Origin of the sequence: Chthoniobacter flavus Ellin428 (assembly GCF_000173075.1) — a bacterium.
GTDB classification, from domain to species: domain Bacteria; phylum Verrucomicrobiota; class Verrucomicrobiia; order Chthoniobacterales; family Chthoniobacteraceae; genus Chthoniobacter; species Chthoniobacter flavus.
Genome location: NZ_ABVL01000021.1, coordinates 1 through 109,813, shown reverse-complemented (window position 1 = coordinate 109,813; position 109,813 = coordinate 1). Strand labels below are relative to the sequence as shown.

The 109,813-nt window shown below is 62.1% G+C and carries 83 protein-coding genes and 4 pseudogenes; 38 read left to right on the top strand and 49 right to left on the bottom strand.

The window, feature by feature from the left end:
- Positions 1–609, bottom strand: a pseudogene (locus tag CFE428DRAFT_RS25275) (hypothetical protein); the annotation flags it as partial.
- A 110-nt stretch (positions 610–719) separates the two neighbouring features.
- Positions 720–1,442: an RNA polymerase sigma factor gene (locus CFE428DRAFT_RS25270; protein ID WP_006982523.1), complete on the bottom strand. Its 723-nt coding sequence runs from the start codon at positions 1,440–1,442 to the stop codon at positions 720–722.
- 270 nt (positions 1,443–1,712) lie between these two features.
- On the opposite strand from CFE428DRAFT_RS25270, the gene CFE428DRAFT_RS34470 reads away from it, so the two are divergent.
- Positions 1,713–3,545, top strand: a complete 1,833-nt coding sequence (locus tag CFE428DRAFT_RS34470; RefSeq protein WP_006982522.1) for a bifunctional serine/threonine-protein kinase/formylglycine-generating enzyme family protein — start codon at positions 1,713–1,715, stop codon at positions 3,543–3,545.
- Between the two features lie 6 nt (positions 3,546–3,551).
- On the opposite strand, the gene CFE428DRAFT_RS25260 is transcribed toward CFE428DRAFT_RS34470, so the two are convergent.
- Positions 3,552–4,667 carry a hypothetical protein gene (locus tag CFE428DRAFT_RS25260; RefSeq protein WP_006982521.1) on the bottom strand — a complete coding sequence of 372 codons (1,116 nt, stop codon included), beginning with the start codon at positions 4,665–4,667 and terminating at the stop codon, positions 3,552–3,554.
- Between the two features lie 576 nt (positions 4,668–5,243).
- On the opposite strand from CFE428DRAFT_RS25260, the gene CFE428DRAFT_RS25255 reads away from it, so the two are divergent.
- The 8 genes from CFE428DRAFT_RS25255 to CFE428DRAFT_RS25220 all read left to right on the top strand — a co-directional run bounded on the left by CFE428DRAFT_RS25255 (position 5,244) and on the right by CFE428DRAFT_RS25220 (position 11,920).
- Positions 5,244–6,086 (top strand): vWA domain-containing protein, encoded by an 843-nt coding sequence (locus tag CFE428DRAFT_RS25255; protein WP_157447629.1) that lies wholly within the window; start codon positions 5,244–5,246, stop codon positions 6,084–6,086.
- Positions 6,029–6,790, top strand: coding sequence for an FHA domain-containing protein (locus tag CFE428DRAFT_RS34465; protein WP_006982519.1), 762 nt, complete (start codon positions 6,029–6,031; stop codon positions 6,788–6,790). The genes CFE428DRAFT_RS25255 and CFE428DRAFT_RS34465 overlap by 58 nt, the downstream gene beginning before the upstream one ends.
- A gap of 4 nt (positions 6,791–6,794) precedes the next feature.
- Positions 6,795–7,082 carry an FHA domain-containing protein gene (locus tag CFE428DRAFT_RS25245; protein ID WP_006982518.1) on the top strand — a complete coding sequence of 96 codons (288 nt, stop codon included), beginning with the start codon at positions 6,795–6,797 and terminating at the stop codon, positions 7,080–7,082.
- A 41-nt stretch (positions 7,083–7,123) separates the two neighbouring features.
- Positions 7,124–7,732, top strand: a complete 609-nt coding sequence (locus tag CFE428DRAFT_RS36160; protein WP_006982517.1) for an FHA domain-containing protein — start codon at positions 7,124–7,126, stop codon at positions 7,730–7,732.
- Positions 7,729–8,496 (top strand): PP2C family protein-serine/threonine phosphatase, encoded by a 768-nt coding sequence (locus CFE428DRAFT_RS25235; RefSeq protein ID WP_006982516.1) that lies wholly within the window; start codon positions 7,729–7,731, stop codon positions 8,494–8,496. The genes CFE428DRAFT_RS36160 and CFE428DRAFT_RS25235 overlap by 4 nt, the downstream gene beginning before the upstream one ends.
- Before the next feature lie 52 nt (positions 8,497–8,548).
- Complete coding sequence (locus CFE428DRAFT_RS34460) at positions 8,549–10,192, top strand: trypsin-like peptidase domain-containing protein (RefSeq protein WP_006982515.1); 1,644 nt, start codon at positions 8,549–8,551, stop codon at positions 10,190–10,192.
- Between the two features lie 35 nt (positions 10,193–10,227).
- A complete protein-coding gene (locus tag CFE428DRAFT_RS25225; protein WP_006982514.1) occupies positions 10,228–11,286 on the top strand; it encodes a serine/threonine protein kinase in 1,059 nt (352 codons plus the stop codon).
- Between the two features lie 343 nt (positions 11,287–11,629).
- Complete coding sequence (locus CFE428DRAFT_RS25220) at positions 11,630–11,920, top strand: GIY-YIG nuclease family protein (protein ID WP_006982513.1); 291 nt, start codon at positions 11,630–11,632, stop codon at positions 11,918–11,920.
- 549 nt (positions 11,921–12,469) lie between these two features.
- On the opposite strand, the gene groL is transcribed toward CFE428DRAFT_RS25220, so the two are convergent.
- The 7 genes from groL to CFE428DRAFT_RS25185 all read right to left on the bottom strand — a co-directional run bounded on the left by groL (position 12,470) and on the right by CFE428DRAFT_RS25185 (position 20,724).
- Positions 12,470–14,104: a chaperonin GroEL gene (groL, locus tag CFE428DRAFT_RS25215; protein ID WP_006982512.1), complete on the bottom strand. Its 1,635-nt coding sequence runs from the start codon at positions 14,102–14,104 to the stop codon at positions 12,470–12,472.
- Positions 14,105–14,270: 166 nt separating this feature from the next.
- Positions 14,271–14,567: a co-chaperone GroES gene (locus CFE428DRAFT_RS25210; protein ID WP_006982511.1), complete on the bottom strand. Its 297-nt coding sequence runs from the start codon at positions 14,565–14,567 to the stop codon at positions 14,271–14,273.
- A gap of 99 nt (positions 14,568–14,666) precedes the next feature.
- Positions 14,667–14,912 carry a hypothetical protein gene (locus CFE428DRAFT_RS25205; protein WP_006982510.1) on the bottom strand — a complete coding sequence of 82 codons (246 nt, stop codon included), beginning with the start codon at positions 14,910–14,912 and terminating at the stop codon, positions 14,667–14,669.
- A 19-nt stretch (positions 14,913–14,931) separates the two neighbouring features.
- On the bottom strand, positions 14,932–16,887 hold the full coding sequence (gene dnaK / locus CFE428DRAFT_RS25200) for a molecular chaperone DnaK (protein WP_006982509.1): 1,956 nt from the start codon (positions 16,885–16,887) through the stop codon (positions 14,932–14,934).
- A 404-nt stretch (positions 16,888–17,291) separates the two neighbouring features.
- On the bottom strand, positions 17,292–19,031 hold the full coding sequence (locus CFE428DRAFT_RS25195) for an autotransporter outer membrane beta-barrel domain-containing protein (protein ID WP_157447628.1): 1,740 nt from the start codon (positions 19,029–19,031) through the stop codon (positions 17,292–17,294).
- Positions 19,032–19,279: 248 nt separating this feature from the next.
- Complete coding sequence (locus CFE428DRAFT_RS25190; protein ID WP_006982506.1) at positions 19,280–19,486, bottom strand: FmdB family zinc ribbon protein; 207 nt, start codon at positions 19,484–19,486, stop codon at positions 19,280–19,282.
- 62 nt (positions 19,487–19,548) lie between these two features.
- Positions 19,549–20,724, bottom strand: coding sequence for an FAD-dependent oxidoreductase (locus CFE428DRAFT_RS25185; protein WP_006982505.1), 1,176 nt, complete (start codon positions 20,722–20,724; stop codon positions 19,549–19,551).
- Between the two features lie 313 nt (positions 20,725–21,037).
- On the opposite strand from CFE428DRAFT_RS25185, the gene CFE428DRAFT_RS25180 reads away from it, so the two are divergent.
- From CFE428DRAFT_RS25180 to CFE428DRAFT_RS25165, 4 genes are all read left to right on the top strand, one after another.
- Positions 21,038–22,300: a DUF1552 domain-containing protein gene (locus tag CFE428DRAFT_RS25180; RefSeq protein WP_006982504.1), complete on the top strand. Its 1,263-nt coding sequence runs from the start codon at positions 21,038–21,040 to the stop codon at positions 22,298–22,300.
- 61 nt (positions 22,301–22,361) lie between these two features.
- Complete coding sequence (locus CFE428DRAFT_RS25175) at positions 22,362–24,899, top strand: DUF1592 domain-containing protein (protein WP_202797498.1); 2,538 nt, start codon at positions 22,362–22,364, stop codon at positions 24,897–24,899.
- On the top strand, positions 24,896–25,744 hold the full coding sequence (locus CFE428DRAFT_RS25170; protein WP_006982502.1) for a hypothetical protein: 849 nt from the start codon (positions 24,896–24,898) through the stop codon (positions 25,742–25,744). Before CFE428DRAFT_RS25175 ends, CFE428DRAFT_RS25170 begins: the two co-directional genes overlap by 4 nt.
- Positions 25,745–26,162: 418 nt before the next feature.
- Entirely contained in the window at positions 26,163–26,846 is a 684-nt protein-coding gene (locus CFE428DRAFT_RS25165) for a peptidoglycan recognition protein family protein (RefSeq protein ID WP_049975752.1), read from the top strand.
- 169 nt (positions 26,847–27,015) lie between these two features.
- On the opposite strand, the gene CFE428DRAFT_RS25160 is transcribed toward CFE428DRAFT_RS25165, so the two are convergent.
- Positions 27,016–27,435: a hypothetical protein gene (locus CFE428DRAFT_RS25160; RefSeq protein ID WP_006982500.1), complete on the bottom strand. Its 420-nt coding sequence runs from the start codon at positions 27,433–27,435 to the stop codon at positions 27,016–27,018.
- 31 nt (positions 27,436–27,466) lie between these two features.
- Positions 27,467–28,078, bottom strand: a complete 612-nt coding sequence (locus CFE428DRAFT_RS35115) for a cupin domain-containing protein (RefSeq protein WP_006982499.1) — start codon at positions 28,076–28,078, stop codon at positions 27,467–27,469.
- Between CFE428DRAFT_RS35115 and CFE428DRAFT_RS25150 the strand changes: the two genes are divergently transcribed.
- Entirely contained in the window at positions 28,014–30,485 is a 2,472-nt protein-coding gene (locus tag CFE428DRAFT_RS25150; RefSeq protein WP_042725761.1) for a U32 family peptidase, read from the top strand. The two genes, CFE428DRAFT_RS35115 and CFE428DRAFT_RS25150, sit on opposite strands and share 65 nt — an antisense overlap.
- 18 nt (positions 30,486–30,503) lie before the next feature.
- Here the strand turns inward: CFE428DRAFT_RS25150 and CFE428DRAFT_RS25145 are convergent, their stop codons facing one another.
- Positions 30,504–32,438: an autotransporter family protein gene (locus tag CFE428DRAFT_RS25145; protein ID WP_006982497.1), complete on the bottom strand. Its 1,935-nt coding sequence runs from the start codon at positions 32,436–32,438 to the stop codon at positions 30,504–30,506.
- Positions 32,439–32,484: 46 nt separating this feature from the next.
- Positions 32,485–32,640, bottom strand: coding sequence for a hypothetical protein (locus CFE428DRAFT_RS37740; protein ID WP_006982496.1), 156 nt, complete (start codon positions 32,638–32,640; stop codon positions 32,485–32,487).
- A 285-nt stretch (positions 32,641–32,925) separates the two neighbouring features.
- Between CFE428DRAFT_RS37740 and CFE428DRAFT_RS25140 the strand changes: the two genes are divergently transcribed.
- The 3 genes from CFE428DRAFT_RS25140 (at position 32,926) to CFE428DRAFT_RS25130 (ending at position 37,768) form a co-directional block, all read left to right on the top strand.
- On the top strand, positions 32,926–34,626 hold the full coding sequence (locus tag CFE428DRAFT_RS25140; protein WP_006982495.1) for a tetratricopeptide repeat protein: 1,701 nt from the start codon (positions 32,926–32,928) through the stop codon (positions 34,624–34,626).
- 144 nt (positions 34,627–34,770) lie between these two features.
- Complete coding sequence (locus CFE428DRAFT_RS25135) at positions 34,771–35,316, top strand: glutathione peroxidase (RefSeq protein WP_006982494.1); 546 nt, start codon at positions 34,771–34,773, stop codon at positions 35,314–35,316.
- Between the two features lie 223 nt (positions 35,317–35,539).
- Positions 35,540–37,768, top strand: a complete 2,229-nt coding sequence (locus tag CFE428DRAFT_RS25130) for an RICIN domain-containing protein (protein WP_006982493.1) — start codon at positions 35,540–35,542, stop codon at positions 37,766–37,768.
- A gap of 529 nt (positions 37,769–38,297) precedes the next feature.
- Here the strand turns inward: CFE428DRAFT_RS25130 and CFE428DRAFT_RS25125 are convergent.
- The 6 genes and pseudogenes from CFE428DRAFT_RS25125 to CFE428DRAFT_RS25105 form a co-directional block, all read right to left on the bottom strand.
- Positions 38,298–38,714: a VOC family protein gene (locus CFE428DRAFT_RS25125; protein WP_006982492.1), complete on the bottom strand. Its 417-nt coding sequence runs from the start codon at positions 38,712–38,714 to the stop codon at positions 38,298–38,300.
- A 14-nt stretch (positions 38,715–38,728) separates the two neighbouring features.
- Positions 38,729–39,091, bottom strand: a complete 363-nt coding sequence (locus CFE428DRAFT_RS25120) for a hypothetical protein (RefSeq protein WP_006982491.1) — start codon at positions 39,089–39,091, stop codon at positions 38,729–38,731.
- Positions 39,092–39,238: 147 nt separating this feature from the next.
- Positions 39,239–40,882, bottom strand: a complete 1,644-nt coding sequence (locus CFE428DRAFT_RS40625) for an ABC-F family ATP-binding cassette domain-containing protein (protein WP_006982490.1) — start codon at positions 40,880–40,882, stop codon at positions 39,239–39,241.
- 1 nt (position 40,883) lies between these two features.
- Positions 40,884–41,120: pseudogene (locus CFE428DRAFT_RS41340) on the bottom strand (ATP-binding cassette domain-containing protein); the annotation flags it as partial.
- Positions 41,121–41,252: 132 nt separating this feature from the next.
- On the bottom strand, positions 41,253–42,812 hold the full coding sequence (locus tag CFE428DRAFT_RS25110) for an ABC transporter permease (protein WP_006982489.1): 1,560 nt from the start codon (positions 42,810–42,812) through the stop codon (positions 41,253–41,255).
- Between the two features lie 10 nt (positions 42,813–42,822).
- The gene (locus CFE428DRAFT_RS25105; protein ID WP_006982488.1) at positions 42,823–43,749 is read right to left on the bottom strand and encodes a hypothetical protein; all 927 of its coding nucleotides are present in this window, start codon (positions 43,747–43,749) and stop codon (positions 42,823–42,825) included.
- 82 nt (positions 43,750–43,831) lie between these two features.
- On the opposite strand from CFE428DRAFT_RS25105, the gene CFE428DRAFT_RS25100 reads away from it, so the two are divergent.
- A complete protein-coding gene (locus CFE428DRAFT_RS25100) occupies positions 43,832–44,206 on the top strand; it encodes a hypothetical protein (protein WP_006982487.1) in 375 nt (124 codons plus the stop codon).
- 221 nt (positions 44,207–44,427) lie between these two features.
- Here CFE428DRAFT_RS25100 and CFE428DRAFT_RS25095 read toward each other — a convergent pair whose 3' ends face one another.
- From CFE428DRAFT_RS25095 to CFE428DRAFT_RS25020, 17 genes and pseudogenes are all read right to left on the bottom strand, one after another.
- Positions 44,428–45,384: an ABC transporter ATP-binding protein gene (locus CFE428DRAFT_RS25095; protein WP_006982486.1), complete on the bottom strand. Its 957-nt coding sequence runs from the start codon at positions 45,382–45,384 to the stop codon at positions 44,428–44,430.
- A gap of 24 nt (positions 45,385–45,408) precedes the next feature.
- Positions 45,409–47,118, bottom strand: a complete 1,710-nt coding sequence (locus CFE428DRAFT_RS25090; RefSeq protein WP_006982485.1) for a hypothetical protein — start codon at positions 47,116–47,118, stop codon at positions 45,409–45,411.
- A gap of 104 nt (positions 47,119–47,222) precedes the next feature.
- Complete coding sequence (locus CFE428DRAFT_RS25085; RefSeq protein ID WP_006982484.1) at positions 47,223–49,016, bottom strand: ABC transporter permease; 1,794 nt, start codon at positions 49,014–49,016, stop codon at positions 47,223–47,225.
- The gene (locus tag CFE428DRAFT_RS25080; RefSeq protein ID WP_006982483.1) at positions 49,016–49,969 is read right to left on the bottom strand and encodes an ABC transporter ATP-binding protein; all 954 of its coding nucleotides are present in this window, start codon (positions 49,967–49,969) and stop codon (positions 49,016–49,018) included. Before CFE428DRAFT_RS25080 ends, CFE428DRAFT_RS25085 begins: the two co-directional genes overlap by 1 nt.
- The gene (locus CFE428DRAFT_RS25075) at positions 49,962–51,812 is read right to left on the bottom strand and encodes a hypothetical protein (protein WP_131989598.1); all 1,851 of its coding nucleotides are present in this window, start codon (positions 51,810–51,812) and stop codon (positions 49,962–49,964) included. Before CFE428DRAFT_RS25075 ends, CFE428DRAFT_RS25080 begins: the two co-directional genes overlap by 8 nt.
- Before the next feature lie 154 nt (positions 51,813–51,966).
- Positions 51,967–53,841, bottom strand: a complete 1,875-nt coding sequence (locus CFE428DRAFT_RS25070) for a VWA domain-containing protein (protein ID WP_006982481.1) — start codon at positions 53,839–53,841, stop codon at positions 51,967–51,969.
- A 6-nt stretch (positions 53,842–53,847) separates the two neighbouring features.
- The gene (locus tag CFE428DRAFT_RS39155; protein ID WP_202797500.1) at positions 53,848–54,069 is read right to left on the bottom strand and encodes a hypothetical protein; all 222 of its coding nucleotides are present in this window, start codon (positions 54,067–54,069) and stop codon (positions 53,848–53,850) included.
- Positions 54,070–54,073: 4 nt separating this feature from the next.
- Positions 54,074–54,745, bottom strand: a pseudogene (locus CFE428DRAFT_RS41570) (DUF58 domain-containing protein); the annotation flags it as partial.
- A complete protein-coding gene (locus tag CFE428DRAFT_RS25060) occupies positions 54,742–55,746 on the bottom strand; it encodes an AAA family ATPase (RefSeq protein WP_006982479.1) in 1,005 nt (334 codons plus the stop codon). The gene CFE428DRAFT_RS25060 and the pseudogene CFE428DRAFT_RS41570, both read right to left, overlap by 4 nt.
- Before the next feature lie 37 nt (positions 55,747–55,783).
- Positions 55,784–56,269, bottom strand: coding sequence for a hypothetical protein (locus tag CFE428DRAFT_RS25055; RefSeq protein ID WP_006982478.1), 486 nt, complete (start codon positions 56,267–56,269; stop codon positions 55,784–55,786).
- 173 nt (positions 56,270–56,442) lie between these two features.
- Positions 56,443–56,955, bottom strand: coding sequence for a cupin domain-containing protein (locus tag CFE428DRAFT_RS25050; protein ID WP_006982477.1), 513 nt, complete (start codon positions 56,953–56,955; stop codon positions 56,443–56,445).
- Between the two features lie 22 nt (positions 56,956–56,977).
- Positions 56,978–57,409: an EamA family transporter gene (locus CFE428DRAFT_RS25045; RefSeq protein WP_006982476.1), complete on the bottom strand. Its 432-nt coding sequence runs from the start codon at positions 57,407–57,409 to the stop codon at positions 56,978–56,980.
- Positions 57,410–57,415: 6 nt separating this feature from the next.
- Entirely contained in the window at positions 57,416–60,394 is a 2,979-nt protein-coding gene (locus tag CFE428DRAFT_RS25040) for a VWA domain-containing protein (protein WP_006982475.1), read from the bottom strand.
- Positions 60,391–62,187, bottom strand: a complete 1,797-nt coding sequence (locus CFE428DRAFT_RS25035) for an ATP-binding cassette domain-containing protein (RefSeq protein ID WP_006982474.1) — start codon at positions 62,185–62,187, stop codon at positions 60,391–60,393. Before CFE428DRAFT_RS25035 ends, CFE428DRAFT_RS25040 begins: the two co-directional genes overlap by 4 nt.
- Positions 62,177–63,535 carry a hypothetical protein gene (locus CFE428DRAFT_RS25030; RefSeq protein ID WP_131989601.1) on the bottom strand — a complete coding sequence of 453 codons (1,359 nt, stop codon included), beginning with the start codon at positions 63,533–63,535 and terminating at the stop codon, positions 62,177–62,179. The genes CFE428DRAFT_RS25035 and CFE428DRAFT_RS25030 overlap by 11 nt, the downstream gene beginning before the upstream one ends.
- The gene (locus tag CFE428DRAFT_RS25025; RefSeq protein WP_006982472.1) at positions 63,508–64,527 is read right to left on the bottom strand and encodes an extracellular solute-binding protein; all 1,020 of its coding nucleotides are present in this window, start codon (positions 64,525–64,527) and stop codon (positions 63,508–63,510) included. The genes CFE428DRAFT_RS25030 and CFE428DRAFT_RS25025 overlap by 28 nt, the downstream gene beginning before the upstream one ends.
- The gene (locus CFE428DRAFT_RS25020) at positions 64,524–66,119 is read right to left on the bottom strand and encodes a coiled-coil domain-containing protein (RefSeq protein ID WP_006982471.1); all 1,596 of its coding nucleotides are present in this window, start codon (positions 66,117–66,119) and stop codon (positions 64,524–64,526) included. Before CFE428DRAFT_RS25020 ends, CFE428DRAFT_RS25025 begins: the two co-directional genes overlap by 4 nt.
- A gap of 157 nt (positions 66,120–66,276) precedes the next feature.
- On the opposite strand from CFE428DRAFT_RS25020, the gene CFE428DRAFT_RS25015 reads away from it, so the two are divergent.
- From CFE428DRAFT_RS25015 to CFE428DRAFT_RS24985, 7 genes are all read left to right on the top strand, one after another.
- Positions 66,277–67,314, top strand: coding sequence for an NAD(P)-dependent oxidoreductase (locus tag CFE428DRAFT_RS25015; protein ID WP_042725758.1), 1,038 nt, complete (start codon positions 66,277–66,279; stop codon positions 67,312–67,314).
- Between the two features lie 69 nt (positions 67,315–67,383).
- The gene (locus CFE428DRAFT_RS25010) at positions 67,384–68,019 is read left to right on the top strand and encodes a cyclic nucleotide-binding domain-containing protein (protein ID WP_006982469.1); all 636 of its coding nucleotides are present in this window, start codon (positions 67,384–67,386) and stop codon (positions 68,017–68,019) included.
- Positions 68,001–69,542, top strand: coding sequence for a patatin-like phospholipase family protein (locus CFE428DRAFT_RS34450; RefSeq protein ID WP_006982468.1), 1,542 nt, complete (start codon positions 68,001–68,003; stop codon positions 69,540–69,542). The genes CFE428DRAFT_RS25010 and CFE428DRAFT_RS34450 overlap by 19 nt, the downstream gene beginning before the upstream one ends.
- On the top strand, positions 69,493–71,031 hold the full coding sequence (locus CFE428DRAFT_RS25000; protein ID WP_006982467.1) for a phenylacetate--CoA ligase family protein: 1,539 nt from the start codon (positions 69,493–69,495) through the stop codon (positions 71,029–71,031). Before CFE428DRAFT_RS34450 ends, CFE428DRAFT_RS25000 begins: the two co-directional genes overlap by 50 nt.
- 60 nt (positions 71,032–71,091) lie before the next feature.
- Complete coding sequence (locus tag CFE428DRAFT_RS24995) at positions 71,092–72,318, top strand: thiolase family protein (RefSeq protein ID WP_006982466.1); 1,227 nt, start codon at positions 71,092–71,094, stop codon at positions 72,316–72,318.
- 3 nt (positions 72,319–72,321) lie between these two features.
- Positions 72,322–74,424, top strand: coding sequence for a 3-hydroxyacyl-CoA dehydrogenase NAD-binding domain-containing protein (locus CFE428DRAFT_RS24990; RefSeq protein WP_006982465.1), 2,103 nt, complete (start codon positions 72,322–72,324; stop codon positions 74,422–74,424).
- Between the two features lie 12 nt (positions 74,425–74,436).
- Positions 74,437–76,308 carry an acyl-CoA dehydrogenase family protein gene (locus tag CFE428DRAFT_RS24985; protein WP_006982464.1) on the top strand — a complete coding sequence of 624 codons (1,872 nt, stop codon included), beginning with the start codon at positions 74,437–74,439 and terminating at the stop codon, positions 76,306–76,308.
- On the opposite strand, the gene CFE428DRAFT_RS24980 is transcribed toward CFE428DRAFT_RS24985, so the two are convergent.
- Together CFE428DRAFT_RS24980 and CFE428DRAFT_RS24975 are read right to left on the bottom strand one after the other, a co-directional pair.
- A complete protein-coding gene (locus CFE428DRAFT_RS24980) occupies positions 76,305–77,546 on the bottom strand; it encodes a DUF5722 domain-containing protein (protein ID WP_272941141.1) in 1,242 nt (413 codons plus the stop codon). The genes CFE428DRAFT_RS24985 and CFE428DRAFT_RS24980 overlap by 4 nt on opposite strands.
- A 595-nt stretch (positions 77,547–78,141) precedes the next feature.
- Positions 78,142–78,738: an Lrp/AsnC family transcriptional regulator gene (locus CFE428DRAFT_RS24975; RefSeq protein WP_006982462.1), complete on the bottom strand. Its 597-nt coding sequence runs from the start codon at positions 78,736–78,738 to the stop codon at positions 78,142–78,144.
- Between the two features lie 163 nt (positions 78,739–78,901).
- On the opposite strand from CFE428DRAFT_RS24975, the gene gltB reads away from it, so the two are divergent.
- Complete coding sequence (gene gltB, locus CFE428DRAFT_RS24970; protein WP_006982461.1) at positions 78,902–83,533, top strand: glutamate synthase large subunit; 4,632 nt, start codon at positions 78,902–78,904, stop codon at positions 83,531–83,533.
- 136 nt (positions 83,534–83,669) lie between these two features.
- On the opposite strand, the gene CFE428DRAFT_RS24965 is transcribed toward gltB, so the two are convergent.
- The 3 genes and pseudogenes from CFE428DRAFT_RS24965 to CFE428DRAFT_RS24960 all read right to left on the bottom strand — a co-directional run bounded on the left by CFE428DRAFT_RS24965 (position 83,670) and on the right by CFE428DRAFT_RS24960 (position 84,995).
- On the bottom strand, positions 83,670–84,119 hold the full coding sequence (locus CFE428DRAFT_RS24965) for a DUF1559 domain-containing protein (RefSeq protein WP_042725757.1): 450 nt from the start codon (positions 84,117–84,119) through the stop codon (positions 83,670–83,672).
- A pseudogene (locus CFE428DRAFT_RS41330) lies at positions 84,120–84,209 on the bottom strand (type II secretion system protein); the annotation flags it as partial.
- Between the two features lie 96 nt (positions 84,210–84,305).
- On the bottom strand, positions 84,306–84,995 hold the full coding sequence (locus CFE428DRAFT_RS24960) for a hypothetical protein (RefSeq protein WP_131989603.1): 690 nt from the start codon (positions 84,993–84,995) through the stop codon (positions 84,306–84,308).
- 218 nt (positions 84,996–85,213) lie between these two features.
- On the opposite strand from CFE428DRAFT_RS24960, the gene CFE428DRAFT_RS24955 reads away from it, so the two are divergent.
- A complete protein-coding gene (locus CFE428DRAFT_RS24955) occupies positions 85,214–86,509 on the top strand; it encodes an FtsX-like permease family protein (protein WP_042725766.1) in 1,296 nt (431 codons plus the stop codon).
- 274 nt (positions 86,510–86,783) lie between these two features.
- On the opposite strand, the gene CFE428DRAFT_RS24950 is transcribed toward CFE428DRAFT_RS24955, so the two are convergent.
- Positions 86,784–87,809, bottom strand: coding sequence for a glutamine synthetase beta-grasp domain-containing protein (locus tag CFE428DRAFT_RS24950; RefSeq protein ID WP_006982457.1), 1,026 nt, complete (start codon positions 87,807–87,809; stop codon positions 86,784–86,786).
- A 240-nt stretch (positions 87,810–88,049) separates the two neighbouring features.
- Here CFE428DRAFT_RS24950 and CFE428DRAFT_RS24945 point away from each other — a divergent pair, with 240 nt between their 5' ends.
- Together CFE428DRAFT_RS24945 and CFE428DRAFT_RS24940 are read left to right on the top strand one after the other, a co-directional pair.
- On the top strand, positions 88,050–88,457 hold the full coding sequence (locus CFE428DRAFT_RS24945) for a BUD32 family EKC/KEOPS complex subunit (protein ID WP_006982456.1): 408 nt from the start codon (positions 88,050–88,052) through the stop codon (positions 88,455–88,457).
- Positions 88,441–89,286 carry a PP2C family protein-serine/threonine phosphatase gene (locus tag CFE428DRAFT_RS24940; RefSeq protein WP_006982455.1) on the top strand — a complete coding sequence of 282 codons (846 nt, stop codon included), beginning with the start codon at positions 88,441–88,443 and terminating at the stop codon, positions 89,284–89,286. The genes CFE428DRAFT_RS24945 and CFE428DRAFT_RS24940 overlap by 17 nt, the downstream gene beginning before the upstream one ends.
- 118 nt (positions 89,287–89,404) lie before the next feature.
- Here the strand turns inward: CFE428DRAFT_RS24940 and CFE428DRAFT_RS24935 are convergent, their stop codons facing one another.
- The gene (locus tag CFE428DRAFT_RS24935) at positions 89,405–91,138 is read right to left on the bottom strand and encodes a M3 family oligoendopeptidase (protein ID WP_006982454.1); all 1,734 of its coding nucleotides are present in this window, start codon (positions 91,136–91,138) and stop codon (positions 89,405–89,407) included.
- A gap of 98 nt (positions 91,139–91,236) precedes the next feature.
- Complete coding sequence (locus tag CFE428DRAFT_RS24930; protein WP_042725755.1) at positions 91,237–91,575, bottom strand: P-II family nitrogen regulator; 339 nt, start codon at positions 91,573–91,575, stop codon at positions 91,237–91,239.
- A gap of 439 nt (positions 91,576–92,014) precedes the next feature.
- On the opposite strand from CFE428DRAFT_RS24930, the gene CFE428DRAFT_RS34445 reads away from it, so the two are divergent.
- From CFE428DRAFT_RS34445 to CFE428DRAFT_RS24910, 5 genes are all read left to right on the top strand, one after another.
- Positions 92,015–93,118 carry a DUF7133 domain-containing protein gene (locus CFE428DRAFT_RS34445; protein WP_006982452.1) on the top strand — a complete coding sequence of 368 codons (1,104 nt, stop codon included), beginning with the start codon at positions 92,015–92,017 and terminating at the stop codon, positions 93,116–93,118.
- Entirely contained in the window at positions 93,021–94,685 is a 1,665-nt protein-coding gene (locus tag CFE428DRAFT_RS24925; protein ID WP_049975749.1) for a DUF7133 domain-containing protein, read from the top strand. Before CFE428DRAFT_RS34445 ends, CFE428DRAFT_RS24925 begins: the two co-directional genes overlap by 98 nt.
- A 280-nt stretch (positions 94,686–94,965) precedes the next feature.
- The gene (locus tag CFE428DRAFT_RS24920) at positions 94,966–95,502 is read left to right on the top strand and encodes a sigma-70 family RNA polymerase sigma factor (RefSeq protein WP_006982450.1); all 537 of its coding nucleotides are present in this window, start codon (positions 94,966–94,968) and stop codon (positions 95,500–95,502) included.
- 4 nt (positions 95,503–95,506) lie between these two features.
- Positions 95,507–97,198 (top strand): LamG-like jellyroll fold domain-containing protein, encoded by a 1,692-nt coding sequence (locus CFE428DRAFT_RS24915; RefSeq protein ID WP_006982449.1) that lies wholly within the window; start codon positions 95,507–95,509, stop codon positions 97,196–97,198.
- Positions 97,199–97,460: 262 nt separating this feature from the next.
- Positions 97,461–98,402 carry a DUF4886 domain-containing protein gene (locus tag CFE428DRAFT_RS24910; protein WP_042725765.1) on the top strand — a complete coding sequence of 314 codons (942 nt, stop codon included), beginning with the start codon at positions 97,461–97,463 and terminating at the stop codon, positions 98,400–98,402.
- Between the two features lie 756 nt (positions 98,403–99,158).
- On the opposite strand, the gene CFE428DRAFT_RS24900 is transcribed toward CFE428DRAFT_RS24910, so the two are convergent.
- Both CFE428DRAFT_RS24900 and CFE428DRAFT_RS24895 read right to left on the bottom strand, forming a co-directional pair.
- On the bottom strand, positions 99,159–102,074 hold the full coding sequence (locus CFE428DRAFT_RS24900) for a PSD1 and planctomycete cytochrome C domain-containing protein (RefSeq protein WP_006982447.1): 2,916 nt from the start codon (positions 102,072–102,074) through the stop codon (positions 99,159–99,161).
- A gap of 17 nt (positions 102,075–102,091) precedes the next feature.
- Positions 102,092–103,534 carry a DUF1501 domain-containing protein gene (locus CFE428DRAFT_RS24895; RefSeq protein ID WP_006982446.1) on the bottom strand — a complete coding sequence of 481 codons (1,443 nt, stop codon included), beginning with the start codon at positions 103,532–103,534 and terminating at the stop codon, positions 102,092–102,094.
- Positions 103,535–104,049: 515 nt separating this feature from the next.
- On the opposite strand from CFE428DRAFT_RS24895, the gene CFE428DRAFT_RS24890 reads away from it, so the two are divergent.
- The 3 genes from CFE428DRAFT_RS24890 (at position 104,050) to CFE428DRAFT_RS24880 (ending at position 106,533) form a co-directional block, all read left to right on the top strand.
- Complete coding sequence (locus CFE428DRAFT_RS24890; protein ID WP_157447625.1) at positions 104,050–104,466, top strand: response regulator; 417 nt, start codon at positions 104,050–104,052, stop codon at positions 104,464–104,466.
- 151 nt (positions 104,467–104,617) lie between these two features.
- A complete protein-coding gene (locus CFE428DRAFT_RS24885; protein WP_006982444.1) occupies positions 104,618–105,586 on the top strand; it encodes a hypothetical protein in 969 nt (322 codons plus the stop codon).
- Positions 105,587–105,852: 266 nt separating this feature from the next.
- A complete protein-coding gene (locus CFE428DRAFT_RS24880; protein WP_042725752.1) occupies positions 105,853–106,533 on the top strand; it encodes a hypothetical protein in 681 nt (226 codons plus the stop codon).
- Positions 106,534–106,541: 8 nt separating this feature from the next.
- On the opposite strand, the gene CFE428DRAFT_RS24875 is transcribed toward CFE428DRAFT_RS24880, so the two are convergent.
- On the bottom strand, positions 106,542–107,222 hold the full coding sequence (locus tag CFE428DRAFT_RS24875; RefSeq protein ID WP_006982442.1) for a hypothetical protein: 681 nt from the start codon (positions 107,220–107,222) through the stop codon (positions 106,542–106,544).
- A gap of 306 nt (positions 107,223–107,528) precedes the next feature.
- On the opposite strand from CFE428DRAFT_RS24875, the gene CFE428DRAFT_RS34440 reads away from it, so the two are divergent.
- Positions 107,529–108,413, top strand: a complete 885-nt coding sequence (locus CFE428DRAFT_RS34440; RefSeq protein WP_006982441.1) for a response regulator — start codon at positions 107,529–107,531, stop codon at positions 108,411–108,413.
- A gap of 94 nt (positions 108,414–108,507) precedes the next feature.
- On the opposite strand, the gene CFE428DRAFT_RS24865 is transcribed toward CFE428DRAFT_RS34440, so the two are convergent.
- Positions 108,508–109,686, bottom strand: a complete 1,179-nt coding sequence (locus tag CFE428DRAFT_RS24865; RefSeq protein WP_006982440.1) for a glycosyltransferase — start codon at positions 109,684–109,686, stop codon at positions 108,508–108,510.
- Positions 109,687–109,813: the final 127 nt, after the last annotated feature.

The following is a 109,813-nucleotide window of genomic DNA, read 5'->3' as shown; positions in this document are numbered from 1 at the left end:
GAGCAGGGCGTTCTCCCGTTTGCGATAGGCGATCCCCGCCGCCTCCAACTGTCGAGCCAGCCAGTGCCGACCGTTGAGGCAAACATCCACCCGGAAAGGAAACCAGCTCTGGAGCCGCACATGCATGAAACCGAAAGTCGCGTGCGCGAAATAAAAGTAGAAATGCAGGCACTTGCGCACCTCCATGCGAAACTCAAAGCCGCTGGCCTCGCGCTGGCGCCGTAAAGCGTAAGCCTGGCAAGGTTCGACCGCTTTGAAGATCCCAATGAGCCCTTCCTGGATCCCATCCCGGGCGGCAAGCTCTCGGGCCGCCTGCTCTTTGCTGCGCGCGCTGGAGGGCAGATAAATCAGCGGCCGGGCCAGCTCGGCCGCCAAAGCCTCCGCCGAGGCCTTGACCTTCGCCGTCAGCTTCTCCACCAAGCCTGCATAGTCGCGATAGCGCAAATGCTGCGCACACAGATAGGCTTCCATGACCGTCGGACAATAAAGCTCCCGCAGCGTCCCGCGCAGACGCAAGCGGTCAAACCCGTGTAAAATCCCGCTCACTTTGCTCCCCAGCTGCGATAGAAAACTGGCGGAGGCGTTGGTCGATGAAGTGGTTGTTCTCATAAACTCCATCCGATTCGGCTAACGCTTCCGCGTCTATCCAGTTCCCCCCGAACCAACACCCCTTTGGTTGCGGCTCCGCCGCGCTGTGTCTCTGCGTTTAAAATTCTCCGTCAACTGAGCGCCGCCCACAGGGAGCGCATCTCGGTTTCGATGTCTTTTTCGGTGGGCTCGCGCAGGGTGCTGGCGATCTGGTCGCGCACGGCGTCGCGGTAGCGCTCGCGGAGGCGGCTCACAGCTTTGCGCACGGCTTCCTGCGACATACCCAGATGCTTCGCGATGGCGTCGTAACTAATGCCCGGATCACGCTCCTGTTCGAGAAATGGTTCGAGCACCTTGAAAACCGCGGCGCGGCCGGCGGCGGCTTCCTTTTCGGCGATTTGCTTTTTCGCCACTTTCAACAAGGACAGCGCCCATGAGCGAGCGTAGAGCTGCTCCGGGGTGACGCGATCGGCGGGCTCGAGTTTGTAGCGGCGTTCGCCGTCGTCGAATTCCTCGTCGAGCGATTCCACCCGGCGGCCACCGCCACGCTTCTGCGCGCCAGCGTGCACCCGTTCGCGAGTGATGTAGCGGGTAAACGCCGTGAGGAGAAAAGTGCGGAGTTTGCCGAGCGTGCGATCGGCGGAGGAAAACAAATCCTTTTCCAACAAATAGGAGAAGAAGCCCTGCGCGAGATCCTGGGCATCGTGTGCGGAATGGCCTTGTTTGCGGGCGAAAGCGTAGAGCGGGTACCAGTAAGTGCGGCAGAGCGTTTCCAGCGCATTGGAAGCTTCCCGCGTATTTTCCTGTTCGCGTGCCTTGAGGACGAGCGTCCAGCGAGTCGGTTCAAAACGCATGTCCCGTGTGGCGGGACTCGAACGCGAAGGGCGGGGAGCAGGGTCGTTCATGCCGGAGCGAGAATAGGGGAAAAACACCCACCCGTCCATGTCGGAACTGACCTGCCGCAGTTGATAGTTGATAGTTGATAGTTGATAGCCGCCGAGGGTTTGCAGGGCCTGCTCCGATCGGAGAGCTTGGGCGCGTGCCCTATGAAGAGGGCGTCCGCGCCACGCGCTTGCGCCATTGGATGTTGGATGTTCCTATCCCATGCTCTATCCTAACACGCCATGATCGGCTCCTCCCACCGTCTCGCACTTCCGGTGGGGCATCGTTTTGCGGAGTTCCGCGTGGTGAAGGTGCTGGGGCAGGGCGGGTTCGGCATTACCTATCTCGCGCAGGACACGCTGTTGAATATCGAGGTGGCGATCAAGGAGTTGCTGCCACGCGATTTTGCCACGCGCGTGGAGGGTGTGACGGTCATGCCCAAACGGCCGGAGGACGCGGAGAGCTTTGCCTGGGCGAAGCAGCGTTTCATCAACGAAGCGCGTATTCTCGCCGGCCTGCGGCATGAGAACATCGTGCACGTCTATCGTTTCCTGGAATGCCACGGCACCGCTTACATGGTCATGGAATTCGTGCACGGTCAGAATCTGCTCGAGTGGATGCGCAAACATCGCAAGCCGTCCGAGCAGGCGTTACGCGGCATTCTCTTTCCGCTGCTCGAGGGGCTGGACTGCGTGCACCGCAATCATGTGCTGCACCGTGACATCAGTCCGGAGAACATTCTCGTCACTGCGGAGGGACGGCCGATGCTGCTCGATTTCGGCGCGGCGCGCACGACGGTGGACAAGAACAAGACGAGCACCGGCGTGGTGCGGGCGGGCTATTCGCCGATCGAGCAATACCAGACCGATTCGCCGCAGGGACCTTACACGGATATCTATGCGCTCGCGGGTGTGATGGCCCATGCGATTACCGGAGAGGTCCCGTCGCTGTCCATGGATCGCTGCGCCAGCGTCGATCGCTTTCCGGCGTTGGCGCAACGTTACCACGGAAAATACAGCGATCTATTTTTGCGCGCGCTGGATGCCGGCTTTCATGTCAATCCCAACGACCGTCCGCGCAGCGTGATGCAATGGCGGCACATGCTCGCGGGAGATTTGACGAAGGGCAAATCGGTGCACGCCCCGCCGCTCGTGGTCGAGAAAGTGGAGAGACCGGAGCGTCGTGACTCGAAACGGGTGACGCCGCCAAATCCCGAACCGGCGAAACGCAAGGGTGTGCTGGTGCTCGCCGGGGCGGCGCTGCTGGCTTTGGTTGCGGGTGGCGGGATTCTGCATTTCGTCACCGGCAGCGAAACGAAGACGAAGGACGTGGTGACCACCCCCGGAGCACCAATCGAATCCCCGGCCGGCGGGTGGCAGGGCGGAGATTACGTCAATTCGCTCGCGATGAAGTTTGTCCCGGTAGCCGGGACGAAGGTGATGTTCTGCGTTCATCAGACGCGCCATGTGGATTACGCCGCCTATGCGCACGGGCACCCCGGGGTAGCATCAGATTGGGAGACGGCCGAGACGACCAACAAGGTGCCGGTAGGTCGCGAGCCGACGCATCCCGTGGTGATGGTCAGCTGGAATGAAGCCAACGCCTTTTGCCAATGGCTCTCCGAGACCGAGAGCAAAAGGAGCGGAAAGACGATCACTTATCGACTGCCGACCTGGGCCGAATGGCGCACCGCGCGCGGGGATGACAAATATCCGTGGGGCGACGAGAGCGTGCCGCCGCAGGGCGCGGGCAATTACGCCGACCTCACCGCGCGAAAACGTTTCGGCGCCAATTTCGCCATCGTGGCGAACTATGATGATGGCTTTGCCACGACTTCGCCAGTGGGCACGTTCCGGGCGAATAAAGCGGGCCTCTTTGATTTCGGCAGCAATGTGCAGGAATGGAGCGCGGACCAGGATCTCGGCAGCGGCGAAATGCTGGTGATGGGCGCGAGTTGGAGAGACGCCGCGGGCGATGCCCTCGCGTGCCGCGACAAGCCGCAATATCACGAGAGCGCGGATAGCCGGCGGCCGTTCATCGGGTTCCGCTGCGTGCTGGTGCCGCCGGGGAGGTAGGTTTTCTTAGTTCTTCGCATTCGCCGCCGCGAGCTTCTCCAAAATGTACCCCTGCGGCCAGGCGTAGAGGGCGCGGCGGGCGAAGTAGATGGCGTCTTTTCTTTCGAAGTGCATCTCGTCGGCGAAGGTCTTGAGAATCTGTGCGCCGGCCATGAGTTGATCGTGATTGAAGACCTTGCCCACCCGCGCCACTTCGTTCTCTGCTTTCTGCCGGTTTTCCTTGCGGACGCCGCTCAGGTCCGGCTGGAGAAGTCCCGCGGGATCGGTGGTCGCCTTGCCGTAATATTTCGCGATGTCCTCGACGCTGATTTTCACCCACGCGCTTTCGCGCCCTTTTTTATCCGGGCCGATTTCCTCCGGGTGAAGCAACGTGGCCATGGCCCACGGCGTGCCGCCGGCGAGATAAACGCGCCGCAAATTTTGCATCCCCGGAAAATCCCGCACCGCGCTCTGCACCGCCGGCAGGACCAATTCCTTGCGCAGCGGATCGGCCACCACCATGAATTGCGAGCCATCTTTGCGCCCCTTGTTGATCTCCTGCGCGTAAGTCTTTGTCCCCCACGGGATCGAGTAAGTGCTGAACGTCGCCTCGGGTTTGGCCTTCTCGACGTACGCGCCTTTCGAATTGCCGCTACCGATATCGAGCACGACCACCTGGCTGAAGCGGCGCGGCGGCACGATGCCGCGAAAGACGAGCGTCGCCTCCTTGGTGGCGTCGATGTATTCGACGGTCGTTCCTTCGAGGAAAGTCTTTCCCGCGATCGCGCTCTTCACGTCCGCCGGAATGCCGCTGCTGCCCACGAGATAGAAGTGATTCTCCGGCACCTTGAATTCGTCCACCATCTGGCGGTGCATCTGCGCCACCGCCCCGCCCACGCGCGCCGCCGCTTCCGCGGTGAATGCATTCTTATCGAGCGGCTCGTACTGCTTGAGCATTTTGATCGGCGGATTTTCCGGATCGGCATTCTCCGCCACGGTCTGCACGACCACGCCTTTCACGCCGCTCGCCCCGATCTCGACCACCGCGTAGATGTCATTGCCCGATCCTGCGGCGATCGTCGTGGTGAAGCCAAACAGCGGACAGAAAAGCGCGACGATCGCGAAGAGGAAAAGTGCCTTCATAAGCGGCGATGAGGAGCTTCGCTGATAGCTCCAGCTTCATGGCCTTGGCAAGGTAATCCCGCGTCCTCCCACGATTCGCCGCGAAGGGGCGAAACTCCCGCTGATGAAGGATTCCGGCGCCGCCTCCGGGGGCGCATCCGTGTTGGGGGAGGTGTTCCGGGGTGTCGCTCGCAAGCTCGCTGTACCCCCGGCTAAATTCCTTTGTCCCTCCGGGACAACCTTCCACTACACCGCAGCGACTTCGTCGCCGTCAGGAAAGGTGTGGGTAAAGATCCACTCTGTGGGGCGGCGCTACGCGACGCAGGGCGACTGGAAAGTCGCCCCTCCCAGGGGGCAAACAATCTGCAAAAATTTCCCCGATCGGCGTCACAAACGGACCGGGGTTCGTAATAGCAGGGCATAAATACGCAACTCCCCAACACCCCAATGATCCTCGGTAACTACCTAACTAGCTCACCTGCGGATGCTTGCATCGCACCCCGTGTTCCCGCGGCCAGCCCGCGACTGGCCAACAAACAAATTGACCTCTCTTTGCGTGAAAATCAGAATCGATTAACAGAACTAATCTGGTTGCCTATGAGAGATTTCTCCTCACTGCAGAATGTTCGTGAAGTGGCGGCCCGTGGATTGGCAGCAGCGCGTGGCTGGCTTCGGGTGGCGATGCTGGTGGCGGGTTCCCAAGTCTTCGCGCAATCCGCGCTCAAAACCATCGACGTCGTCCAGCCCTACAACGGCACGAGTGTGAAGATCGACTTCGCCCTGCCGGCGCCGGATCGCGTTTCGTCGCTCGACGTGACGGCCAATGGAACACCCGTCGAAAAAGACAAAGTCAAGTTCACCCCGGCGGACAAGCTGCCCAACTATCACTGCGCCGTGCTCGTGCTCGTCGACAAGACGCTCGGCAACAACAAGGACACCAACGAAAAGGCGCGCGAGAAATTGTGGAAAACGATCCGCGACACGATGAGCAAAGTTTCCGCCGTGGCCGAGACCGCACCGTATCAAGTCGGTGTGGCGACGTTCTCCGCGGGGAACATCGACCTCATGGCACCGATGGGCAGCAAGAAGAGCATCGTTGATTCGGCCATCGAGAAGGTGACGTTCAACGGCGTCTCCCCGGAGTTGTATCTCGGAGCGAAGCGGGCGATCGAGTGGTTCAGCGGCACGCCGGCGGATCGCAAATACATCGTGCTGATCTCCGACGGCATTTCCAATGACAAGGTCGTCTCGCAGCAGGATGTCGTGCAGGCCGCGCTCAAAGCGAAGGTGCACATCTGCACCATCGGATTTCCGAAATCGACCGAGGCGCGCGCCGATGTGCAGAAGCTCGACCCACTCGCGGACGAACCGGCGGCTATCCCTTGCGCGCCGATGGCAGCGATCCCAAGCTGCCCGAGGACGCGGAGAGCAATCTGCTGAAGTTCATGAGCGCCGGCGGCCAGGCGGAGATCCAGTTGAGCGCGCCAAAGGGCACCGTGAACCTCGAGGGCAAGGTGCAGACGGAATTTGGCAAGCTCTACACGTTCACCCAGAGCTTCGAGTCCAACGGCGTGCCGGAAGCGCCGCAGCCGGTCGTACGTAGCGAGCCGGTCGCGCCTGCCGTGGTTTCTCCGGAATCCAGTTGGGCGCTCTTCGTGGCCAGGCTGCGCGTGCACTACGCGCTGGCCATCGCCGGCGGGGCGGTGCTGCTCGTCGCCTTCCTGCTCCTGCTCGTCGCGCTCATCCGCAGTTTCAAGAACCCGGAACCCGTGCTGGTCACCGAGCCATTCATTCCGATCGCGCCACTCGATACGCCGCCAGAGACACCGATTCCCGAGCCCGCGGTCCTCGCCTGGCTGGTCACGCTCGACGCCGACGAGACCCGCTATCCCATCACCAAGGCGGCCACTCGCATCGGCCGCAAGCAGGACAACGATATCGTGATGAAGAACAACAGCGTCTCCAGCCATCACGCGGAACTGATCAAGCGCGGCGACAAATTCATCATCGCCGACCTGGAAGCCTCCAATGGCGTCTTCATCGGCGGCAAGCGGGTGGACAAGGTGCCGCTCGCGGAAGGCGATGTCATCGAACTCGGCGAAGTGCGCCTGCGCTTCGTCCTCAACAACAACTCCGAAAGCTAAGCCCATGAAAATCCTCACCATCGGACGCAAGGGCACGGACATCGTGTTGGAAGACGCGGAAAAGCAAATCAGCCGCCTGCACGCCGAACTGACCATCACCGACAACGGCCGCTATTACCTCGTCGATTGCGGGAGCAGCAACGGCACCGCGATCAAACGCAACGGCGCCTGGAAGCCCGTGAAGCAGGAGTATGTCAGCGGGGACGATGAGGTTCGCTTCGGCGGTTACTTCTCCATTCAAGTCAGCGACCTCCTGCGGAAAGCCCAGGAGCCCGTTACGCGCTATTCCTAAATCACCACCACCTGCCATCATCGACCAACCCCGTTACCACCATGAGCGACAACGACGAAAAAACCCGCATCGTGCGGCCCCTGGAGCAACTCCAGAGAGCCGCCAACAGCGATAGCGACGACACCGACCCCACCCGCAAAGTCGAGCGTGACGACACCCTCTCCGGCGCCGGCGAGACCGTCAAACCGATCCGCTCTGGCGGCGAGGAGAAGACCGTCCTCTTCCGCCCATCGCCGAATCGCGGTGAAGGCACCCTGTTCAATCCCCTCGCGCCTCGCACCGAATCCGGCGGCGATAGCGATGACCCGGTCGTCGGCTGGCTCGTCATCGTCCGAGGCCCCGGCCGCGGCAATGCGGTGCGGCTCGGCTACGGCTGGAACAGCATCGGGCGCGACGCCAGCCAGCGCGCCTGCCTTGACTTTGGCGATTCGCAGATCTCGCGGCTCAATCACGCCAAGCTGCTCTACGATCCGCGCGGCCGGAAATTCACCCTCACCCTCGGCGAAGGGACCAACCCGACTTATCTGCGCGACGAGGCGCTCCTTGGGCCGACGCAATTGCAGAACGGCGATCGCATGCAAATGGGCGATACCGAGCTGCTCTTCGTGGCCTTGTGTGGTGAGACGTTCGATTGGCAGGACAATTCATGAGGCCCGAGATCGATTTTGCCGGGCGCCAGGTTCATGGCTCACGCGAAACGCAGGATGACTATTACGGCTTCTGTCCGCTCTCCGCGGACACCGACGGCCTCGATGGTCTCCTGCTCGTGCTGGCCGATGGCATGGGCGGTTACAAGGGCGGTGGAACGGCGAGCCGCATCGTCGTCGAGTCGTTCATCGAACATTTCTGTTTCAGCCGGGGGACGCTCCGCGAGCGGATGCTGGGCTCGTTGCACGCCAGCCGGCGCAGCCTGCTCGAGGAGATCGCGCGGCACGACGAGAGTTTCGGCCACATGGGCTCGACGCTCGTCGCCGTGGTTCGTAGCCCGCAGGGGCTGCATTGGGTGAGCGTCGGCGATTCCGGCCTGTATCTTTTCCGCGACGGTGTCGTGCAGCGGGTCAATGCCGACCACTCCATGGCTCCGCTCCTCGCCGACCAGGTGGCGCGCGGCGAGATGACCGCCGAGGAAGCGGCGCACCATCCCGACCGCCACGCGTTGCGCTCGGCCATCGCGGCCCGTCCGTTGTTTGAGTTTGAATTGCGCGATCAACCCTTCGAGTTGCAACGCGGCGATATCGTCTACGCGGCCACCGATGGCCTCGCCTCGCTCACCGACGAGGAGGTGGCCGAGCGTATGCAGACGAATGCCCGCGAATCCGCCGAGCATATCGCCACCGCGCTGCTCATCGCCATCAACGAACTCGGCCGCAAGAGACAGGACAACACCACCGTCGCCGTGATCCGCAACGAGTAAGCCACCAGCAAAAGTTCGTCACAACCTCCCGCCGTTTCTCAACAGCTCAGATATGAAACTTCCCACTTATCTGTTCGCGTTCCTTCTCCTCTGCTTCGCCCTGGCGCTGGCCGCACCGGCCACCGCCCAGGTGAGTAACGAAATGCAGGAATCCACGGTCCGCATTTTCTGCCCTGAGCCGGCGGAAAACAACCGCGTGGGCTTCGATGTCTTCCACATCAAGATGTCCAACGGCGAGACGGTCAACATGGTCGACTCCTCGTTCGGCACGGGCTTCGTCATCAACAAGGACGGCTACATCGTGACCAACAACCACGTGGTGGCGCCGGACGTGAAGCAGGAGGTTCCCGAGAAGCTGGTGATGGTCGTGCAGAAGGTCGGCAACCGCTACCTCATGCATAAGGCGAAAGTCGTCTGGCAATCGGCGAACCGCGACGTGGCGATCATCCAGTGCCCGCAGCTCAAGGCCACGCCTTTGCCGCTGCTCTTCGATGAGACGAAGTCGACCGCTTCCGAAGAAGTCTACAGCATGGGGTTCCCGGGCATCACCGATGTCGCCGTGGAGGACTTCAATCGCTCGGGAGAAATTCGCAAGGAGATCATCATGATCAAGGCGCAGCGGGTGGTGAATGACCTGACCCTGAAGCTGCGCCGGAAGCTGACCCAGAATGAGATCAACGCCGTCGTCGGTGAAGTCGCCGATCACCAGGGTCCCGTTTCCGCGGAACGCAACGAACTGCTTTCGGCGATCGATTCCTATCTCAAGCAGTCCGACGCCGCGGCCACTTCGTGGGACATCACCAATGTGGTCGAGCGCAAGGCGCTGTGGAAAAATTATTTCACCCCCACGGTGACCAAGGGCAACATCGAGCTGATCTCGAAACGGCACGGCATCCTCGGCGTGGGTTATCCTGATGTGCTCACCATCCAGCACAGTTGCGCGATCAAGCATGGCAACAGCGGCGGTCCGCTGCTCAATGCCGGTGGCCAGGTCCTCGGCGTGGTCGGCGACGGCATGAGCAAGGTGTCCAGCGGCGACAAGGAAATGATCGAGTGGGCCACGGCTGCGAACGAACTCAAGGGCTGGCTGGACGACAATCACGTGGGCTACGTCATCGGTCAGGAAACGCACAAGATCCTGCCGACGGCGGCGCTGCCGGTGAAGATCATCGTGGCCATCGCATTGGCCGTGGCCGTGGCGATCGTCGCCCTCATCCTCGGACTCATCAAATTCAACCAGAAGCCGACCTTCACCACGATCCTGCGCGACCCGCGCATGGCGAAAGTGCTCGGCACGACGCAGAGCAAGCTGCTCGATGTCGCCGATTCGTCCTCGCTGCGGACCTCGCCCGCGCCGTTGCCGGGGTTTGGCAAGTGGCAGTTGGTCGGTCGGACGCCGAAGGGCGACAGCGTGCGCATCGAGGTGACGGACATGATGTTTGCCAGCAATAACAACCGTCTCGTGCTCGGCCGCACCGCGGAGCTCTGTCACGTGGTGGTCAACGATGACAGCGTGTCCAAGCAACACGCGTCCATTCGCAAGGAGGGCGATCGGTTTCTCGTGGCGGATCGCAATTCGTCGAACCGCACCGCGGTCAATGGGCAGTTCAATACCAAGGCGTTCGATGAAGTGCCGTTGCGCGAAGGCGACACGCTGACCCTCGGCGAGGTGCGGCTGGATTTCAGCAAGCTATGAAGTTCGGCTGATCCAGCGAGGAGACCGACACGCCCATGCCGCCGCCCTCGTTTTCCCACAAGCCGCTGCCCGCGGGATACATCCTCGATGTCTATCAATTCGAGCGCGTCCTGGGGAGCCCGGGGACATTCGGCATCACCTACGCGGCGCGGAATGTGAAGAACGGGAAACGGCTGGCGATCAAGGAGCTGTTTCCCTCGGACTATGTGATCCGCGATGGCACTCATCGCGTCGTCGTGCAGACCAAGTCGGATGAACAGGTCCTCGTCGAAGCGGTCCGCATGTTTCGCCAGGAAGCCACGATCCTTTCCAAGGTGCAGCATGACAACGTCATCAAGGTCCTCGATTACCTCGAGGCCAACGGAACGGGTTACATGGTGATGAATTACGAGGACGGCTACGACCTGCAGATTCATCTCGATAAACAGAAACCCAATCGGCTGAACGAAAACGAACTGCGCCGCCTGCTCATGCCGTTGCTCGATGGCCTCGCGACGGTGCACCGGTTGAACTATCTCCACCGCGATATCAAACCCTCGAATATCTATCTCACCCGCGAACACATTCCGCTGCTCCTCGATTTCGGCGCCGCGCGGCAGATGATCGTGAGCCGCAGCCGGCCGGTGGAGCAGATCCTCACTCCGCCGTACGGACCGATCGAGCAGTACGGCAAGACCTCGCCGCAGGGACCTTACACCGATATCTATGCCATGGGCGTGGTGCTCTTCCGTGCGATGCTGGCCAACGAGCGTTTCCCTAATGCGCCGGATCGGATGACGCATGATCCCGTGGTGCCACTCACGCGACGGCTGAAAGGGCAGGAGTACTCAGCCGGGTTTCTCAGCGCGGTGGATTGGGCGTTGCGTTTCCGAGCGGAAGATCGGCCGCAGACGATTCATGCCTGGCGTGAAGCCATCGAGGCCAGCCAGCCGAAGCAACGCTCGCATTCGAAGCGGACGAGTTATCTGGAAAAGCTCGGGCGGCTGCGGACACGGAACCAGCACGCGTTTTGGAAACTGGTGGCGATCATCGCGGGCATTGTGTTTGGGATTATCGCGCTGGCGACGTTGATCACGTATCTGTTGATGGGGTGATGAGGAGATATGGACCGACGATGCGAACCAACGTTGAGATTGTGCCCCGCATGTAGCGACAGCGGGCCAAAAAAGCCTGTCATCCTGAGAGAAGTGTCCCGGGGGGCGAAGGCGGGCGGGACACGCAGTCGAAGGACCTCCAATATCCGTGGGTTTTCGCGCGGAGCCTCCTCAACTTGCGCGTCACTGCACGCCCATTTCCCCTTCGCCTGCGCCCGGGATATTGGAGGCCCTTCGACTCCAGTCAGTCGCTTAGGCTCCTTCCTTGCGCTCAGGATGACAGCTTTTTTCGGCGCTGGCGCTCCGTTCTGTGCGACTAACTGAATCGAAATCGCTTTAGCAGATGAACCGTGAATACTACGTTTACATCCTAACCGACAAGGGGCGCAAAACGCTCTACATCGGCGTGACGAATGACCTGCCTACGCGACTGTGGCAGCACCGAAATCCCGAGAAGGCTTCGTTCAGCCAGCGATATCATTGCATCGTCTTGGTGTACTACGAGCAGTTCCCCGATCCGCTTTCCGCTATTGCGCGAGAGAAGCAGCTCAAGGGTTGGCGACGGGAGAAGAAAAATGCGCTGATTGAAACGATGAATCCGCGCTGGGAGGAACTTTCGGCAGATTGGCCGTAATCGATACGAAAGATGCCGGAAGGATTCGTGTTCGGGCCGATCACGCTGACGACGGTGATCACGTATTTGTTGATGGTGATAGAGCATATGAACCAACGGTGCCGCCTTCGTCCAGATAGTGCTCCGCACGTAGCGGCAGCGGTCCAAAAACTGCCTGTCATCCTGAGCGAAGCGTCCCGTTGGGCGAAGGCGGGCGGGACGCGCAGTCGAAGGACCTCCAATATCCTTCTTCATCCGTATGTTTGCAGAAGACGTTTCTGCCAGGAGAGCCGTCACGGCTCCGCACGAAAACCCACGGAAGTTGGAGGTCCTTCGACTCCGCCCATGCTTCCCCGCTTCGCTCAGGATGACAGCGTTTTTTTTGGGCGCTCGCGCTATTTACGGAGCGGCTTCCCGTCGTTTGGCGTTTACCCATCAGCCGCAGGGTGCCACTGCCACTTTCACTCCCCCCAAAAAAACACAAACCGCCGGGCCCCTTGCGGAACCCGGCGGTCGTGAATATTTAGCTAACTAGTTTTCGAAGTCAGCAGGTCTAGCTAAGCGCGTGGCTTAGTAGTCCATGCCGCCCGGGCCGTGGCCGTGGGCGTCGCCGCCAGCCGGCTTTTCCTTCTCGGGGAGCTCGGTGATCACCGCTTCGGTGGTCAGGAGCAGGCCGGAGATGGAGGCCGCGTGCTGGAGCGCGCTGCGGGTCACCTTGGCGGGATCGACGACCCCGGCCTTGATCAGGTCGGTGTATTCGCCGGTCGCGACATTGTAACCTTCGTTGCCCTTGCGCTTCTTGACTTCGCTGACGATGAGGGCGCCTTCCTGGCCCGCGTTGTCGGCGAGCTGGCGGAGGGGCGCTTCGATCGCGCGCTTGATGATGGCGAGACCGATCGCTTCGTCACCTTCGAGCTTCACGGCTTCGAGGGCCTTCTGGGCGCGGATCAGAGCGACGCCGCCGCCGGGGACGATGCCTTCTTCCACGGCCGCACGGGTCGCGTGAAGGGCGTCTTCGACGCGGGCCTTCTTTTCCTTGAGCTCAGTCTCGGTCGCGGCGCCGACATTGATGACGGCCACGCCGCCGGCGAGCTTCGCGAGGCGCTCCTGGAGCTTCTCACGATCGTAGTCGCTGGTGGTCTCTTCGATCTGGCGGCGGATCTGGCCAACGCGGCCCTGGATGTCCGTGTTCTTGCCGCTGCCTTCGACGATGGTGGTGTTTTCCTTGTCGATGGTGATGCGCTTGGCCTTGCCGAGGTCTTCCAGCGTGATGTTCTCGAGCTTGATGCCGAGGTCTTCGCTGAGCAGACGGCCACCGGTGAGGATGGCGATGTCTTCGAGGATGGCCTTGCGGCGATCGCCGAAGCCCGGGGCCTTGACGGCGGCGACCTGGATGGTGCCGCGGAGCTTGTTCACGACGAGGGTCGCGAGCGCTTCGCCTTCCACGTCCTCAGCGATGATGAGGAGGGGCTTGCCGGTCTTGGCGGTCTTCTCGAGCACGGGGAGCAGGTCCTTGAGGGAGCTGATCTTCTTCTCGTGGATGAGGATGTAGGGATTGTCGAGGATCACTTCGAGCGACTCGGCGTTGGTCACGAAGTAGGGCGAGATGTAGCCCTTGTCGAACTGCATGCCTTCGACGACGTCGAGGGTGGTCTCGATCGACTTGGCTTCTTCGACGGTGATGGTGCCGTCCTTGCCGACCTTGTCCATCGCGTCAGCGATGATCTCGCCGATGGTGGTGTCCCAGTTGGCGGAGACGGTGGCGACCTGGGCGATCTCGGTGCGATCCTTGACCTTCTTGGAGATGCGGGAGATCTCGTTGACGAGGGCTTCGACGGCCTTGTTGATGCCGCGCTGGAGCGACATCGGGTTCGCGCCGGCGGTCACGTTCTTGAGGCCTTCCTTGTAGATGGCTTCAGCGAGCACGGTCGCGGTGGTGGTGCCGTCACCCGCCATGTCGCTGGTCTTGCTGGCGACTTCGCGGACGAGCTGGGCGCCCATGTTTTCATAGGGATCGTCGAGCTCGATTTCCTTGGCGACGGTCACGCCGTCCTTGGTGATGGTCGGGCTGCCGAATTTCTTGTCGAGGATGACGTTGCGTCCGGCTGGCCCGAGGGTCGCCTTGACCGCTTTCGCGAGTTTCTCGACACCGCGGAGAAGAGCCTGGCGAGCGGCTTCGTCGAATTGGAGTTGTTTAGCTGCCATGTGGAGTTAGTGGATAGTAGTTAGTTGATAGTGAATAGTGGCGGACCGCTTCGGGTCTTAATCGTTAATCTTATTCCTTAATCTTAATCTCTTTCCGAGGAGCGAGGATTAACGATTCAGGATTAAAGATTACGATTAAGAGTGGGAGAGCAGCACGCCGGTTTGGTTAGCCGATGATGCCGAGGATGTCGTCCTCACGCATGATGAGGTAGGACTCGCCTTCGAATTTGATTTCGGTGCCGCCGTACTTGGAGATGAGGACCTTGTCGCCCTTCTTCACCGAGAATTCGATCAGCTTGCCCGCTTCGTCGCGCTTGCCGGTGCCGAGGGCCACGACTTCGCCTTCCTGGGGCTTTTCCTTGTGGGCGTCGGGGATGATGATCCCGCCCTTTTTGGTTTCAACTGCCTCCAGCGGCTTCACGAGCACGCGGTCGGCGAGGGGTCGAACATTGACAGATGCCATGTTGGTTTTGGTTTGGTTGGTTGTTTTGGTTTTGGTTTTTAGCGAGCACCGAGGTCGGCGGGCTAGAGAATCCGCGGACCTCGGCGTTTTCGGTAAAGTTTAGGGGGCCGTGTCGGAAGGGCCGGTGGTGAGTTGAATGACTCGCGGGACGGCTATTTCGTAGGCGCCAGTTGCAGATTCCTGCGCGCCAGCGTCGAGCGCCAGAGGCGCGCTCGAACGCTGTTGCAAGGCCGTTTCGAGAGACTTCACCCGCGCCTCCAGCGCGGCGACGCGGTCTTCAGCAGACTGGGCGCGCGCGCCCAGAGACGAGGCGAGTAGGGCGATGGTGAGGCCGAGGAAGCGCATGGGAATCCGCGTTGGCGACTTACTTCTTCTTGTCTTCGTCCACGACTTCGAATTCGGCGTCGACGACGTCGCCATCCTGCTTCTTCTGGGCGCCGGCATCAGCCGATGCACCACCGGAAGCTTCGGGGCCGGGACCTGCGCCCGCGGCGCCACCTTGGGAGGCGGCGGCCTGCTTGTAGAGTTCCTCGCTCACGCTCTGGAACTTGTTCTGCAGGTCGTCGTAAGCAGCCTTGATCGCGTCGGTGTCGCTACCCTTGAGCGCTTCGCGCACGGCGGCGATTTTGCCTTCGATCTCGGTCTTCTTGTCGCCGGGCAATTTGTCGCCCAGGTCCTTGAGCTGCTTCTCGCACTGGTAGGCGAGGTTGTCGGCGTTGTTGCGGATCTCGATGGTCTCCTTGGCCTTCTTGTCTTCCTCGGCGTGGAGCTCGGCTTCCTTCTGCATCTTCTCGACTTCGTCCTTGCTCAGGCCGGAACTGCCGGTGATGGAGATCTTCTGCTCCTTGCCGGTGCCGAGGTCCTTGGCACTGACGTGCAGGATGCCGTTGGCGTCGATGTCGAAGGTCACTTCGATCTGCGGGGTGCCACGCGGGGCCGGCGGGATGCCGTCGAGGTGGAACGTGCCGAGATTCTTGTTGTCGCGGCTGAGCGGGCGCTCGCCTTGCAGCACCTTGATCTCCACGCCGGGCTGGTTGTCGCTGTAGGTGGAGAAGATCTGCGACTTGCGGGTCGGGATCGTGGTGTTGCGCGGGATCATGGGCGTGGCCACGCCGCCGGCCGTTTCGATGGCCAGGGTGAGCGGGGTGACGTCGAGCAGGAGCACGTCCTTGACGTCGCCCTTGAGCACGCCGCCCTGGATGGCCGCGCCGATGGCCACGACTTCATCCGGGTTCACGCCCTTGTGCGGCTCCTTGCCGACGAGCTTGCGCGCGGTCTCGATGACGCGCGGCATACGGGTCATACCACCGACGAGCACGAGCTCATCGATTTCCTTCTCGCTCAGGCCAGCGTCTTTCAAGCACGCCTTGACCGGGCCGATGGTGCGCTCGAAGAGCGGATCGGTGAGCTGCTCGAGCTTGGCCCGGGTGAGCTTCTTCTGGATGTGCTTCGGGCCGCTCTGGTCGGCGGTGACGAAGGGCAGGTTGATCTCGTATTCCTGCGAGCTGGAGAGGGCGATCTTGGCTTTCTCGGCTTCTTCCTTGATGCGCTGCACGGCGTCGGGCTGCTTGGTGAGGTCGATGCCGCTGTCGGTCTTGAATTCGCGGAAGATCCAGTCCATGACCGCGTTGTCCCAGTCGTCGCCACCGAGGTGGGTGTCGCCGTTGGTCGCCTTCACCTCGAAAACGCCGTCGCCGATCTCGAGGACCGAGATATCGAAGGTGCCGCCGCCGAGGTCATACACGGCGATCTTTTCGTCGGACTTCTTGTCGAGGCCGTAGGCCAGCGAAGCCGCGGTGGGCTCGTTGACGATGCGGAGCACTTCGAGGCCCGCGATCTTGCCGGCGTCCTTGGTCGCGGTGCGCTGCGAGTCGTTGAAGTAAGCGGGGACGGTGATGACCGCCTGGGTGATCTTTTCACCGAGCTTGGATTCGGCGTCGGCCTTCAGCTTGGCCAGGATCATCGCGGAGATTTCCGGCGGGCTGTAGGTCTTGGTCTCGCCGTTGACGGTAATGGAGATGTGCGCGTCGCCATTGGAAGCCTTGACGAGCTTGTAAGGAACGCGATGGAGCTCGTCCTGGACCTCGTCGAACTTGCGGCCCATGAAGCGCTTCACGGAGAAAATGGTGTTTTGCGGATTGGTCACCGCCTGCCGCTTCGCGGCCTGGCCGACGAGGCGTTCGCCCGTCTTGCTGAAAGCGACTACGCTGGGCGTGGTGCGTGCGCCTTCGGAGTTTTCGAGCACCACCGGCTCGCCGCCTTCCATGACGGACATGCAGGAATTGGTCGTGCCGAGGTCAATACCGAGTATTTTAGCCATTGGTTTTAGGGTCTTTCTTGAAAAAATTGGAGATCACCCGCCCTTCAGCACGGAGTGCGCCGGGGATGGGTGCGCGTTGTAAGTGGCTATTTTGTGGATGGTTACGATTGGCACTCCCATGTGCACAGGTGTGCCAAAAACCGGGTCATGTCCCACTTTTGGCCCGTACAGTGTGACACAGAGGCACAGAGGGGCGCCTTCGGCGCAAACATCCAACACCCAACGTCCAATTGCCCCCACGGCACCGCGGGCGTCTCGCAAAGCCTCGGCTTCCAATGGGCGCAAGCGCACGTGCGACAGCTCCATAGGATGTTGGATGTTGGATGTTCACCCTTTAAACGCACATGGGCCGGACGATCGCTTGTCCGGCCCATGGCAAATGAGACTGTGGCTATCCGGTCCGCTTAGAACTTGATCTCGCCGGTGAGCGAGACGTTCTGCGAAGACGCGTGGGCCTGGAAGAAGTGCGCTTCCCAGTCGACCACGATCGCCGCGCGGTCGCCGATGCCGAAGGCGACGCCGGCGCCGACGCTCATGTAATCGTTGCCCGCTGCGCTGGTGCTGCCGGTGGCGTTGAAGCTGCCGAAGCGGCTCACGCTGGCGCCATCGACCAGATAGTACGGCGAGTTCTGCAGCCCGACGGTCACGTCCTTGGTCGTGTTGAGATAATCATGCACCCAGCTCGCCCGTACCTGCGGGGTCACGCTGCCGAAGCCGGTGTGGAAGGGCATCGAGAGCTGCCAGCCGAATTCGGAGGTCAGCGAATCCGCATGCTGCTTGGGAACGGTCAGGTCGGCGTTGCCGCCCTGCTGTTCGTTGTAACCATCGATGTCCGCATGGACCCAATTGAGGCTGGCCAGCGGGCCGGTGACGAAGCGGCCGACCGGGATGTTGTAGCCGGTATTGAACTGGAGGCTGTTGGTCAGGCTGTCCGGTCGAGCCGTGGCGCCCTGGCCGAGGAAACCGGTGTTGCGGTTGATCTGGTTATTGTAAGTGCCCAGCGCGTAGAGCAGGTCGGCGTAGAAGTGGTTCGCCGCATATGAGATATACGCGTCGTAGCTCCAGCCTTCGATGTCCGATGTGCCGAGGGCACCGAGGTCATTGTCCGCTTCCACGCGGGTCGCCGCCACGCCGATGGTCAGGTGCGGCGTGAGCTTGTATTCCCCGCCGATGGTCGCCGTGAAGAGATCGGTCTGGAACCCGGCGGTGAGGTTGACGTTGTTCTGGTCGCGATACCCATAATTGCCCGTGGCGAAGAAGGCCCAGCGCTTCTCTTCCGGCACGATCTCCTTCTTGCATTCCTTGCAGGCCTTGCCGTCCCCGCTCGGGCCGGCGGCGCCGGTCACTTCATCGATCTCCGAGCGCAGGCGGAAGAGGCGGGCGTTGACGTCGCGGTTGGCATTGAAGGCCACGTTGAAGAGGAGTTGCCGCTGGGCGAGCACCACCGGCAAACCGCTGTTGTAGACGGAATTGATGGCCTCCACGTCCGCCAGCCTGAACTTCAGCTTGAGATTGCTGATCGCCAGGCCGCTGTCGACGACGCTGTCGATCGTGTCCGAAGCAGAGAAACTCAGGGTATTGACGCCCTCGCTCAAGCCACCGATGTTCCCGCTAAAATGGTTCACGCTGGAGGAGCGGAAGAAACCGAACGCACCGGGTGTGTTGTTGTTCCCAGTCATCCGCAGTTCGTCGACGACGAGCGTTCTTCCGTTAACCGCAGCGCGGACGTAATCGAAGGGAGCCCCGGGGGCCTCATTGGAGAGCGCCTGCCAATCGAAGCTGATATTCACTTTGCCGATCAATTGCAGCCGTCCGGTGTGGAAGGCCGGCAGCGAGGAAGGAAGAGAGAACTTTTGGCTGAGTTGCGACGTCACCAAGTTGATGGTCTGAAAATCAGGAGGAAAATTGCCGCTCCGAATGATGACGGCGCCGTTTTGCAAACCGACGACGCCCGCGGCGGTGAAGGGACCGAGCGGCGCCTGATTGTAGCCAAAAGCCATTTTGGTGTTGGAACCGTTGACGGTCCAGCCGGTGAGGCCATCGGCAAAGTTGGGATTGACGACTTGGGCTTTCGCCGAAGTGGCCGAAAGGGCGGCGGCCACGGCGAGCGCCAACAAAGCGGATTTGGATTTGGGTGTTTTCACTTTCATATTCTCCTTGGGTTGGGTTTTTAGGGGGCCTGCGTTGCGCTGAAATACGGACGCAACGTACCTTCGCTGTGAGTGAACGGAGCGAGGTTGTGGTAAACACAACCCGCGTTGTCAACGTTTTTTTGGCCCGCGATCGACGCTGGCGGGCCACGAAACGACTCCGCCGCGGAGGATCATGCGCCAGGCATGCGCCCAAAGAACCCTGGAAATTTCGATGGTCGAGCGGCCGCCCCCCGCGCGCGCTACCGGCCTTTGCGCGGGTTGTTCATCGAGAGGATGCTCGTGCCGCGCATGATATTGCCGCTGCCGCCGGTGATGATGCGCCGCACCGGCAAACCGCTCTCGGGATCGTGGGTGAGCGCCGGGTCGCTCATCTTTTGCACGTACTCAAAGCGCTTGGGTTTTTGACCCTTTTTCTGGGGGATGGTTTCGTAGACGTAGGTAGCCATGGGGGAATTGAGGGATGAAAATGGGAAATTGAAAATTGAAAATTGCAGCGAGCAGAACTTCTCTAAATCAGCCGATCGAAAAATCCCCGCTTCAACCCCGCGACGGAGAGCTCCATTTGCCGGCGCATCCACGGCTCGGCGCAGAGGAGAGGAAGGGCGAGGTCGCGGCCCCAGCCGAGCAGGCGGCTGTCGGATTGGAAGAAGGGACTGAGCATTTGCGAGAGGAGGGCGAGATAGCGCGAGTGCGCGCGGCGCTCGAGCGCGTAACGGGGCAGGGCTTCGTCCAATGGGCCTTGGGCCAAAAGCCGCGCGAGACATTCGGCATCGAGCAGCGCGAGATTCGCGCCCTGGCCGAGGTGCGGGCTCATGGCGTGCGCGGCGTCGCCGGTCAGCACGACGCGGCGGGAATGCACGCGGCGCGGCAAGGCGTGGAGATAGCCGGCGAAGGAGAGTTGCTCGAAACTGCCGAGCTCATCGACGACCGGCAAAGCGCGCGGACACAACGCGGCTACTTCTTCGCGAAAGCTCGCGTAGCCACGCTGGCGAAGCGGGTCGAGTGCATCGCACCGCAGGCCCCAGAAGAAGGCGACGCGCCCTTCGCCGATCGGCAGGAGGCCGAGCAATTGCCGCGCACTGCGGGCAACCTGGTGCAAGGCATCGTGCGGGGAATCGAGACGGCCGCTGCCCCACAAGGCGCCGTGGATGTACTCGCGCCGGCCGTTCGCCGAAGGATTCAACCAGGTGCGCAACCACGAGCGGGAGCCATCGGAGCCGACGATCAGATCGAAGGGGCCGAATTCACGGCCCGCAACATCGCGCACTCGCACATCGGTTTCCGTTTCAACCACGCCGGCGATTTCCGCGGCGAGGGTGATCGTGACTCCCGCCGCCGCCGCGGCCTCGTGCAACACGGAAAAGAGCACGCCACGCTGGACGCCATAAGCGCACATGCCGCGCGCCAGACGGCCATATCGCAGATCGGTAAGTTGCCTGCCCGTCTCGGTGAACGCCTCCAGTCGCTCAATGCGCGCGCTGCGTCGCGCCACCGTTTCGAAGAGCCCGAGTTGCGCGAGGATCTGCTGTCCCGACGGTTGCAGAAGAAATCCCGCACCGACCGGTCCGACCTTCGGCGCGCGCTCCAGCAAAGTGACCTGATGCCCGTCGCGCGCCAGCATCACCGCCAGCGCGCCCCCGGCCACGCCAAAGCCACAGATGCCGATGCGCAGGGGTTCAGTCACCGCAGTAGCCTTGTCGCGAGCAGGGTGCAATGTCCATCGCGGACTGATGTGGTATGAATTCCCTCATGGATGACTCATTTTTTGGGGGCGGCCCGGAGAGTCGTGGATTTCCGCCAACGTGTCCTTTTCCTCCGCTCGAAGGCCTGGCGTACCTCCGTCCTTTTTGTCTACTTTTTCAATTAGGTACGCGGAACGTCCCCCCGAGTTTTCGGGGGACCGCACCCAGCCTATTCTTCGCTAAGGTACGTTTCCTCCCCCGCATTTACATGCGATCCTGGCCGGCAATTTCCCGGCAGCAACCCCACCTCTTCCCATGACCCCTCCACTACTTTCACCCGGGCTCGTGAATCGCCGCCACTTCCTGCGTAATGTGGGAGCGTGTCTCGCCCTGCCGTTCCTGGAAAGCCTCGCCCGCGGGCGCAATGCACCGCCGCAAATCCAGCGCCTCGTCTGCGTGGCCAATCCCTTCGGCATGATCCACGACGCCTTCTTCCCCACCGAGGTCGGCCTCGCGACCACCCTGCCGGAAAATCTCCAATCCCTGGATGGCTTGCGCGGCAAGTTCACCGTCTTTTCCAATCTCGACCACGGCTTCGGCGGCGGCCACGGAGCGACCCACGCCTTCCTCTCCGGTGTCCGCTCGAGCGAGGCGGCGAGCATGCCGAATGGCAACATCACCCTCGACCAATTTTGCGGCGAACGTTGCGCCGGCCAGACCCGCTTTCCGGTGCTGAACACCTCCGCCGGCAGCAACGACGGCGGCGGCGTGGAACTCTCGTGGACCCGCTCCGGGGTGATGGTCCCCTCCATCCAGAAAGTCACCCGGGTCTTCGAAATGCTGTTCGTTGACGACCCCGCGGCGCAGGCCGGCGAACGCGCGGCGCGCTACGATGAGCAGGGCTCGATTCTCGATGCGGTCAACGAACAGGCCAAGGCGATGAACCGCCGGCTAAGCACGCGCGACCAGGAAAAGCTCGACCAGTATTTCACCTCCGTGCGTCAGGTCGAAAAATCGCTACAGGATGAAAAAGCGTGGCTCTCCCGTCCGCGCCCGAAGGTGGATATGAAGGAGCCGCGCAACGGCACCGTCACGCAACAGGTCCCGATTCTCTTCGAGCTGATCGCGCTCGCGCTACAGACCGATTCGACGCGCGTCGCCACGCTGGAAGTTCCCGGCGCATTCGATTGCGCCGGTGTCGGCCTCACCGAGAAGAGCTACCATGGCTACTCGCATCACGGCAAAGACCCGACGCTCATGGCCGGCCTGCGCAAGGTGGAGCGCTACCAGATCGAACACCTCGCGCAATTCGTGAAGAAACTCGGCGAACTCGAACTGCTCGACAGCACGCAAATCCTTTTCGGCAGCGGCATGAGCGACGGCAGCGCCCATACCAACAAAAATCTCCCGGTCATTCTCGCGGGCGGCGGCTACGCTCACCAGACGCACCTCGCCATGCCCGGCGAGACCGGGAAAAAAGTGCCGCTCTGCAATCTTTACCTCACCATGGCGCAACGCTTTGGCATCGAGACGGCCTCCTTCGGGACCAGCAAGGGGACGATCAACGGTTTGACCTGATATGGCCGTCCGTGGGCGTCGAGCCCTCCTCGCAGCTCTGCATTTTGCCGCCTTCGCGGCCGTGGCTTCCGCCTCCGCGGCGGAAGTGAAAGATTTCGTGTCGGATCATTGTCTCGATTGCCACGACAACGCCACGCACAAGGGCAAGTTCTCGCTCGAAGGGTTGAGCGACCAGATCGATGACGGCAATGCGAAGCAGTGGCTGAAAGTGCTCGAGCAGATCGAGCGGCGCAACATGCCGCCCGCGGATGAAGACCAGCCCACGCCAGCCGAGCGCCACGCCGCGGAGCTCACGCTGGAGGCGAAGCTCGTCGCCCAGGCCAGCCCGCACACCGAGCGTCGAGCCACGATGCTGCGTCGGCTCAATCGTGTGGAATATCGCGACACCATTCGCGATCTGCTCCAGCTCAATCTCGGCAGCTTCGATCCTACCCGCGAATTTCCCGACGACAACCGCGTGCACGGCTTCCCAAGCGACGGTGAGAAACTCGTCACCTCCAGCTTCCTGCTCCGGCAATATCTCGAAGCGACGGACCAGATCGTGGCGCGCGCGGTGCACTTCGAGCCGAAGCCGGCGGTGCAGCGTTGGGATCTAAAGCCTCCGTTCGACCGCACCACGCTCGGATTCAACTACTCCGAGACGGCTTATTTTCGGACGGTCGCAAAGCAGCCGCAGCCTTACCAGACCATCTACGAAGCGGCCAGCGGATCGCCGAAGGGCGGCTATCATCCGCTGGACGATCTGCGGGCCGGCGTACCAGCGAGCGGCTGGTATCACATTCGCATCCGCGCGGAAGCGAAGTTTCGCCACGCGGATTTCGACCTGAAGAAATTCCACTTCCCGCCGGGGAACGATCCCACCGAACCCATCCGTCTCTCGCTCTTCACCGGCACGCTGGAGGGCATCGATCCCGAGAACAAGGAGATCGTGAATTACGCGGCCACGCATCAGCAGCTCGGCGAACGCCAGTTGGCCACGTGGGATCTGCCCGACGATGGCGCGACGTGGCTCGACTGCCGGGTGTGGCTCGATCGCGGCTACTTCCCGCGGCTCGCTTATCCGAACGGGCCCACAGACGCGAACAATCGTCTCCACCACTATTTCGTCGAGAACCGTTACACACTGCTGAATAAGGAACAGCTCGCGCGCTACGAGCAGGATGCGTTGCGCGGCGACAATTACAACGCGCCGATGTGGTTCGAATCGCCGCGCATTCTCGTCTCGCAGGTCGAGGTCGAGGGTCCGCTCAACGAAGCGTGGCCGCCGGCGAGCCATCGCCTGATCTTCGGCGACAAGCCTTACCAGAGTTCCGCTGCGGATGAAGTCTTGCACGGCTTCGCCACGCGCGCCTGGCGCCGACCGGTGGAAGCGAATGAAGTGCGTCCCATCGTTACGCTCGTGCGTGCTGCCGAGAAAGCCGGGCAGAAGCCGGAGGTGGCGATTCAACAAGGTCTCAAGGCGATCCTCTGTGCGCCCGAGTTCCTTTATCGCGAGGAGAAAAGCGAGACGCTCAACGATTATGAAATCGCCTCGCGGCTTTCCTATTTCCTCTGGTCTTCGATGCCCGATGAACGCCTGCTCCGTCGCGCCGCCGCCGGTGAATTGCATCGCCCCAAAGTGCTCCGCGAAGAAGCCGGGCGGCTGTTGTCGGACCCGCGCGCCGATGCGTTCATCGATGAATTCCTCAACGGCTGGCTGGCCATGCGCAAGCTCGGCACCATGGCCCCGGATGTGAACAAATTCGCCGAGTATTATCGCGACGATCTCGAGGCGGCCATGCGCACCGAGACGCGCCTGTATTTCCGGCAATTGCTGCACACGAATGGATCGATCGATCTCTTCCTCGATTCCGACTACAGCTTCATCAATCGCAAGCTCGCCAGGCTTTACGGCATCGACCCGAAAGTCGTGGAAGCCGCCGTGGGGCAACCGGTGGAGGGGCTGACCGCGCAGGATCTCGTGCCGGATTCCGAAGGCCACGCACCCTCGCTCGGCTTTGCCCGGGTGAAGTTGCCGGATCGGCGCCGCGGCGGTCTGCTCGGGCAGGCCAGCATCCTCACGCTGACCGCCAATGGCGTGGATACCTCGCCGGTCATTCGCGGCGTGTGGATTTTGGAAAACATTCTCGGTGAGCCGCCTGCACCGCCACCACCCGATGTGCCGGTGATCGAGCCGGATATCCGCGGAGCGAAGACCATCCGCGACCAGTTGGAGAAGCATCGCGCGAATGCCACCTGCCGCAGTTGCCATCACCTCATCGACCCGCCGGGCTTTGCCCTGGAGACGTTCGACGCCATCGGCCGTTGGCGCGGCCATTACGTCAAGGCCAACGCGGCTGTGCCGGTGGATTCCAGCGGCCAGCTCGGCGCCACGGAATTCAAGGACGTGAGCGGCTTCAAAACGGCGCTCTTGCAGGATCACGATCAATTCGCGCGTTGCCTCGTGGAGAAGTTGCTCATCCACGCGCTGGGGCGGGAGCTCGACGTGACCGATCGCCCGGCCATTCGCCACATCCTCGAAACCGCCGCGCCGGATGGTTACCGCCTGCGCGATCTCATTCTGCTCTGCACGGAAAGCGATATCTTCCGTCGCAAATGAAGACGACGCTCGCGGCCCTCGTGGTCACATTGGCGATGTTCGGCGGTGCTTTCGCGCAGGAGAATCTCACATCCGCGCAGGCGGAAAAGCTGGTGACGGGAAAGAAAGGAACGCTGGCATTGAACCAGTTGAAATCCCTTTCGCCGGAGGTGGCCGCCGTGCTTGCCCGCTACGATGGAGAGCTGTCGCTCGATGGACTCGAAACACTTTCGCCGGAAGCTGCCGCGGCGCTGGCACGCCACAAGGCATCGGCCCGCTTTGGCGTCGCCGACATTTTACTCGACGGTCTTCTGCAAATCGCACCGGACACCGCGGCCGCGCTCGCCACGCACCAGGGAGCGATCACCCTCAAATCCTTGCGCACGCTCGACTCTTTGCCACTCGCCCAAAAGCTGGCGCGGCAATGGGGCGAATTGCAACTCAATGGCCTCACGACGCTCACGCCGGAAATTGCGGCCGTCCTCGCCACCAATGAGGGCGTGTTGGTGGACCGCACCCGGCCCGGAGTGGAACAGCGGCGCGCCGATCATGCGGCTTCAGTATTGCGCTTCGACAACCTCACCACCCTCGCCCCCGCGACGGCCGCAGCACTGGCCAAACAGAAAGGCGTGCTCGTGCTCAATGGGCTCACCGCTCTCGCGCCTGACACCGCAGCGGCTCTCGTAAAACACGAAGGCACAATTGTGTTGAACGGTCTCACGACCTTGCCCGCCGACACGGCCAAAGCGCTCGCTCCTTGTCCGAGCGCCTTGGTCCTAAAAGGTCTGATCTCCCTCTCTGCCGAATCACGCGCCGCTTTACGCGGACATCCTGACATCCGCCTTCCGGAAGCGTTTCAGAAATAGCGATCGATCAGCGCTTGCATTGTGGAGTGCGGCACTGCTGCGCCGCTTTGGAATCTGCTCCCTCCCCGCGGTCATTCTGAGCGGAGTGCCCGAGGCGAACGTGGGGGGCACGCAGTCGAAGAACCCCGTCGAACAACCAGCGAGATGCCCATGGGACTGGCCGCAAACCCGGCCGAATAACCAGCGAGCATCGCTCGTAAAGCGACGGGGTTCTTCGACTACGCGCCCGCCCGCCTTCGCCCTCGGGCGCTTCGCTCAGAATGACACTGGGGAGGAAGCCGCACTAAACGCCGCCGCGAGAAATGCCACGCCACCCACTATTCACGAGCACTGCAGCCACGCGCTGCCGCTCCGGCGCACGATCAACGGTAGCATGTTCCCCTTTGAACCCTCGCGGACATTGGCTAAAGACTACGTCGTGAAAATCGCCGCAATTCCGTTTGTCCTGTGCGTCGGCTTCCTCCTCGAGAGCTGCTCGACCACGAAACAAGAGACTGCCACCGCCGGGAATGGCAGCCCGGAAACGCTCTCCCAGAGCGCCGCGCCGGCGGATGTCAATTTGCGCCAGATGATCGTACCGCACGGCCGATACGGGCGGCACATCGAGTTCCCGCTGCACGCGACTTACATCACCATTCACTCCACCGATAATCCAAATGCAACCGCGCTGCAGCATGCGCGTGGCATGGCGGTGGGCGCCTTTCGCGCGCGGACGAAATGGAACCGCACCGGTTACATGACGTGGCATTTCACCGTCGACGATGTGCAGGCCATTCAATCACTCCCGCTCAATATCCAGGGTGAGCACGCCGATCACGACGGACCCGGCAACATGACCAGCATCGGCATCGAGATCTGCGAGCTGCGCAACCCCGCGCGCCAGGCGGCCGCTCTCGACCGCGCCGCGCGCCTCACCGCGTGGCTCATGCACGACCAGAATATTCCGCTCGATCACGTCGTGCCGCATTACCACTGGCCGCAATGGCATTTTCACGGCAACCAGAAGAATTGCCCGCGCATCCTCCTCGAGCACGGCAGACCCGGCCCGCGCTGGGAGGCGTTCCTGCAGAAGATCAACGGCTACTACGAGCACGGCGCGTAGAGCGCGGCTTGCGTATTTAGCGGTGGTCTACGACCGTCGATGGCAGATAGGAGAAATAGGAAGAATAGGAGTTATAGGGTCCCATTATTCCTATCTCTCCTATTCTTCCTATCCGCCGACGGTCATTGACCACCGCTAAAGCAGCCGCATCTCTGTTCGCGCGCCGGACTCAGCGTCGAGGCATGGTGATCGCCGCGAGCAGCAGAGCGGCGGCAGTCGCGGTGAAGACCGAGTAATCGAGCGGGGCTTTGACTCCCAGCGCCACGGTCATGGTCAGGCCGAAAGAGGTCAGCAGCGCAACGGTGGCGAGGGCCACGATGTGTGACCAGCGGCCGGTCAGCAGCGCGATGCCGAGGACCACTTCGGCAATCGTCGCCGCCCACGCGCCGACGTTGACCAGCGCCGGCGGGAGGAACCAAAGCAGCTTGCTCGTATAGGCGAGGAAGTGCGGCCAGTCGCCCCAAGATACACCGTGTGCGCCGGGCGCGCCCCAGAGGCCGAAGCGATCCGCCACGGCGGAGAAGAACGCCGCGGCCAGCGCGAGTCGCAGCAGCCAGATGGCCACGCGGAGAAAAGGATTCGAATTCATCGACTACTCAAGAGCGGGCGCGATCGTTCGCTCACTTCGCCGGGGAGACGAGCGGCGCGCCTTTTTTGCCGACGACAAAAGCCAGGATGCGCGCCGGTTTGGTCTTGCTGGCATTGCGCGAGACTTTGTGCATCGCGCCCTGCGGCTCGAAGAAAATCTCCCCGGCGCGAAAAGTCTTCAGCGGCGTTCCTTCGGGGGCGTCGACCTCGATCTCCACTTCGCCCTCCAGCACGTAGCCGACCACTGGTCCGGGATGCCGATGCGCTTGGGACGCCCCACCGGGGGCATAGTCCACGGTCACCACGGTGACTTCTTCGTTGGCATCGGCGGGCAGATCCTTTTGTAGGAGCTTGGTGACTTTCGAGGCGCTGGCGGGAGCGGGCTCCTCGCCGAGCGAGAGGCTGTTGCCCGCGGCGAGCGCGGAGAGGGCGGTGGCGATCGTGCTGAGAGCTTGGGCGGCGATTAGGCATGAGGAAAGGTTCGATAGCCTTTGCGCCGATGTCGAGGCCGCGAAATCCCGCTTTGTGCGAATCGCCCTTTCATCCGGCCAAAACTGTGGCTTTGTAGGGATTCGCCAAATGAATCCGCCACGCCATACCGAAACGCCCGAATTGCTCGCTCCCGCGGGCGACTGGGAGTGCATTCGTGCCGCCGTGGCGAATGGCGCGGATGCCGTTTACTTTGGCCTGCCGCGCTTTAATGCGCGCCTGCGCGCCCACAATTTCACCGAGGCCGAACTGCCGGAAGTCGTCGCGTTCTGCCATCGGCACGGGGTGAAGGCGTATGTCGCTTTCAATACCCTCGTCTTCACCGGCGAGATGCCGGACGCCGCGGAATACCTACGGCTGCTCAGCCGCGCCGGAGTGGATGCGCTCATCGTGCAGGACGTCGGCTTGATCCGGCTCGCGCGGGAGATCGTGCCCGAACTGCCGATCCACGCCTCCACGCAAATGACGATCACCTCACCGGAAGGTGTGGAATTCGCCCACGACCTCGGCATCGAACGCGCCGTGCTCGCCCGCGAACTCTCGCTGCGCGAACTGGAAAAATTCCGCGCCGCCCCCGATTCCGAATTCCGCACTCCGAATTCCGCACTTCCTCTGGAGGTCTTCGTCCACGGGGCCCTGTGCGTGGCCTACTCCGGCCAATGCCTGACCAGCGAATCGCTCGGCCAGCGCAGCGCGAATCGCGGCGAATGCGCGCAGGCCTGTCGCATGCCGTACGAGCTCGTCGTCGATGGCGCGGTGCGCGATCTCGGCGACAAACGTTACCTCCTCTCGCCGCAGGATCTCGCGGCGGTGAATGAAATCCCCGCACTCATCGAGGCGGGCGTCATCAGCTTCAAGATCGAGGGCCGGCTGAAATCGCCGGAATACGTTTCCGCCGTCTGCCAAGTCTACCGCAAGGCCATCGACGCTGCACTCGCGGAGCGCGAATTTCGGCCCAGCGCCGCCGATCGCTATCAGCTCGAGATGACCTTCTCGCGCGGCCTTTACTCCGGCTGGATGCACGGCGTGAATCATCAGGAGCTGGTCTCCGCACGCTTCGGCAAAAAGCGCGGCGCCTTCGCCGGCCGCATCGCGCGCATCGGCCGCGACTTCGTGGAATTCGCGCCCCAAGTGCCGTTGAAGGCGGGCGATGGCGTGGTCTTCGACACCGGCGGCGATACGAACGCCGAGCAAGGTGGCCGCATCTTCCAGGTCAAAGGTCAGCGGCTTTTCTTCCAGCACGACCACATCGATTTCAGCCGGCTCAAGGCGGGCGATCGTGTGTGGAAAACCGATGACCCCGAGCTCGACAAACGGCTGCGCCAATCCTTCACCGGCCGCATCGAGTCCCGCCACCGCGAGCGCGTGGATTTGGCCGTGAGCGGACGCACCGGCGAACCGCTCACCCTGCGCTCGGGCGCCATCACCGTGCAATCGACGATGCCGTTGCAGACTGCGCGCACCGCCCCGCTCACCCTGGAAAAACTGCGCGAGCATCTCGGTCGCCTGGGCGATAGCGTTTACGAACTCGGCGAACTGCATTCCGAGATCGACGGCGAAGTCATCCTGCCCATCGGCGAACTGAATCGCCTGCGTCGCGAATTGGTCTTCCAACTCGACGCCGCGCACGCCGTGTCGCGCCGCGAAGAAGCGACGAGCGTCGAGTCGATCGTCGCTCGCGAATGTCGCGCCGCCACCGGGCCGCGTGAGGAAGCCACCCTGCGCGTGCTCTGCCGCTCGATGGAACAACTCGACGCCGCATTGGAAAACAACGTCGCCGAAGTCTACGTCGATTTCGAAGACATCCGCCGCGGCAAGGACGCCGTCGCCCGGGTGCGCCAGGCTGCCAATGGCACCCGCATCTTCCTCGCCACGCCGCGTATCCAAAAGGCCGGCGAGCAAGGCTTCTTCAAGCTCATCGAAAATGCCGCGCCGGATGGCGTGCTCATTCGCAATCTCGGCGCCATCGCCCATTTCGCCGGCGGCCCGCTGCCACTGGTCGGCGATTTCTCACTCAACGTCGCCAACCCGCTGACCGCCGCGCATTTCATCGGCAAAGGTCTCCAGCGCGTCACGGTGAGCTACGACCTGAACATCGAGCAAGTGCTCGACCTGCTCCAGGCCGCGCCGCCCGCGTGGTTCGAGCTCACCATTCATCAGCACATGCCGATGTTTCACATGGAGCACTGCGTCTTCGCGGGGTTTCTCTCGAAGGGCAAATCGTTCCTCGATTGCGGGCGCCCGTGTGAAAAACACCGCGTACATCTACGCGATCGCGTGGGCATGGAGCACCCGCTGCGTGCGGATGTCGGCTGCCGCAATACCCTCTTCAACGCCGTGCCGCAGACCGGCGCACGTTTCTTCGAACAACTCGCAGCCGCCGGCCTGCGCGACTATCGCATCGAATTGCTGGAGGAAGATTTCGAGCAATCGCGCCGCGTCATCCGCGCTTACCAGGAACTGCTCTCCGGCGAGCAGCGCGGCGAAGACCTCTCCCGCACGCTGCAGGCGCAATCCCAGCTCGGCGTCACCCGCGGCACGTTCGAAAACCGCGGCGCTTGACCCGCTGTCACCGCGGGCTCAGAAAGCCACGCGGATCCCGCCGGTGACGGCGTTCGACTGATAATTCGTCCGGCCGAGTTCGCCATCGTAGTAGAAGTAGGTCGAGCAACGTTCGCTGCATTGGATGGCAAAGCCGGCGCCGAGCAACAAGCTGTCGCGACCAAGCCGCGGCCCCTGGACGACGAAGGAGCCCGCCGCGCCATTAGCAAAGCTCGAACCGAGGTCGTAGGTGGAGTCGCCGTATTCATGCTGCCAGGCCACACGCACCTCGGGCTTTATGACGATGCCGCCAACTTTCCAGTCGTAGCTCGCCTTGGCGCCAAATGCTGTGCGGATGGACTCGCCCTTCCCGCTGTGAATATCGAGCGGCGCCAGCGAGCCGTGCTCGGTGAAGCCATTCATGCCCACGTAGGTGTAATTGAATGTCGCCGTCGGACCGAAGGTGAAACCGTGCGCCTTGAAGTCATAGCCCGTACCGAAGAGCGCATCCACTTCACCGCCGTCGGTATTGCCGCGGGCATCGCCCTGCAGGGCGGCGCGCTTCGTATCGAAGCTGTTGTAGCCGCCGAAGGCCGCCACGTCCGCATACCACCCACCGGCGAAGGTCGTAGCATACAGACCGAGCTTGCCGCCATTCATCCACACCCGGCCGCCGTCGACGAGATCCGCCGTCGTTCCGGTATAACCCGCCGCCAGGCCGATGGCAAAATTCGGGCACACCTTATAGTCCACACCGAGCGTAAATCCGCCGCTGTTCAAGTCATAGCCCCGCGCGTTGTGATCATCCCCGACGCTCACCCAATCCCCCGTACCGGAAAGGAAGACGCCCCAGCGATTCTCCGCCGGATACAAGACTTTCGGCTCCTTCGAATCCTTGCCATCGTCCCCATTCGGGCCCGCGGTGCCGAAGCTGCCACTGTAACTCGGTCCGTCGCCATTAATAGCGAGGTTGGCCGCACTGAATCCGCTCGCGCCATTCCGGATATCTTCCGTCCGGCGCTGGAGATTCATCGCCTGCACATTGGCGTAGGCCACGCCGATGCTGAACACGCTCGTCAGTTCCTCCGGCGCCAGGCGATCGAGATCACCGGGCAATTGGTTCAGGCTGCGATCGTAGAGATAGTTCACCAGCTTCGTCTCACGTGGGTCGTTGAGGATTTGGTCCACGCTGTGGCCGACCGCTTGTTGATTCGGCGTCAATCCCGGCAGATCGCCAAAGGAATTCACCACCGCCTTCAGGAAGACATCGTTGCCCCCGTAAAAGACCCGCAGGGCCAGCAAATCCCATGTCGGAAGATCGGTCTTGGAAAACTCTCCCGAGACCCCGCTGCCCGCGGTCAGGATGGTGAACTTTTCCCCCTTTTTCGGGCGGAACCCATTCAGGAGCGTGACGTTGAGCTGGCCATCCAGCGCTGCCTTGCCGCCGATTTGCAGGCGATCATAGGAGCTGGGCGAAGCCACTTCCATATCCAGCGTGCCCGCACGGGATTGCTGGAAATTCCCCTGCACCGAGATTGTCCCCGGCGAATTACCAGGGCTGAGCGTGGCGTGGTTGGTGAGATTGCCCGTGACCGAAAAACTGCCACGCAGGATACCCCGCTGCACGAGCAGGCTGCTCTGCACTGCCTGCTCCAGCACCAGCGTGCCATCGCCCAGCTTGGTGATCGTCCCGCTACCCGACGTCAGCGGATTGTTGATCGTGGCGGTGAAGCCGTCGCCGACCGTGATATTGCCCGAAGTCAGCGCCAGCGGCAGGGTCACATAGTTGGGGTCGACCGCGATGTGGCCGGAGACGAGTGTGTAGTTACCGAGAAAGGTCAGGCTATTGGCGGAGAGCAGCGGCAAGCCGGGTCCCTGGATCAGCACCACAGTCTGGCCATTGGCCAGTGGCCGGTACTGCGAAAAGGGAGAATTAACAAAGCTGGGAATCGGCACATAAGGCAGTTGGAACACTGCATCGTCCGCCGCCGTAGGCCAGGTGTTCAGACTCCAATTGCCGTTATAACCCGCAACATTCAGCCAGAAAGGGCCCGGCGCCGGCGGAGCCGAAGGTATTCGTCCAGATATCCGTGGCCGCTTGGGTCGATTGATGACTGGCGAGGAGAAGAGCGATGCTCGTGCAAAGGGGAGCGAACGTACGGAAGGTCAGTTTCATGAAAAGGATGTTGAAAGCCGTCGGAACAGGTCGTCTCCAGAAACCCTCTGCACCCCCAGGTGCATAGATCTGTGAGACGGCCGCCGATGGTACGGATTGCCGGTCTTAGGCAAAGAGAATTCTTGCGGCAGAATTGCCTCACTCTTCGAAAAGCGAGCCGCCGCTTTCGCAATTCGGTGACCGGTGGATCAGCTTGCTTCGGTCGTCTCCTCCCGCTGCAGCACGCGGGCTCGGATGTCTTTCGGAATTGCTTGTCAGCCGAGCACTCTTCCAAGGTGGCGCCGCATGCCAGCCATCACCATCGCCCAAGCGTTTCGCCTCGCCGTGCAGTATCACGGGAGCGGCGATTTGGCGGCGGCAGAAGCGATCTGCCGGCAGATCCTCGCGGCCGCATCGGGTCATGCCGAGGCGTGGCATCTGCTCGGCGTGTGCCTGCTTTCCACCGGGCGTCATGAAGAGGCGCGCGAGTGTCTTGCACAAGCGGCGGCACTCGCGCCTTCCGTGGCGTGCATGCGTTGCGACCTGGGAGTCGTGCATCGCTTCCTCGGCCAGCACGAAGAGGCCGTGCGCTGTTTCGAACGGGCGCTGCAAATCGATCCCGAATACGCCCCGGCGTGGACGAATCTGAGCGACACGCTGTTGCGCGTGGGGCGTCTGGATGAAGCAATTTCCAGCGGCCAGCGCGCCGTCGCCGCGCAGCCGGATCTCGCCGAGGCGCATAGCAATCTCGGCAATGCACTGCGCGACAAGGGCCGGCTGGACGAGGCGATCCACCACTTTCTCCGCGCGCTGGCCATCAACCCTCAGTTCATCGCCGCCTACAATAATCTCGCCCACGCCTACATCGAGGCGGATCGCCTGGACGACGCCATCGCCAGTTGCGACCGGGCGCTCGGCCGGCAACCCACCTTCGCCAAAGCCTGGCTTAATCGTGGCACCGCCTACATGGGCAAAGACGAGGTCGGTGAGGCGGAACAGTCCTTTCGCCGCGCGCTGGCGTGCCAACCCGATTACCCCGATGCGCACTGGAATCTCGGCATCGCTCTGCTACTGAGTGGGCAATACGAGGACGGCTGGCGCGAATTCGAATGGCGCCATAGCTCTACCGTCCAGAAGAACCTCGGCGGCCTCGCGGCGGGCGTGAGCCAGCCGAAGTGGGATGGCAGTCCGGCAGAAGGCGCGACGATTCTCGTCTATGCCGAGCAAGGCATCGGCGACACCATCCAGTTCGCGCGCTACCTGCCCTTGGTGCGCGCGCAAGCGCGTGCCCGGCGCGTCCTGTTCCGATGTCCGCCCTCGTTGGCCGGACTGTTCGCCGCCTCCGGCGAATGGCATGCCGAGATCATTCCGCACGCCACCGAAGATGGCTCCGCTTCGCTGGAGTTCGACCAGCACATCGCCTTGCCGAGCCTTCCGCTGGCCCTGCGCCGGTTCACGCCCGAGCCAGCCGACCATCCCTATTTGCAAGCCGATGCCGACCAGCGGGCCCGCTGGCGCGATCGCCTCGGCTCTTCGTCGCGGACCAAAGTCGGCCTCGTGTGGAAAGGCAACCCGAAACACGTCGACGATCGCCGCCGCTCCCTCGACCCACACCTTTTGTCCCCCTTGCTCCGCGTTCCCGAGGTCGACTTCTACAGCCTGCAAGTCACGCACCCATCGATCCCCGCTCCTCTCGTCTCTCCCGAAGGCGTCATCGATCTCACCGCGCACCTCACCGACTTCACGGAAACCGCCGCCTGCCTTGCGGAACTCGACCTCCTCATCTCCGTCGACACCGCCGCGGCGCATCTCGCCGGAGCTCTCGGCCGCCCGGTCTGGACCCTCCTCCCCTTCGCCCCCGATTGGCGCTGGGGACTCGAAAGCGAATCCACGCCCTGGTATGCAACCATGCGCCTGTTCCGCCAAAAGACCGCGGGCGCTTGGGAGGAAGTGATCGAGCGTGTAGCGGCGGAATTGTCCGCATTTCGCGTCGCGCGAGTGCCATAGCGGCGCATCGACCCGTTTAGCGAATCCAAGCGGGCGCAACGCCGCGCTGCGCCCACCCCCCAGAAATAGTTAACCAACACTAGGGAAATCGCTCTGCGATTGACCCCAACATCTCGGACTGGCAGGGGTTGTCTGGCCGATCTTATGAAGTTGCCCCTCCTCCTTTTCAGCTTCGCCCTGCTCATGGTTGCCACGCTTTCTGCGGAAGAACCGCTTTACTCGATCCCGCTCAAGAACATTGATGGCCAGGAGACCTCGCTGAAGGCTTATGCCGGCAAGACACTGCTCATCGTGAATGTGGCTTCGGAATGCGGTTTCACCCCGCAGTACCAAGGGCTCGAGACGCTCTATCGCAAATACAAGGACAAGGGATTCGTGGTGCTGGGCTTCCCGTGCAACGACTTCGGCCAGCAGGAACCCGGGACGAACAGCGAGATCAAGATCTTCTGCAAAGGGAAGTATGACGTGACCTTTCCGCTCTTCGACAAGCTGCACACCATTGGCGCGGATCGCCATCCGCTCTACACTGCGCTCAGCGGGTCGGCCTCACCCGTGCCCGGCCCGGTGACCTGGAATTTCAACAAGTATCTCATCAGCCGCGACGGCAAGATCCTCGCCCACTATGAATCGGACGTGGAGCCGGACTCCTCGACGCTGACCAAGGCGATCGAAGACGCGCTGGCCAAATGACGGCCAGCCGTCGCTCACTTTCATCTCCCTCCCCGCTGTCATCCTGAGCGGAGTGCTCCGGCGGTTAAAGCGGCGGGGCACGCAGTCGAAGGACCCGGCCGAACCACCAGCGAGTATCGTTCGTGAAGCGGCGGGGTCCTTCGACTGCGCGCTCCCCGCTGGCCCCCGAGCGCTCCGCTCAGGATGACAGCGAGGAGGGGCCAAATCCCTCACCACCCATTCCATGAAAACCCCTCGCCACACCAAAGCCCGGCTTCTCCGTCATCTTACCACCGTACTCACGGCGGGATCTTTCATCTCCCTCGCACACGCCGACGACTGGGGCGCCTACTCGATCGCCCCGGCCAGCGCGCCGACGATGGCCCTCGAAGCGGTCGGCGCCGGCACCACGGACGGCACGATCGTCTCGATCAACAAGCCCGCGAATACGCCCAACCAGAAATGGGTGATCACGCCGAAGGGCGACCATCTTTTCACCATCAAGCCCTCCTATAGCTCCTCGCTCGTCCTGGCGATTGCCAAGGGTGGCAAAAATAACGGCGCCCAACTCGTCCTCGAAACGGAGAGCGGCCAGCCGTGGCAATTGTGGTCGCTGAAAAAGGAAGACAACGGCAACTACAGTCTCGAGCCGAAGCATGCGCCGGGCATGGGCATCGACGACAACGGCGGGAAGCAGAATCCCGGCGCGCGCATCGACCTCTGGGCGCACAATCCGAACGATCCGCATTTGCAGTGGGTCATCAAGCCGCTCGCCGGCAGCACGGTGAAGGAGGCCACCGCCGCCACGGCGGAGAAAGGGTATGTACCGCCGGAGATCAATCCCGCGGACATCAAGCCCGGTGAGATCAAGAAATTCACTTTCGCGGAGAGCAAGATTTTCCCCGGCACCACCCGCGAGGTGACCGTCTTCGTGCCCGCGCAGTACGACGGCTCGAAGCCCGCGTGCGTGTATGTGAAAACCGACGGTTATAATCCGAAGGAAAAGGAATACCTGGAGCGCATGATCGCGACGAAGGAGATGCCGGTAACGGTCGGCGTCTTCGTGCGGCCCGGCGAAGTGCCCGCGCCGATGAAAGGCACGCTGGGCCGGCGTAATCGCGATTTCGAATACGATGGCGTGAACGATAACAACGTTCGCTTCCTCGTGGACGAGTTGCTCCCCTACGTCGCGAAGGAATTCAATCTCAAGCTCTCGACGGACAGCAACGATCGCTGCATGTCAGGCGGCAGCAGCGGCGGGATCGCGGCGTTCGTCGCGGCGTGGAATCGGCCCGATGCCTTCAGCCGCGTCTATGCGGCGAGCGGCAGTTTCGTGGCGTTCCGCGGCGGGCACGAATTCCCGACGATGGTGCGGAAGTTCGAAGCCAAGCCGATCCGCGGTTATTTTACCACCGCGACGCATGACATGGAGAACTGCGCCGGCGATTGGTTCCTGCTCGACCAGGAAATGGATAAGGCGCTGAAGTTTTCCGGTTACGATTACCAGTTCCGCATCATCGATGGCCGTCACGTGGCCGGTTACATGGACCACTGGGAAGAGGCCATGGCCTATCTGTGGAAAGGCTGGCCGGAGCACGTGAAGGCCGGCCCGAGCGCGCCGCGCGCGCAGGATGTGCTGGTGCCGGAGGAAACGTGGCAGCCCGCGGCGCAAGGCTACAAGGGCATCCGCGCGGCCGCGAGCAACGCCAAGGGCGAGATCTTTTTTGTCGACACGGCGGAGAACGAGATCCACCGCATCGACGCCGAGGGGAAGGTGAAGGTCTTCGCGGCTGACGCGGGGCAGGCGAATGGCCTGACAGTCGGCGTGGATGGCAAGCTCTACACCGTCTCGGAACAAACCGGGGAAGTGATGAGCTATGATGAGAGCGGCAAGGGCAGCATGGTCATGAAGGGCGTGCACGGGAACTCGATTCTCGCCATGCCTGACGGCGGCTTTTACATCACCGGCGAGGGCGAAAAGGCGAATGAACACGGCGCCGTTTGGCACGTGAAGGATGGCAAAAAGACGCTGGTCGATTCCGGCCTGAAGCGCGCGACGGGGCTGACGTATCGGCCCGATCAATGGCTGCTTACCGCGGCGGATGGCGATTCGAAGTGGGGGTATAGCTATCAGGTCAACGCCGATGGTTCGCTGACCAACAAGGAGCGGTTTTTCGACTGGTTTGTCGCCGATTGGGACGACGACTCGGGCACCGAAGGTCTCTGCTACGCGCAGGAAGGGCAGATGTTTGCCGCTACGCGTTCAGGCGTGCAGATCAGCGCGGATGATGGTCCGACGCAGGTCATCCTGCCCGTGCCCGGCGACGCGCGCGTCACGGCGGTCTGCCTTGGTGGGAAGGATCTCGACATACTCTACGCCTTCGCCGGCGACAAGATCTGGAAGCGCAAGGTCAAGACCCACGCCGTCGGTGCCTGGTCGCCGTGGACGAAGGTGAACGGGACGAAGCTGTAAGCGGTAAGCTGTAGGCGGAGCAGATGACCTGATCTTATACGCATCTTCAATAGCAACGACGGACCTCTTGAAAGAGTAAGCGCCGATGGAAAGGAGATCGCGGAGCAATCCAAGCCTGTAGCCGGGGCTTTCAAGCCCCGGTCACCTTGGCGAACGCAGTCGTCGCGGAGCGACGTTTGCCGTGCGTTGCTCGATGGGTGATCAAGAGACATGGGCCACACCGCAGCTTCATCGCAGGACCACTTCATCGTTCAGACGAAATTGCCCTATTTTTGGGACTGAAGGCCGACGTCGCTCCGCGACGATCCCTCGCCACGATTTTCCGGGGCTTGAAAGCCTCGGCTACCGGCTTTGGATCGCTCCGCGATCGGAGCAAACCGCGCGAGCTCCGATTCGCACATGTCGTCCCGCCCGGACGGGACGAAAGGGGAAAGCGCCCGGCGCTTCGTCCGGTGGGGTGCACTCTACGGCCGGAAGGAGGTGTATTTGGCAGGCTGCGCGACCGGGCTCGATGAACCCGGTGACACGTTCAACCCGCGAACTTCACGCCGGCTTTCTGCACTTCGCGATAGGGCAGCAGCCAGATGAGCGATTCGTCGTGCAGGTCGACGACCTGAATGCGATTGCCCCACGGATCGCGGAAGTCGCAGCGGAAACCTTCGATGAGGCTCAGGCCGTATTTGTCGGCGAGTTTTTCCCGGACTTCGGCGATCTGTTTCTCGTCGCGCACCATGATGCCGAAATGATGATTGCTGCTCGCGTCGACCTTCATGCCCTTGCGCTCGAACATGGCGAGGAACTGATGTTCGCCCAGTTTGAAGAATGCGTCGCCCTCGCCGTAGTCGAGTTTCTCGAGGCCGAAGACGTCCTGGTAGAAAGCGATCCCTTTCTCGATGTCGCCGACTTCGATGGCGACGTGGTTGCAGCCGTAGACCTGGACGCTCATGGCATGGGAGTGGATTACTTCGCCGCGGGACCAGTCCCGCGCTCGATTTCCGGTGCCCCGAATTTGAAAACCCAGACCGTGACGATTGCGCCGAAGGCCAGGGCCACGCCCCAATTCGCCGCCATCAACAAAATCCCGGCGAGCAAGGGCAGCGCGAGAACGACCTGGCGTTGAAATGAGCCGTGGACCGCGGCCACGGCGAGCATGGCGACGCCGGAGGCCACAGCGACGGCAGCGCCGATCAGATGGAGCGTCCACTCCAGGGCCATGGTGATCACCTGTGGCCCCGGCACCCTCGGCTCGCAATTCATCGCCACCAGGATGAAAACGAAAAAGATGAGGAGAAAGAGGAAGACGATGGCGAGGGTGGTCTTCATAAGGGAGGAGAGGCTATCTGCGGATACGCATCTCGGGGGATGGGTGGACCTTTAGTAATCAGTAATCAGTGATCAGTAATCAGAACGTGCGACGCATTGGTCTCACTGAATACTGAATACTAATTACTGATTACTGATAACCGCCCCCTAAGCCGCCCCGGCCCGAATCGCCTCCAGCTCTTCCCAACGCGCGTAGAGATGGGTCACGTGTTCCTTCCCCTGCTTGAGCTGGTCCTCCAGCGCCTGCCATTCGTGACCGTGTTTATCGTAAAAGTCGGGCGCGGCGAAGGCCGCTTCAAGGCGCGCGACTTCCTTTTCGGCGGCGAGGATATCGGCTTCGATGGTCTCCAGTTCGCGCGTTTCCTTGTAACTCAACTTCCGCGCGCGTTCGGTACGGCGCGGGGTGGCAGACTCAGCGGGTTTGCTCATTGCGCCGAGTTGGCCAGGGATCGGCCGTGTCGCTTTCTTCTCGCGGTAGTAGTCGTAGTTGCCGGCGTTGACCGTGACCACGCCCTCGCCTTCGAAGGCCAGGGTATCGGTGCAAACGCGGTTGAGGAAATAGCGGTCGTGGCTGACGACGATGACCGCGCCGCCGAAGGCGAGAAGCGCTTCCTCGAGCAGACGCAGCGTGGCGAGGTCGAGGTCGTTGGTCGGCTCGTCGAGGATGAGAACGTTGCCACCGCGCTTGAGAATTTTCGCCAGCAGGATACGGCTGCGCTCACCACCGCTAAGCTGCGAGATTTTGGTATTGATGCGGTCCTCGGTGAAGAGGAACCGCCGCAGATAGCTGCGCAAAGTGATGCTCTCTTCCCCGAGGCGCACATGCTCGCTGCCGCCGCCGACTTCCTCCCACACGGTCTTGTCGTCGTCGAGCGCGAGGCGGTTTTGGTCGATGTAATTGATCTGCGTGCGCGCGCCGATTTCCACTTCGCCGTGACTCGGCGTCAACTGGCCGATGATGATCTTGAGGAGCGTCGATTTGCCGAGGCCATTGCGGCCGACGATGCCCAGGCGCTGGCCGGCGGCGAGATCGAGGTTCACGTAATCGAAGAGCATCCGGCCGCCGAGTTCCATGCCGACATCGGTCAGCGTGATGACGCGATTCGCCAGCTTCGGCGCAGGCGGGATGATCATATCCACGTCGATCTCCTCCTCCGGCGGCGCCTTGGCGGCTTCTTCGAAATAGCGCTCGATGCGGTCGACGGATTTCGTCCGGCGGGCGCTGGGGCCGCGGCGCACCCATTCCAGCTCATGCTTGAGGAACATCTGCCGCTTGTGTTCGACGCGCGCCTCGGCGGCTTCGCGCTCGGCCTTGGCGAGGAGGTAATCGTTGTAGCTGCCGTCGTAATTCACGAAGCCGCCGCGCGCGAGTTCGAGCATCCGCGTGGCGATGCGATCGAGGAAATAGCGATCGTGCGTGACGAAGAGGCACGCGCCGGAATAGCGCGAGAGAAAATCCTCCAGCCACTCGATGCTCTCGGTGTCGAGATGGTTGGTCGGCTCGTCGAGGATGAGGAAATCGGGGCGCGCGAGCAGGGCGCGGCAGAGGGCGACGCGGCGTTTCTCCCCGCCGCTGAGCGTGCCGACGGTGCGATCGAGCGGCGGCGCGTGGAGATTCGTGGCCAGGCTCCCGATGCGGTGATCCAGCGCCCAGCCGTCGTGATGATTGATCTGGTCGAGCAACGTGGGCCGCGCGCGGGCTTTCCGGCGGGGTGGATTCGTATTCGGCGAGGAGCTCGAGCACGCGTTGCGCACCGCTGCGGATGTTGGTCTCGACGGTTTCGGCATCATCGAGGGTGAAGACCTGCGGCAGATAGCCGGTAATGAGGTCGCGTCGCCGGGTGAACAGGCCGGAGTCGGGTTCCAATTCGCCCGCCGCGATGCGCAGGAAGGTGGATTTGCCGGCACCATTGCGTCCGACCAGCCCGATGCGTTCGCCTTCGCCGATGGCAACGGTGGCGCGGTCGAGAACGAGATGGGTGCTGTAGCGAACGGTCAGTTCGCTGGCGCTGGCAATGGGATCGGGCATGGTGAAAGGGGGAGAACATCCAACATCCAACGCCCAACATCCAACACCCAATGTGGGCGATCGCTGCGATTTGCGCTCTTACCCAAGAAGAACCGCTCACCGCGGCCCATTGGATGCTCTGCCTTCCCCTCGCTATTCCTCGGCCGCCAGCGCCTCGAGGCGATAACCGATATGCACGTGGAGAAACCCGGCCGCCCCGAGTGCAAACAGACTCAAAAGATAGAAGAACGGCTCATCATTTCGACTCCCCGAAAAAACAAACATGGCAAAAAGATACAGGAGGAATTGCAACGCGATGGACAACGGCAAGGCCCCGCGCTTGATGTAGAGCGAGAGGGTCGCCACGAGATGGAGGAAAAGCAGGCTTTGCGTCGTGATAAAAATGGAGGCCATCCAGAATTCCGCGTGCGCGCTGGTCGAGTTCATGTGCCGCAGAAACGGCTTCGCCACCAGCGGCAGGCTGAGGGCAAGGTATGCCCCGGCCGCGAGCAGCGAGGGAAGAATTCCGAGCAACTTCTCGTAGGCGATGCGCGCCATGCTTCTCGGCAGCATGGCGAGGGTGGAAAGCGTCTGCTCCTGGTGTTCGTTGCGGAAGAGATTCGAGGCGGCGAAGGCGAGCTCCACGAAGATGAAGACGAGCATGATCCAAAATGCGCCGAAGCCGAAATCCTCCCACGTTGGAGGGCCGCCCATCTGGCTCGGCACGCAGCAAATGACGAGCAACGGCGTGCCGTAAATGAAGAGCTTGATGAGGATCCAGAGCTTCCCGCCGGTGGTGAAATAGAAATCCTTCCACGCGAGAGCGAGCCCCCACGGGCGGCCGGGACTGAAGAGGGCGCGGCGTCTGCCACGCGACCGGGCCACACCTGCACGAGGCAGCACGTTTTCTTTTTCCTCGCCGCAAAATTTTTCGAAGATCGCCCACGAGAGCAGGAAGAAGCCAAGACCCATCGCGAGATTGCTCGCGACCTGGAAGGAGAACACGTCGCCATGAAATCCGGTAGCCAGGATTTTGCTCATGCGCATGAAAGGCGACGCACCCTCCGCCAGCTTCGCGAAGCCCACCAATAGATTGGAAAGGCCGTTGCCAGACCCGAGTAAACCGAGCCGAACAGGCAGCGCGGCGAACCACGCCGCAACCGGCACCACGCCGAAGAAAAAGAGCAGCCCCACTCCCGTGAGCAGCGCGGCGCCGCTGCTGCGGCGATTCAGCACCGAGGCGAGCAGCGCGAGGTTCGAGACGAAGACGAGGAACGCCGCGATGGCGAGATAAGCGGCGAAGATTTGCCGCAACGCGATGCCGCCAAGCGTGACGGCGAGGAGGGTGAAGGGCAATTGCGCGGCGAACAACAGCACCGCCGTGCACAACCGGCTCGTCGATTTCCCGAGCAGGATCGATAGTGGGTTGAGATTGGTCATGCGCAGCAGACCGAGCGTCGCCTCCTCCTTTTCCTCGCTGATCGCCGAGGAGAAATAGCTGAGCCCGGCGAGGATCACGAAGACGAGATCCACCACCACGACCGTTTCGAAAAAGCGCAGCCCCGGGGCATTCGTCCAGCCGCGTTCGGATTGCACGGAGAAAAGGAACAGCAGGATGACCGTGACGAAGCCCGCCCGGGTGAAATAGGTGAATTTGAGACGGCTATCCTCGCGGAGTGAGCGGACGAAAAGAGCGAGCAGGGGCGAACTCATGCGCGGGCGATCATTCTTCTCCGGCCAGGCTCTGGAGGCGCTGGACGCCCTGGACGTAGAGGATCCAGCTCACGAACAGACCCACGATCGCCGTGATGGCGGGCAGGCCATAGACGATCAAGACTGGGCTGCCCCGCATGAAGGCGAAGCTGGTTGCGGTAAGAATGAGCATGGCGATGATGGAGACGAGCGTGCTGGCCACGAAGCTCAGGAACCACCCGGCAGGCAGCGCACCCCTCTTCATGTAGAGCGAGAGCCAGGCGATGAGGACGATCACGAAGACCCTGCCGAGCCAGCTGGTCGCCACCTGAATGCCCCAGATGGTATGCGTCGACATATTCGTCCCCGAAAGCGTGGAGTCGGGCACGAAGGCGAGGAAGAGGATCTGGATGCCGAGCGAACAGAACGCTCCCGGCGCCGCGGCGAGGAAACATCCCCATACCTTGCGATGGACGATGTCGCGGACGCCGCACGGCAGCATGGCGAGGGTGGAGAAAGTTTGATCGCGCAACTCGGTCCGGAAAACGCGCGCGGCCATCACCGAGAGGTCGATGGAGAAGGCGAGGGACATGAGGGGAAACGACTGCACACCGAAACTGTAGGTCGCAAAGGCCGTCCCCTGGGTCGCCACGCCCCAGCCATCGAAAGCGAGCGCCCCACCGTAAGCAAGCGTGCGGATGATGAAGCCGACCCGGCCGCCCCAGAGGAAATAGAAATCCTTCCACGCCAACGCATCCCGCCACGGCCGAGGCACCCGCGGGCCGCGCAGCCGCACGCCCATGGAGTTGACCATCACCGAAGCGACCGCGCGGGTGGCCGCGCCCGGACCTTCGATCTCGCGTTCGCAGAATCGCTGGAACACCGCCCAGGCCAGCAGGAAGCAACCGACACCAAAGGCGACATTGATCACCGCCTGCCAGCCCAACCGCACCGCCATGGTAACCGGTCTCCAGCACTTCGGTCAGCCGCGCGATCGGCGTGGCTGACCAGATGACATTGGCCACCCGATCGAGCGAGAGATGGCGGTTGAACCCGTTCACGGCCAGCCACTCCAGGCCATTCAGCAATGGCGCCGCGCCGAGGATCAGGCCGATGACGATAACGCAAAAGGCCGCGGCCTGGGCGGTACTGCGCCCCAGCACCGAGCCGAGCAGGGCCAGATTGCAGAGCAGGAAAATGAATGCGCCTATCGCGCAGTAGGCCGCCACGACCTGCCCCAGCGAAATCCCACCCAGCGTCACCGCGATGATGGTGAAGGGAAATTGCGCCGCGAGCATGAGGAGCGCGCCACAGAGCCGGCTGGTGGATTTTCCCAGGAGGATGGACAGCGGACTAAGCCCCGTCATGCGCAGCAGGCCGAGCGTTTGCTCCTCCTTCTCCTCGGCAATAGCTGAAGAAAAATAACTCAGCCCCATGAGTGAGATGGCCACGATTTGAAAGCCCATGACGACGGAAAAGAAAATCCGGCCGGGGGCATTGATGCCCCGGGCCGGCAGCACGAAAATGGCCATGACCAGCAGTAGGAAGCAGCCCAGTCCGGCGCGGGCCCAGTACGTCGCGCGGCTCCGCGCATCTTCGCGGAGCGAACGGATGAACAAGGCCAGCAGCGCGGAATTCATGTGCGCACGCCGGGTTCGGTGAGATCCATGAACGCCTGGTTCAAGTGCTTCACATCCTCGGTAAAGCTCACCACTTCCCCGCCCGCGTCGAGCACGGTGCGCAGGATGACGTTCGGCGAAATCTGCGCGCGATCGAAGGTCACCGTATAGCGCGGTTCATTCGGCAACGGCGGCGTGACGCGCGACACACCGGGCAGCCTGGACAGCGCCTCGCCCGTCGCCGGATGTTCGGCCCGGAGGGTGAGCTGGTAGTTCATCGTCAGGTCATCGCCGGTGGTGGTGAGACCGCGCATCGTGCCGGTGTATTTCACCTCCCCGCGATCGAGGATGGTCACGTGGTCGCAGAGCGTGGCGAGTTCGCTGAGGATGTGGGAGCTGATGAAGATCGTCTTCCCGAGCCGCCGGAGCTCCCCGAGAATTTCCATGAGCTCGATGCGCGCCCGCGGATCGAGACCGCTGGCCGGTTCATCGAGCAGGAGCAGATCGGGATCGTGCACGAGCACGCGCGCCAGCGAAACGCGCTGCTGCATGCCGCGCGAGAGGCCGTTGATGAGATCGTCCTTGCGCCCGGCCATGTCGGTGAGCGCGAGGACGTCGCCGATGATCTTGTCGCGTTCCTTGAGGCCGATGCCGTAGGCCGCGCCGAAGAAATCCAGATACTCGAAGACGGTCATCTGCCGGTACATCGAGAAATGGTCAGGCATGAAACCGATGCGGCGGCGCACCGCCTTGCGATCGGCGAAGATGTCGTGTCCGAAGACGCCAACCGAACCCATCTGCGGCCGAAGCAGCGTGGCGAGAATCTTCAGCGTGGTCGTCTTGCCCGCGCCATTCGGCCCCACGAAGCCGTGGATGGATTGCCGCTGCACGGAAAAGGTGACTCCGCCGAGCGCCTGATGCGTCTTGTAGCGGTGGCGAAGGTTTTGAATGTCGATGACGTTTTCAGCTTCCATGGGAAATCGAAGGCGCGCGCGCGTTTAGGGTTTAAAGACGTCCTGCACGTAAAGCACCCAGCCGTCCTCGTGCGCAAAGCCCTTGCCTTGCAGTTGCAGCGCGGCCGGCGCGGGTGCGGCGACGAGGAGTTGCATCTCCGCACGCCTCGCCGGCGAGATGGTCGTCGGGAAAATGTCCGGCACTTCCAGGGCCCGCGCTACCAGCAGGGGTGTGAGCGGCGAGAGAAGATCCGCCGTCTGGACATGAGTCTTCGTCGGGGCGTTGTAATAGTTTCCGTAGTTGAGTTTGTCCTGGGCGAGATAGCGGGTGATGGGCTCGGGTCGCCGATCGCTGAGCTCCAGGACTCCCCCATTCTGCGCGAGGACGTAGACGTCATTTCCGAACACTGCGAGGATGGTCCTGGCATTTTTGGGAAATCCCGCACCGGTGCGCAGGCGCAGGTTCCGCAACCCGCGATTCTCCTCCCATTTCTCGACCGTCACCGCCGTGTCGTCGCCAGTCATGATGGCGCGATGGACAAAGGCCCGCGCCGAATAAAGCGGGATGTCCATGAGCAGATAGCCATCCTTGCCATTGAAAATGAGCCCGCTGCCCGCCTCGGCAAAGCGATCGGGCGCGTAAAGATTGGCCGGAGCGCGATGTGTGAGGGTGTAGCGATCGCCGGTGATGGCGAAGGCACTGATCCACTGGGTGAGGTCCACTTTTCCACCGCCGATCGAGTGGGCAATGGCCAGCGAATGCACCGTCTGGCTTTCGCCGTAGCCACGCCGGCCGGTGATGCCGAGCGCGAGGCCGAAGACCGCCACGCAACCGACGAAGGCGAAGATGGAGACGCGATAGTCCAGACGGCGCCGATAGTAATTGTGCACCGGGCCGATCACCGCCACGTAGGCGATCATGAGCAGATTGATGAGCGTCCAGTTCACCTTGGGCCGGGTCATCGAGGAAAGATCGCGGAAAAAGACGCTCTCGAAATCGTAGACGAGCGGCGCCTTCGTATTCTGGATCGTGCGCTCGGGATAACCATGCTGGGCCAGGTAATCCAGGCTCATCTCTTGCGACGTGACCGTGTGATGAACGACCAACCCCGCGCCGACGTGCACCCTCATCTTGTCGGTATCGAGTTCCTTTAAATTTTCCCCGAAGACTGGCAGCTCGCCTTTGACATTCGGCAGGAGGTGCACCGTGCCGCCCAGCTTCACCCACTCGAGGAAGGCCTCGCGCCGCGCGGTTTCCCAATTTGGCAAATGATCGAGCACCACCGCGTCGAGACTCTCCGCCTCGACCGCACTCGTCGGGAAGAGTTGATCGGGAAAGGATTTCATCGAAGCGCCAGCGGTGAAGGGACTCTCCAGATCGCGCAGCCAGACGCACGCCGGCGCGCCGATCTTCGGAGGTTCATCAAGGTCGTAGAATTCTTTCACGCTGCGTCCCCAGCGCAGCTGATACCGACCGGCCGGGTTGCTGGGGCGAACGAAAAATTGCACCCAGCGCGAGGTACGAGGCGCGAGGTAGACCGGTTGCACGTAGCTCGCGCCGCGGCCTCCCGCGGGGCCATCCGCGGATTCCAGGGAGACCGCTCCATCGAAGGTGGAATTTCCCGGGTTGGACACGAGGACGGAGAGCGGATTGAAACGATCCGGCACCACCCGGCCATCGAAGCCCCAGATGGTCTGCTGCACCTCCAGCGCGTAAGCGGGCAGGGCAAAAAGCGCAGCCAGCACGAAAAGCATCCAACGGGGAACAAATAGGCCGGCCATGAGTGTCGCGAGACTAGCGCAGGACGGGCGTGCGTTCCAAGCTTGCATACGATGGGCAGTCGAGCGCTCCGGGCACTTCACCGGCGCAGGCAGCGGTCCGCCTCCCGGAAAAGGCAGAACCGAATGAGGAACGCGATGCCGGCATAAAGAGCGGAGTTGATAAGAATGATCTGCCAGATCATGTCGGGCTCGTTCGAGTTGTGGGCTATGCGCTGGAGTTCACCGGCCTCGTTTAGGAAGGGAACACTGAGGGGCGAAGCCAGCAGGGCCCAAATACTGTCCTCGGGATTAAACCCAAGCCGGCCCGCGGTCATGACGATCGTGAATGGTAATGCGACCATCCAAAATATCAGCACACTAAGGGTGATGAGAATGCCCTGGAAGCGCGTGCGTACTCGCAGGCCGATCCACAGCGAGAGCCAGGTGATCATCGGCAAATAAATGACCAAGGTGAGGACCCAGCAGACCAGATACGGAATCCAGTCTCTGGGAAACGGTTGGCCGGCATCGCTGCTCGTGAGAAAAAAGGCATGCGCGGAAAAAACCGTGAGCAGCGGCACGACCAATACCCATTCCAACCGGCGCAGGGCTCGCTCCTTTTGCCGCACAATCTCGCGCGCACTCACCGGAGTGGTGAGCAGGACATCGAGGGTCTGACCGACCCGCTCGGAAACGAGGCTATTGGAGGCCGTGGTGCTGAGGGTGAGCACGGCCAGTCCGACCAACACGGCGGTGGCGAAAGCCAGCATCCCACCCGTCTCGTAGCCATCGCCGAAAACCATGAGCAGAGCCATCAGCAGCAACACCGTCGGCACTTCGATGGCGCAAAGCAATCGCACGAGATAGTGCGCCTTGCCCAGCACCCGTCGCTGGGTTTCCCGCCAGAAAACCGGCTCCGTGACGGGCAGCGAACTGGATTCGCGGTAGAGCACGAGACCACCGGCGAGACGATTGACGCCTTTCATCCAGCGATCGATGCGGGAGAAAAGGCGCGGCAGAAAATTGCTCGGCGGAACGAACGCCCGTCTCACAAGAAACCAGCGAGTCAATCCCAGGCAGAGGAGGATCGTGCCAATGGAAGGAAGCAAATAGAGCCAGAGAGACCCGTTCAAACCGCGCGCCAGGGAGATCCCATCCGTCGGATTCAATAGCTTCCAACGTTCGTCCTCCTGCCAGGGCGCTGAACGAAAATGAGAGATGCTCCCACCCAGCAGCACAAACATAATCCGCCCAAGAATCGGCGGGATAAAATAGAGCAGCGCCCCCCAAAAATAAGTGGAGATGAGCGCCGCAACCGTCGTGCGACACCACGCCGAAAAGAGCAGTGCCAGCGCGCCGACTTGCAAGACGGTGAGCACGAGCCCCAGGGCGACATCGACGATCGTCGCGCTCTCCAGTCCACCGAGAGCGTAAGCCACACCCGCGAGAGGCAGGCTGAGGAAGAGAAAGGAGAGCATCGGCACAAGACCGCCGATATATTTCTGCAGCACGATTTCCCAGGGTCGCAGCTCGGTGAGGAAAAGGAGGACCAACGAATCGCGTTCCTTTTCCTGCGTGATGCGCCCGCACATGAGCGCCGGCTGGAAGAGAATGATGCCCCACAATTGGAAGGACTGCAGACGCTCGAAGATCCAGCTTCCAAAGCCGAGAAGCTCGGTGCTCGAGGGGAAAGACGGCCCTCCCCTGTAGTATCTACTGTCGGTGAGGCGAGGCAGGGCGAACGCAAAGAGCCCGTAGAGCGCCATGGCATAGACGACGCGCAGCACATAGGTGCGCGGACGTGCGGCGCCCTCGGCCAGCTCCTTCCAGAGCAGCGGCATCGAGAGCCGGACGACGGTGCTGGCGGCAAAACGGCGCACGGCGTCGGGCATTACGCGACCTTTCCTTCCGTGAGCTTCATAAAGGCCGTCTCCATGTCCATGGCATCCGGCTGGAACATGCGCACGCGCGCGCCGAGGGTGTGCAGCGCGGCGAGGAAATCCTCGGGTGTGGATTGGTCCTCGTGCAACTGGACCGCGAGGCGGTCGGGCTGCTCCTCGACCTCCGCGACCTCCGGCAGGGCGCGCATGGCGGTGAGCAACTCGGGAGAGGAATTCGCCAACTGCAGATGGATGATGCGCCGCAAGCTGAGCGCGCGGTAGATGTCGCGCAAAGAGCCATTGGCCACCATGCGCCCCGCCTCGATGATGCCGATGTGCGAGCAGAATTGCGCCAGCTCGTGGAGGATGTGGCTGGAGACGATGATCGTCTTGCCCATGGACTGCAGCTCCTTGAGCAACTCGCGCATTTCGATGCGGGCGCGTGGATCGAGGCCGCTGGCCGGTTCGTCGAGCAGGAGCAACTCGGGATCGTGCAGGAGGACACGCGCCAGGCTCAGCCGCTGCTTCATCCCGCGGGAGAGGCCATCGACCGGCGCATCGTGTTTCTCGGTGAGATCGGTCAGCGCGAGAACATCGCGGATGAGCCCAGGCCGCTGGCCGGTGGGAATGTGATAGGCGGCAGCGAAAAAGTGCAGGTATTCGGAGGCGGTGAGGTCTTCGTAGACGCCGAAAAAATCCGGCATGTAACCGATCTTGCGACGGACGATTTCGGGATGCTGCGCGACATCCACGCCGCCCACCGTGGCAGTGCCCAGCGAGGGTTTCAAAAGCGTGGCGAGGACCTTGATGGTCGAAGTTTTGCCGGCACCATTGGGCCCGATGAAGCCGAAGATTTCCCCGCGGCCGATCGTGAAGGAGAGTTTGCGCACCGCGTCGGTTTTTCCATAGCGGACGTGCAAGTCGCTGACGACGACGAGGGGCGGTTCGGAGGCGGAATCACTCATTGGAATGGAAATGGTAAACGCAGCGCTCGATCTGAATTTGCGGGCCCTGGTCACGCAGGGCGGTAACGACCCAGTCACCGGGACCATAATCGAGCAACAAGTCGAGCAAGTCGGCTCGCGGCCCGGGCGAAAGGGCGTTCATCCACGGGAGGTTGGGATCCACGGAGAGCACCTGCTCGTAGCCGTTGAAATTACCAGGGCCGGACCGAGATCGAAACACGCTTACCTTCCAGCCTTGGGCTCCGATTCTTGCGGAGACATATTTCTCCGCTTGGGCATCGCTTTTCCCCGAAAAGAAATCCGCCGTCGGCGGCGCGCTTTCTTGGAGCGCTTCCCAATGCAAGTGCGGCGTGGCGCCCTTCGGCGCGAAGGTGAACGAGCGCTGGATGTACGGCGTCCACTGCGTGAGCGCGCGACGAAGCGTGTAGTGCCCGGGGAGGCGCCCCTGATAGATCGGCCGGGGATCCGGCTTCATCACCGCATAGGGCGAGTACCCGGTGTTGTAGCCCATCATCGAATAGCCATTCCCACTCCCGCCCGGCATGACCAAAGACTGCTGGACGTCGGTCACCGCGTCCTTGTTCCGGCCGGCCAGCCACAGGTCGAACCGGCTTTCCCGCAGCGCTTTTCCTTGCGGAGAAAAATCCGCGATGACCAGCGAGCAGCGCTGGTCGTCTCTGCCGAGATAGTGTTCCGCCGCGCGGACCATGAAAAAGGTGCACGCCACGGCGAACAGCGGAAACGTGAACCATGTCCAACGCCGGCGACGCAACCAGCCCAGCACGAACCACTCACCGGGTCCGGCCATGACGACAAAGATCGTCAATACCGAGAGAACGAGCGAACGCGGGATGACGCGCGTGGACCGGGGCAGATGCGTCATGAGCCACCGCTCCACGATCGCGTTGCGGTTCGTCGTGCCATAGTGCTTCGCCGCGTAGGCCTGCGGGTCGATGAGATCCGTGGCCTCGGAATGCGCGAGGAAGTGGGTTGCCTTCACCCAGCCCGATTCGCCCGCGGCGGCTTCATCCGTTGGCGCCTGGAAAGCGAGGACGAAGCAGCCGAGTTGCGGCCGGCGAAAAAGAAATGCTGGGGACGCCGCGGGAGTGACTTCGTCGTGGGTGGACCGAACGACGGCCCCAGTGGACGTGCCGGCGAGGGGTGTGGAATTACCTGGCGAAGCAGCCAGGTTATTGAGGAAAGCGATGTGCTGCGCATCGACAGCCGAAGGCGCGACAACGCAGAGGCTGCCGCCTGCTTCCACCCAGGTGGTGAGATCGGCGAGTTGTTTTTCGCCGAGCGCGGCGAGACCGCCACCTTCCAGCAGCACGGTATCGAAAGCACACAGGCCGGGCGGCGTCGGCAAATCCTCTGGCGCGATCCAGAGCGGCGAGGCCTGCGGGGTGAGGCGGTAATAGTTGTGCGTATCCGTGAAGAGCCGTTCCGGGCGCAGAGCTCGCCAGGTCAGGGATTGATTCGGATTCCCATCGAGACTCCCGCGGCAGATGGCGATGACATACTGCCGCGCACTGGAAGCCGCGGGCGCAACGAGCGGGAAGCGGCCGAGATCATACGATCCGGAACCCGTCGAGAATTGGAGACGAAGTTCTTCCACGCCGAAATAATAGGCGGGCGGTGGCAGGAGCAGGCGCTGGGTGGAATCTCCCGGCATGAGTACGAGGTCGGGAATTTCCTGTCGATAAAGTTCCCGGCTCGCGCCGAAGGCCTGCAGCTTGAGGGTGCCTTCCAGCAGGCCACGTCCGCCGGAGTGGAGTTTGATCTCGATGAACGCGGGGGCCTGGCTACGAGGACGCAGCGTGCTGGGCTGCACATCCGCGCTCACCGGGGAATTGGCAGCCCGCGTGGCGGAGAGGGCGCCAAACGCCCCCAGGAAAATGAAAAGGCATTTCGCGAAGACGCTCCACCCTGGCCGCCTGTTCCGCCGCCTTCCGCTGCCCGCCGTGACAATCGAAACCGCCATGGGTGTGCAATGAATTTTAGACCGTTCGTGCGGGACGCTGAAACCACCACCACTCGACGAGCAGCGCGAGGAAGGCGGCGAGGGCGATGGCCCACCACAATGCACGATCGCTCTTCGCCGGCGCGGTGACCGCGGCGACGGTGAGCTGATCGTTGAATTGCAATTGATCCACCGCGGCCAGCGAGGTCTCGCTCGCCGAGAGCAGGTTGGCGCCAACGGACTGCGGGGTGCCGCCGCTCGCGGTGATGCTGTATTCGCCGGCGCGTGGTGCGGGAATGCCGGTCAGGCGGCCTTGTGCATCGGCTTGCACGGTGCGGCGAAAATCCGCGGGGCCGGTGATCGTGCAAGAGGCGTTGGCCACGAAGCCATCCGCGCTGAGCACGCCGGTGTGCCCGGCTTCCGCCTCGGCAAGCCCGCTTTCGTGCAGGGCGGTCTGGACGAGATTTGCGACGAGGATCGGGAAGCCGACGCGATAGGGCAACGTGGAGCGGTCGGTGTGGAAGAGGAGCGAGATGAGGAGCGCTTCGCCCGTGCGCTTCTGCAGGATGAGCGGGCCGTGTTCACCCTGGGCGAGCGTTTCGTAACCGAGCTGGGCGAGCGAATCCTCGGCGGTGGCGCTGCTGTCCACCGGCTCATCCATGAAGACGACGTCACGCAAGCTGACGTGCTGGAGCAGCGAGGAATCGCGGCGCCAGTCGATGGCTTGGGCGTTCTTGTGTTCCACGGTGACCAGCGCGCGCGCGTCCGCCGGGACGATGCCGACCACGCACTTCACCCGCGCCGGTTTGGCCAGGTCCTCTTCGTGATCGCTGATGACGAGATCGAACGCCGCCGGGGTCGGCGCATCGGCCTGCGGGAAGACGTTCACATCTTCCAACGCGGCGAGCGCGTGGCGGTAGCCGGCGAGATTTTCCGGGACGAAGATCGCCAGCGGACGCGAAGCGGGCAACGTGAGCCAGGCGGCATCGTCGGCGCCGAGGGAGTCGAAGTCATTGAGCTTCAGCCGCGCTTCGAGCACCGCGCCGGGGCCACCCGCGAGATCGAAGGTCAGGCGCGGCGCGCTGCCTTTGGTGAGGGAGACGTCCTCGTGCGCGATGACCTTGTCGCCCTGCCGTAGCTCCAGCGCCCCGGTCGTGGATGGCGCATTCGCGGAGCCGGCGAGTTGCACGAAGACCTGCCAGTGACCGCCCGGGGCGCGGCGGGCGCTGAATGCCGTGACGCCGAAATTCGGACCCGCCGGCGGCGTCTTTTGGAAATCGATTGCGAAGGGCAGTTCGAAGTTCGCTTGCGTCGGCAGGTTGCCATCGGAGAGGAGCAACACTTTATCGAAAGGCTCGGTGCGACCGAGGGCCTGGGTGAGACGCAGCGCTTCCTCGATGTCGCTGGGCACATCTTCCACGGTGAGCGCATCGAGCGCTTCGCGGAGTTCGCGGTGGTTGTTGGTGAAGGCGGTGAGGCGGCGGGCGGTTTTGCCAAAAGCGACGAGGCACAACTCCTGGTCGAGCAACAGGGCGTCGATGCGTTCGCGCAGGCGTTGCTTCACTTCGTCGAGGCGCGATTTTCCGTGCGGTTTGTCCAGCGCGGCCATGCTCGCCGAGACATCAATGAGCACGGGGAGCCGATGCGCCCGCGCTGCCTCGCGTCGCAAGAAGGGCTGCATGGCCGCGAGGGCGAGCAGCGTGAGGATGAGGATTTGCAGGAGCAGCAGCAGGTTGCGCTTGAAACGCTGGAAGGGAGAATTCACCCGCTGGTCGTTGAGCACCTGGCGCCAGAGCACCAGCGAGGGAATGGCGACGCGCGGGCGTTTGAGCTTGAGGAAGTAGAAGGCGATCAGCGGAACGAGCAGCGCGAAGAGCCACGCATTGCCGAGCGATGAAAAGGCGGGGAGCATGGCGCGTTACACGATCCAGCCGCGGCGGCGCATGATGTCGAAGACCACGCGCTCGAGAGGTTCGGCGCTGGAGATCGAGAGGAATTTCCCCGACCGCTGCTGGCAGAGCGCGGTGAGCTGTGCTTCGTGGGCCAGCCGGTATTCGTGGTAGAGCGAGAGCAGGTCGCCCCGCGGCGGAAATATCGAGATGCGCGGCCGTTTCGCAATCGACGAAACGCAGGTCGCCATTGATCTCGGGCGCGAGTTCCGAGGGGCCGAGCAATTGCACCGCAAAAATCTCCAGGCCGGCATTGTGCAGGAGATTGAAAGAACGCCGCAGGTCGCCGTCGGTAAGAAAATCGCTGAGGATCACGGCGACGCCACGCCCGCTATGATGACGCAGAAATGCTTCGATTCCCCGCTCCAGCGGCGTCTCGCCACCGCCTTCGATGTTTTCCAGAAACGCGAAGAGCTTCCCCTGCGCGGTGCGTCCGCGCGTCGGGACGAGCCGCGGGGATGGGCCTTCCGTGCCCATCGCATAGGCGCTGATTTTTTCGCCACCACGGATACCGAGCACACCCAGCGCGGCGGCCAGTCGTTGCGCGAACGCGAACTTTTCTTCGAAGAGCATCGAGCGCGAGGCGTCGATGAGCAGGGCGACGTGCAGTTCCTCTTCCTGGTGGAACTGCTTGAGGTAGGGCCGCTGGATGCGGGCGAAAATATTCCAGTCCACGAAACGCACATCGTCGCCCGCCGCGTAGTCGCGATAGTCGCAGAACTCCGTGCTCGTGCCGCCCTTCACGCCGAGATGCTCGCCGCGCCCGCGATTGGTGAAGCGTCGCGAGACCTTGAGCCGCAGCCGCGCCAGCCGGTCGAGATCGCGGTTGGTGAGCAGCGAGGTCAGTTGCGGCGCGGGACCCGTCATGCCGCGGCTTCCTCCGGCACCGCCTTGCCCGCCTCGATGACCAGTGCCGGCACGCTCAAGTTTTCCGCCAGGCCGTCGTAATTCAGCAACACGCGATGGCCAAGCACTTCGGGCACGAAATGGCGGACATCCTCGAAAGCCACATGCACGCGACCCTCGGCGAGCGCCCGCACCCGCGCGGCGCGGATGAGCGCCTGCACGGCCCGCGGACTCGCGCCCCATTTGACGAAACGCTTCACGTTGTCCCCCGCTTCCACGGCATCGGGATGCGTGGCCAGCACGAGCCGCACGGCGTAGTCGCGGACCGGATCGGCAACCACCACCTTTTCGAGAATGGCGCGCAAGGCGAGGATGCGTTCGCCGTCCATGATCTTCGGCACCTCGGCGCCGCCGCCGAGCGTGGTGCGGCGCACCATTTCATTGAGCTCCGCGCGATTCAAAAACGGCACGTTGAGCTTGAACATGAAGCGGTCGAGCTGCGCTTCGGGCAGCGGATATGTGCCTTCCTGTTCCAGCGGATTCTGCGTGGCCAGCACAAAGAAGGGCTGCTGCAAGATATGCGTCGAGCCGGCGGCGGTGACGCTGCCTTCCTGCATGGTCTCGAGCAGTGCGCTATGCGTCTTTGGCGTCGCGCGATTGATTTCATCGGCCAGGAGGAGCTGGGTGAAAATCGGTCCGCGGCGGAACTCGAAGTTGTAACGGCCGTCCGGTCCGGCGGTCATCACGTTCGTGCCGACGATGTCCGCGGGCATAAGATCGGGCGTAAATTGGATGCGACGAAAATCCAGCGTGAGCGCGCGGGCGAGTGTCTTCACCAGCTCCGTTTTGCCGAGCCCAGGCACACCTTCGAGCAGCACATTGCCGCCGGCCACGATCGCGGTGAGCACGCCTTCCACCACCCGTTGCTGCCCAACGATGACCGTCCCCACCGCCTCACGCAGTCTTTGAAAATCCGTCCGGAATTGCTGGGCCTCGGCCTGAAGTTGAGTGGGGTCGCTCATAGTGGGGATCCTTCCAGAAGTTACCGGACGACGCGATTCATTTCGCTGGGCGCAGAAGACGCTCGGAGACGATGATCGCCTCCTGTTCCATCGGTGCGGCGGGATAGCCAATGGTCAGGCATTCGTGCAGATACTGGCGCAGAAATTCGAGCACACTGCCGCGGCGCTCATACTGGCCGGTGTGGACGAGCTCGTGGGCGATCAACCGGCGGTCATTGCTCTGATCGTTGCGGATGAAGATGCCGTAGCGCAGCGTGAGTCCGGCGGTGTAGGGGCTGATCAAACGCGCCGCCTCTCCTGCCGCGCGGAGAACCGGATGTTCCGGCGTGGGAATGGATGGGACATAGCAAAAAGGCGGACCCGCTCCGGACGGGTCACGCCGACGGACCCGCGCGTCGGCGATTTGGGAAGACGTCAGCGGCACGCCTGAGGCGAGGATGTGCTTTTCCTGCTCCTCCGCCCAAGCGGTCGCCAGCGGCAGGATTTGTTCGAATCGTTCAGGGGTGAGAATGCTGTCGTTCATGGATCGGGAACCATCCTATCAGCGATGAACAATACGGTAAACATTGCCACTACAGACGCGGGTATTTTCACGACATGAGGTGGCTTTTGGAGAAACCGATTTCCGAGCAGGAAAACGCCTGCGGCGTATAGGAGGAATAGGAAGTATAGGACCGATCGGAGTCTGATCACTCCCTATACCGGTAGCATCTTCGCAGTATCCACCGGGTAGCTGTCGTATTTGTTATAGAGCGTGAGATAGTCCTCCGGGTTGATCGGGTCCGCCGCCAGGATCTGCTGCAGGCCGTAGAAGAAACCTTCGCGCTTTTGCGCCGGATTGAAGATGAGCGTGGTCACGGCTCGCGCGGATGAGCGATTGGCGAAGGCGTGGGGCGTCAAGCGCGGGAGGTAGATCACCGAGCCGGCGGGCGCTTCCACTTCGGTATCGCCGTGCTGCACGGTAAGCACCCCTTCGGTGACGATGAACGTCTCGTCCATAAACCGATGATAATGCAGCCGGGCGCCGATCCTGCCGGGCGCGAGCTCGATTTCGTAGACGCCCAACTGATCATTGGAAATGGCGCTCGTGACTTTGAGGGTGATCTTCGATCCGCCCATTTGCAGGATTTCGCCCTGGCCAGGTTGGAAGAGGGTCGCGTGGTCTTTCAACACATCTTCGAGGAACGGATTTTTCGACGGGGTGCTCATATCAGTCTTTTCCAATACGCAGCTACTTCCACGTGAGGACGGCAACGCCGCCCAGAATGAGCCCCGCGCCACAGGCCGTCTTGGGCGTGAAAGGTTCGTGGAGCAGCACGAAGGCCAGCACCAGGGTGACGATGATGCTGCCCTTATCGACCAGCGCGACGAAGGAGACCGTGCCGGTTTTCATGGCACGGTAGTAGAAGATCCACGAGAGCGACGTGGTGAGTCCGCTCAGCGCGAGGAGCAGCAGATCGCGTGGACGGGCCGCGGCCAGCGCAGCCCCGGGACGACCGGAGGTCCAGATGAAGGCATTGGCGACAATGAGGACAAAGACGACGGCCGTGCGCAACGCAAGGCTGACATCGGGCCCGAGCGTCTTCATACCGCTCTTGGCGAGGATCGAGGTGAGGCCGGCGAAGACGGCAGCGAGGATGGCTTGGATTTTCCAGGGTTCCATGGCGGCTTATTTTTGGTCTTGGTCCCGTTTGCGCTTGCGCGCCAGGAGACGTTCGGTGGTGGAAATGGATTCGCCGGCATCACTCGGCTTTGCTTCCGGCGCGGCAGGTTTCGGGATGGATGGAGGGGCCGATTTGAGCGGCGGTTTGGCGATCGGTTTTGATGCGGGCTCGGGAGTCGTGGCGAGAGTTGCTTCGACGCGGCGTTTGCGGCCAAGCAGCGCGCCCATGGTCGCGGTGGAATCCTCGGACTTTTTGCCAAAGCTAAACCAGCCGCGAATCACCATCCAATCGAGCTGCACGCGGCGCACAGCGACATCGATCGGCAACAGGCAGGCGAGGAAGATGAGCAACCAATCGAAGACCGGCTGGGTGCTTTCGCGGGTGTGCCGTTCCGGGTGATAGAGATCGGTGGTCGCAGGATCGAGCACGCGTCCGCCGGTGCGCGCAGCGATCTGCTGGAGCAACTGCGGATTGCTGCGGAAACTGAGATATTCCGGGGAATAAGGAACGGCGAATCCGCCGAAAAGTTGTTCCGGCTCGCCGTTCTTCGCGGCGCGTCCGGTGGCCGCGATGGAGACCTGATAGCGGCCTTTGCCGGAGAGTGGGAATTGCGCCTGGTAACGGCGCGAGCCGGTCTGCCGCAGCGGCAGGTCAAGAGCATCGCCCCGCGGACCGGTCACGCGGGCGACCACTTCGAGAAACGCTTCGTCCTTGGCGAAATCTTCGACGGAGATGATGCCGTTGTTGCCCGTGGCAAACGTATTCAAGCGCAAATCATTCGGTTGCTCGACGCGCGAGACCTGTTGCGCCAGCTGCTTCACAAAGGCGCGATACTTGTCCCACCCGAGCCAGTCCTGGGCCCACGACTGACCGAGATCGCTCGTCCACGCCGCCGTGCTGCCGAGACCGAAACGCCAGATGGAAAGCAGCGGGTCGAGTTGGTCGGGCGCTTGCTTGTCGGGCGGCACGCGCAACACCGTGCTCGCCCGCGGCTTCGCGGTGGTCAGCACGTAACCCCGCAGCGGCGGCATTTGGTCGATGCCTTTGAGCACCGGCGAAGGAAAATCCACCTCGGGCGTGAAGGTCTTGTTCTGCAACATCGAGCGCTTCAGCGTCTTCGCTTCCTTGATGAAAATGCTCGGCAGCGCGGCGGGATCTTCCGGGAAATAATAACGCCCACCGGTCTGCTGCGAGATGGCCTGCATGATGGAGATGTCACGGCCGCCGTGCGGGTTGATCGCGATCATCGAGACGCTGATCTTGGAATCGACAAACGATTGCACGAGCGCCGGTGTCGGCGGTGAGGGATCGCCATCGCTAATGACGATGAGGTGCTTGAGCGCGGCGTCGCTCTGCTGCAGCCCGGTGAGCGCGAGTTGCATGGGCGTGTGGAAATCGGGCATGTCGCCGGGTGTGGCGGCATTGATGAGCGGGACGAGCTTGTCGTACTCCGAGACAGGGGTGAGCGGGAAAACCCAGTTGTAACCATTCTGTGCACCCCAGGCGTAGTCGATGAGTCCCACTTCATCCTGCGCGCCGAGCACACGGATGGCTTCCTTGGCGATGCGCTTGGCCCAGGTGTTGCCCTCGGGGAATTCGCAGGTGTGCAGGATGATCGCGAGGGCGCCTTTCGGGAGCACCTTCTTCTGCTTCACATCCATCTCCACGGGCAGCGCTTCCTCGATCGGCGTGCGATGATAGCCGCCGGGGCCGAAGCTCTGCGGGCCGCCGAGCATGATCAAACCGGCGCCGTGATGATAGACCGCATCGCGCAAGGCCTGGAGCTGCGGAGCGTCAAAGGCATCCGCCGAGGCATTGGCCATGATGATGAGATCGTAGGGCAGCAGCGCCGTGGCCTCCCGCGGGATTTCGTAAGCCATGCGCACTTGCACGATCCGTTCGCTGGCCTTGAGCGCGGCCACCAGCGGCTCCCAATCGCGGGTGTCGCTCTTCGTATCGGTGAGCAACAATACCTGGCCCTCGCCGCGCAGATACAGATCGCCGATGGCGATGTTATTCTCCGCCCAGCCGTCCTCACCCGGCGGCACATCGATCGTCGCCGCGTATTCATAGTAGCCGGGCTCGCGCAGGTAGAGCGGCAGGGTGAAGCGATTCTTGCCGGCGTTGTAGTCGACTTCCTTTTCGAAGATCTGTTTGCCGTTCTCACGCAGGCGCAGCGTGCCGTGGCCGGCGGCGAGCGAATCGAGCAGCACGCTGGCTTCGTAAGTTTCGCCCGCCTTGACCACACGCGGAAGATCGAGGCGCTCGAGCCACACCTCCTTGTCGTAGGAAAAAGCCACCGGCAGGACGTCCACCGCCACGCCGCGCGCTTTCAGTTCGTCGACCTTGGCCAGCGCGCTGCCTTCGGTTTCATTGCCATCGGTGATGAGGACGATGCGGCCCTGGTGTTCCTCGGGGAGCATGGCCGCGGCGAGGCTCATGGCCTGACCGAGATCGGTGCCGTCCTTCGCCACGCGGGAGTTGATCGCTTCAAATGGGAAACTGGAGCGCGGCGGCAATTCCACCGCGGCGTCGCGCCCGAAAACGACCAGGCCGGCTTCGTCCTTCTGCGGCTTCGTCGTGGCCGTTTGCATGATCCAGTTCAGCGCCTGATCGCGCACCTTGCTGCCCATGGAATCGGAAACATCAAGCGCGTAGACCACGGAAAGCACATCGCTGCGGCGGACCGCGCGCGGTTCGGCGAGGAGCAGGATGAAGACGGCGATCATCATCAGCCGCACGAGCAGCGCCACGACCGCGCGGCCGCGCGAAAGCCCCGCATTGCCCGCGTGATGCAACCACCATACCCAGGGCATCACCACGGCGAGATAAAACGCCGGACGATAGGAAAACCGAAACCATCCGCGCCATTCCGCGAGAACGCAGCCCACTCCGAAAATCACCAGAAACAGCAGCAGCGGCAGCAGCGCGCCGAAGGTAACCGGTCGCCGGGCTCGGGGGAACAGGATGCGCAGCGGGTTCATAGCTGCAGGGAAACGATGCGCCGGTTTTTGGTATCGGCGATGCGCAAACGCATGTGGGAATCGATGGTCAGCCCCCAGGGTGTCGAGAATTCGCCTTCGCCGCCACCGGTGTGGCCGTAGCGTCCCAGTAGACGGCCATCCGGGCTCACCTTGGTCAGCCGGCCGCCGCCGTATTCGATGATGTAGAGCTCGCCATCACCACCGGCGGCGATGTCGTAGGGCAGATCGAAGTCGAGTGGCGGCTGGCCCGGCGCACCGAGCACGCCGACATATTGGCCGCCGTCGGAATAGATGAGCACGCGATTGTTCACCGCGTCGGTGATGTAGATTTTGCCCGCGAGCCAGGTGAGGCCGGAGGGCCGCTGGAATTGTCCCGGTCCAGTGCCGAAGCTGCCGAAGCTGGTGACCCACTGGCCCTCACGGGTGAATTTCTGGATGCGATCATTCCCGCCGTATTCGCAGACGTAGAGGTTCTCCTCGGGATCCTTGCAGATGCCGACGGGATAGATGAACTCGCTGTTTCCCTTCCCCTGCTGGCCGATGTTTTTCAGCCAATTCCCGTCGGCGTCGAACCACACGACGCGATGGTAATGCGTGTCGCAGACCACGACGCGGCCATCGCGCAAGACGACGATGCCCTCGGGCTTGCCGACCTTCACATCGAGCATGTGCCACTGGCGCTTGAGCCTGCCATCGGCGCCATAGATGAGCACGCGCCCGGCGGTGTCGAGGGAAGCGATGTCGTCGCCCAGGCCAGTGGCAAGGCTGCGCGGTGTGGGCAGCATGGGGCCTTCCGGCGGGAGCTGCCAGACGCGCCAGTCGCGCGGGGTAAGGGTCGCGGCCGCCTGGCGATGGCAACCGGTGAGGAAAAAGAGCAGCGTGAGGCAGAGCAGCGCGGTGAGCTGGACGAATTTGCCCGCCCGGAATTCATCCCGCGCCGGCCGATGGAAAAAGGTGCGCGTGGCATTGCTCGGCACGTGGCGCAATTCGATCTCCGCGCAGGAACCACGGAAGTGCGAGGCCTCGACGCGCAAGGCGCCGGTACTCACGGACTCGATCACCAATTGTTCAGGACGCAGGCAGCGATTGGTGGGGATTTGGGCGCGCAACCAGCGGCGCGCTTCCGGCGGCGTGAACCAATTGCCGGCGCCGAGATATCCCATCAGCTCTTCATCGGGCGGCTCGGTGTAGAGCGCGGCCACCGGCCCGGCGTGCATCACGCGTCCGGCGCGAAGGCAGATGGCGTGTTGCGCTTCGCCCACGGCGGTCTCGGGGGTGTGGGTGGAAAAGACGAGCGACGTATGCGTCCTCGCGAGGTGCTCGCGAATGACGCGCCAGTACTTACCCACGCGCGCGGGATCCACGTGAGCGAGCGGCTCATCCATGACGAGCACGTCCGCTTTCGTCGCCAGCGCACGGGCTACCGCGAGGCGGGATTGTTCGCCTTGGGAAAGCTTGGGCGGACGCGCGTCACGCTTTTCCGCGAGATCGAAGGCAGCGAGCAGCGCGTCGTTGCCTTCGCTCGAACCACGGGCGATTGCGAGATGCTCCAGTGCGGTGCAATGCGGCCACAGCCCGCCATTCTGCGGCACCCAGGCCACGCGTGGCGTGCCCTCAATGGCACCGCCTTCGGGGCACTCAAAGCCGACGAGCAGGTTGAGCAGAGAGGTCTTCCCGGCGCCCGACCAACCGATGACCGCCGTTGCGCCGGGAGAAATGGTCGCCGAGACCGCGCGCAGCCGCGCTGGGCCAAGCGAAACGGCATCGAGTTGCCAGAGGGAATCAGCGACCATGCCCGCGTGCATAGAGGCGCCATGCCGTGCCGGTCAACAGCAGAACCAAAATCGGGGTGGCAAAAGCCGCGAGCATCATCGCGGAAAGGACCGCGGTCTGGCCGTAGTGGGCGAGATTGTGCAGGCGGACGAAGACGGGCGTGAAGCCGGTCGGGGCCAGAATCGACGAGGCGGTGAAATCGAAATAGGCCCAGCAAAAGAGGATGCCGGCAGCCATGGCGCGCGGCCGTGTTTCCATTTGCCAAAGCAGCCGGCGGCTGCCGGTCTGCCGGGCGATGTGCAGAGCCGGCGATGGTTGCAACCAGAGCGCGCCGAGCAGCAGCGCGAGCGGGAGCAGGAGCAGGGTGAGCGCGATGGCGAGGGGCAACGGCGTGTCGTAGAGAGCGCGGAGCAGCGGGAGCTGGAAGAGCGTCAGGAGGAGCAGGGAGATGATCAGCGCACCGAGGAGGCCGGGTGTAATCACGGCGAGTTGGAAGACGGGAGATTGGCGGACCCAGGCGGCGATGGTGGTGGCGGCCACAGCTGCGACCACCGCGAAGACCACGCTGGCGGCAAGTTGTCCGCCGAGGACGAAGTTCTCCAGCAGACTCGGAATGCCGGTGATGGCCTGGCTGGTGACAATCAACAGCGGGATCAGCGAAATGAACCCAGCGGAAAACGTGAGATAGGCCCAGGGCATCCGGCCGGCCCGGGACGTCGGCTCCTCGTGCACGCCAGGCAGATCGCGTTTCGCGAAAGCGATGGCGATGAGGACGCCGAGTTGGACGATGAGCGGCCGGGCCGCGAGCTTCAGTGTGGCTCCAAGCGCATAGCCACCGACCTGCGCATCGAAGACGGCCATGGTCCACGTCTTCACGCCCCACAGCGAAGCCAGTTCGAAATCGGCGAAGGCGAGGAGGAAGACCAGGCCACCGGCAATCCACGGAGCGTGCCCCGCCGCGCGCAGATGAAAACGGAAGCGGGTCCAGCGATCGGGCGGTGCGAGAATTCGAAAGACATGCCGCCCTTCCGGCGAAAGCGGCGAAGGCAGCAGCGTGCGCAACACCACCGCCACGGGAATGAGCTTGAGCGCGAGGACAACGATATAGAGCGTCTCGTGTCCCCAAAACGAGACGAGCAACGCCATGGCGAATTTCGAAAATGCGTAGCTGACGAGCAACGGCGGCGTGAAGAATGGCGCGAGGAGCAACAGCCACGCGACCACGCCCGCGCGGCCGCGCTGGGCGATAAGCCACGGAGCCAGCGGCGCGGATACCACAACGGCCAGCAACGCGATGAAAAGGGCGCGGGCCAGCGCCAGTGCGGTTTGTGCCTCGATGCTCACGGTGCGTAGATCGACTTGAGCCACGCCAGGCATTCCTTCCGGGCCGCGCCGAGTGACGAAAGACTTTCTCCATCGCGCGCCGCTAGCGCGAGTTCGCGGACTTCGGGAGAGAGCTTTTCCACGGGCACCGGGCCGAGCGGAATCTGCCGCGACCGGGAATTGGCCAACGCGAGCTCCGTTTCCTCGCTCAAGAGGAAGTCGACGAGTTGGCGCGCGGCCCGCTCGTGTTTCGCCCCGCGAATGATGGCGACCGTATTGGGAATGCAGATCGTCCTGCCATCATCCAACCGCACGGGAGCCATCGCCACTGGCTTGCCGTCATCCTTTGCCTCGAAGAAATCGTCGGTATCCGAAAAGCCCGCGTAGCAGGCGCCTTCCGCGACGGCATCCTTCACCGCCGCATTGCCATCGACTTCTTTCACTCCGCAGCGTCGCCAGTCGGCATGCCACGTCTTGAGCTTGTCGCCACCCCAGAGGTGCCAGAGCAATGTGTAATGGGTGAGCGTCGTGCCATAGAGCGGCTTGGCAATGGCCACGCGCGACAGATCGCTGTCGGGCAACAGGCCGGTGATGTTCGGCGGGGTCGTGCCGATCTTCGCGGTGTTGTAAATCACCACGCGCAGTCGCGCGGCGAAACCGGCCCAGCTTCCATCCGCCGCCTTGAACGCCGCGGGAATGCGCGCGTAGCCGGGTCCTTCATACGGTTGCAACAGCCCACGCTCCTGCAGATCAAGCATGCCAAGCAACTCGTTGTTCCAAAAGACATCGCAGCGCGGCGCATCTTTTTCGCGCAGGATCAGCTCGGTGAGGCCGAGCGACTTCGTGGCTTCAGTATCGAAGCGAATGGCCAGCGGGATGCCGGTGCGCTTTTCGAAATCGTGCAGGATCTTCTCCGCGTAAATGGCGTCGTGCGCGCAGTAGACGACCAGTTCGCCGCGGTGCGCCGCGCGCCACCACCAGCAAACGCCGAGCACGAGCACGGCCACGAGCGCGATCAGCGCGACACGATTCCTCATTTCTTTTCCGGCAGGGTATCGAAGTACTTCTTGATGGCGTCGTGATAGCCGGGCGGCACCTGCTCGGCCTGCAACGCTTCACTGACTCCTTGTTTCACTCCGCGCACCGCGTCGCGGAATTGCTCCGCGCGCGCTCCACTCTCGCCGACGTCCTTGGTCTTCCACTCGAGCAGCATCTTTCCATCGGTGAGCATCGCCGGCGATTTCTCCGACTTGAAACTGGTCTTCACCGAATCGTCCTCCGGCCGCCTGGCGCCATTGCCGATGCCGCCTCCCCGGCCTTGAGCGCCCTGTCCATCCGGGTCGGCCTGTTGCGCGGTCAATTCCGCCATCTTCTCGGCGAAAAGCTTCGCGTAATCCTCCGCGCTCATCCCGTCCTTGCCATTGGCGCCATCGAGCTTGCCGGCGGCGGCGAGCTTTTTGGCCATCTGCAAACTCTTGAGCGCATCCTCCAGCGATTTCCCGTCCTTCATGGATTGCGCGAGTTGCTCGAGCTCCTGCTTGCTGAGGTCGAGGGATTTCATCGCGTCCTGCGTAGCTTCCTGCGCGAGGTCGCTCAACTTGCCGGCATCGAGCTGCGCCAGCGCGCGGTTCAGCGCGTCGTCGACGTTGGGCGATTTCACGATGTCCTTCATCGCCTCGGCAAACTGGCTGAGCTTGTGCGCGAGTTCTTCCTGCGCGGCGCGTTTCTCCGCGGAATCCGGCATCGCGGCCACCTTGGCGAGCGCGTTGCGCAGTTCGGCCAGTTGTTTCTGGATGCCGGAGAGATCGCCCTTCTGCAATTGCTCGCGCCATTCGTTGCGCTCCCTGGCATTCATCTGGCCGAAGCTCTGTGCCGATTTATCGAGCGCCTGCTTGAGCTGATCGTTGTTCACCTTGCGCCAGAGCTCGCCGAGTTCGCGCTGCTCATCGGCGAGTTGCTTCAAGGCCTCGTCCTTGTTCTCCGGCTTTGCGTCCTTGAAAGTCTTGTCGAGCCTGGCCAGCGCCTGCTGCATCTGCGCCGACTGCTTCTGCGTTTCCTCGGCGACGGCTTCCGCGCGCAAGGCCGTGAGCTTGCGCTCTTCCTGCAGCTTCTGTTGCTGCTGCGCGATTTTCTGCCGTTGCTCCAGCTTGTGAAAAGGATCGAGCCGCGGCGACCAACGGAACGCCGCGGCGACCAGCAACGCGGCCACGAAGATTTGCAGCGCGCCCGCGGTCCAGCGAAACGGCAGCATCTTCGCCAGGTCGATCCCCGGCGCCCGCTGTTCAGCTTCGCCCTGGACGACGGGGAGAAACGCACCGGCGCTATCCGCCGGCAACACAGCGGATAAAAACAGGTCCTTCGTCCCAGCGCGCGAATCGACCAACCGCGCGACGCGCTGCTCCGCCGGACGGCGAATGCAGAGCAACGCGACGACGAAGGCCGCGCCACTCAACGAAATGAGCGCGACCAGGGAAAAGCGATCGGGCAAAAGCCCCAGCAATCGCGACGCCGCGAGGTAAGCGAGAAACAGCGCAGCCGCCGCGAGCAGCGCCCAGCGCAGCCAGCGACCAAACGACGCCAGCATCATGCGGACGGCGGCTCGCCGGAGCAATCGCTGGGTCTGACTCATACCTCCACAGCTAAGCCTCGCGGCCCCCGGGCGGCAATGCCGAAGAATGGCCGCCCGGGAGCGTCCGGTAATCCACCCGCTCCGACCACAAAGCGTAATTTCCGCATCGCTCCGACAACGCAGGTGTGATTCCCTGCCGCACTCGCATCTTTCCACCGTGATTATCTACTTCGTCGAAACCGAGGAGGCTGAGCAGGAATACTACTCCGACCAACTGTCGGCGCATGATCTGCGTTTTGTCTCGCAGCTCGGCGAAGTCGGTGACGACGCCGAGGCGATCTCGATTTTCATCAACTCGCGGATCACGTCCAAATTCCTCGAGACCCATCCGCGGCTGCGCTTCATCGCCACGCGTTCGACGGCCATCGACCATTTCGATCTGCCCGCCTGCCGCGAACGCCAAATCACCATTTCCAATGTGAACGACTACGGGTTCACCACCGTGGCCGAGCATACTTTCGCCCTCATCCTCGCGCTTTCCCGCCGGCTGCGGGAAGTGATGCTGGCGCCGAAAGGCGGCGCGTTTTCCTACGCGGCGAATCGCGGCTTCGATCTGGCGGGTAAGACCATCGGCATCATCGGCATGGGGCGGATCGGGCAACGCGTCGCGGAACTGGCCCACGCCTTTCGCATGACGGTGCTGGCTTACGACATCGATCATCCCACGAAGCTGGAGCAGACCCTGGATTTCAAATTCGTCGAGCTCGACGAGGTGTTGCGCGAGGCGCAGATCCTCACCCTGCACGCGCCGCTCACCGCGGAGACGTATCACATTCTCAATCGCCAGACGTTCGCCAAATGCCGGCCTGGCGTGCTCGTGGTGAATACCGCGCGGGGGGCGCTGATCGATGCGCAGGCCTTGCGCGAGGCGCTCGATTCCGGGCAGGTGGGCGGGGCGGGACTGGACGTCCTGCAGGATGAACGCGTGATGCGCCAGTCCTTCTCAAACATCATCGCAGCGGACATCGTGCAGCACCTTCGTTCCGATGCCACGGCCTACGATGCGCGCGATGCCGATCGCGTCCGGGAATTACAGGAACTGATGCTTGGCGACGCCCTGCTTTCAAAAAGCAACGTCGTCTTCACCCCGCATGTCGCTTTCAATAGCGTGGAAGCGGTGGAGCGCGTGCAGCAAGTGACGGTAGAGAACATCACCGCGTTTGTCGCCGGCGGGCCGATCAATCTCGTTCCCTAGGGTCAAATCCAACTACAACCTGCGGTGCGATTTGTTTTACGGCATCTATGATGCTATAAAGTAAATGTGATGTTTGGCTGGCTTAAAATAAGAAAAGCTAAGTCGACGTCGCTGGCGGCGACGGAAGTAGGGCATCTTCTGGAGCCACCATCGGACGCCGGAAATGGGGGAATCGCCATCGATTCGGATACCGTCGCCCCCCATCCTCTCCTGGCTCTCCTGCCTCGTGGCACTCTGGATCGGCTCCTGACCGATTCCGCGGTATCCGAATACCCGAAGGGAACCGTGGTCTTCCACCAAGGCGAGGCGTGCGATGCGATTTATCTGATTCTCAGCGGGCGTTGTGAAGTACGCAAATATGAGACCCCGAATCCCACGCCAGAGGGCGCACGCGATGAAAGGGAATTTGTCGTGGAAACAGTGGCTGGCCCCGGGGATTTGCTGGGTGACCGCGCACTGCTGAACCATGTGCCTCACCGGCGGACGGTGGTCGTGGCCACGCGGGCGATCCTGCTGCGGATTCCGGCGGCGGAATTGGAGGGGATTTTCGCCAAGGATCCGAGCGTCGCCGGAAGATTTTCGCGGGGCGTGGTGGAATGGCCGCGGGCGTTGCGCAACGGCAAGGCGCGAGAGGAAGCAGGGGTGCGGCGGGTGGTCTCGATTTTGCCGCTGACTCCCCCGGCTCGATGCGGAAAAGACGGTTGAGCTGCCTCGGCACGGCCCTGCATCACCTCACCAATCAACGGACACTCCTCGTCCGGCTGAGCCGCAACGACGGTGTGGCGGTGCCGTCATTTCCGACTCCCGATGCCAATTTCGGTTCGGAATTCTTCTTCGCCCGCCACGTGCAGAGCCGTGGAGAGGAGGCCGACGAACTCCATCTGCGCATGGAGAGCGAGCCACAGGAAAGGGCGGTCATCGCGGCCCTCATCAGCCATTGCGCGCGGCATTACGATTACGTGCTGCTACACCTGCACCCGGAGCTGCCCTCGGCCATCACCATCCAGGCGCTGATCGAGTCCGATCTCGCCTACGTGTTCCTGCAACCGAGCACGCAAAATCTCTACGACTTCCGCCTCCTCCTGCACGAAGCGTGCGACCGCACTCACGGCACCTGCTGCCACATCAAAGCGATCCTCTGCGCGGAGGAATCCATCGCCGCCCCGGAATTCCATGCGCTCTTGAAAGAGCTGGGGCATCCGCCGCATTCGGTGATGCGCGGGTTTCCGCTGCGCAACGAGGGCTCGTGGGCGGATCACCGCTTCGATCTGCATATCAACCGTCTCGCCCGGGAGATCGCGCGATGCCGAATCGGGCTGGCGCTTTCCTCGGGCGGCGCGAAAGGGCTCGCCCACATCGGCGTCATCCAGGTGCTGGAGGAAAATGGCATCGAAGTCGACTGCATCGCGGGTTCGAGCATGGGCGCGTATGTCGGCAGCATCTGGTCCTACGGATTGGACGGAACCCAGTTGGAGAAAATCGCCCGCGAACTGGAAGGTCGCTGGGGCCTGCTGCGGCTCGTCGATCCCGTCATTCCGCCGCGGCGCGGCTTCATCCGCACCCGCCGCACGGTGGCGCGGCTGCGCAAATCGATCGGCGACGCGCATTTCTCGGACTTGATTCGCCCCCTGCGCGTACTCGCCACGCGGCTCGATACGCTGGAGCGCGTGGTCTTTTCCACGGGCGAGGTGGCCGGGGCGGTCGACGCCAGCATCGCCATCCCGGGCGTGTGCGTGCCGGTCACGCTCGATGGGGAGATCTACATCGATGGCGGCATCGCCGATCCGCTCCCGGTCGATGTGCTCATGGAAATGGGCATCGAACGCATCATCGCCGTGAACGTCATCCCCACTCCCGAAAAGCTGCGCTACTGGCTGGACAGTGGTCGCGAGCTCAACGGTCGCGAAAAGCCGCCCACCGCCTTCGGCCGTTTCCTCCATCAACACTTCGACTACGGCGCGCACGGCAACATTCTCGACACCATGATGTGTGCGATCAACGGCGCCCAAACCCGCGTGGCCGAAGCCTCCGCGCGCGAGGCCGACCTCGTGGTACGCCCGCTGGCCAGCGACGCCCTGTGGCACGACTTCACCCGGCCCAAGAAATACATCGCCCTCGGCCGTGCCGCCGCCGAAGCCCAACTTCCCGAGTTACTCCGACTCGCGAAACCCAACACCTATGAAAAAGCCATCACCCCGTTGGCCGTCACACCCCCGCTCGCTGCATAGCTGGCAACTCGCCCGGTTGCGCAGCTATCTGCGCGACACCGTGCTCCCCTTCTCGGCGCACTACCGGCGAATGTTTGCCAAGGAAAAACTCTCCCCCGATCAACTCCGTTCCGTCGACGACCTGCGACGGATTCCCTTCACCTCGAAGAGCGATTTCCTCCCCGGCAGTGACGGCAGCGATCCGGTACGGGACTTTGTCCTCGTACCGGATCGTGCCGTCCTCTCGCGGCGGCCCTCGACCATCCTGCGGGCGCTGCTTCACGGGAAGGCGAGCGTGGCAGAAGGCTTCGAGCGGGAATTTCGTCCGCTATTGCTGACCAGCACCACGGGGCGCAGCGCGGAGCCGGTGCCCTTCGTCTACACCGCGCAGGATATTGAGAATCTGAAAGTCGGCGGCGCACGCGTCTATGAAGTCTGCGGAGCGAACCGCGAAATGCGCATGATGAATATGTTCCCATTCGCACCACACCTGGCGTTCTGGATTACGCATTATGGCGGCGCGGAATTCGGGACGTTCGTGCTCGGCACGGGCGGAGGCAAGGTCATGGGCACCGAGGGCAACATGCGGCTCATGAAAAAGATCAAACCGGATGTGCTCGTCGGGATGCCCACCTTCCTCTACCATCTCCTGCTGGGCGTGGTGAAGGAAGGGATCGAGCTGCCCAACTTGCAAAAGATCGTGCTCGGCGGCGAGAAGGCGCCCTCCGGCATGCGGCGTAAATTGCGCGCGCTGGCCCAGCAAATGGGCGCGCCGAAGATCGACGTCTTGCGCAGCTACGGTTTCACCGAGGCGAAGATGGCGTGGGCGGAATGTCCGTTCGACGAGAACGCGGGTTCGGCGGGCTATCATATTCACCCGGATATGTCGCTGATCGAGATCGTCGATCCGAAGACCGGCGAACCGCGCGGCGAAGGCGAGCCGGGCGAGATCGTCTTCACGCCGCTGATGGCGCGCGGGTCGGTGGTCCTGCGCTATCGCACGGGCGATTGCACCGATGGCGGGCTCTTCTACGAGCCGTGTCCATTCTGCGGACAACAGATTCCCCGCCTCGTCGGCGAGATCTCGCGCAACTCGGAAATCCGCGAACTGCAGATCAACAAAATCAAGGGCACGCTGGTCGACTTCAACCGGCTCGAGCACGTGCTCGACAACGTGGATCACGTGGGCACCTGGCAGCTCGAGTTGCGCAAGCATCACGACGATCCGCTCGACGTCGACGAACTCGTCCTGCACGTCGCCAAGGCGGATGAATACAGCGATGCGCAGCTCCGTCAGATGTTGGATGAGCGTTTTGCCAGCGAGGTGGAGGTGCACCCGAACCGCATCGAGTTTCACAGCGAGGACGAGATGAAAACGCTGCAGGGCACCGGCACCCAACTGAAGGAGCAACGCATCGTCGACCATCGTCCCGGAGCCAATGGGAACGGCGCGGCCAACAAGGCCGGAAGTGAACGGAAAAGCGAACTTAGCGGACAAACCCAACAATGATTGCGCAGAACCTTTTTTGCTCACGGATCGGACTTCGTGAGTATACTGTGAGGTGTAGTTATGAATGAACGCATGGTCATCGTCGATGGCGTGCGAACGCCCTTCTGCAAGATGGGCACGGATCTCGCCACCTTCCCGGCCGACGACCTCGGCCGCATCGCAGTCAATGCCCTGCTCACCCGCACCGGCCTCGATCCGGCGCTGGTCGATGAAGTGATTTTCGGCTGCGTCTCGCAACCGGCGGAAGCGGCCAACATCGCGCGGGTCATCGCCCTGCGCGCCGGCATTCCGCAATCGGTGCCGGCCGCCACGGTGCATCGCAATTGCGCCTCCGGCTTCGAATCTTTCACCACCGCTTACGAGCGGATGTGCGCCGGCCGCGGCTCGGTCTATATCGTCGGCGGAGCGGAGAGCATGTCGCATGTGCCCATGCTCTTCCAGGAAACAACCGCGCAGAAATTCACCGACCTCGCGCGCTCGAAAACGACCGCCCAAAAAGTCTCCGCCCTCGCGTCGTTTCGCGTGGGAGATTTTGAACCGCGCGCCGGCCTGAAGCTCGGCCTCACCGATCCGGTTTGCGGATTGAACATGGGCGAGACCGCGGAATTGCTGGCCAAGGAAAACGAAATCACCCGCGAGCAACAGGACGCCTTTGCGCTGCATTCCCATGAAAAGGCTATCGCCGGAGAGGCAAAGCTCAGTGAGGAGATGTGCCCGGTCTACGTGAACGGCAAACCGCTGCTCAAGGACAACGGGCCGCGCGCCAATCAATCGATGGCGATTCTCGGCGGTCTGAAACCGGTCTTCGAAAAATACGGCACGGTCACCGCGGGCAATTCCTCGCAAATCACCGATGGCGCCGTCGCGCTGCTGGTCATGACGGAATCGCGCGCCCGTGAACTCGGCTATACGCCGCTCGGCGTGCTCGTCGGTTACGCTTATGCGGGCACGGATCCAGCGCGCATGGGACTCGGTCCCGTCGCCGCCATCGAAAAGCTGGGCAAGTCGAACAGCCTCACCCTCGCGGATGCCGATCTCATCGAGATCAACGAAGCCTTTGCCGCCCAGGTGCTGGCCGTGCTCCAACGGCTGAAACCCGAAGTGCCGCCGGACAAGTTGAACGTCAATGGAGGGGCCATCGCGCTCGGGCATCCGGTCGGCGCGACCGGCGCGCGGCTCGTTCTGACCAGCTTGAAAGAACTCGCCCGCCGCAACGCGAAGCGCGCGCTCGTTTCGCTCTGTGTCGGCGGCGGACAAGGAGGGGCCATCTGGCTGGAAAGGATTTAAGCCATGACGAATATCCAACGCACCAATCTCGAGGAGGGAATCGTTGTGCTGAAGTTCGACCGGCCCGATTCGCCGGCGAACATCTTCGATTTCGCCACGCTCGATGAACTCGAAACGCAGCTCGATGAACTGGCCAAACCGGAAGCGGGCATCCGCGGCCTGATCCTGACCAGCGCGAAGTCCGGCATCTTCATGGCCGGCGCGGACCTGCATTCCATCCGCAAGATGAATCCCGAGGAGATGAAGAAGTTCATCCAACGCGGGCAGGACGTGTTCAACAAGCTCGCCGCGCTGACCTTCCCGACCGTGGCCGCCGTGCACGGTGCGGCGCTCGGTGGCGGCTATGAAGTGTGCCTGGCCTGCGACTGGCGGGTGGCTTCCAATGACAAGGCGACCAAGCTCGGTCTGCCGGAGACGAAGCTCGGCATCATTCCCGCTTGGGGCGGTTGCACGCGATTGCCGCGCTTGATCAGCGTGCCCAAGGCGCTCGACGTCATTCTCGGCGGCAAAGTGCTCTCGGCGAAGCACGCGTTGCGCATGGGCATGGTGGACGACATCGCCTCGCGCGAATATCTGCTGCCCGCCGCCCGGCGTTTTCTCAACCGCGGCAAACATCCCCACGGCTTCGCGCATTCAGTGCCGGTGAACGCGGTGGTAGATGCGGTCATCGCGCCTTCGGCCCGGAACAGTGTCCATCGCAAGACGCATGGTCATTATCCCGCGATCGACAAGGCGCTCGAAGTCGTGCTCAAGGGATCCGCTTCGTGGAATTTGCAGGACTCGCTGACCCGCGAGCGTGAAGCGGTTGGTGAGCTCATTGCCAGCGACACCACCCGCCAGTTGCTCAATCTTTTCTTCCTCCAGGAAAAGGCGCGCAAGTTCACCGTGCCGGGCGCTTCCCGCGATGGAAAGAAAGTCGCGCGCACGGCGGTGATCGGCGCGGGCATCATGGGCTCGGGCATCACGCAATGGCTGAGCTCGCACGGTTTTCCGGTCATTATGCGCGACGTGGATGCCGATCGCGTCGCGGCCGGGATGAGCAAGATCGCCAGCCTGTTTGCCTCGGGCGTCCGCTCGCACACTTTCACCGAGCACGATGCCCGCACCGCCATGGATCGCATTTCTCCGGCACCAGCCGAGGTCCCACTGACCAGCGTGGACATCGTCATCGAAGCCGCGGTGGAAAAGATGGAGATCAAGAAGAAGCTCTTCCAAAATCTCGATACGCTGGTCCGCGAGGACACGATCCTGGCAACGAATACCTCGGCGCTTTCGATCAGCGAACTCGCCGCCGTCACGCGCCATCCGAACCGCGTCGTCGGCCTGCACTTCTTCAACCCCGTCCACAAGATGCAGCTCGTGGAAGTGATCACCGGCCGCGATACCTCGCCCGATGTGGCCCAGCGCGCGGTGCACTTCGCGCAGAAGATCGGCAAGCTGCCCGTAGTGGTGAAGGACAGCCCGGGCTTCCTCGTGAACCGCATTTTGCTGCCCTATATGATCGAGGCGGCGACACTCTTCTGGCAGGGCGCGGAAGTCGAGGACATCGACGCGGCGATGCTTCATTTCGGCATGCCGATGGGACCGCTGCGCCTCACTGATGAAGTCGGCGTGGATATCGCGCTCGACGTCGCGCAGACGCTGGCCGCGGCTTTTCCCACGCGCATGACCGTGCCGGAGATCCTCTCCGTGATGATCAAAGACGGCCTGCTCGGCCGCAAGACCGGCAAAGGTTTTTACAAGCATCGCAAGGGCGCCGACGCCACGGTGAACCCCGAGGTCACGAAGCTGCGCCCGGCGGCTGGCTCGACTCCGCCCAACCGGGACGAACTCGAAATGCGCCTCGTATTGCTCATGGTCAACGAAGCGGCACGCTGCCTGGAGGAAGGCCTCGTCTCCGGCCCGGGCGACATCGATCTCGCGATGGTCATGGGCACCGGTTTCGCGCCTTTCCGCGGTGGTCCGCTGCGTTACGCCGACACCCTCACTTCGGCACAAGTCGCCGACGACTTATCCCGCCTGGCCGCCAACGCCGGTCCGCACTACACGCCCTGCGCCTTGATCCAGGACATGGCGAAAACCGAAAAGCGTTTTTACGACGATTAGCCCACCCAAATTATGAAGACTGAACCCGCACCCGCCAGCGAACCGACATCCGTCATCGACACTTCGAAAATGTCTCCCGAGCAGCGCGCGGCGCTGGAACTCACGGAGGCGGCTCGCGCGGAGACGCGCGATGGCTTTGTCAGTGGCCTGTTCATGGGCCGCTTCGATTTCGACACGCTCCATCCCTTCCCGGTGCAACGCACCGAGGACCACGATCAAGGCGACGCCTTCCTGCAACGGCTCAGCGATTTCCTGAGGGCCAAGGTCGACCCGGACGAGATCGATCGCACGGGCGAAATTCCGGATGAAGTCTTCGCTGGGCTCGGCAAGCTCGGCGCCTTCGGCATCAAGATTCCGGTGGAATACGGCGGGCTGGGTCTCTCGCAAACGAACTACTGCCGCGCGGCGATGGTCCTCGGCAGCTATTGCGGCAACCTGACCGCGCTGCTCTCCGCACACCAATCGATCGGCGTGCCGCAACCGCTCATCCTCTTCGGCAATGAAGAGCAAAAGAAACGCTGGCTGCCGCGCGTGGCCGCTGGTGAGGTTTCGGCCTTCGCGCTGACCGAACCGAAGGTTGGCAGCGACCCGGCGAAAATGGAGACCCGCGCGGAGCCGACCGAGGACGGCTCGCACTTCATCATCAACGGCGAGAAGCTGTGGTGCACAAACGGCGTGAAAGCGGGTGTCATCGTGGTCATGGCGCGCACCCCGGACAAGAACGGCCGCAGCCAGATCACCGCCTTCGTCGTGGACATGGACACGCCGGGTGTCGAAGTCGTGCGGCGCTGCCATTTCATGGGCCTGCGCGCGCTCTACAATGGCGTCGTGCGCTTTACCAATGTGAAGGTGCCGAAAGAGAATATCCTGCTCGCCGAGGGCAAGGGTCTGCGCGTCGCGCTGACCACGCTCAACACCGGACGGCTCACGCTGCCGGCGGCGTGCGTGGGGTTGTCGAAGCGTTGCCTGGAGATCGTGCGCACCTGGGCCAATGAACGCGTGCAATGGGGTTCGACCATCGGCAAGCACGCGGCCATCGCGGCCAAGATCGCGCGCATCGCCGCGGAGACCTTTGCCATGGAGTCGATGACGCTCTATGCGGCCAGCCTGGTGGATCGCGACAAGCATGCCGACGTGCGCCTCGAAGCGGCGATGTGCAAGCTGTGGGGCACCGAGCGGAGTTGGGAGCATGTGGATGAAACGATGCAGATCCGTGGCGGACGCGGTTATGAGACCGCGCAATCGCTGGCCGCGCGCGGGGACAATCCCGTGCCGATCGAGCGGTTGTTCCGTGATTCGCGGATTAACAAGATCTTCGAAGGCTCGAGTGAAATCATGCGGCTGTTCATCGCGCGTGAGGCGCTGGATCCGCATTTGAAAATCGGTGCGCCGATGCTCGATACCCGGCTGCCGTGGAAGGCGCGCGCGGGCGCGGCGGGACGTGCGGCGTGGCGCTATGCGCGGTGGTATCCGCAGCAATGGCTCGGGCCGCTGGCCGATACCGGCTTGCTGTTCTCGCATGTGAACTCGCGTATTGCCGGACAGGTTCGGTGGGCGGCGCGGGCTTCGCATCATCTGGCTCGCGAGCTTTTCCACGCCATGGCCATGCACGGCCCGAAACTGGAGCGCGAGCAGGTGCTGCTCGGACGCTTCGTCGATATCGGCACGGAGCTGTTTGCCATCGCGGCGACTTGCAGCCGGGCGGAAGCGCTCGGCACGAAAGAGGCACTGGATCTGGCGGACTTCTTCGCGCGGGGTTCGCGGCTGAAGATCGAGCAACTGTTCCACGATCTCCACAACAACACCGATTCTGTAGGATACCGCGTGGCCCAGAAGGTTCTCGCAGGGGAACACAAATGGGTCGAGGCGGGGATTTTGGTTTAAGGCAACAGCTCTTCCCACCGTTGGATACCAATCACCGGTAACGCGAACGCGAACGCCTTCTCCCACTCCGGCGTATCGGCTACACGAAAGACTTCGTACATCTGCCGATGGCGGTCGGGAGTCGCGATACTCCCTGGCTTATGAGTCCATAGGCCAAGGTTCAGGCCCTCCTGAGAGTGATCGACGTGGCGGTGCAGGATAAAGGCATCGATGCCGTCGAGATGGGCGATCTTCCACCACGCCGCGCAGTAAGCGGCGGCTTGATCGCGCTCGCCCTCGGGCACGTCGCGGCAGTGGAATCCCTGCTCGGAAAGAATGACATGCCGTGGGTGCCCCTGCCAAAGCAGCTCGGTATGCGCAGCGAGATAGCGGGGCAGCACCTCGATGTTTTTGAAGGTGATGCGCGGCGTGTCCTCGCCGGGCTGGGCGGTTTTGTCGTTCCAGAAACGCGGATCGCCGAGATCCTCGGGATAGGGATGATAGGCGATGTTCCAGTCGAAATCGCCCCGTTCACGGGCTAAGCGGGCAAAGTCCTCGAGCAATTCACGACCGGGGCAGGAGCGATCGGGCGTGGCCGGTGAGTAACGGATCGTCCAATGGTGCTCGAGCGAGAGGAAGATGCGCGCGTTGTCCGAGGCGGTGCGCACGGCATCATGCACGAGACGGACGGCGCGTTCGTAGTCGGAGGCCACTTCCCCGGCGGTGGCGTGGCCCATGTTGTTCCACCACCAGTGCGAATTCACCTCGTTGCTCACGATGTAATTCCAGACCCGCCCGTGCGGCGCCGCGGGGTCGCTGTAGCGCTGGGCGAGGAAAGCGACCTCCGCGCGCAGGTAGCGGATGCCATCGGGCGTGACCACATTGAAGGCGCTCATGTGGTTCGTCCTGGCCTCGCGATCGTAGCGCGGGTGCAGGTAGATGCGATTCAGCGCCTCGTCGCTACCCTCGTAGTTGAGCAGGATCAGACTCACGACCACGCCACGGTCGGAGAGCGGCTTCACCTCGGCATCGAGCTGCGCGACCGGGCCGGGGAGGAAGAAGTAGTCGTGTCCCTCGAAGGGGAACTGGATGCTGTCGGGCTTGCCAGCGAGATCGACAAACCGCTGCAGGCTGCAATTCAGGGCAGCGTGCTTGACGCCGAGAGCGATGGCGTCGTCGACCATCTGAACCTGCAGGCCTTTCTTGGAAGCGGGGGTGGGATACGGCTCGGGATTCGGAGCAGCGACGGCGGCGGCGATCGTCAGCCACGCCGCGACCCCGAATACGATGAAATGCAGAAACCCGAGCCGATGCCTCCTTAAACGCAGAGGACGCGGAGAACGCAGAGGGCCGCAGAGGGAAGGCCATTCCTCTTTTATCCTCTTTATTTTCCCTGCGCCACTATCCGGACGAATCGCGCATGGGCCGCGAAGAATTTTTAAACCGCGAATGGACGCTAATAGACGCGAATAGAAGACCGCATGCTCCTCTTTTATTCGCGTCTATTAGCTTCCATTCGCGGTTCCCTTTTTCTTTCGGGTATTTCGTGGACGCCCTTTTTTCTCCTCTGCGGCCCTCCTCGTTCTCTGCGTCCTCTGCGTGAAATTGAGCCCCTCTGCGTCTCTGCGTCTCTGCGTTTAAATTCTTCATGCGCGATTGGCGAGGTTTGCCCGCGCATCACGCGGGTCGGGTTGACGGAGAGGGAGGGTGATCTCTGGTAAAGCGACGGGGTTTGCCCCACAGTCCCATAGGCGTCTCGCAAGCTCGGCTTTCGACTCCGTGCCCCGCCACCTCACCACCGGGGCACTCCGCTCAGAATGACACGCGAATGGAAATGGAATTACTTCGGAGGCCTCAGGGCGTCGTATTGTTCGTCTGCCCGACGTAGATCGCCTCGTCCGGCCAATCCTTGCGGATGTAGCCGGCGGTCATGTTCAGCGGCTGGATGTAGTTGCGCATCGTGCGCACCGGGGAAAGCACGCGGATGGTGTTCACCGATTCGATGGAGTCCTGGCCATGATTGCGCAGGAGGCTGGGGATGAGCTGTTCCTGGACGGTCTGCACGATGTCCTTCTCGTCCGCACCATCGATAAACAGGAGCATGGCCAGGTTGCCATCGATCTCCGCAATGTGGCTTTCGAAGATGATTTCCGTGAAAATCGACCGCACAAAGGGCTCCTTTTGGATGTCTTCGAGGAGCTGCTTGTAGGTCACCCCAATGCGGAATTTGATGATATAGAGATGACGCGCGGCGAATTGGCCGGTCCCCCGGGTGGAGAGGTCCAAGTGGGTAAAATAGGACAAAATTCCCGCCTGTTCGAGCCGCTGCCGCTTGCGCCCGACGGTGCGCACATTGACTCCTGTTGCCTCCCCTATGCCGTTGTCCGATTCGCGGGGGTCGCGAATGAGATGGCGGACAATGAGCCGCTCCTGTTCATCAAGTTCTTTCATACCAGTGCGTTGAGAGGGGGTGAAGGACGGGAAAAGGGCGAAAGTTAGACACGGCCACCGGCAATTGGCGACAAAATTTTGCCTAATTGACGCAGATTTTGTCTTGAATTGTACATCTTCGCTCCTACTTTGGACGTCCGGGTTAAACCTTGGGAATACTCTTATGCTGAATCAAGTCACACTGGACCAAACGTCCCGCCGGCAGTCGCTGTACTCGGCGGATTTCGAACATGATTCCTGCGGCGTGGGCTTCATCGCCCAGGTCAGCGGCAAGCGTTCCAATCAGGTCTTGAAACACGCGCTCGAATCGCTGTGCAACCTCGCCCACCGCGGCGCGGTCGATGCCGACGCGAAGACCGGTGACGGCGCCGGTGTCTCCACCCAGCTCCCGTACAAGGTTTTCGCACCCGAGGTGCAGAAGCTCGGCCACCGTCTCTTCCAGGAGTCCGACCTCGGCGTCGGCATGATCTTCCTGCCGCACGACAACGCCTACGCCCAGGCGCGGGCCAAGGCGATCACCGAGGAAGTCCTCGAGAAGCGCGGCCTCTTCCTCTTCGGCTGGCGCGAAGTGCCGATCAATATCCATATGCTCGGCGACAAGGCCGCGTCGACCCTGCCGCGCATCGAGCAGGTGCTGGTCGGCCGTCCGCACGGCCTCGCTGACGACGATTACGAGCGCAGTCTCTTCCTCGCGCGCAACGAAATCGAGAAGCGCGCGGAGCAGGATGGCATCAAGCATTTCTACATCGCGTCCTTCTCGCACCGGCTCATCATCTACAAGGGCCTGCTCGTCTCGCCCTCGCTGGAGAAGTTCTACAAGGACCTCCAGGATGAGCGTTACGAGACGGCGCTGGCCATCTACCACCAGCGTTACTCGACGAATACCTTCCCCACGTGGCCGCTCGGGCATCCTTTCCGCATGCTCGCGCACAATGGCGAAATCAATACCCGCCGCGGTAATGTGAACTGGATGCACGCCCGTGAAGCCGAGCTGGAAGCCGACTTCTGGGGCGCGGACATCGAGCTGCTCAAGCCGATCATCCAGCCCGGCGGCAGCGACTCCGCGGAACTCGACAACGCCCTCGAGGCGATCGTCATGTCCGGCCGCTCGATCCTGCACGCCATGACCATGCTCGTGCCGCCTGCCTGGCGCAGCGAGAAGAGCCTCTCGGAACCGCTTCAGTCCTTCTACGAGTATCACCGCTGCTTCAATGAGCCGTGGGATGGCCCAGCCGCACTCTGCTTCACCGATGGCATCACCATCGGCGCCTGCCTCGACCGCAACGGCCTGCGCCCCTCGCGCTACAAGCTCACCGACGACGGCATTTTCAGCATCGGCTCGGAAGTGGGCACGATCGAATTTGACGACGCGCACATCGTGGAGAAGGGCCGTCTCGCTCCCGGCGAAATGATCGCCATCGACACCGCCGCCGGCAAGCTGATGCGCGACGCGGAGATCAAGGCCGCGCTCGCCGCCCACAAGCCCTACGGCGTGTGGTTGAAAGACAACCTCATCCGTCTCAACGAACTCGCCAAGGATCCGGTGAAGGAGCCGAGCGAGCCGCTCGATATCCTGACGCTCGCGCAACGGCAGATCACCTTCGGCTATACCGCCGAGGAGCTCGACATCATCCTCAAGCCGATGATCCGCGACGGCGCCGAGGCTGTGGGCTCGATGGGCGACGACACGCCGCTCGCCGTGCTCTCGCTGCAGCCGCGCCTGCTCTATACCTATTTCAAACAGCTCTTCGCGCAGGTCACGAATCCGCCGATCGACCCGATCCGCGAAAAGCTCGTGATGTCGCTGAACGTGAATTTTGGCTGGCGCCGCAATCTCCTCGCCGAGACGCCTGAGCACGCGCGCCTCGTGCAGGCCGAGTCGCCGATTCTCCTCGAGAACGAACTCGCTGCGTTGCGCGACCTTACCGAGAAGCATCATCCAGCGAAGACGATCAACGCCACCTGGCCGCAGAGCGAAGGTGAAGAGGGCCTGGAGAAGGCCGTCAAGCGCATCTGCGCCGAGGCGGAAGCCGCGGTGCTGGAAGGCGCGCGCATTCTCGTCCTGAGCGACCGTGCGGTCGACCACGCGAATGTGCCGGTGCCTATGCTCCTCGCCACCGGCGCGGTGCATCACAGCCTGATTCGCTCGGGCAAGCGCATGAAGGCCTCGATCGTTTGCGAAACGGGCGAAGCCCGCGACGTGCATCAGATCGCCTGTCTCATCGGCTACGGCGCCAGCGCCGTGTGCCCGTATCTCGCCTTTGATTCCGCGCGCGAACTCATCGACCAGGTGAAGGTCGCCGCCCAGCAAGGCGTGACCAAGGCCGGCACCGACGAGGCCAAGCTGACCAAGGCGCAAGCCGCGCTGAAGGACGCCGAGTCGCTGACCTATGCGAAGGCGCTGGGCAATCTCCGCACCTCGCTGGAGAACGGCCTGCTCAAGATCATGTCCAAGATGGGCATCAGCGTGTTGTCGAGTTACTGCGGCGCGCAGATCTTCGAAGCCATCGGCATCGGCTCGAAGGTCATCGACGAATGTTTCTGGAAGACGCCCTCGCAGGTCGGCGGCATCAGTTATGCCGAGATCGCCCGCGAGTCGCTCACCCGCCACGAGAAGGGTTACGCGCCGGTGCCAGCCGAGTCGAACAAGCTCGACGATCCCGGCTTCTACCGCTTCCGCCGCAATGGCGAAAACCACGCGGTCACTCCGCCGGTCATCCAGTCGTTCCATTCGTTCGTCAAGACGGGCAACGCCGAGGAATACAAGAAGTATGTCGCGGCGGTGAAGGCTCAGCAGCCGATCTCGTTCAAGGACATGTTCGAGCTCGTGCCGAAGAATGCGGCGATCCCGCTCGACGAGGTGGAATCCATCGAGGACATCCGCGCGCGGTTCACTACCGCCGGCATGTCGCTCGGCGCGCTCAGCCCAGAGGCTCACGAGACCCTGGCCATCGCCATGAACCGTATCGGCGGCAAGTCGAACAGCGGTGAAGGCGGCGAAGATCCGGAACGCTTCAAGCGCCGGGCCAACGGCGACCTCGCGAATTCGGCGATCAAGCAGATTGCGTCCGGGCGCTTCGGCGTGACCGCGGCGTATCTGGCCAGCGCGAAGGAAATCGAAATCAAGATGGCGCAGGGCGCGAAGCCCGGCGAAGGCGGCCAGCTACCTGGCCACAAGGTGAGTGCGCTCATCGCCCGCCTGCGGCACACGGTGCCCGGCGTGATGCTCATTTCGCCGCCGCCGCACCATGATATTTACAGCATCGAAGACCTGGCGCAGCTCATTCACGACCTGAAGGAAGTGAACCCGCGCGCCAAGGTGTGCGTGAAGCTGGTCAGCGAAGCCGGCGTCGGCACCGTCGCCGCGGGTGTCGCCAAGGCTCATGCGGATATTGTGCTGGTCAGCGGCCACGACGGTGGCACGGGCGCTTCGCCGCTCTCGTCGATCAAGCACGCCGGCACGCCTTGGGAACTCGGTGTGGCCGAGACCCAGCAGACGCTCGTCTCGAACAACCTGCGCTCGCGTATCGTGCTCCGCACGGACGGCGGTATGCGCACGGGCATCGACATCATCACTGCCGCGATCCTCGGCGCGGAAGAGTTCAACTTCGGCACCGCGGCGCTCATCGCCACGGGTTGCGTGTATGTCCGCCAGTGTCATCTCAACACCTGCCCTGTCGGCGTAGCCACGCAGGATGAAAAGCTGCGCGCCAAGTACAAGGGCACGCCGGAGATGGTGGTGACCTTCTTCAACGCGGTTGCCGAGGAAGTGCGCGGGATTCTCGCCAGCCTCGGGGTGCGCAAGCTCACCGACATCATCGGCCGCCCCGAACTGCTCAAGCAGCGCCACGTGCCGAATCATCCGAAGGCCAACACGCTCGACCTTTCGCGGCTCCTCACCAATGTCGCCGACAACGAAGATGCGCCGCGCTATTGCACGCGCAGCCGCAACGACGGCGTGCACGAGCGTCCGCTCGACGACATCATCCTCCAGGATGCGAAGGACGCGATCACCGAGCAGCAGCCCATTTCGCTGAGCTACAAGGTGCGCAACCTCAACCGCAGCGTCGGCACGAAGGTGTCGGGCGAAATCGGTTATCAGTACGGCGAAGAGGGCCTGCCGGAAGGCACGCTCGAGCTCAAGCTCGAGGGCAGTGCCGGGCAGAGCTTCGGCGCGTTCCTCTCGCCGGGTATCCGCATGATCCTCGAAGGCGAAGCGAATGACTACGTCGGCAAGGGCATGGGTGGCGGCGAGATCATCGTCAAGCCCACGCCGGATCACAAATTCGCCGCGGCGGACAATTCCATCGTCGGTAACACCTGTCTCTACGGCGCTACTGGCGGCACGCTGCTGGCCAATGGCCGCGCGGGTGAGCGCTTCGGCGTGCGCAACTCCGGCGCGACGGCGGTCATCGAAGGCCTGGGCGACCACGGCTGCGAATACATGACCGGCGGCACCGTGGTGGTCCTCGGCCGCACCGGCAAAAACTTCGGTGCGGGCATGACCGGCGGACTGGCCTTCATCCTCGATCTCGAGGACCGCTTCTCCGACCTCTACAACCCCGGCATGGTGACGATCGATCGCCTGAGCGACGACGACAAGACCATCGTGCAGAAGCTGATCTACAAGCATCTCGAAGCCACCGAAAGCGCGCGCGCCAAGGAAATCCTCGGCGATTGGCAGAAGTTCACCGGCCGTTTCTGGAAGGTGCTGCCGAAGTCGATGGCCAAGCCCGCGGAAGCGAAACCCGCCGGCGTCACGCCGGCCGGTACGCCTGTCGCGAGCAAGCCGTAGACCGATCGAGGTCAGGTCGAAGCAAGTCCAGAGATCGTACTGCCCGCACGCCGGGTCAGCGCACGGTCGTGCCTGTATCAGTTCCCGGAATTCGTTTTCTAATTCAACTCCTCACCACGCCGGTTCCTTGAATCCGTTATTGGGTCGACTGCTGGAAGGCGTCAGAAAATGCCTGGTTAATCGATTTGATCGAGCCGTTGGCAAAGATGAGCAGGTTGCCGTCGCCGTGAATGTCGGCCCGCTCCACGAACCACGGTTGCGTGCCGTATTGATAAGCCGCCCGCGCCTGCGTGCCGAACGGTGTAGGCAGATAATCCAGTCGCGGATAGGTCATGTAGTTGACCCCGAGGGCCGCCTGGACGGACGGACAGATCCAATTGATCTCCGTCAGTTTGTAAGGGCGCAATACGTTGACCCAGCCCATCGCGAAAGCGGGATCCCTGAGATTATCATTGGGAATTTGCGGCCACAGACCATCGTGATCCGTCAAGTAACTGGTCATGCCGACGTGCAAATTCAGCAGGTTGTTGATGCAAGATGCGCGACGCGCCTTGTCGCGAAGCGCGGAGTAGCTGGCGAAAACCATCGTCGCCAGAATGGAGATTACGACCAGGACCGTCAGTATCTCCAAAACCGTAAACCCGCATTCCCGAAGACGGAGCGATTTACTGCGCATTAAGCGACTTCGAAACTTCCTTTTCCAACCGCCGCTCGCGAGGTGGGTTTGCACGCCTTCTTTGGCCTGCGAGCGAAGAGCAGAGATGGCCTCGGACTAGGATCCGCTGCCGCCGCCGGTGAAGTTGAACGGAACCGTCGTCACGTTAGCCGGGACGTTGTTCTGCTTGATGCCGTCGATTGCGTAGGTGACCACCACATCGATGAGGGGTTCACCAGTAATCGTATTGACTCGGAAGAATGTTCCGATCTCCGCCGTGCCGGTGAGGCGCGCCGAATTGGTGGAACCCACTTCGCTCGAAGTGCTAGGGGTGGAGGAGCTCGACGAACTAGCGGCGCCGTTACCCGAACCAGCCGGCGCGGGCGTGAAAGCACCAGAACTACCCTGAATGACCTTGGCCTTAAAGGACCCCTGCGCGTTGATGTTGAACTGTTGCGTTCCGATCGTAACCGTGAAATTGCTCTCGCCGGCGATCAGGCCTTGAATCGTTCCCTTGTCCCCATCACCGATACCAGCGATCTGGCCGATGAAGGCGACGCCGTTAACGAAGACAATCGCGACGCCCGCCGAAATACCGGTTTCCGGCACCGACATGCTGAAGATGCCGATGGACGCAGGCTGCAGAGTAGCAGGCGTGGAAGTAGAACTCTGCGGAATCAACACGCCTCCGTAAGTCCCGATGATGGACGGATTGCCGTTGTGCAAAAACACAGGGCCGCCGCTCAGAGCCCAAGATTGCACTTGGAGAAAGACAAATGCGACGAGGAGGGAGAGAACTTTCTTCATGGTGGGCAGTGAAGCTCCGTGGAGGTACATCGTCAACACGTTTCTCAAAATATTTTCACGGAAAAACACGGGCCTTTCACAGAGGAAAAGACCGGTAGGAAATTTAGGCCGTTACAGTAGGCAAAACGCCTATGCCGGGCTTCGGCGGCCAGCCTGATTTTTCGCGTGACATTTCGCTTGGTCGGCGAGCCGGGAGCGGCTTCCATTATCGCCCGCCTGTGCAAGCTCCTTTCAGCCTCTTTCTCGCGCTCCGTTACCTCCGGCCCAAGCGCACTTTCGTCTCTGTCATTACCGTGATTTCCGTCCTCGGGGTCATCCTCGGGGTCATGGTGCTCATTGTCGTCATCTCCGTCATGACCGGCTTCGAGCGCACCTTGCAAAAGGCGATCCTCGGCTTCGAACCGCACCTGCGGGTGACCAATGGCGAGATCATGCGCAACTGGCGCGAGGTGATGGGGAAGATCGACAACGGCAAGATCCCCGGCCTCGTCGCGGTGGCCCCGTATGTCCAAGGTCCAGTCCTCGTCGAGCACGAGGGCCGCGTCAATCCGGCCATCCTTCGGGGCATCGATGTGGAGGCGGAGGAGAAGCTCATCGACTTGAAGAAATTCGTCATCGGTACGGTCGATATGCCACTCGATTCCGTGATCGTCGGCAAGGAGCTCGCCATGGATCTCGGCGCGAATATCGGTGACGAAATCACCATCTACGCCCCGGGCAATATTCACGGCATTCTCCAGGAGATCCAGCGCGAGAGCGATGACCCGAATGCCAAGCCGAAGACGCTCGCGGAGCTCAAGGGCGATGTCGTCTTCCCGGCACCGATGAAAATCGTGGGCCTCATCAATTCCGGCCGCAACAGCGTCGATTCCTCCACACTGCTCGTGCCGCTGACCAACGCCCAGGCGCTTTACGAGCTCAAGGACGGCGTGCACGGCCTCTCAGTGAACACGACGAATCCCTACGACGTGCGCACGACGAAACGTTTGATCGACCAGGCACTCGACGGGAAAGCGTTCACGACTTCGTGGTTCGATGAAAACCGCGAGCGCTTCGAGGCGATCGACATGGAGCGGCATGTCATGTTCATCATCCTTTTCTTCATCGTGCTCGTCGCCGCCTTCGGCATCATGAATACGCTCATCACCGTCACGGTGCAGAAGAAGCGCGAGATCGGCATCATGAAAGCACTCGGTGCGCGGACCTCGCAGATCGTGTGGGTGTTCCTGTGGCAGGGGATGTTTGTCGGCGCGCTCGGGACCGTGGGCGGTCTCGTCACCGGCATGACGGTTCTTTATTACCGCAATCCTTTCCGCGACTGGCTTTCGTCGACTTTGCACATTCAAGTCTTCCCGCCGGGGATCTATGAATTCGAGGGCATTCCGGCCGAGATCGTCCCGCACGATGTCGCCGTGATTTGCATCGGGGCTTTTCTACTCTGCTCGCTCGCCGCGCTGGCGCCGGCATATGCCGCCGCCCGCCTCGATCCGGTGAAGGCGCTGCGGGAAGATTGAGCGGGAAGCTCCTATAAGTCCTATACCTCCTATTCCTCCTATTTTCGGATGGGAGGTATAGGAAGAATAGGAAGTATAGGACCACCCCTCCCGTCCTCGAAAAGCAAAACGCCGCCCGGCATTTCCAGCCGGACGGCGTTTTCGGTTAAGCAGGCGAGCTCTTCGCGGAGTTCGCTGAAAGGTCACAGCGCGTCTCGTGGCCGCAGGGTCTCCCGGCATCCCCTAAAGGGCCCTGACACCGGGAAAATTTTGCGGCGGAAACGACGCCGGCGAATTACTTGGTCGGAACCGTAGCGATCGTCTGCAGAATGCGGCTGGCGATCTTGTACGGGTCGCCTTGGGAGTTCGGGCGGCGATCTTCGAGGTAGCCCTTGTAGTCGTTGTTCACGAAGCTGTGCGGGACGCGGACCGAAGCGCCGCGGTTGGCGATGCCGTAGTTGAACTTGTCGATCGACTGGGTCTCGTGGAGACCGGTCAGGCGCAGATGGTTGTCCGGGCCGTAGACCGCGATGTGCTCGTTCTTGTACTTGTCGAAGGCTTCCATGAGGGCTTCGAAGTAGGCCTTGCCGCCGACTTCGCGCATGTGCTTGGTCGAGAAGTTGGAGTGCATGCCGGAGCCGTTCCAGTCGACGTCCTTACCGAGCGGCTTGCAGTGCCAGTTCACGTCCACTTCGTACTTCTCGCAAAGGCGGAGCATGATGTAGCGGGCCATCCATACCTGATCGGCGGCCGTGCGCGAGCCCTTCCCGAAGATCTGGAATTCCCACTGGCCCTTGGCCACTTCGGCGTTGATGCCTTCGTGGTTGATGCCGGCCGCGAGGCACAGCTCGAGATGCGTGTCGACGATCTCGCGGGCGATGGCGCCCACGTTCTTATAGCCGACGCCGGTGTAGTATTCACCTTGGGGGGGCGGGAAGCCGCCACCCTGCGGGAAGCCGAGGGGCACGCCGTCCTGATAGAGGAAGTATTCCTGCTCGAAGCCGAACCAGGCGTCCGGATCGTCAAAAATGGTCGCGCGGCTGTTGCTCGGGTGCGGGGTCTTGCCATCCGGCATCATGACTTCGCACATGACGAGCGCAGCATTGGTCTTGGTGGCATCAGGAAAAACGGCGACGGGCTTGAGCATGCAATCCGAGTTGCGGCCCTCGGCCTGGCGGGTCGAGCTGCCGTCGAAGCCCCACATCGGGAGCTCTTCGAGTTTCGGGAACGCGTTAAATTCCTTGATCTGCGTCTTGCCGCGGAGGTTGGCAACGGGCTCGTAGCCATCGAGCCAAATGTATTCCAGTTTGTACTTCGCCATTATGGTTTTGTAGGTAGGTGGTTATTTTTGAGCGGGGTGCACCGATTTGACCGCCGCAATGGTGGTTGTGGCCCTAAAAGCCCTGAATTGAGGTGCTGCGGGGATTTAGCAAAACCAATGCCACATGCAAATACCGAAAGCGCGAACAGGCAGTGCTTTGCTCCATTTTAACAGAGACTGCCCCGCGCAAACCTTCGCTTCGGTACTTGCTCCGTCTCTGAAGCAAAGCATCTTGCCTCTGTGCACCAAGTCAAAGACACCCTCCGCGCCACGGTCCGCATCGGCTACGACGGCCGGGTCCATAAAACTTTTCGTGGCCCTAAAGCCGAGGAGCGCTACGCCACCGAGGTGCGCGTTTTGCGCCACTTGGAAGCGCGCCACTGTCCATTTGTGCCCACTTTACTCGAAGAATATCCGGACCAATTGCGCATCGTGACTACGAACTGCGGACAACGTGTTGAACATCTCGACCCGGAACGCATGCGGGAACTCTACAAGGAACTCGAGCTGTATGGCGTGCGTCATGACGACGCCGAGATGCGCAACGTGACCTACCGCAGTTCGGATGGCCGTTTCTGTCTCATCGACTTCGAGTTTGCCACCATCCTCCCCGACCCGGATAAATCCGCCGATGGATTCCTCTCATAAGTCGCTCACGCCGTTTCGTCTCCGCTGGTCCGGCGTGACCGACCGCGGCAAGGTCCGCAAGAACAATGAGGATTCCTTCGTAGCCATCCAGTTTGACGCCCAGGAGCTGCGTTACTTGGGCAAAGTGGGGGAGGACACCGAGGAACACAACGACTTCGTCTTCGCGGTGAGCGACGGCATGGGGGGCGCAATGGCCGGGGAATTCGCCAGCCGAATCACGGTGGACAAGATCGCCCACCTGTTGCCCCGGTCCTATCGCCTGGGTGTTGCAGGGCTGGGATCCGGCTTTGCGGACGTGCTGGAAGTTCTTTTCGACGAAGTGCACAAGGCTCTTACCTATCTCGGCAGCAGCTACGAGGAGTGCCGCGGCATGGGCGCCACGCTCAGCCTCGCCTGGTTCGTTCCCGGCTGGATGTTCTTCGGCCACATCGGCGACAGCCGCATCTACTACCTCTCTGCTCGCGAAGGCACGTTGCGCCGCATCACTCACGACGACACTTACGTCGACTGGCTCTTCCGCAAAGGGGAACTCAACGAACGCGAAGCGCGCACGCACCCGCGCCGCAACGTCCTTCAAAAAGCTTTGGGCGCGGGCAATCAATTCGTCGACCCACAAGTCGGCGCCGTGACCTGCGAACCCGGCGACATTTTCCTGCTCTGCACGGATGGTGTAGTCGAAGGCCTCTACGACCACGCCCTCGCCGACATGCTTCGTCGCCCGGAGGGCGCGGCTGCGGCCGCGTGGAATCCTGCGCGGGACTTGGTCACGACTTCCGTGCAGAATGCTGGACGGGACAATACGACGGCGGTGGTGGTGGAGGTGCTTTAAGAAAGGATGAAGGCGGAAGGATGAAGAAGAATGTTATTTGCTTGCGGACATCGAAGTTCACAACCCGCGAAGCGCACTTCTCTTCATCCCTCATCCCTCATCCTTCCGCCTTCTCTGCTCATCCCAGCTTCTGCAGTTCAGTCCGCACGAGTGTGATGAGCGAGCGGATCATCTCCGCATCAAATCGAAACTGACAGCCCGCCGCCGCAAACAACTCCGGCAACGGCCGTGAGCCGCCCAGCGCCAGCGCCGCTTTGTAATCGGCCAACGCTTCCGCGGGATCTTCCTTCGAATTCGCCCACACCTGCAGCGCGCCGAGCTGCGCGATGCCGTACTCGATGTAGTAAAACGGCACGACGAAAATGTGCAGTTGTCGCTGCCAAAGATAGCTGCGCGCTTCCTCGTGTCCGCTCCAGTCCACATCGCCACCGAAACGGACGACCAACGCATCCCAGGCGCTGGCCCGTTCCGCCCGCGTGTGACCCAGATGCGTGTAGAGCCAGTGCTGAAACGCATCGATCGTCGCCACCCAGCAGAGCGTGGCCACGATACCTTCAAGATGCGAACGCCGCGCCCGGATAACCTCCGGCTCCGCATAAAACTCCTCGAGGAATTGCCCACCCAACAGCTCCATGCTCATCGACGCGACTTCGCAAAATTCGATGGGCGGACTCTGCCGGTAGGGCAGTAAATCCTCCTCGCGCGCGGCGAGCGCATGAAAGGCATGCCCCGCCTCGTGCAACAACACCTCGACATCGCGCTGCTGTCCCACCGCGTTCATGAAAATGAACGGCAAACGCGCCTCAGCGAGCGTCTGCTGATATCCGCCTGGCGCCTTGCCTTTGCGATTGTCGAGATCGAGCAGATGCAGGTCATTCATCTGCCGCATCCCGCCGGCCAGCTCCGTGTCAAGCCGATCGAAAATCCGCTGCGTACCCGCGACCATCTGCGCGACTTCCTCGAAGGGCTTGAGCGGCGGACGCCCCAGCGGATCGCACGCCGTGTCCCACGGACACAGCTTCTCGATACCGATCTGCTCGCGACGTCGCGCCTGCAATTCCCGTAGCAACGGAACGACTTCGCTGGCCACCGCATCGTGATAGCTCACGCAATCTTCCGGCGTGTAATCGAACCGGCCCAACTTGCGAAACGCGTAGTCGCGGTAATTGGCAAACCCGGCATTCGCCGCCATCTGCGCGCGCAGCCTGGCCAGTCCTTCGAACTGCTCGTCAAAGCGATCCCGCTCCTGCAGGCGGCGATACGTCACGAGCTTCCAAACTTCCTCGCGCAATGCCCGATCGGGATCCTCGAGCAGCTTGCCCATTTGGGTGAGCGTCTTTTCCTCGCCGCGGAATTGCACCGTCAGCGCGCCGCTGAGTTTCAAATACTGCTGCCCGAGCTTGGTATCCTCGGTCTCCAGCGGCACGTTCTGCTCGCGAAAGATCTCCACCCGGTTGCGCACATCGCGCAGGAAAACTTCGTAGCGCAAATCCGGCAATTGCTCGCAGAGCGGATGACCGGCGAGCAATTTCTCCAGCCGGAATTGCCGCGGCTTCACCTGCGGCTCGATATGCTCGACGAAATGCAAATACGCCTTCTCCGCCTCGGCATCGTCGGTATGGCAGGTCATGGCGATGTAGCGGCGGCTCCCCGTCTCGTCCAACGCCGCGCTCAACTCGCACCAATCGAGCAACCAGCCTTCCAGCTCCGCCACCGTGGCGCACTTCGCCCCCGCCGCCTCGAGCTGATCAAACAACGGTTCCACCCTGGCCCAATCTCCGAGATCAATCTCCGCCGGCACAAACCGGCGCGCCTTGGCCGCCGGCAAATCGTGAAAAGGTAACGCGCTCATGGTCGGGAAACGTAAATAGTAATGAGTGATCAGTAATCAGTTCGGAATACTCCAACTGGTCACTGAATACTGATTACTTTTTACTGATTACTTCTCCCTCAGAGCGCCTTCTCGCCGGTCTCCTCGGTCCGGATGCGCGTGGCGCTCTCGACGCTGAAGGTAAAAACCTTCCCGTCACCGATCTTGCCGGTCTTCGCCGCAGCCACGATCGTCGCCACGGCTTTTTCCGCGATCTCGTCGCCGAGCACGATTTCCAGCTTCACCTTCGGCAGAAAATCGACCGTGTACTCCGAGCCGCGATAAATCTCCGTGTGCCCCTTCTGCCGGCCGAAGCCTTTCACCTCGGTGACGGTCATGCCTTCCACGCCGAGATCGGCCAGGGCATCTTTGACTTCCTCGAGTTTGAACGGCTTGATGATGGCTTCGATCTTTTTCATGCAGAAATGGGTGTTGGATAAGGAGTTCGTGGCGCTGGAGCCTGTGGTGAGAATGGCTAGGTGCAAACTGCAACGCCCGTGCCACCGTGCCCGTAACCAGAGGTTACAGAGAGAACACAGCCATTGCACGTCAAATTCGTGCGCACAACCCGGCATGGATGCTTCGCGAGCTGGGCATATTTGCGCAGGCGCTATTCTAGCGTAACCGAAGCGTCGGAGTCCGTGACCTTTGCACTCTCCCAGGACCCGCCTCAGGCAGCTGAACAGTCTCCGCATTTTCTTTGCTACGATTCGCCCGGCGCGACGCATGTCCTTCCCCAGTCGGCGATTGCCCAGAAAGCCCGAAACCATCCGGCCAACCTTGGGTTTATTGGCCCACGTCCGCCGAAATGTCAGGACCTTGCATTTACGTCTATTCTTTTTACTCTGCCGCCCCGCCATGCGCACCCCCTTCCGTTCACCGACCTCGATTCTCGTCTCGACTATCGCTCTTCTACTCCTGCCTTGCGCCACCTTTAGCGCAGACCAGGAAAACTCCAATGGCAAACAGCCCGACAAGGATTCCAAATCCAGCGACACAACCGGTTACACCGGGCCGAAGCGCGCGGGCGGTGGGCCGACGAATCCGGAAATCCATTTCCCGCTGCCGCCGCCCAAGCCGCTGACGCCGCAGGAGGAGCTCAAGACCTTCAAGCTGCCGCCCGGCTTCCATGCGGAACTGGTGGCCAGCGAACCGATGATCGAGACGCCGATCGCCATTTCCTGGGACGACCAGGCGCGCATGTATGTGGTGGAGATGCGCGGTTACATGCATGATGTGGATGGCACGGGGGAAGATCAGCCGACCTGCCGCATCAGCCGCCTGGAGAGCACGAAGGGCGATGGCGTTTACGACAAGAAGACGGTCTTCGTCGATAACCTGCTGCTGCCGCGCGCAGTCATGGCGCTGGGCGATGGCGCGCTGGTCAATGAGCCGCCGAATCTCACCTGGTATCACGACACCAAGGGCACGGGTGTGGCGGACAAACAGGATCTCGTCACCGATCACTTCGCCACCAAGGGCGGCCAGCCGGAGCACATGGCAAACAGCCCCACGTGGATGATGGACAACTGGATCACTTCCGCCGGCTACACCTTCCGTTTCCGGCTGCAGCCGGGCGGCCAGTTTTTGAAACAGGAAGACGTGCCCTTCGGCCAGTGGGGCCTGACGCAGGATGACTGGGGCCGCGAATTCACCAACTCGAACAGCGACCTCCTCCGCGCAAATTTCCTGCCGACGAGCTATTACCTGCGCAACAATCACCTCACCAACCGCACCGCTCTCGGCGTGCAGGTGATGAAGGACCAGACGACGTGGCCGAGCGTGCCGACTCCCGGCGTGAACCGTGGCTACATCGAGGACACGACGAAGGACGGCAAGTTGGTGAAAGGGACGCTACGGCCGAATGGCACGCTGCAAAGGCGTGACCGCGACCTGCGGGCCGGGCGTGTATCGCGCGCATCTTTTCCCGAAGGAATACTACGGCAACGTCTTCATCCCTGAACCGGCCGGCAATCTCATCAAGCGCGTGACGCTCAGCGAGAAGGACGGCGAAATCACGGCGGCGAATGCTTACGAGGGCAAGGAGTTCATGACCTCGACCGACGAACGGTTCCGCCCGGTGAATGCCTACACCGGCCCGGATGGCGCGCTCTACATCGTGGACATTGCCCGCGGCGTGATTCAGCACCGGGGTTTCCTCACGTATTACCTCGTGAAGAACATCCAGGATCGCAAGCTGGAGACGCCCTTCACGCTCGGCCGCATCTACCGCATCGTGCCGGATGGCGCAAAGCCGAAGCTCACCCGGTTGCCGAAGGAAACGGAGCGGATTCCGGCGATGCTCACCAGCGACAACGGCTGGGTGCGCGACACCGCGCAACGCGTGCTCGTGGAGCGCAACGACCCGAAGGTGGTCCCGGACCTGCAAAAGCTCGCCGCGACGAATGCCTCGCCGCAGACCCGCGTGCAAGCGCTCTGGACGCTCGAGGGCATGAATGCGCTCACGCCCGCGGTCATCACCACCGCCTTGCACGACAAGGTGGACAAGGTCCGCGCCGCTGCCGTGCGCATGTCTGATCCGGCGACGACGCTGCCCGAGCTGGCGAAGCTAACCAATGATCCGAGCGCGGAAGTGCGCCTGCACCTCGCTTTCAAACTGAGCGGCGATGCGGAGCCCGCGGCCGGCAAGGCGCTGCTCACCCTGCTGGAAAATGGCGGCCCCATTTTCGGCGAAGCCGCCGCCAGCGGCTTGAGTGGACATGAGATCGATTATCTCGACACCCTGTTGAAGCTGCCGCCCACGGAAGACGCCAAGCTGGCAAAGAGCGATGTCCTCTCGACGCTGGCCGGTTGCGTGATGAAGGAACGCAACGCCGCACATGTCGGGCAACTGCTCGATCTCATCGGAGCCCAACCCGCCGGTGGTGCGCGCCAGGTGGCGATGCTCAATGGCATGGCCGGCAAGGCGCCCGGCAAGAAATCCAAGGGCCCAACTTATTTCCGTCCGCTCAAATTGGCCTCGGCGCCCGCGGCCATGGCCACCCTGCAGGCCAGCAAGGATGGGAAGATCAAGGCGCTCGTCGCCCGCATCGACCCGCAAATCGTGTGGTCCGGCAAGCCGGGCTGGGTCGAGCCGGTGGTGAAGCCGCTCACCGCGTCCGAACAGGCCCTTTACGAAGAGGGTAAGACGATCTACTCCAGCATCTGCATCGCGTGCCACCAGCCGACCGGCCAGGGTATGGCGGGTCTCGCGCCGCCGCTCGTCGATTCCGAATGGGTGCTCGGCGATCCGGACAAGATCATCCGCATCGTGACCGAAGGCCTCAGTGGCCCGATCGATGTGAAAGGCAACAAGTGGCAGCTCGAAATGCCCGGCCTGCCTATTTTCAACGACGAACAAGTCGCCGGGATCCTGACCTACATCCGCCGGGAATGGGAGCACACCGCCAACCCCGTCTCGCCGAGTTTCGTCACCGCGGTGCGCGCCGCGATCAAGGATCACACCAAGCCGTGGAGCGTGGATGAACTGCGCAAGCCGGTGGACGTGAAGAAGGCGGCCGCGAAGTAAGGAAAATCAAAGCGGCGGTCCATGACCGCTGACCGAAAAGGGAGCCATAGTCATCCTATGGCTCCCTTTTTTGTTTCCCTGAAGATGGCGCTCGCAAGCTCGCTTACCCCCCCGGCTACGGTTCCTGCAGCCCTCCGGGCTGGCAAACGGCGTCCGCTAAACGGATCCGCGGCCGATGCCAATCCACCAATAGAAAGGCGGTGCGCCGCCTCTTCATTTTATCTGAAAAATGAGCCGAAACCCGTGCTAAGTTCGGCCGTTTCCACCGATACTTTAGCGAATGCCATCCGCTCCCGCGAGCCCAGAACAAACCGCCTTGGTGCAAAGCCTTTTCGTGCAGCACCTTCCGGCACTGCGCGGGTTTGTGCTTTCGCTGGTCAGCGACTTCAGTCTGGTGGATGACATCGTGCAGGAAACTTTCCTCGTCATCACGGCCAAGGCCGCCACTTTTCAGCGGGGCACCAATTTCCGCGCCTGGGCGTGGACGATTGCCCGTTACAAGGTGCTCCAGACCTTGGAAAAGCACGCGCCGGTGCCGGATCGGCTCGCGCCCGAGGTGCTCGAAGCCCTCGCCGCCCACGGAACCGCCGAGACGTGGTATTCGGACGAACAACTTCAACATCTCGCCAAGTGCATGGAAGGCCTGGCCCCCAAGGCCCGCGAAGCGGTCGAACTTCGCTATCAGCAGGCCCATCGTCCGCCGGAGATCGCCACGCGACTCGGCTGGACCGTGGAATCCGTGCATGTCGCCCTGTCGCGCGCCCGGGTTTTCTTGCGCGATTGCGTGACGCAACGCATGCTCGCCGCCAATTCCTGAAGCCATGAGCGACGAACGCACCCAGCTTCTTTTGCAGCGCTATTTCGACCAGATGCTCACGGCCGAAGAGCGCGCCGAGCTTTCGAACATGCTGCTCGCCTCGCCGCGGGCGCGCGAAGATTTTTGGGAGCTGGCCCGCTGGAACGCCTTGATCCGCCAATGGGGCGAAGCCGAGTGGGGCCGTCGCGATGCCGAGGCCGAGGGCCTGGTCCTGCGTCCTTTGCCCGCGGCTCCCCAGCCGAAGAAGGAAAAGGAAAAGGCGCGCAAGGTCATTCCGTTCCCGCGGCCGAATTGGAAGATCGGCGTAGCTGCCCTGGCGGCTGCGGCGGTCATCGCGCTCTTCGTGGCGGTGCCGTCGTTGTTGCCGTGGAATCAGCGCGTTCAGCAGATGAGCGTGGCGGTGCTCACCCATTCGGCGGATGCCGTGTGGGCGGATAGCGGCCTCGGCCGGCAGCGCGGCGAAAGTCTCACCCCAGGGTGGCTGCATTTGAAATCCGGCGCGGTGCAAATCGAATTCTCCCGCGGCGCTCGCGTGATCCTCGAGGGGCCGGCGGAACTCCAACTGCTCACCGACAATTCGGCCTTCCTCGGCAGCGGCAAGTTGCGTGCTCAGGTGCCGGAACCAGCGCATGGGTTTTCGGTGAAGACGTCGAAGTTTGCCGTGGTGGACTACGGCACGGAATTTGGCTGCAGCCTGCCGATCGGCGGTTCGCCGGAAGTGCACGTTTTCAATGGCCTCGTCGGCTTGCAGAACGCGCAATCGGCGGAGCGCAAGTTGCATCAAAATCAGGCGGTGCAGATCGTTCACGACCAGGTGCATGACATTCCGGCGCGGCGCGATCAGTTCTTGAGCGACGAAGAATTGGCCCAACGCGAACGCGCCAGTGTGCAAGGCCGTCTCGCGGCGTGGCATGCGGCCAGCCAGGCGTTGAGCGAGCACCCGGCGGCGTTGGTGCATCTCGATTTCGAAGGGGATCGCGGCTGGTCGCGCACGGTGCCAAATCGGGCATGGCGGGCGATTCCGGGTTCGCCGGCGAATATGGTCGGCTGTCAATATGCCGAAGGGCGCTGGCCGGGGAAGAGCGCGGTCGAGTTCAGCCGCGCGGAGGATCGGCTTCGCTTGAATTTGCCGGGTGGCTTTGAATCCATGACGCTGATCGCCTGGGTGCGCGTCGACTCGCTGCCGGATCGGCCGCAGTCGCTCATCATGGGCGACGGCCTGGGCACGGGCGATGTGCAATGGTACATCGGTCGTTGGGGTGAACTGGGGTTCGGCGTTCACATCGGCAAAGCCGGAGATCCCACTGGCTGGCGTTATCATCACAGCGACACGCTGTTCACGCCGGATATGCTGGGTGCGTGGGTGTGCATCGCAAGCGCCTACGACAGCACCACGGATACGGTGACCAATTACTTCAATGGCCAACCGGTGAGCTCGGAAAAGCTCGGCGTGCGTGCACTCCTCCAACTCGAGACTTTCGAAATCGGCAACTGGGCGCTTCGCGACGGTGAGCAATGGCGCGCCGGCGTAGTGCCGCGCAGCGCCAAGGACAGTGCCCGCAACCTCCAGGGCCGTATCGATGAAGTGGCCATTCTCTCCGCCCCGCTCAACGCAGATGACATTCTTCACATCTACGAAACCGGCCGGAATGACCAGGCGGTCACGGCGACGCTGGTGAAGAACTTCCAGAAGTAAAGCGGCCGAGGGAAGGCAAGCAGACGGGCGGCAAGACACGGAGAGACACGCTCCTGCGCGTAATGGGCGATCGGAGAGCTCCGGGGAGCGCACTCGTCTCGAGTGCTGGCGAAGGCGTCCTCGCCTTCGCGAACTTTTAAAACTTCCACTCTTCTCTTGTGCCCTATCTCGGAAGAATGCGCATGACAACAAGAGCAGCGTCGCAACCACGCCCGTGCTCTCCAACTTGACTAACCACCCCCAACTCTCTTCGTTGAATGCCATGCTTCTCCCACGCCGTTCTCTCCTGACTTTCCTTCTCACCGGGTCACTGCTTTGCACGGCGATGTACGGCGCCGAGAGCACGGGCGGCAAGACCGTTCACCTGCTCACCGTGGGCAACAGCTTCTCCCACAACGCGACGCATTACCTCGGCGACCTGGCCCGTGCGTCGGGTGATACCTTGGTGCTGCACGAGGACAATGTCGGCGGCGCGAGCATGGAACTGCACTGGGGCAAGGCGGAAGCGGCGGATGCCCATCCGGGTGACAAGGCTGGCGTCTATACCGGAAGCAAGAGCTTGAAGGATGATCTCGCCGGCGGCCATTGGGATTTCGTGACGATTCAGCAGGCGAGCATCAAGAGCCACGACATCAAGACGTATCGTCCCTTCGCCAAAGAGCTCAGCGATTACATCAAAAAGTACGCGCCCGACACGACGCTGCTCATTCACGAGACATGGGAATATCGGGTCGATGATCCGCGCTTTTCGCAAAAGGCACCGGCGCCGGGTGAACCAAAATCGCAGGATGAGATGTATCAGGGTCTCTCCAGCGCTTACTCGACCATCTCCAAGGAACTCGGTCTGCAGCGGCTGCCCGTGGGCGACGCCTTTCACATTGCGAACCATGATTCGAAGTGGGAGTACCACGCCCCGCAACCGCCCTTCGACGCGAAGAGCGCCGCTTCCGGCACACTGCCAGACCAGACCCACTCGCTCAACGTCGGTTGGAGTTGGAAGAAGCAACCGGACGGCACCACGAAGCTGACGATGGACGGACATCACGCCTCCATGGCGGGAGAATATCTCGGCGCGTGCGTGTGGTATGAAGTGATGTTCGGCAAGGACGTGGAGAAGAACACATTCGTGCCGCAGGGTCTGGATCCCGAGTATGCGAAGTTCCTCCGCGAGACCGCCCATCGCGCGGTGCAGGAAGCGAAGTAGGCGCCAAGAAAGAGCGTGACGTGCGGCGAAAGCCGCTTTCTTTAGCGGCGCCGTCCCGGCTGATCCTTATACACAGGTCTCCGCAATAGGGAGACGCCGCGACGAATGGTGTTGCTGGGAGCGGCGACTTTTTAGTCGCCGACCGAAAAGACCTCGGCGCGAAGCGCCGTCGCTGAAGGGCACCGCTCCGCGGCGCAGGGTCCTTTCTGGAAAGTCGCCCCTCCCAGTGCCGCAGCCGCGCCTCTCATTGGTCCAGGAACGCAAACGTCGAAGTGGACGCCTCACTGGGAGCGGCGATTTCCCGATAGTCTGTCATTCGTGACATGACGGGTGGGTCGAGATAGAGCGCGGAAGTGGAACTTCCGGGGAGCGCGCTCGTCTCGAGTGCTGGCGAAGGCGTCCCCGCCTTCGCGGACTTTTTTACAGCGCTCCCTGTGGTCGTCCGCCCCTCGGACTCCAGAAATTGTAAAAGTTCGTTTCGGCGAGACGCCGAAACCAGCACTTGGGACGAGTGCGCTCCCCGGAATTTTGCCTCCGCGCCTCTCTCAGCAATTAGCACTCCATGCGGATTCAGCACGAGACGCTGTCCAAGAACACAGGCGGCGGAACCACGCGTGGCATGGAGATGACAGCGCTTTTCTCCAGGTCCGATACGGCCAACACCGCCAAACAAAAACGCCCCGCAGCACGGAGCTGCGGGGCGCTTGGTGAGGCGTTTACCCGGTTCGCCGGAGCGAGCCGAGAGAAATGCTTTGGTTAGTTGACGTAGGACGCTTCGTTCGAGAGCAGCAACGCGTGCGCGAAGGTCTCCCAACCGGTGAGCGGCTTGCGCTCGACGATGTCACCCTTGTTCTGGATGGCCGTCATGCCGTTGTCATTCATGGTGCCCAAACGCTTGGCGCGGTCTTCGGCCTTCTTCTCGGCCTTCTCCGTCATGTCCTTGGCTTCAGCAACGACTTTGTCCTGCTGACCAAGTTCCTTCTGGAGGAACGCGTAGGCGATGGGGAACTCCTCCGTCTTCGGAGTGCGTCCCAGGATGATGCGGTAGATGTTGATGATGCGGTCGTTGTTCGACGAGACGTGCGAGACACCCGGCTGCGCCAGGATGCTGCGGGCCACATCGATGACGAACGGGCTGTTCATGAGGAACAGGGCCTGTTGCGGCACCACCGTGGTGGTCCGCTTCGAGTTCGGCGCCAGCGGGTTGCTGAAGTCGAAGCTCGCCATCAGTTCCGGAATATCACCGCGATCCACATAGCCGTAGATGCTGCGACGATGGCTGTACGGTTCGTCGGTGAGATTCACCGGCTGGCCGCCAACCGCCGCGTCGAGCTTGTTGGCCATGACGAGGAGCGAGTCACGCGTCTCCTCGAAATCGAGACGGCGCACGTTGGCCCGCCAGAGGAGGCGGTTCTCCGGATCGATCGAGGTGTAATCCGAACCCTGCAGGATGTGGCTGTCCTCCTGGTAAACCTTGGAGAGCATGATCAAGCGGTGGAGCTTCTTCACCGACCAGCCCTGCTCCATGAAGTAGGAGGAGAGGTAGTCGAGCAGTTCCGGATGCGTCGGCTTCTCGGACATGGTACCGAGATCGTCCGGAGTGCGGACGAAGCCTTCACCGAAGTGGTGCATCCACACACGATTGACCATCACACGAGCGGTGAGCGGATTGTTCTTGCTGGCGGTGTCTTGAGCGAGCTCGAGACGACCGCTGCCATGCTTGAACGCCGTCGGGTGACCACCGGAGAGAATCTCCAGGAAGTGACGCGGGACGATGTCGCCCTTGTTTTCAGACAAGCCGCGGATGAACACCGGCGAATTCACCGGCGTGGGCTTGTCTTCCACGACCATCGCACGGGCATCGGCGCCGTTGTCGGTCATGGTGAGCGCGTTGATCTTGTTGAAGGACCAGCCGCGGTTACGCAGGCCAAGCGGGAAAGTCGTATCGACTTCCTTGCGGAGCGCTTCCGTGTCCAGGTTCGCAGCGGGCAGCATGCGCAGCGGGAACGACATGAGTTCCGCCTGCGCGGTATCCGCCGTGATCGTCGGTGAGCCGTCCTTCGCCGAAGCGAGTTCCTTCTCGTATTGGCCGGCCTTGGCTTCGACGCCACCGAAGAGCTTCGCGTAAACCGGAACGATCTCGTCGATCGTCGACGGGTTCATGCCCTTGAAGGCGGTCGCCACGAGCGGGTTGATCTTCTGCCAGTTGACCGAAGACCATGAGCCCCGCTGGAAGGCCGTAAGCGGGCCGAAGACCGACTGATCGCGATTGAGGCGATTCAGCGAGCGGGTGACTTCGACTTCGAGCTTGGAGGCCGCACGCAGGTCGGCGCCCTTCTTCTGGTCTTCCGCGCTGGCGGTCGTCCGGGTCAGGTACCACACCTTGAGATAGGTGGCGGCGTCTTTACGGAAGGAGGCGTTCGTCTGTGAAGCGAGCTTGTAGTAATTATCGAGGTTCGCCTGCTCGAGAGCGCCCAGCTTCTGCTGGAACTCCGCGGCAGCCGCCTTGCCCGCCTGCGAAATCACCGGCTTCTCCTTGGGTTCTTCGGTGCTGGCGAAGACACCATGGAGCGCATAGTAATCCTTGGTCGGGATCGGGTCGAACATGTGATCGTGGCAACGCGCGCACGCCACCGTCATGGCCAGGAAGGCCTTCGAGTAGGTGTCGATGCGATCGTCGATGAGATCGTTGATGTTGCCACCGCGCTTGCCGACGGTGAGGAAGCCCAGGGCCGCGAGGTCGCGCTGGTCTTTCAGGTCGGTGAGCTTGTCGGCCGCGAGCTGCTCGATGATGAAGCGATCGTACGGCTTGTCGTCATTGAACGCGCGCACGACGTAGTCGCGGTAGGTCCAGGCATAGGGGAAACGATACTCGGTGTTCCGATTGTTCACGCGGTCACCCGTCGTGTCGGAATAACGAGCCGAATCCAGCCAGAAGCGGCCCCAGCGTTCGCCGTAATGCGGCGAAGCCAGCAGACGCTGCACGACCTTGTCAAAGGCCACCTCGAGCGGCGCGGGATCAGCGGTGAATTCCTTGATCTCGTCGAGTGTCGGCGGCAGACCGATGAGGTCGTAGGTCGCACGGCGGAGCAGGGTTTCACGATCCGCCGGCGGCGCCGGGATCATGTTCTTCTCTTCCAGCTTTTGCAGGATGAAGGCGTCGACCGGGGTATAGCACCAGGCACGGTTTTTCACCGCCGGAACCGCCGGCTTCACGACCGGCTGATAAGCCCAGTGTTGGCGGGCCTTGTCGGTCAAGCCGGAGAGCTTGCCCTTGACCGCCACACGGGTATCCGCCGCGCCGGTCTTCACCCATGTGGTGAGGTCGGCGATTTCCTTATCCGAGAGCTTCTCGCCCTTCGGAGGCATCTGCAAGTCCTTGTCCTTGTAAGAGATAGCAGTGAGCAGGAGGCTCTTTTCGGTATCCCCAGGGACCACTGCCGGGCCGGTGTCGCCGCCCTTCAGGGAAGCTTCGCGAGAGTCGAGCAGCAGGCCGCCCTTGCTCTTGCCGGCTTCGGCGCTGTGGCACTTGTAGCACTTATCCGTGAGGATCGGCTTGATCTTCTTATCGAAGAAATCCTTCTGCTCAGGCGTGAAATCCTCCGCGGCCGAGGCCGTCGCCAGAGCGGCGATCGCCCCGGTGAGGATGTAGGCTGTTACGCGCATAGTCATGCGATTACAGGGTGGGTTTAGGCAATGATGTCTTTGACGACGTTGCCGAAGTTGTCGGTGAAGCGGAAGTCGCGACCGTTGTAGCGATAGGTGAGCTTGGTGTGGTCGAAGCCCATGAGCTGCATGATCGTGGCGTGCAGATCGTGGATGTGCACCTTGTTCTCCACGGCGCGCGAGCCGAACTCGTCGGTCGCACCGTAGGCCGTGCCGCCCTTGACGCCGCCACCCGCCATCCACGCCACCATGGCGCGGCCGTTGTGGTCGCGGCCCGGTTGGGCATTGCCGTTGCGGTCACGGGTGACCGTGCGGCCGAATTCACCGCCCCAGAGGACGAGCGTGCTGTCGAGCAGGCCCTTCTGCTTGAGATCCTTGATGAGCGCCGCGGCAGGTCCGTCGATTTCGCCGGCCTTTTGCTTGAGGACGACGGCGAGATTGCCGTGGTGATCCCAGCTACCGAGGTCGATCTGCACGAAGCGGACACCGCGCTCCACGAGGCGGCGGGCGACGAGTAATTTGGCGCCGACTTCCGTGCGGCCGTAGGCATCGCGGGTGGCGTCGGACTCCTTGGAGATGTCGAAAGCGTCGGTCGCTTCGGTCTGCATCTTGAACGCCATTTCGAACGACTCGATACGCGCTTCGAGCTGCGCGTCCTTCTGGAGCTTCGCGGCATGCAGGGCATTGAGCTGCTTGACGAGATCGAGCTCGCGGCGCTGGCGGTCCATCGGCGTGAACTGGTTCTTGATGTTCATGATGACCTCATCGAGGTCCATCTTGCTGTTGTAGTTCACGTTGCAGCCTTGATAGACGCCCGGGAGGAACGACGCCTGGCGCCATTCCGGAGAGCCGCCCATGGTGATGAAGCCAGGCATGTTCTGGTTCTCGGTGCCGAGACCATAGACCAGCCAGGAACCCATCGAGGGCTTCGGCAACTGGAGCGAACCGGTGTGCATGAAGCGCTGGGCGACTTCGTGCGCCGGGATGTCGGTCCAGAGCGAGCGGATGACCGCCATTTCGTCGATCACCGTGGAGAGTTCCGGAAACACCGAGCTCGTCTCCACGCCGGACTTGCCGCTCTTCTTGAACTCGAAGGGCGAACCGAAGGCCAGACCGTCATGACCCGGAATGGTCTTGTCCGTGTACTTCGTCAGTTCAGGCTTCGGGTCCCAAGTATCGACCTGCGACGGACCACCGGAAGCAAAAAGGTGAATGACCGCCTTGGCCTTGACTGGGAATTGCGGCTGCTTCGGGGCGAGCGGGCCGGTCGGAATGCCAGCCGTGCCCAGCGGAGCGCCGACGGCGTCACCGACGTTGAGGCCAAACATGCCAGCGAGGCTCAGGGCGCCCATGCCCATGCCCGTCCGCATCAGGAAATCCCGGCGGGTAAAAATCAGGTGATCGGCATTGATGGAATGCTCGCGGAGGAACTTGTCCGTCTTCGTATGGTCTGTCACTGGGGTCATGGCTTGGGGATGGTTGAGGTTTGCTCGGTGGAGGTTGGTGAAATGGATCGGTGTATGATCGAGTTAATATCGTCGCCCCTAATGAGGACTTAGCAAACCGATTTAAACAATCTGCTCAGGAGCCAAAAATCAGGGTAAACGTGGATTTTTCGGAAGCCGTAACCGGCTACGGGTGAACACGGAGATGCAGCAAAAGGGGTACCGCTGAAAGGGGGAAGAAGAGGACGCGACGTTTATTTTCATTTCGCGTTGATTGCCAATAACTTATGCGGTATTTCGCGGACGTCAAACGGGAAGGGGCCGGCGGGAATGCAGGAAAAGAGGGTGGGATTTTGAGAGAAGCAGCCGTTTGGCTGCGGCCCGGCCGCTCTGCGTCCTCAGTGTTTCCAATTTAAACCCGTTTTTAACCTCAGAACATCGTCCCCTCCAACAGAAGCGAGCCGGCGTTTTGTCGATGACACCTCGCGTTTGTTGGGTATGGTAAGCAAGCGATGCCTGCGCCGACCCCATCCGCCTTGTCCGCCCAATCTCAAGAGTTGGAAATCAAGAACATTCTCTTGGTGGACGACGACGAAGATTTGGCCAATACCCTGAAGCTCCTTCTGGAGACCCACAATTATATCGTCACCACCGCCGCCAACGGCGTCGACGCCCTGCGCGAGGTCATGGCGTTCGATTTCGATGTCATCATCTGCGACATGATGATGCCCAAGATGGCCGGTGACATGTTTTACCTGGCCGTCCAGAAGGTGAAACCACATCTGAATTCGCGTTTCCTTTTCGTGACCGGCTACGCCGACAACCCCAAGGTGGATACCTTCCTGAAGGGGGTCGACACCCAGGTCATTTTCAAGCCGGTGTTGACCGAGGAATTGGTGCGGAGCATCGGCATGGTCCTGAAGCGCAACGAAGAAGCAGCCAGGGGGGTGTAAGCCCACGGAGGCCGCGCTGCGGTGCGGTCCCATCCAGCAGGCGGAGGCGACAGATTAAAGTATCGGAATGCGCAGGAGCGCGTCCCTCCGTTGCTCCGCCCTCGACAGCGCACGCGTTTGCCGCTGTCATTTCCCCGAAAGAAAACCCCGGATGTCCCAGGTCGAATTCAAAATCGTTTGCATCGATGTTACGGCGGCGGAGGTGGATGTCCTCGCGCTGAAATACGCGCAGGGATTTCACGGCGCGGATTCCAAGGTGGCGGAGAATATTCCGGAGATCGCTCGCGGGTTCCGGCTCAGCCCGGGCACGCACGCAACCTTTCCCGGAGACGCTTCCTTTGGACCACAGCACATTCTCTTTCTCGGTGTCGAGCAGTTGTGGAAGTTTGATTACAGCCGCATCCGCCAATTCGGCCGCGACGCCGTGCGCATCGCCGCGCAAACTTTTCCCAAGGCCAGGATTCTCGGGATGACCATCCATGGCGTGGGCTATGGGCTGGATGAACAGGAAGCGTTTCGCGCGCAATTGGCTGGCGCCTTCGAGACGATCGAGGCGGAGCAGACGGGCCAGCTCGAGCAAATCTGGATCGTGGAGCGCAATCGCGATCGCGCGGAGCGGCTCAAGGCGATCCTGAGCAAGGTCGTGCCGCCACCTCCTCCGGCGCTGATGAAAGCGGCGCGTGCGCGTTCGATCAAGATATCCGAGAGTATCGATGCCGGGCTCGCCTCGCAGAAGAAGAAGCATGTCTTTGTCGCCATGCCCTTCAGCGAGGAGATGGAGGATGTGTTTGAATTTGGCGTCAAAGGCCCGGTCAACGCCGCGGGCCTGCTCTGCGAACGCGTGGACATGGCGGTCTTCACCGGCGACATCCTCGAGCGCATCAAGGAACGCATCGAGAGCGCCTCCCTGGTGATCGCGGATCTCACCGGGAGCAATCCGAATGTGTATCTCGAAGTCGGCTACGCGTGGGGCTGCCGACGGCCGACACTGCTCATCGCGCGGGGACACGACGATCTCAAATTCGACGTCCGCTCGCATCGCTGCATCTCGTATTCGAGCATCCGGGATTTGCGGGAACAGCTGCGCGCGGAGCTGCCGCATTTGACGGAGAAGGAGTGAGGATCCGCTGCGTTCTTACACTCGCGGCACGATCGAAAACTATTTTCGCGCCGCGCGCCAAAAACCCATCTACGCGTTTCCGCGCGATTCCCGTCCGCCGCCGCACGCGCAGCCTCGCGACGCAATATCTCACGCATGAAGCAGTTGCCCTTTGCCTGATACGTCCCGCCACGCAGATGCGCTGAAAACCGCACGCGCAAGCGCCGGAAAAACGCGCGGCAAACGCGCCATTCGCGACCCGTTTCTGGCCCGATTCTCGCTTAGTTTTGAAAGCGCAAATTCTCTCCGCCATGTACGCCTTTGACGAACTCTGCGACGAGCCAGACTCCTCCTTCTGCTATCTCCTTGGCGTGTTGAAACGCACGCCCAAGGAATCGAAACTGCGACCCGGACTTTTGAGCAGCGAATTCGAATGGATCCAGAACGTGGAGGACCAGGCGGAGAGCGTGAAGGACACGCAAAAATGCAGCCCGCTGCTGCGCAGTTTCGTCAAGCCTTCCGCGCCGCTCACGATCACGCCGGGATGGTCGCCCTTTCCGCTCGCGTTTTCGGTGCTGCCCAATTGCATCCGGCATGGCCGCGAAGAAGGGGAGTATCACAATTCCGCCTTCGCCATCTGGCAGCCGGAACTCAAGCCCGTGGGCAAGAGCAAGCTGGTGGATGAAGACGGCCACGTGCGCACCACTTTCGCGCGGCACGTCTCGGAGCAGGACCTCGAATTTGAGAACATCCACGCCCGCCATTTCTTTTGGCTGCTGGAGATGACCGTGCTGCGCGCGCAGGAAGCGAAGAAGCCGGTCATCCTCATCGGCATCCCGGGCTTTTCCTACGGCACGGCCATCACCCACGAAATGCCGGCCGACGCGCGGCTGCGTCTCTTGCAAGCCGGCTATCTCTTCCCCTCGCGCGTCCCGCAAATGGCGCATGAGCCGGTGCCGGAGTGTTAGGGTAGTCGCTACAACGCCTTCGCGTAAAGCTGGCTATTCTCCGTGAGGTCCTTGACCACCGTGCAGAGGTAAACCGGGTGCGGATGAATGTCTCGGTACTTGGTGATCTCGGATTTGTTCAGCACCTTGAACCCGTAGCGCTCGAACATCTTTTCCCCGCGGCGATCTTCGAAGACGACCATCTGGCCGAAGACGCGCTTTTCGCCGTGCTCGTAGAGGTATTTCAAATACGCATCCGTGATCGCACGCGAGGTGGCGAGATTGCGCGCGTCGGTGAGGAGATTGATGTGAAAGTGCGCGGTGCGGCGCGGGGCGGCGGGCACTTCCTTCCACGCGGTGCGCAGGATCCATTGCACGAATTTCTTCGAGGCGTCGTTGTAATTCGCGTAGCGCACGATGCCGCGGAGGAAGAGGCTGATGTTCTGGTAAAACGCGTAGCACTGCTGGCGGAAGGGGAAGCGTGAGCCGAGCAGGTAGCCGCGGATTTCGCCGTTCACGAGCAGGACGAAGGAGGACTCGGGCTCCCAGTCGGTGTAGTAGGCGGTGAGGTAATCGGCGAAGAGCTCGCGGTCCTCGAAGACGGGGTCGATGGGGTTGCCGAGAAAGCCGGTCTCGCAGCAGAGCTCGCGCACGCGGGCCCGGTCGGAGGGCTGAAATTTCCGGATTTCGAATTGTTTTCCTTCGGTCATGAGCGAGGCGTAGTCTTGGACAACTTCGCGGTGGAGGTCAAACCTGCGTGTAACTTCCCACTCGGGAATGGCTGCGCAGCCAGGCATTTTCGCTTCCGGCGCATCGCTTCGATCACGCTCTAAAGGGAACGCTGCAACCACGCGAAAAGACCGGCCACCACTCGCATCAAAAGCTCCTCTGGCGGTACACACCGGCTCGTTTTGTCCAGACAAAAATACGTACAAACCAGTACTCAAACGGGCATTCAAAAGTTTGCATATTTTAAGTGACATTACAAAGAGGGCCTCCGTAGCATCACGGGCGTTATGAGTGCTCCAGCCTTTACACAAGTGCCTGGCGGTTGCGGTGAGTTGGAATACAAACACGTACTCCTCGTAGATGACAATCAGCTGCTCGCCTCGCGTATTCGTTCCACGCTTAAATTCCTCGTGAAATCTCACGAGTTCGTTGTAACCACGGTAGCCAATGGCGCAGACGCCATCCGTGCTATCATGGCCTTTGATTTCGACCTGATCATTTGCGACATGACCATGCCGTTCATGGCCGGGGACATGTTTTACCTCGCAGTGCAGCGGGTGAAGCCACAGATGGTTCCCCGGTTGTTGTTCGTCACTGACCCGGAAGCGACGGAGATCAACACCTACATCCAGAGTATCAAAGGCCAGATCGTGTATAAACCCGTCGAAGCCGACGAACTGGAGCGGGCCATCAGGATCTTGCTGGCGCGCCGCAAGCGGCCGCCGGGGAGCCTTGACATCGACCTCGACAGGTGGCGGGACATTCCCTGTCTCACCGACCGGATTGCCGATGAGGACGACGTGCGAGCGGGGCGGGCGATATTTTGCATCCGGCCGCTCGATAATCTCAGCGTCAGCTACGAAGAGATCGGTCTGCCGCACTGCGCGATCTTTACGGACGAATGCGAGCAGCACTTCCCCGTTGTGATCGTCCAATCTGAGCGCAGCGGGCACTTCCATTACGTGGGATTTCGCTTCCTGGAGCGGGGTAACGGCATCGGATACCGTTCCGAACTCGAGCTGCTCGACGAGCCCAACGAGCTTTTCTACGGCTCGCGCGAGCCGGAACTCGCAGGTGCAAACTTGGGCTTATGCCTCTGCGACACGGTGCAAATCCTGCCTGCTCCTTACGACGAGAGAATCTCGCACGCGAGGGAAGAGCTTGCAGGCTGAAGTCGAGCACTCGCGCGCTCGATCCAGGCAAATGCTGGACTGGGCAAACCGCGACCGTCGCGAGTTAAGCGCCTGGTCGTAGTCGCGCTTTCCGTCAGGAGCGCGGGGCGTAGTTTCGCACGACCTCCCCGTAAAGGGAGAACATGCGGACGAAAATCTGCGTCCAGGAGTATTGCGCGGCCACGCGGCGGCTGGCCCGGGCGCCGGTTTTCGAGAGATCCTCGCAGCTCATCTGCTCGATCGCCGTGGCCAGCGCGGCTGGAGAATTTTCACGCGCCCACAGCGTCTGGTCGCTGTGGATGATGCGGTCCATGTAGCTGCCGCGAATCCCGATGACCGGCGTCCCGCAAGCCTGTGCCTCGAGGGTGACGAGACCGAAGGTTTCCTGCACGCCGGGATGCACGAAGAGATCGGCGCCGCGATAGAGCGTGGCGAGGCGCGGTGCTTCGGCGCAGTAGTCGAGCCAGGTGACGGCGCTCGTGTCGTGTTGCAGCGCGAGCAATTCGGCCCGCTGCAGCCCATCGCCCACGACGAAGAGATGGAACCGTTGCGGGTGGCGCGCGGTGAGTTCGCGGAAGGCGGCGAAGAGGGTCTGGGTGTTTTTTTCCTGCGCCAGCCGGCCGACGTAGAGGAGCAGGGTGCGGTCGCGCGGGATGCCAAATTCCGCGCGGACGTCCTCGTCCGGAAACGCCTTCGGATGGAAGACCGCGGTGTGCACGCCGAGATCGGTGTGGGCGAGATTGCGCACACCCCACGAGGCGAGCAAATCGCCCAACGCCGGCGAAGGAACGAGCGTGCGCTCGAAGCGGTTGTAGAGATTGCGGATGTAACGCCGGGAAAAGTCCATGAACATCTCGGTCACCAGCGGGCCGCAATATTTCCGTGCCGTGCGAACGTAAGCCTCGGGGAAGTGCGAATGATAGAAGCCGACGACGGGGATGCGGAGTGCGGTGCCGGAGTACACCGCTTTCCACGCAACCTGGTAGGGGTCGCCGCTTTCGATGAGGTCCGGACACTCGCGCATGAGGATCGCCTCGACGGCTTCGAGCCGCAGCAGGACGCGGTAACGCGAGGTGCGCGAGATGAGCGGAGACTTGACGGTGTAGACGCGCGCGCGGTCGCTGGCGATCACTTCATCGCGCTCGCCGGGGATAATGAGGACGTGCTCGTCGCGCTCGGTCTGCTCGCGGATGTAGCGGACCTTTTCGGAGACGTACCGTTTCACGCCGCCGCTGACCGGGGAGTAAAATTGCGTGAGGTCGCAGATTTTCACGCGAGAGGGAGGCGGGGGAAAACATCCAACATCCAACGTCCAACACCCACCATCCAATGGCGCAAGCGCGTGGCCAGGGACTGGGGGTGACGGGGGGCGTGGCGGGCTTTCGGACGGGGCGGAAAGG

Coding starts and splice junctions, on each gene's coding strand:
- CFE428DRAFT_RS35115 (WP_006982499.1), bottom strand. CDS start 28,078: ATGCACTCCCAGTCGCCCGCGGGAGCGAGCAATTCGGGCGTTTCGGTA.
- CFE428DRAFT_RS25045 (WP_006982476.1), bottom strand. CDS start 57,409: ATGGAACCCTGGAAAATCCAAGCCATCCTCGCTGCCGTCTTCGCCGGC.
- CFE428DRAFT_RS24990 (WP_006982465.1), top strand. CDS start 72,322: ATGACGAATATCCAACGCACCAATCTCGAGGAGGGAATCGTTGTGCTG.
- CFE428DRAFT_RS25125 (WP_006982492.1), bottom strand. CDS start 38,714: ATGAGCGTCCAGGTCTACGGCTGCAACCACGTCGCCATCGAAGTCGGC.
- CFE428DRAFT_RS25135 (WP_006982494.1), top strand. CDS start 34,771: ATGAAGTTGCCCCTCCTCCTTTTCAGCTTCGCCCTGCTCATGGTTGCC.
- CFE428DRAFT_RS24940 (WP_006982455.1), top strand. CDS start 88,441: ATGGATTCCTCTCATAAGTCGCTCACGCCGTTTCGTCTCCGCTGGTCC.
- CFE428DRAFT_RS25050 (WP_006982477.1), bottom strand. CDS start 56,955: ATGAGCACCCCGTCGAAAAATCCGTTCCTCGAAGATGTGTTGAAAGAC.
- CFE428DRAFT_RS25170 (WP_006982502.1), top strand. CDS start 24,896: ATGAAGACGACGCTCGCGGCCCTCGTGGTCACATTGGCGATGTTCGGC.
- CFE428DRAFT_RS34440 (WP_006982441.1), top strand. CDS start 107,529: ATGAGTGCTCCAGCCTTTACACAAGTGCCTGGCGGTTGCGGTGAGTTG.
- CFE428DRAFT_RS24960 (WP_131989603.1), bottom strand. CDS start 84,995: ATGAAGAAAGTTCTCTCCCTCCTCGTCGCATTTGTCTTTCTCCAAGTG.
- CFE428DRAFT_RS25220 (WP_006982513.1), top strand. CDS start 11,630: ATGAACCGTGAATACTACGTTTACATCCTAACCGACAAGGGGCGCAAA.
- CFE428DRAFT_RS25235 (WP_006982516.1), top strand. CDS start 7,729: ATGAGGCCCGAGATCGATTTTGCCGGGCGCCAGGTTCATGGCTCACGC.
- CFE428DRAFT_RS25055 (WP_006982478.1), bottom strand. CDS start 56,269: ATGAACGACAGCATTCTCACCCCTGAACGATTCGAACAAATCCTGCCG.
- CFE428DRAFT_RS25120 (WP_006982491.1), bottom strand. CDS start 39,091: ATGAAGACCACCCTCGCCATCGTCTTCCTCTTTCTCCTCATCTTTTTC.
- CFE428DRAFT_RS36160 (WP_006982517.1), top strand. CDS start 7,124: ATGAGCGACAACGACGAAAAAACCCGCATCGTGCGGCCCCTGGAGCAA.
- CFE428DRAFT_RS25255 (WP_157447629.1), top strand. CDS start 5,244: ATGAGAGATTTCTCCTCACTGCAGAATGTTCGTGAAGTGGCGGCCCGT.
- CFE428DRAFT_RS25150 (WP_042725761.1), top strand. CDS start 28,014: ATGAATCCGCCACGCCATACCGAAACGCCCGAATTGCTCGCTCCCGCG.
- CFE428DRAFT_RS24910 (WP_042725765.1), top strand. CDS start 97,461: ATGCTTCTCCCACGCCGTTCTCTCCTGACTTTCCTTCTCACCGGGTCA.
- CFE428DRAFT_RS40625 (WP_006982490.1), bottom strand. CDS start 40,882: ATGATGCCGAAACCGTCGAGACCAACATCCGCAGCGGTGCGCAACGCG.
- CFE428DRAFT_RS34470 (WP_006982522.1), top strand. CDS start 1,713: ATGATCGGCTCCTCCCACCGTCTCGCACTTCCGGTGGGGCATCGTTTT.
- CFE428DRAFT_RS25100 (WP_006982487.1), top strand. CDS start 43,832: ATGGCGGTTGAACCCGTTCACGGCCAGCCACTCCAGGCCATTCAGCAA.
- CFE428DRAFT_RS25270 (WP_006982523.1), bottom strand. CDS start 1,442: ATGCGTTTTGAACCGACTCGCTGGACGCTCGTCCTCAAGGCACGCGAA.
- CFE428DRAFT_RS25260 (WP_006982521.1), bottom strand. CDS start 4,667: ATGAAGGCACTTTTCCTCTTCGCGATCGTCGCGCTTTTCTGTCCGCTG.
- CFE428DRAFT_RS25225 (WP_006982514.1), top strand. CDS start 10,228: ATGCCGCCGCCCTCGTTTTCCCACAAGCCGCTGCCCGCGGGATACATC.
- CFE428DRAFT_RS34450 (WP_006982468.1), top strand. CDS start 68,001: ATGCGGAAAAGACGGTTGAGCTGCCTCGGCACGGCCCTGCATCACCTC.
- CFE428DRAFT_RS24895 (WP_006982446.1), bottom strand. CDS start 103,534: ATGACCCCAGTGACAGACCATACGAAGACGGACAAGTTCCTCCGCGAG.
- CFE428DRAFT_RS24935 (WP_006982454.1), bottom strand. CDS start 91,138: ATGAGCGCGTTACCTTTTCACGATTTGCCGGCGGCCAAGGCGCGCCGG.
- CFE428DRAFT_RS25020 (WP_006982471.1), bottom strand. CDS start 66,119: ATGAGTCAGACCCAGCGATTGCTCCGGCGAGCCGCCGTCCGCATGATG.
- CFE428DRAFT_RS25190 (WP_006982506.1), bottom strand. CDS start 19,486: ATGGCTACCTACGTCTACGAAACCATCCCCCAGAAAAAGGGTCAAAAA.
- CFE428DRAFT_RS25025 (WP_006982472.1), bottom strand. CDS start 64,527: ATGAGGAATCGTGTCGCGCTGATCGCGCTCGTGGCCGTGCTCGTGCTC.
- CFE428DRAFT_RS25095 (WP_006982486.1), bottom strand. CDS start 45,384: ATGGAAGCTGAAAACGTCATCGACATTCAAAACCTTCGCCACCGCTAC.
- dnaK (WP_006982509.1), bottom strand. CDS start 16,887: ATGGCTAAAATACTCGGTATTGACCTCGGCACGACCAATTCCTGCATG.
- CFE428DRAFT_RS24900 (WP_006982447.1), bottom strand. CDS start 102,074: ATGACTATGCGCGTAACAGCCTACATCCTCACCGGGGCGATCGCCGCT.
- CFE428DRAFT_RS34460 (WP_006982515.1), top strand. CDS start 8,549: ATGAAACTTCCCACTTATCTGTTCGCGTTCCTTCTCCTCTGCTTCGCC.
- CFE428DRAFT_RS25210 (WP_006982511.1), bottom strand. CDS start 14,567: ATGGCATCTGTCAATGTTCGACCCCTCGCCGACCGCGTGCTCGTGAAG.
- CFE428DRAFT_RS24875 (WP_006982442.1), bottom strand. CDS start 107,222: ATGACCGAAGGAAAACAATTCGAAATCCGGAAATTTCAGCCCTCCGAC.
- CFE428DRAFT_RS24930 (WP_042725755.1), bottom strand. CDS start 91,575: ATGAAAAAGATCGAAGCCATCATCAAGCCGTTCAAACTCGAGGAAGTC.
- CFE428DRAFT_RS24975 (WP_006982462.1), bottom strand. CDS start 78,738: ATGAAAGAACTTGATGAACAGGAGCGGCTCATTGTCCGCCATCTCATT.
- CFE428DRAFT_RS24915 (WP_006982449.1), top strand. CDS start 95,507: ATGAGCGACGAACGCACCCAGCTTCTTTTGCAGCGCTATTTCGACCAG.
- groL (WP_006982512.1), bottom strand. CDS start 14,104: ATGGCAGCTAAACAACTCCAATTCGACGAAGCCGCTCGCCAGGCTCTT.
- CFE428DRAFT_RS24965 (WP_042725757.1), bottom strand. CDS start 84,119: ATGGTTTTCGCCAGCTACTCCGCGCTTCGCGACAAGGCGCGTCGCGCA.
- CFE428DRAFT_RS25180 (WP_006982504.1), top strand. CDS start 21,038: ATGACCCCTCCACTACTTTCACCCGGGCTCGTGAATCGCCGCCACTTC.
- CFE428DRAFT_RS39155 (WP_202797500.1), bottom strand. CDS start 54,069: ATGGCGACCTGCGTTTCGTCGATTGCGAAACGGCCGCGCATCTCGATA.
- CFE428DRAFT_RS25085 (WP_006982484.1), bottom strand. CDS start 49,016: ATGCCCGACGCCGTGCGCCGTTTTGCCGCCAGCACCGTCGTCCGGCTC.
- CFE428DRAFT_RS25105 (WP_006982488.1), bottom strand. CDS start 43,749: ATGGCGGTGCGGTTGGGCTGGCAGGCGGTGATCAATGTCGCCTTTGGT.
- CFE428DRAFT_RS24950 (WP_006982457.1), bottom strand. CDS start 87,809: ATGGCGAAGTACAAACTGGAATACATTTGGCTCGATGGCTACGAGCCC.
- CFE428DRAFT_RS25035 (WP_006982474.1), bottom strand. CDS start 62,187: ATGGTCGCTGATTCCCTCTGGCAACTCGATGCCGTTTCGCTTGGCCCA.
- gltB (WP_006982461.1), top strand. CDS start 78,902: ATGCTGAATCAAGTCACACTGGACCAAACGTCCCGCCGGCAGTCGCTG.
- CFE428DRAFT_RS24885 (WP_006982444.1), top strand. CDS start 104,618: ATGTCCCAGGTCGAATTCAAAATCGTTTGCATCGATGTTACGGCGGCG.
- CFE428DRAFT_RS34445 (WP_006982452.1), top strand. CDS start 92,015: ATGCGCACCCCCTTCCGTTCACCGACCTCGATTCTCGTCTCGACTATC.
- CFE428DRAFT_RS37740 (WP_006982496.1), bottom strand. CDS start 32,640: ATGAAACTGACCTTCCGTACGTTCGCTCCCCTTTGCACGAGCATCGCT.
- CFE428DRAFT_RS25140 (WP_006982495.1), top strand. CDS start 32,926: ATGCCAGCCATCACCATCGCCCAAGCGTTTCGCCTCGCCGTGCAGTAT.
- CFE428DRAFT_RS25245 (WP_006982518.1), top strand. CDS start 6,795: ATGAAAATCCTCACCATCGGACGCAAGGGCACGGACATCGTGTTGGAA.
- CFE428DRAFT_RS25110 (WP_006982489.1), bottom strand. CDS start 42,812: ATGAGTTCGCCCCTGCTCGCTCTTTTCGTCCGCTCACTCCGCGAGGAT.
- CFE428DRAFT_RS25205 (WP_006982510.1), bottom strand. CDS start 14,912: ATGCGCTTCCTCGGCCTCACCATCGCCCTACTCGCCTCGTCTCTGGGC.
- CFE428DRAFT_RS25040 (WP_006982475.1), bottom strand. CDS start 60,394: ATGAACCCGCTGCGCATCCTGTTCCCCCGAGCCCGGCGACCGGTTACC.
- CFE428DRAFT_RS24925 (WP_049975749.1), top strand. CDS start 93,021: ATGGCACGCTGCAAAGGCGTGACCGCGACCTGCGGGCCGGGCGTGTAT.
- CFE428DRAFT_RS25010 (WP_006982469.1), top strand. CDS start 67,384: ATGTTTGGCTGGCTTAAAATAAGAAAAGCTAAGTCGACGTCGCTGGCG.
- CFE428DRAFT_RS24985 (WP_006982464.1), top strand. CDS start 74,437: ATGAAGACTGAACCCGCACCCGCCAGCGAACCGACATCCGTCATCGAC.
- CFE428DRAFT_RS25070 (WP_006982481.1), bottom strand. CDS start 53,841: ATGCTCCCCGCCTTTTCATCGCTCGGCAATGCGTGGCTCTTCGCGCTG.
- CFE428DRAFT_RS25000 (WP_006982467.1), top strand. CDS start 69,493: ATGAAAAAGCCATCACCCCGTTGGCCGTCACACCCCCGCTCGCTGCAT.
- CFE428DRAFT_RS25160 (WP_006982500.1), bottom strand. CDS start 27,435: ATGAATTCGAATCCTTTTCTCCGCGTGGCCATCTGGCTGCTGCGACTC.
- CFE428DRAFT_RS24995 (WP_006982466.1), top strand. CDS start 71,092: ATGAATGAACGCATGGTCATCGTCGATGGCGTGCGAACGCCCTTCTGC.
- CFE428DRAFT_RS25060 (WP_006982479.1), bottom strand. CDS start 55,746: ATGAGCGACCCCACTCAACTTCAGGCCGAGGCCCAGCAATTCCGGACG.
- CFE428DRAFT_RS25090 (WP_006982485.1), bottom strand. CDS start 47,118: ATGCTTTTCGTGCTGGCTGCGCTTTTTGCCCTGCCCGCTTACGCGCTG.
- CFE428DRAFT_RS25080 (WP_006982483.1), bottom strand. CDS start 49,969: ATGAGTGATTCCGCCTCCGAACCGCCCCTCGTCGTCGTCAGCGACTTG.
- CFE428DRAFT_RS25130 (WP_006982493.1), top strand. CDS start 35,540: ATGAAAACCCCTCGCCACACCAAAGCCCGGCTTCTCCGTCATCTTACC.
- CFE428DRAFT_RS24920 (WP_006982450.1), top strand. CDS start 94,966: ATGCCATCCGCTCCCGCGAGCCCAGAACAAACCGCCTTGGTGCAAAGC.